The sequence below is a fragment of the Sideroxyarcus sp. TK5 genome, from assembly GCF_054601595.1.
This window is the reverse complement of record NZ_BAAHSJ010000002.1, coordinates 109,742-222,152: the sequence shown is the minus strand read 5'-3', so window position 1 is coordinate 222,152 and position 112,411 is coordinate 109,742. Positions and strand designations below refer to the sequence as shown.

General features: G+C 60.2%; 122 protein-coding genes and 1 tRNA gene (1 of these 123 only partly in view). 41 read left to right on the top strand and 82 right to left on the bottom strand.

The window, feature by feature from the left end:
• Positions 1-15: 15 nt before the first annotated feature.
• From ACYPYQ_RS04190 to ACYPYQ_RS04165, 6 genes are all read right to left on the bottom strand, one after another.
• Positions 16-2,697: a bacteriohemerythrin gene (locus ACYPYQ_RS04190; protein ID WP_459720162.1), complete on the bottom strand. Its 2,682-nt coding sequence runs from the start codon at positions 2,695-2,697 to the stop codon at positions 16-18.
• 122 nt (positions 2,698-2,819) lie between these two features.
• On the bottom strand, positions 2,820-3,077 hold the full coding sequence (locus ACYPYQ_RS04185; protein ID WP_459720159.1) for a YfhL family 4Fe-4S dicluster ferredoxin: 258 nt from the start codon (positions 3,075-3,077) through the stop codon (positions 2,820-2,822).
• Positions 3,078-3,079: 2 nt separating this feature from the next.
• Positions 3,080-3,565 carry a pantetheine-phosphate adenylyltransferase gene (gene coaD / locus ACYPYQ_RS04180; RefSeq protein ID WP_459720156.1) on the bottom strand — a complete coding sequence of 162 codons (486 nt, stop codon included), beginning with the start codon at positions 3,563-3,565 and terminating at the stop codon, positions 3,080-3,082.
• Positions 3,562-4,056 carry a 16S rRNA (guanine(966)-N(2))-methyltransferase RsmD gene (gene rsmD, locus ACYPYQ_RS04175; RefSeq protein ID WP_459721200.1) on the bottom strand — a complete coding sequence of 165 codons (495 nt, stop codon included), beginning with the start codon at positions 4,054-4,056 and terminating at the stop codon, positions 3,562-3,564. The genes coaD and rsmD overlap by 4 nt, the downstream gene beginning before the upstream one ends.
• Positions 4,057-4,097: 41 nt before the next feature.
• Positions 4,098-5,411 (bottom strand): M16 family metallopeptidase, encoded by a 1,314-nt coding sequence (locus ACYPYQ_RS04170; protein ID WP_459720154.1) that lies wholly within the window; start codon positions 5,409-5,411, stop codon positions 4,098-4,100.
• Positions 5,401-6,753: a M16 family metallopeptidase gene (locus tag ACYPYQ_RS04165; protein ID WP_459720151.1), complete on the bottom strand. Its 1,353-nt coding sequence runs from the start codon at positions 6,751-6,753 to the stop codon at positions 5,401-5,403. Before ACYPYQ_RS04165 ends, ACYPYQ_RS04170 begins: the two co-directional genes overlap by 11 nt.
• 67 nt (positions 6,754-6,820) lie before the next feature.
• On the opposite strand from ACYPYQ_RS04165, the gene ftsY reads away from it, so the two are divergent.
• From ftsY to rpoH, 4 genes are all read left to right on the top strand, one after another.
• Positions 6,821-7,774 carry a signal recognition particle-docking protein FtsY gene (gene ftsY / locus ACYPYQ_RS04160; protein WP_459720148.1) on the top strand — a complete coding sequence of 318 codons (954 nt, stop codon included), beginning with the start codon at positions 6,821-6,823 and terminating at the stop codon, positions 7,772-7,774.
• Positions 7,771-8,436, top strand: a complete 666-nt coding sequence (gene ftsE / locus ACYPYQ_RS04155) for a cell division ATP-binding protein FtsE (RefSeq protein ID WP_459720145.1) — start codon at positions 7,771-7,773, stop codon at positions 8,434-8,436. The genes ftsY and ftsE overlap by 4 nt, the downstream gene beginning before the upstream one ends.
• Complete coding sequence (ftsX, locus tag ACYPYQ_RS04150) at positions 8,433-9,338, top strand: permease-like cell division protein FtsX (protein WP_459720142.1); 906 nt, start codon at positions 8,433-8,435, stop codon at positions 9,336-9,338. The genes ftsE and ftsX overlap by 4 nt, the downstream gene beginning before the upstream one ends.
• A gap of 64 nt (positions 9,339-9,402) precedes the next feature.
• Positions 9,403-10,260 (top strand): RNA polymerase sigma factor RpoH, encoded by an 858-nt coding sequence (gene rpoH, locus ACYPYQ_RS04145; protein WP_459720138.1) that lies wholly within the window; start codon positions 9,403-9,405, stop codon positions 10,258-10,260.
• 51 nt (positions 10,261-10,311) lie between these two features.
• On the opposite strand, the gene ACYPYQ_RS04140 is transcribed toward rpoH, so the two are convergent.
• From ACYPYQ_RS04140 to ACYPYQ_RS04110, 7 genes are all read right to left on the bottom strand, one after another.
• Positions 10,312-10,716 carry a ClpXP protease specificity-enhancing factor gene (locus tag ACYPYQ_RS04140; RefSeq protein ID WP_459720135.1) on the bottom strand — a complete coding sequence of 135 codons (405 nt, stop codon included), beginning with the start codon at positions 10,714-10,716 and terminating at the stop codon, positions 10,312-10,314.
• Between the two features lie 5 nt (positions 10,717-10,721).
• Positions 10,722-11,321, bottom strand: coding sequence for a glutathione S-transferase N-terminal domain-containing protein (locus ACYPYQ_RS04135; RefSeq protein WP_459720132.1), 600 nt, complete (start codon positions 11,319-11,321; stop codon positions 10,722-10,724).
• A gap of 126 nt (positions 11,322-11,447) precedes the next feature.
• Positions 11,448-12,155 carry a cytochrome c1 gene (locus ACYPYQ_RS04130; protein WP_459720128.1) on the bottom strand — a complete coding sequence of 236 codons (708 nt, stop codon included), beginning with the start codon at positions 12,153-12,155 and terminating at the stop codon, positions 11,448-11,450.
• 19 nt (positions 12,156-12,174) lie between these two features.
• The gene (locus ACYPYQ_RS04125) at positions 12,175-13,410 is read right to left on the bottom strand and encodes a cytochrome b (protein WP_459721198.1); all 1,236 of its coding nucleotides are present in this window, start codon (positions 13,408-13,410) and stop codon (positions 12,175-12,177) included.
• Complete coding sequence (gene petA / locus ACYPYQ_RS04120; protein WP_459720124.1) at positions 13,410-14,039, bottom strand: ubiquinol-cytochrome c reductase iron-sulfur subunit; 630 nt, start codon at positions 14,037-14,039, stop codon at positions 13,410-13,412. Before petA ends, ACYPYQ_RS04125 begins: the two co-directional genes overlap by 1 nt.
• 204 nt (positions 14,040-14,243) lie before the next feature.
• Positions 14,244-14,675 carry a c-type cytochrome domain-containing protein gene (locus ACYPYQ_RS04115; protein ID WP_459720121.1) on the bottom strand — a complete coding sequence of 144 codons (432 nt, stop codon included), beginning with the start codon at positions 14,673-14,675 and terminating at the stop codon, positions 14,244-14,246.
• Positions 14,676-14,894: 219 nt separating this feature from the next.
• The gene (locus ACYPYQ_RS04110; protein WP_459720118.1) at positions 14,895-15,641 is read right to left on the bottom strand and encodes a Nif3-like dinuclear metal center hexameric protein; all 747 of its coding nucleotides are present in this window, start codon (positions 15,639-15,641) and stop codon (positions 14,895-14,897) included.
• Positions 15,642-15,679: 38 nt separating this feature from the next.
• Here ACYPYQ_RS04110 and ACYPYQ_RS04105 point away from each other — a divergent pair, with 38 nt between their 5' ends.
• Positions 15,680-16,840 (top strand): Do family serine endopeptidase, encoded by a 1,161-nt coding sequence (locus tag ACYPYQ_RS04105; protein ID WP_459720116.1) that lies wholly within the window; start codon positions 15,680-15,682, stop codon positions 16,838-16,840.
• Between the two features lie 29 nt (positions 16,841-16,869).
• Here ACYPYQ_RS04105 and ACYPYQ_RS04100 read toward each other — a convergent pair whose 3' ends face one another.
• The 12 genes from ACYPYQ_RS04100 to hisC are packed head-to-tail and all read right to left on the bottom strand — an operon-like array spanning position 16,870 to position 25,659.
• A complete protein-coding gene (locus ACYPYQ_RS04100; protein WP_459720113.1) occupies positions 16,870-19,446 on the bottom strand; it encodes a tetratricopeptide repeat protein in 2,577 nt (858 codons plus the stop codon).
• Positions 19,436-20,185 (bottom strand): twin-arginine translocase subunit TatC, encoded by a 750-nt coding sequence (tatC, locus tag ACYPYQ_RS04095; RefSeq protein ID WP_459720110.1) that lies wholly within the window; start codon positions 20,183-20,185, stop codon positions 19,436-19,438. Before tatC ends, ACYPYQ_RS04100 begins: the two co-directional genes overlap by 11 nt.
• Entirely contained in the window at positions 20,182-20,523 is a 342-nt protein-coding gene (tatB, locus tag ACYPYQ_RS04090) for a Sec-independent protein translocase protein TatB (RefSeq protein WP_459720108.1), read from the bottom strand. Before tatB ends, tatC begins: the two co-directional genes overlap by 4 nt.
• A gap of 4 nt (positions 20,524-20,527) precedes the next feature.
• A complete protein-coding gene (gene tatA / locus ACYPYQ_RS04085; RefSeq protein ID WP_459720106.1) occupies positions 20,528-20,725 on the bottom strand; it encodes a Sec-independent protein translocase subunit TatA in 198 nt (65 codons plus the stop codon).
• 17 nt (positions 20,726-20,742) lie between these two features.
• Positions 20,743-21,093: a histidine triad nucleotide-binding protein gene (locus tag ACYPYQ_RS04080; RefSeq protein WP_459720102.1), complete on the bottom strand. Its 351-nt coding sequence runs from the start codon at positions 21,091-21,093 to the stop codon at positions 20,743-20,745.
• The gene (locus tag ACYPYQ_RS04075) at positions 21,090-21,404 is read right to left on the bottom strand and encodes a phosphoribosyl-ATP diphosphatase (protein ID WP_459720099.1); all 315 of its coding nucleotides are present in this window, start codon (positions 21,402-21,404) and stop codon (positions 21,090-21,092) included. Before ACYPYQ_RS04075 ends, ACYPYQ_RS04080 begins: the two co-directional genes overlap by 4 nt.
• Positions 21,401-21,790 (bottom strand): phosphoribosyl-AMP cyclohydrolase, encoded by a 390-nt coding sequence (gene hisI, locus ACYPYQ_RS04070; protein WP_459720096.1) that lies wholly within the window; start codon positions 21,788-21,790, stop codon positions 21,401-21,403. Before hisI ends, ACYPYQ_RS04075 begins: the two co-directional genes overlap by 4 nt.
• Positions 21,787-22,545, bottom strand: a complete 759-nt coding sequence (hisF, locus tag ACYPYQ_RS04065) for an imidazole glycerol phosphate synthase subunit HisF (protein ID WP_459720092.1) — start codon at positions 22,543-22,545, stop codon at positions 21,787-21,789. The genes hisI and hisF overlap by 4 nt, the downstream gene beginning before the upstream one ends.
• 4 nt (positions 22,546-22,549) lie before the next feature.
• Positions 22,550-23,311, bottom strand: a complete 762-nt coding sequence (gene hisA, locus ACYPYQ_RS04060; RefSeq protein ID WP_459720089.1) for a 1-(5-phosphoribosyl)-5-[(5-phosphoribosylamino)methylideneamino]imidazole-4-carboxamide isomerase — start codon at positions 23,309-23,311, stop codon at positions 22,550-22,552.
• Between the two features lie 16 nt (positions 23,312-23,327).
• Entirely contained in the window at positions 23,328-23,963 is a 636-nt protein-coding gene (gene hisH, locus ACYPYQ_RS04055; protein WP_459720086.1) for an imidazole glycerol phosphate synthase subunit HisH, read from the bottom strand.
• A 5-nt stretch (positions 23,964-23,968) separates the two neighbouring features.
• Complete coding sequence (hisB, locus tag ACYPYQ_RS04050) at positions 23,969-24,556, bottom strand: imidazoleglycerol-phosphate dehydratase HisB (protein ID WP_459720083.1); 588 nt, start codon at positions 24,554-24,556, stop codon at positions 23,969-23,971.
• A gap of 8 nt (positions 24,557-24,564) precedes the next feature.
• Positions 24,565-25,659, bottom strand: coding sequence for a histidinol-phosphate transaminase (gene hisC, locus ACYPYQ_RS04045; RefSeq protein WP_459720080.1), 1,095 nt, complete (start codon positions 25,657-25,659; stop codon positions 24,565-24,567).
• Between the two features lie 231 nt (positions 25,660-25,890).
• Between hisC and ACYPYQ_RS04040 the strand changes: the two genes are divergently transcribed.
• The 12 genes from ACYPYQ_RS04040 to ACYPYQ_RS03985 all read left to right on the top strand — a co-directional run bounded on the left by ACYPYQ_RS04040 (position 25,891) and on the right by ACYPYQ_RS03985 (position 35,885).
• Positions 25,891-27,036 carry a sensor histidine kinase gene (locus ACYPYQ_RS04040; protein ID WP_459720077.1) on the top strand — a complete coding sequence of 382 codons (1,146 nt, stop codon included), beginning with the start codon at positions 25,891-25,893 and terminating at the stop codon, positions 27,034-27,036.
• Positions 27,037-27,065: 29 nt separating this feature from the next.
• Positions 27,066-27,698, top strand: a complete 633-nt coding sequence (locus ACYPYQ_RS04035; RefSeq protein WP_459720074.1) for a response regulator — start codon at positions 27,066-27,068, stop codon at positions 27,696-27,698.
• A 103-nt stretch (positions 27,699-27,801) separates the two neighbouring features.
• Positions 27,802-29,436 carry a GGDEF domain-containing protein gene (locus ACYPYQ_RS04030; protein ID WP_459720070.1) on the top strand — a complete coding sequence of 545 codons (1,635 nt, stop codon included), beginning with the start codon at positions 27,802-27,804 and terminating at the stop codon, positions 29,434-29,436.
• A 124-nt stretch (positions 29,437-29,560) separates the two neighbouring features.
• Positions 29,561-30,277, top strand: a complete 717-nt coding sequence (locus tag ACYPYQ_RS04025; protein WP_459720066.1) for a flagellin — start codon at positions 29,561-29,563, stop codon at positions 30,275-30,277.
• Between the two features lie 101 nt (positions 30,278-30,378).
• The gene (locus ACYPYQ_RS04020; RefSeq protein WP_459720063.1) at positions 30,379-30,693 is read left to right on the top strand and encodes a flagellar protein FlaG; all 315 of its coding nucleotides are present in this window, start codon (positions 30,379-30,381) and stop codon (positions 30,691-30,693) included.
• A gap of 16 nt (positions 30,694-30,709) precedes the next feature.
• On the top strand, positions 30,710-32,128 hold the full coding sequence (gene fliD, locus ACYPYQ_RS04015) for a flagellar filament capping protein FliD (RefSeq protein WP_459720059.1): 1,419 nt from the start codon (positions 30,710-30,712) through the stop codon (positions 32,126-32,128).
• A gap of 6 nt (positions 32,129-32,134) precedes the next feature.
• On the top strand, positions 32,135-32,605 hold the full coding sequence (fliS, locus tag ACYPYQ_RS04010) for a flagellar export chaperone FliS (RefSeq protein ID WP_459720055.1): 471 nt from the start codon (positions 32,135-32,137) through the stop codon (positions 32,603-32,605).
• Between the two features lie 3 nt (positions 32,606-32,608).
• A complete protein-coding gene (locus ACYPYQ_RS04005; protein WP_459720051.1) occupies positions 32,609-32,920 on the top strand; it encodes a flagellar protein FliT in 312 nt (103 codons plus the stop codon).
• 20 nt (positions 32,921-32,940) lie between these two features.
• Positions 32,941-34,011 (top strand): flagellar hook-length control protein FliK, encoded by a 1,071-nt coding sequence (fliK, locus tag ACYPYQ_RS04000; protein WP_459720048.1) that lies wholly within the window; start codon positions 32,941-32,943, stop codon positions 34,009-34,011.
• Positions 34,008-34,304: an EscU/YscU/HrcU family type III secretion system export apparatus switch protein gene (locus ACYPYQ_RS03995; protein ID WP_459720043.1), complete on the top strand. Its 297-nt coding sequence runs from the start codon at positions 34,008-34,010 to the stop codon at positions 34,302-34,304. The genes fliK and ACYPYQ_RS03995 overlap by 4 nt, the downstream gene beginning before the upstream one ends.
• 42 nt (positions 34,305-34,346) lie before the next feature.
• Positions 34,347-35,117: a flagellar brake protein gene (locus ACYPYQ_RS03990; protein ID WP_459720040.1), complete on the top strand. Its 771-nt coding sequence runs from the start codon at positions 34,347-34,349 to the stop codon at positions 35,115-35,117.
• Positions 35,118-35,204: 87 nt separating this feature from the next.
• Complete coding sequence (locus tag ACYPYQ_RS03985) at positions 35,205-35,885, top strand: glycosyltransferase (RefSeq protein WP_459720038.1); 681 nt, start codon at positions 35,205-35,207, stop codon at positions 35,883-35,885.
• 35 nt (positions 35,886-35,920) lie between these two features.
• Here the strand turns inward: ACYPYQ_RS03985 and ACYPYQ_RS03980 are convergent, their stop codons facing one another.
• The 7 genes from ACYPYQ_RS03980 to fliE form a co-directional block, all read right to left on the bottom strand.
• The gene (locus ACYPYQ_RS03980) at positions 35,921-38,323 is read right to left on the bottom strand and encodes a glycosyltransferase (RefSeq protein ID WP_459720035.1); all 2,403 of its coding nucleotides are present in this window, start codon (positions 38,321-38,323) and stop codon (positions 35,921-35,923) included.
• Positions 38,316-39,131 (bottom strand): sulfotransferase domain-containing protein, encoded by an 816-nt coding sequence (locus ACYPYQ_RS03975; protein WP_459720032.1) that lies wholly within the window; start codon positions 39,129-39,131, stop codon positions 38,316-38,318. The genes ACYPYQ_RS03980 and ACYPYQ_RS03975 overlap by 8 nt, the downstream gene beginning before the upstream one ends.
• Positions 39,128-39,820, bottom strand: coding sequence for a class I SAM-dependent methyltransferase (locus ACYPYQ_RS03970; protein ID WP_459720029.1), 693 nt, complete (start codon positions 39,818-39,820; stop codon positions 39,128-39,130). Before ACYPYQ_RS03970 ends, ACYPYQ_RS03975 begins: the two co-directional genes overlap by 4 nt.
• Positions 39,817-40,536 carry a WbqC family protein gene (locus ACYPYQ_RS03965; RefSeq protein WP_459720026.1) on the bottom strand — a complete coding sequence of 240 codons (720 nt, stop codon included), beginning with the start codon at positions 40,534-40,536 and terminating at the stop codon, positions 39,817-39,819. The genes ACYPYQ_RS03970 and ACYPYQ_RS03965 overlap by 4 nt, the downstream gene beginning before the upstream one ends.
• A gap of 2 nt (positions 40,537-40,538) precedes the next feature.
• Positions 40,539-41,708, bottom strand: a complete 1,170-nt coding sequence (locus tag ACYPYQ_RS03960) for a DegT/DnrJ/EryC1/StrS family aminotransferase (RefSeq protein WP_459720024.1) — start codon at positions 41,706-41,708, stop codon at positions 40,539-40,541.
• Positions 41,709-41,765: 57 nt separating this feature from the next.
• Positions 41,766-42,860, bottom strand: a complete 1,095-nt coding sequence (locus ACYPYQ_RS03955) for a methyltransferase domain-containing protein (RefSeq protein WP_459720021.1) — start codon at positions 42,858-42,860, stop codon at positions 41,766-41,768.
• Between the two features lie 99 nt (positions 42,861-42,959).
• Positions 42,960-43,295, bottom strand: a complete 336-nt coding sequence (fliE, locus tag ACYPYQ_RS03950) for a flagellar hook-basal body complex protein FliE (protein WP_459720019.1) — start codon at positions 43,293-43,295, stop codon at positions 42,960-42,962.
• A gap of 232 nt (positions 43,296-43,527) precedes the next feature.
• On the opposite strand from fliE, the gene fliF reads away from it, so the two are divergent.
• The 13 genes from fliF (at position 43,528) to fliR (ending at position 54,279) form a co-directional block, all read left to right on the top strand.
• Positions 43,528-45,153, top strand: a complete 1,626-nt coding sequence (fliF, locus tag ACYPYQ_RS03945; RefSeq protein ID WP_459720017.1) for a flagellar basal-body MS-ring/collar protein FliF — start codon at positions 43,528-43,530, stop codon at positions 45,151-45,153.
• The gene (fliG, locus tag ACYPYQ_RS03940; protein ID WP_459720014.1) at positions 45,150-46,142 is read left to right on the top strand and encodes a flagellar motor switch protein FliG; all 993 of its coding nucleotides are present in this window, start codon (positions 45,150-45,152) and stop codon (positions 46,140-46,142) included. Before fliF ends, fliG begins: the two co-directional genes overlap by 4 nt.
• Positions 46,135-46,776, top strand: coding sequence for a flagellar assembly protein FliH (locus ACYPYQ_RS03935; RefSeq protein WP_459720011.1), 642 nt, complete (start codon positions 46,135-46,137; stop codon positions 46,774-46,776). The genes fliG and ACYPYQ_RS03935 overlap by 8 nt, the downstream gene beginning before the upstream one ends.
• Positions 46,777-46,778: 2 nt before the next feature.
• A complete protein-coding gene (gene fliI, locus ACYPYQ_RS03930; protein ID WP_459720008.1) occupies positions 46,779-48,182 on the top strand; it encodes a flagellar protein export ATPase FliI in 1,404 nt (467 codons plus the stop codon).
• Between the two features lie 8 nt (positions 48,183-48,190).
• Positions 48,191-48,646: a flagellar export protein FliJ gene (gene fliJ, locus ACYPYQ_RS03925; RefSeq protein ID WP_459720005.1), complete on the top strand. Its 456-nt coding sequence runs from the start codon at positions 48,191-48,193 to the stop codon at positions 48,644-48,646.
• A 14-nt stretch (positions 48,647-48,660) separates the two neighbouring features.
• Positions 48,661-49,818, top strand: coding sequence for a flagellar hook-length control protein FliK (locus tag ACYPYQ_RS03920; RefSeq protein ID WP_459720002.1), 1,158 nt, complete (start codon positions 48,661-48,663; stop codon positions 49,816-49,818).
• Between the two features lie 92 nt (positions 49,819-49,910).
• Positions 49,911-50,552: a flagellar basal body-associated FliL family protein gene (locus ACYPYQ_RS03915; protein WP_459719999.1), complete on the top strand. Its 642-nt coding sequence runs from the start codon at positions 49,911-49,913 to the stop codon at positions 50,550-50,552.
• A gap of 14 nt (positions 50,553-50,566) precedes the next feature.
• On the top strand, positions 50,567-51,565 hold the full coding sequence (gene fliM, locus ACYPYQ_RS03910; RefSeq protein ID WP_459719996.1) for a flagellar motor switch protein FliM: 999 nt from the start codon (positions 50,567-50,569) through the stop codon (positions 51,563-51,565).
• On the top strand, positions 51,558-51,959 hold the full coding sequence (fliN, locus tag ACYPYQ_RS03905; protein ID WP_459719993.1) for a flagellar motor switch protein FliN: 402 nt from the start codon (positions 51,558-51,560) through the stop codon (positions 51,957-51,959). The genes fliM and fliN overlap by 8 nt, the downstream gene beginning before the upstream one ends.
• A 14-nt stretch (positions 51,960-51,973) precedes the next feature.
• Positions 51,974-52,423 carry a flagellar biosynthetic protein FliO gene (fliO, locus tag ACYPYQ_RS03900; protein WP_459719990.1) on the top strand — a complete coding sequence of 150 codons (450 nt, stop codon included), beginning with the start codon at positions 51,974-51,976 and terminating at the stop codon, positions 52,421-52,423.
• Entirely contained in the window at positions 52,416-53,177 is a 762-nt protein-coding gene (gene fliP / locus ACYPYQ_RS03895) for a flagellar type III secretion system pore protein FliP (protein WP_459719987.1), read from the top strand. The genes fliO and fliP overlap by 8 nt, the downstream gene beginning before the upstream one ends.
• 21 nt (positions 53,178-53,198) lie before the next feature.
• Positions 53,199-53,468, top strand: a complete 270-nt coding sequence (fliQ, locus tag ACYPYQ_RS03890; protein ID WP_459719984.1) for a flagellar biosynthesis protein FliQ — start codon at positions 53,199-53,201, stop codon at positions 53,466-53,468.
• A gap of 4 nt (positions 53,469-53,472) precedes the next feature.
• A complete protein-coding gene (gene fliR / locus ACYPYQ_RS03885) occupies positions 53,473-54,279 on the top strand; it encodes a flagellar biosynthetic protein FliR (RefSeq protein ID WP_459719980.1) in 807 nt (268 codons plus the stop codon).
• 61 nt (positions 54,280-54,340) lie between these two features.
• Here fliR and flgL read toward each other — a convergent pair whose 3' ends face one another.
• The 11 genes from flgL to flgB form a co-directional block, all read right to left on the bottom strand.
• Positions 54,341-55,546, bottom strand: coding sequence for a flagellar hook-associated protein FlgL (gene flgL, locus ACYPYQ_RS03880; protein ID WP_459719977.1), 1,206 nt, complete (start codon positions 55,544-55,546; stop codon positions 54,341-54,343).
• A 5-nt stretch (positions 55,547-55,551) separates the two neighbouring features.
• Entirely contained in the window at positions 55,552-57,483 is a 1,932-nt protein-coding gene (gene flgK / locus ACYPYQ_RS03875) for a flagellar hook-associated protein FlgK (RefSeq protein ID WP_459719974.1), read from the bottom strand.
• Between the two features lie 53 nt (positions 57,484-57,536).
• On the bottom strand, positions 57,537-58,349 hold the full coding sequence (gene flgJ / locus ACYPYQ_RS03870) for a flagellar assembly peptidoglycan hydrolase FlgJ (protein ID WP_459719971.1): 813 nt from the start codon (positions 58,347-58,349) through the stop codon (positions 57,537-57,539).
• A 9-nt stretch (positions 58,350-58,358) separates the two neighbouring features.
• Positions 58,359-59,465, bottom strand: coding sequence for a flagellar basal body P-ring protein FlgI (locus tag ACYPYQ_RS03865; protein ID WP_459719968.1), 1,107 nt, complete (start codon positions 59,463-59,465; stop codon positions 58,359-58,361).
• 9 nt (positions 59,466-59,474) lie between these two features.
• Positions 59,475-60,119 carry a flagellar basal body L-ring protein FlgH gene (locus ACYPYQ_RS03860; protein WP_459719965.1) on the bottom strand — a complete coding sequence of 215 codons (645 nt, stop codon included), beginning with the start codon at positions 60,117-60,119 and terminating at the stop codon, positions 59,475-59,477.
• Between the two features lie 11 nt (positions 60,120-60,130).
• On the bottom strand, positions 60,131-60,913 hold the full coding sequence (gene flgG, locus ACYPYQ_RS03855; RefSeq protein WP_459719962.1) for a flagellar basal-body rod protein FlgG: 783 nt from the start codon (positions 60,911-60,913) through the stop codon (positions 60,131-60,133).
• Between the two features lie 154 nt (positions 60,914-61,067).
• Positions 61,068-61,811, bottom strand: coding sequence for a flagellar basal-body rod protein FlgF (gene flgF, locus ACYPYQ_RS03850; protein ID WP_459719959.1), 744 nt, complete (start codon positions 61,809-61,811; stop codon positions 61,068-61,070).
• Between the two features lie 24 nt (positions 61,812-61,835).
• Positions 61,836-63,275 carry a flagellar hook protein FlgE gene (gene flgE, locus ACYPYQ_RS03845; RefSeq protein ID WP_459719956.1) on the bottom strand — a complete coding sequence of 480 codons (1,440 nt, stop codon included), beginning with the start codon at positions 63,273-63,275 and terminating at the stop codon, positions 61,836-61,838.
• A gap of 12 nt (positions 63,276-63,287) precedes the next feature.
• Entirely contained in the window at positions 63,288-63,950 is a 663-nt protein-coding gene (locus tag ACYPYQ_RS03840) for a flagellar hook assembly protein FlgD (protein ID WP_459719953.1), read from the bottom strand.
• Positions 63,951-63,961: 11 nt separating this feature from the next.
• The gene (gene flgC / locus ACYPYQ_RS03835) at positions 63,962-64,366 is read right to left on the bottom strand and encodes a flagellar basal body rod protein FlgC (RefSeq protein WP_459719950.1); all 405 of its coding nucleotides are present in this window, start codon (positions 64,364-64,366) and stop codon (positions 63,962-63,964) included.
• Positions 64,367-64,377: 11 nt separating this feature from the next.
• Positions 64,378-64,785, bottom strand: coding sequence for a flagellar basal body rod protein FlgB (gene flgB, locus ACYPYQ_RS03830; RefSeq protein ID WP_459719947.1), 408 nt, complete (start codon positions 64,783-64,785; stop codon positions 64,378-64,380).
• Between the two features lie 142 nt (positions 64,786-64,927).
• On the opposite strand from flgB, the gene flgA reads away from it, so the two are divergent.
• The 3 genes from flgA (at position 64,928) to ACYPYQ_RS03815 (ending at position 66,469) form a co-directional block, all read left to right on the top strand.
• The gene (gene flgA, locus ACYPYQ_RS03825; RefSeq protein ID WP_459719944.1) at positions 64,928-65,617 is read left to right on the top strand and encodes a flagellar basal body P-ring formation chaperone FlgA; all 690 of its coding nucleotides are present in this window, start codon (positions 64,928-64,930) and stop codon (positions 65,615-65,617) included.
• A 94-nt stretch (positions 65,618-65,711) separates the two neighbouring features.
• Entirely contained in the window at positions 65,712-66,020 is a 309-nt protein-coding gene (gene flgM / locus ACYPYQ_RS03820) for a flagellar biosynthesis anti-sigma factor FlgM (RefSeq protein WP_459719941.1), read from the top strand.
• The gene (locus ACYPYQ_RS03815; RefSeq protein ID WP_459719938.1) at positions 66,017-66,469 is read left to right on the top strand and encodes a flagella synthesis protein FlgN; all 453 of its coding nucleotides are present in this window, start codon (positions 66,017-66,019) and stop codon (positions 66,467-66,469) included. Before flgM ends, ACYPYQ_RS03815 begins: the two co-directional genes overlap by 4 nt.
• Before the next feature lie 4 nt (positions 66,470-66,473).
• On the opposite strand, the gene ACYPYQ_RS03810 is transcribed toward ACYPYQ_RS03815, so the two are convergent.
• The 24 genes from ACYPYQ_RS03810 to ACYPYQ_RS03695 form a co-directional block, all read right to left on the bottom strand.
• Entirely contained in the window at positions 66,474-66,815 is a 342-nt protein-coding gene (locus ACYPYQ_RS03810; protein ID WP_459719935.1) for a nucleotide pyrophosphohydrolase, read from the bottom strand.
• A 29-nt stretch (positions 66,816-66,844) separates the two neighbouring features.
• A complete protein-coding gene (locus ACYPYQ_RS03805) occupies positions 66,845-67,630 on the bottom strand; it encodes a M90 family metallopeptidase (RefSeq protein ID WP_459719931.1) in 786 nt (261 codons plus the stop codon).
• Between the two features lie 27 nt (positions 67,631-67,657).
• A complete protein-coding gene (locus tag ACYPYQ_RS03800) occupies positions 67,658-69,256 on the bottom strand; it encodes an adenylate/guanylate cyclase domain-containing protein (protein WP_459719928.1) in 1,599 nt (532 codons plus the stop codon).
• Between the two features lies 1 nt (position 69,257).
• Complete coding sequence (locus tag ACYPYQ_RS03795) at positions 69,258-70,109, bottom strand: HDOD domain-containing protein (RefSeq protein ID WP_459719925.1); 852 nt, start codon at positions 70,107-70,109, stop codon at positions 69,258-69,260.
• Between the two features lie 135 nt (positions 70,110-70,244).
• Positions 70,245-71,447, bottom strand: a complete 1,203-nt coding sequence (locus ACYPYQ_RS03790) for an ammonium transporter (RefSeq protein WP_459719921.1) — start codon at positions 71,445-71,447, stop codon at positions 70,245-70,247.
• Between the two features lie 152 nt (positions 71,448-71,599).
• Positions 71,600-72,154: an NUDIX domain-containing protein gene (locus ACYPYQ_RS03785; RefSeq protein WP_459719918.1), complete on the bottom strand. Its 555-nt coding sequence runs from the start codon at positions 72,152-72,154 to the stop codon at positions 71,600-71,602.
• 79 nt (positions 72,155-72,233) lie between these two features.
• The gene (nuoN, locus tag ACYPYQ_RS03780) at positions 72,234-73,685 is read right to left on the bottom strand and encodes an NADH-quinone oxidoreductase subunit NuoN (RefSeq protein ID WP_459719915.1); all 1,452 of its coding nucleotides are present in this window, start codon (positions 73,683-73,685) and stop codon (positions 72,234-72,236) included.
• Between the two features lie 9 nt (positions 73,686-73,694).
• Complete coding sequence (locus ACYPYQ_RS03775) at positions 73,695-75,176, bottom strand: NADH-quinone oxidoreductase subunit M (RefSeq protein ID WP_459719912.1); 1,482 nt, start codon at positions 75,174-75,176, stop codon at positions 73,695-73,697.
• Between the two features lie 35 nt (positions 75,177-75,211).
• On the bottom strand, positions 75,212-77,227 hold the full coding sequence (nuoL, locus tag ACYPYQ_RS03770) for an NADH-quinone oxidoreductase subunit L (protein WP_459719908.1): 2,016 nt from the start codon (positions 77,225-77,227) through the stop codon (positions 75,212-75,214).
• A gap of 5 nt (positions 77,228-77,232) precedes the next feature.
• Positions 77,233-77,544 carry an NADH-quinone oxidoreductase subunit NuoK gene (nuoK, locus tag ACYPYQ_RS03765; protein WP_459719905.1) on the bottom strand — a complete coding sequence of 104 codons (312 nt, stop codon included), beginning with the start codon at positions 77,542-77,544 and terminating at the stop codon, positions 77,233-77,235.
• 15 nt (positions 77,545-77,559) lie between these two features.
• The gene (locus tag ACYPYQ_RS03760; protein WP_459719902.1) at positions 77,560-78,195 is read right to left on the bottom strand and encodes an NADH-quinone oxidoreductase subunit J; all 636 of its coding nucleotides are present in this window, start codon (positions 78,193-78,195) and stop codon (positions 77,560-77,562) included.
• 12 nt (positions 78,196-78,207) lie between these two features.
• Positions 78,208-78,696 (bottom strand): NADH-quinone oxidoreductase subunit NuoI, encoded by a 489-nt coding sequence (nuoI, locus tag ACYPYQ_RS03755; protein ID WP_459719899.1) that lies wholly within the window; start codon positions 78,694-78,696, stop codon positions 78,208-78,210.
• Positions 78,697-78,713: 17 nt separating this feature from the next.
• Positions 78,714-79,781 carry an NADH-quinone oxidoreductase subunit NuoH gene (gene nuoH / locus ACYPYQ_RS03750; protein ID WP_459719896.1) on the bottom strand — a complete coding sequence of 356 codons (1,068 nt, stop codon included), beginning with the start codon at positions 79,779-79,781 and terminating at the stop codon, positions 78,714-78,716.
• Entirely contained in the window at positions 79,778-82,057 is a 2,280-nt protein-coding gene (gene nuoG, locus ACYPYQ_RS03745; protein WP_459719893.1) for an NADH-quinone oxidoreductase subunit NuoG, read from the bottom strand. The genes nuoH and nuoG overlap by 4 nt, the downstream gene beginning before the upstream one ends.
• Positions 82,058-82,079: 22 nt before the next feature.
• Entirely contained in the window at positions 82,080-83,342 is a 1,263-nt protein-coding gene (nuoF, locus tag ACYPYQ_RS03740) for an NADH-quinone oxidoreductase subunit NuoF (RefSeq protein ID WP_459719890.1), read from the bottom strand.
• Entirely contained in the window at positions 83,339-83,824 is a 486-nt protein-coding gene (gene nuoE / locus ACYPYQ_RS03735) for an NADH-quinone oxidoreductase subunit NuoE (RefSeq protein WP_459719887.1), read from the bottom strand. Before nuoE ends, nuoF begins: the two co-directional genes overlap by 4 nt.
• Complete coding sequence (locus ACYPYQ_RS03730) at positions 83,824-85,077, bottom strand: NADH-quinone oxidoreductase subunit D (RefSeq protein ID WP_459719884.1); 1,254 nt, start codon at positions 85,075-85,077, stop codon at positions 83,824-83,826. The genes nuoE and ACYPYQ_RS03730 overlap by 1 nt, the downstream gene beginning before the upstream one ends.
• Before the next feature lie 16 nt (positions 85,078-85,093).
• The gene (locus tag ACYPYQ_RS03725) at positions 85,094-85,723 is read right to left on the bottom strand and encodes an NADH-quinone oxidoreductase subunit C (protein WP_459719880.1); all 630 of its coding nucleotides are present in this window, start codon (positions 85,721-85,723) and stop codon (positions 85,094-85,096) included.
• A gap of 2 nt (positions 85,724-85,725) precedes the next feature.
• Positions 85,726-86,208, bottom strand: coding sequence for a NuoB/complex I 20 kDa subunit family protein (locus ACYPYQ_RS03720; RefSeq protein WP_459719877.1), 483 nt, complete (start codon positions 86,206-86,208; stop codon positions 85,726-85,728).
• 140 nt (positions 86,209-86,348) lie between these two features.
• Positions 86,349-86,705 carry an NADH-quinone oxidoreductase subunit A gene (locus tag ACYPYQ_RS03715; protein WP_459719873.1) on the bottom strand — a complete coding sequence of 119 codons (357 nt, stop codon included), beginning with the start codon at positions 86,703-86,705 and terminating at the stop codon, positions 86,349-86,351.
• A 110-nt stretch (positions 86,706-86,815) separates the two neighbouring features.
• Positions 86,816-86,902: transfer RNA gene (locus tag ACYPYQ_RS03710), tRNA-Leu, on the bottom strand.
• A 16-nt stretch (positions 86,903-86,918) separates the two neighbouring features.
• Positions 86,919-87,257 (bottom strand): preprotein translocase subunit SecG, encoded by a 339-nt coding sequence (gene secG / locus ACYPYQ_RS03705; protein WP_459719871.1) that lies wholly within the window; start codon positions 87,255-87,257, stop codon positions 86,919-86,921.
• A 22-nt stretch (positions 87,258-87,279) separates the two neighbouring features.
• Positions 87,280-88,035, bottom strand: coding sequence for a triose-phosphate isomerase (gene tpiA / locus ACYPYQ_RS03700; RefSeq protein WP_459719868.1), 756 nt, complete (start codon positions 88,033-88,035; stop codon positions 87,280-87,282).
• A gap of 4 nt (positions 88,036-88,039) precedes the next feature.
• Positions 88,040-88,180 (bottom strand): hypothetical protein, encoded by a 141-nt coding sequence (locus tag ACYPYQ_RS03695; RefSeq protein ID WP_459719864.1) that lies wholly within the window; start codon positions 88,178-88,180, stop codon positions 88,040-88,042.
• Positions 88,181-88,239: 59 nt separating this feature from the next.
• On the opposite strand from ACYPYQ_RS03695, the gene pstS reads away from it, so the two are divergent.
• The 4 genes from pstS (at position 88,240) to pstB (ending at position 91,985) form a co-directional block, all read left to right on the top strand.
• Entirely contained in the window at positions 88,240-89,286 is a 1,047-nt protein-coding gene (gene pstS, locus ACYPYQ_RS03690; protein ID WP_459719861.1) for a phosphate ABC transporter substrate-binding protein PstS, read from the top strand.
• Between the two features lie 91 nt (positions 89,287-89,377).
• The gene (gene pstC, locus ACYPYQ_RS03685) at positions 89,378-90,343 is read left to right on the top strand and encodes a phosphate ABC transporter permease subunit PstC (RefSeq protein WP_459719857.1); all 966 of its coding nucleotides are present in this window, start codon (positions 89,378-89,380) and stop codon (positions 90,341-90,343) included.
• 4 nt (positions 90,344-90,347) lie between these two features.
• Positions 90,348-91,193: a phosphate ABC transporter permease PstA gene (gene pstA / locus ACYPYQ_RS03680; RefSeq protein ID WP_459719854.1), complete on the top strand. Its 846-nt coding sequence runs from the start codon at positions 90,348-90,350 to the stop codon at positions 91,191-91,193.
• Between the two features lie 18 nt (positions 91,194-91,211).
• The gene (pstB, locus tag ACYPYQ_RS03675) at positions 91,212-91,985 is read left to right on the top strand and encodes a phosphate ABC transporter ATP-binding protein PstB (protein WP_459719851.1); all 774 of its coding nucleotides are present in this window, start codon (positions 91,212-91,214) and stop codon (positions 91,983-91,985) included.
• Between the two features lie 144 nt (positions 91,986-92,129).
• Here the strand turns inward: pstB and glmM are convergent, their stop codons facing one another.
• Genes glmM through ACYPYQ_RS03655 form a run of 4 tightly spaced genes read right to left on the bottom strand, consistent with a single transcriptional unit; the run spans position 92,130 to position 96,944 of the window.
• A complete protein-coding gene (gene glmM / locus ACYPYQ_RS03670; protein WP_459719847.1) occupies positions 92,130-93,482 on the bottom strand; it encodes a phosphoglucosamine mutase in 1,353 nt (450 codons plus the stop codon).
• 1 nt (position 93,483) lies between these two features.
• Positions 93,484-94,308, bottom strand: coding sequence for a dihydropteroate synthase (gene folP / locus ACYPYQ_RS03665; RefSeq protein ID WP_459719845.1), 825 nt, complete (start codon positions 94,306-94,308; stop codon positions 93,484-93,486).
• A 59-nt stretch (positions 94,309-94,367) separates the two neighbouring features.
• Positions 94,368-96,266, bottom strand: a complete 1,899-nt coding sequence (gene ftsH / locus ACYPYQ_RS03660) for an ATP-dependent zinc metalloprotease FtsH (protein ID WP_459719842.1) — start codon at positions 96,264-96,266, stop codon at positions 94,368-94,370.
• A 57-nt stretch (positions 96,267-96,323) separates the two neighbouring features.
• Entirely contained in the window at positions 96,324-96,944 is a 621-nt protein-coding gene (locus ACYPYQ_RS03655; protein ID WP_459719839.1) for an RlmE family RNA methyltransferase, read from the bottom strand.
• 125 nt (positions 96,945-97,069) lie between these two features.
• Here ACYPYQ_RS03655 and ACYPYQ_RS03650 point away from each other — a divergent pair, with 125 nt between their 5' ends.
• Complete coding sequence (locus ACYPYQ_RS03650; RefSeq protein ID WP_459719836.1) at positions 97,070-97,417, top strand: YhbY family RNA-binding protein; 348 nt, start codon at positions 97,070-97,072, stop codon at positions 97,415-97,417.
• Here the strand turns inward: ACYPYQ_RS03650 and greA are convergent.
• The 3 genes from greA to carA are packed head-to-tail and all read right to left on the bottom strand — an operon-like array spanning position 97,414 to position 102,246.
• Positions 97,414-97,890: a transcription elongation factor GreA gene (gene greA, locus ACYPYQ_RS03645; RefSeq protein ID WP_459719833.1), complete on the bottom strand. Its 477-nt coding sequence runs from the start codon at positions 97,888-97,890 to the stop codon at positions 97,414-97,416. The two genes, ACYPYQ_RS03650 and greA, sit on opposite strands and share 4 nt — an antisense overlap.
• 12 nt (positions 97,891-97,902) lie before the next feature.
• Positions 97,903-101,121, bottom strand: coding sequence for a carbamoyl-phosphate synthase large subunit (gene carB / locus ACYPYQ_RS03640; RefSeq protein WP_459719829.1), 3,219 nt, complete (start codon positions 101,119-101,121; stop codon positions 97,903-97,905).
• Positions 101,122-102,246 carry a glutamine-hydrolyzing carbamoyl-phosphate synthase small subunit gene (carA, locus tag ACYPYQ_RS03635; RefSeq protein WP_459719825.1) on the bottom strand — a complete coding sequence of 375 codons (1,125 nt, stop codon included), beginning with the start codon at positions 102,244-102,246 and terminating at the stop codon, positions 101,122-101,124.
• 199 nt (positions 102,247-102,445) lie between these two features.
• Between carA and ACYPYQ_RS03630 the strand changes: the two genes are divergently transcribed.
• A complete protein-coding gene (locus ACYPYQ_RS03630) occupies positions 102,446-102,979 on the top strand; it encodes a manganese efflux pump MntP (RefSeq protein ID WP_459719822.1) in 534 nt (177 codons plus the stop codon).
• Positions 102,980-103,715: 736 nt separating this feature from the next.
• Here ACYPYQ_RS03630 and ACYPYQ_RS03625 read toward each other — a convergent pair.
• From ACYPYQ_RS03625 to ACYPYQ_RS03605, 5 genes are all read right to left on the bottom strand, one after another.
• Positions 103,716-103,964: a hypothetical protein gene (locus ACYPYQ_RS03625; protein ID WP_459719819.1), complete on the bottom strand. Its 249-nt coding sequence runs from the start codon at positions 103,962-103,964 to the stop codon at positions 103,716-103,718.
• Positions 103,965-104,020: 56 nt separating this feature from the next.
• Positions 104,021-104,806 carry a 4-hydroxy-tetrahydrodipicolinate reductase gene (gene dapB / locus ACYPYQ_RS03620; protein WP_459719816.1) on the bottom strand — a complete coding sequence of 262 codons (786 nt, stop codon included), beginning with the start codon at positions 104,804-104,806 and terminating at the stop codon, positions 104,021-104,023.
• Positions 104,796-105,167: an outer membrane protein assembly factor BamE gene (locus tag ACYPYQ_RS03615; RefSeq protein WP_459719812.1), complete on the bottom strand. Its 372-nt coding sequence runs from the start codon at positions 105,165-105,167 to the stop codon at positions 104,796-104,798. Before ACYPYQ_RS03615 ends, dapB begins: the two co-directional genes overlap by 11 nt.
• A 122-nt stretch (positions 105,168-105,289) precedes the next feature.
• Positions 105,290-106,951, bottom strand: coding sequence for a DNA repair protein RecN (recN, locus tag ACYPYQ_RS03610; protein WP_459719809.1), 1,662 nt, complete (start codon positions 106,949-106,951; stop codon positions 105,290-105,292).
• 7 nt (positions 106,952-106,958) lie between these two features.
• Entirely contained in the window at positions 106,959-107,831 is an 873-nt protein-coding gene (locus ACYPYQ_RS03605) for an NAD kinase (protein WP_459719806.1), read from the bottom strand.
• A gap of 77 nt (positions 107,832-107,908) precedes the next feature.
• Here ACYPYQ_RS03605 and hrcA point away from each other — a divergent pair, with 77 nt between their 5' ends.
• Positions 107,909-108,928 carry a heat-inducible transcriptional repressor HrcA gene (gene hrcA, locus ACYPYQ_RS03600; protein ID WP_459719803.1) on the top strand — a complete coding sequence of 340 codons (1,020 nt, stop codon included), beginning with the start codon at positions 107,909-107,911 and terminating at the stop codon, positions 108,926-108,928.
• A 7-nt stretch (positions 108,929-108,935) separates the two neighbouring features.
• Positions 108,936-110,024: a ferrochelatase gene (gene hemH, locus ACYPYQ_RS03595; RefSeq protein WP_459719799.1), complete on the top strand. Its 1,089-nt coding sequence runs from the start codon at positions 108,936-108,938 to the stop codon at positions 110,022-110,024.
• Positions 110,025-110,029: 5 nt separating this feature from the next.
• Here the strand turns inward: hemH and ACYPYQ_RS03590 are convergent, their stop codons facing one another.
• The 3 genes in view from ACYPYQ_RS03590 to ACYPYQ_RS03580 are tightly spaced (at most 41 nt apart) and all read right to left on the bottom strand, a layout consistent with a single transcriptional unit that may run on beyond the window.
• Positions 110,030-110,755, bottom strand: coding sequence for a flagellar brake protein (locus ACYPYQ_RS03590; protein ID WP_459719796.1), 726 nt, complete (start codon positions 110,753-110,755; stop codon positions 110,030-110,032).
• Between the two features lie 41 nt (positions 110,756-110,796).
• On the bottom strand, positions 110,797-111,870 hold the full coding sequence (locus ACYPYQ_RS03585) for a glycosyltransferase family protein (protein ID WP_459719793.1): 1,074 nt from the start codon (positions 111,868-111,870) through the stop codon (positions 110,797-110,799).
• Positions 111,867-112,411: the final stretch of a diguanylate cyclase domain-containing protein gene (locus tag ACYPYQ_RS03580; protein WP_459719790.1), read on the bottom strand. The gene runs 1,162 nt beyond the window's last position; the window shows 545 of its 1,707 coding nt (coding positions 1,163-1,707); its start codon lies beyond the right edge, outside the window; the stop codon is at positions 111,867-111,869. The genes ACYPYQ_RS03585 and ACYPYQ_RS03580 overlap by 4 nt, the downstream gene beginning before the upstream one ends.

The following is a 112,411-nucleotide window of genomic DNA, read 5'->3' as shown; positions in this document are numbered from 1 at the left end:
TGCATCCGTGCCCGCTCAGCGCACTCCGCGGGCTGTCAGGTAGCGCGCGAGCCTAGTATCCGCGTGCAGGATGTGGTTGATCAGCCAATCCTTGATCGTTTGCAGGGCGAGCAGCTCGCCGCCCTCACTCAAACCCTTGCGCAAACGCATCGCCTCGTCCACCAACAGGGCATGCTCTTTTTCGTGCATCCGCTGTTCCGGGTAGGCGTACTGGGCCATATACCGCCCTTCGGTCTCGAAATGCTCGGCGGTCGCGGTCACCAGCTCATCGAACAAGGCGAGCAAGCCGGTATGCGACGTGCCTTTGCGCCATTCGCTGTTCAGCTTGTTCACCATACGCACGAGGTTGCGGTGCTGCTCGTCGATCTCCGCGATACCGATCAGATGCGACTGGTCGAACCTGATCCACTGCTCATCCAGCTCGGAAGCGCGCTCGCCGAAGAAGGTATAGGTGTTCTTGCCGGCATGTTTGCTGTCATACATGGCCCGGTCGGCGGCGGTGAGCAGACCGTCCATGGTCGAACCGTTGTCCGGGAAGAGGCTGATGCCGATGCTCACACCGATCTGGCAGCCAGCACCTTGCGCGAGCGTCATCTCGGCCTCAAAAGCATGCACTATCTTCTCCGCCACTTGCGCCACCTGCGCCCTGTCTTCCACATCGCTCAATATCACGGCGAACTCGTCGCCACCGAATCGCACCGCCGTATCGACCGCGCGCAGGCAAGCCAGCAATCGCTGCGCCGCCATGCGCAGCACCTCATCACCCGCCTCATGGCCGTGCGTGTCGTTCACCTGCTTGAATCCGTCCAGGTCGGCGAACAGCAGCGCCACGCGACACTGGTCGCGTTTCGCCCGGGAGATCGCTTGCGAGAAGCGGTCGAAGAACAGGGCGCGATTGGGCAGACCGGTCAGCTTGTCGTGGTATGCCAGATGGCTGATCTGCAACTCTGCCTGTTTGCGGTCATGGATGTCGATGTTGATGCCGACCAGCCGCGCCGGCTCGCCCTGCGCGTCCACCGCCACGCACTTGCCGCGCCCCTGGATCCATCGGTAGCGTCCATCCTTGGTCTGCATCCGGTATTCGGCCACGTAGATGTCTTGGTGCTGCTTCAATTCTTCCCGTATGGTCCGCCACACCTTGTCCCGGTCGTCGGGGTGGATGCGCTCCAACCAAGACCGATGATCGGCCGGGAACTCGTTGGGCAGGTAACCCAGCATGGTGTAATACTCTGGGCTGAATCTAGCCTTGCCGCTCTGCAGATCCCATTCCCACACCGCCTCTTGCGCCGCATCCAGCGCCATCTGCAGCAGCAGCAGGTTGGCGTTGCGCTCCTCTTCCAGTCGCTTGCGTTCGCTGATGTCCTGCACGGTACTGATGAAATAATCCGGCGCACCGCTCTCGTCGTGCACCAGCGAGACCCGCACCTCGCCCCAGAACACCTGGCCGTTCTTGCGCAGGTAGCGCTTCTCCATCTGAATGTCCGACGTTTCGCCCGACAGCAGTCGCTGCACCTGGCCTGCACTCTCCGCCAGATCGTCAGGCAAGGTGAGCTGCTGCCAGTTCAGCCTGCGAGCCGCCAGCTCGTCCCGTGCATAGCCAAAGGTCGTGCACCATCTGTCGTTGACTTCCATGATGTCGCCGTTCAGGGCGTGGCGCGCCATGGCCAGCGCCGCATGGTCGAACACGGTATGGAAACGTTCCTCGCCAGCCAGCCGGATCTGCATCTCCCTCGCCTGATGCAGGCTGCGCTGCCGGCGCTGCCATTGCGCGAACCAAGCGACGGTCAACAGGAGGATGAACGTCATCAGCGCAAGCGCGACGATCTCCAGTCTCCGCAGCAGCGCATAGGCCGTCGCCTCGTCGGCACTGGTGACCAGCATCCACCCGGTATGCCGGATCGGCAGCGCATAGGCGAGCACCTGCCTGCCCAGATGGTCTTGCCCCAGTTGCAGCGCACGCCGGTTTTGCATCAGGGCCTGAGCGGTGACGGACGGTCCTCTGAGCGGCAAACGATAGGAAAGTGCGGCATCGGGCACACCGGACAACGGGCTCAGATACATCACCTGGTCGCCCTCGCGGCGGACCAGGTGCGTTTCGACCAGTTCGCTCCGGTCTGCATCATCATCCAGCAAAGGGAACAGATGCCTGCCGGCATCTTCCATCAGATACAAGGCACCGACCACCCTCCCCTCGATTCGCAGCGGCGAGATGAAATCCAGCTCCGGCGCTGCATCGCCATGCCGGTGCATGTCGACGAACACGGTCTCGTTGCTCGCCATCGCCTGTGCGATCTGCACCTGAGCATGACGAGTATCGTGCGGGCCTGCTCCCACCTGCAACACCGGTCGCCCCTTACCATCCAGCAGCACGGCCGCATCGAAACGGTGCAGCGAGATGAATCCGTCCAGACGTTTGACGATCATCTCCCGCTGTCGGTCATCCTGCGATCCCCCCGCATACCATCGCTGGACCGCGCGCGAGAAGAAGGAATCGACCGCCAGCGACCCGGCGTCGGCATCACGGTCCTCGAACCACGACTCTACCTGTCGCGATTTCAGGGTGGCGACGGCCGCGAGGTCGGCGTTCACCATCTCGCTTATCGTGCCGCGCAGACTGTTGAAAAGCAGGAAACCGCCCAGCATCAAGGATGCGACCGTCACCAGCAGGACGGTCAGCGGTTGATATCGGTTCTTCATCTCCCCTCCCCGCACCTTGTCGTTCCGATGCGTGCGGACAGGCTACACCCGCCGGCGGGAAAGTTGAAGCAAAAAACAAAGCCGCCCCTGCGGGCGGCTGTGTCAGAGCGAGGCGAAGCGAATCACTTGCCCTTGGCTGCCATCAGGCGCTCGTACTTGGCCTGCAACTGCTCCGGCGATTCCACATGGTTCGGGTCTTTGGGGATGCAGTCGACCGGGCACACCTCCACGCACTGCGGCGTATCGTAGTGTCCGACGCACTCGGTACACTTGGCCGGATCGATGACATAGATGGTGTCGCCCTGCGAGATCGCGTCATTCGGGCACTCCGGCTCGCACACGTCGCAGTTGATGCATTCGTCGGTGATGATAAGTGACATTTCTACTCTCCTTTGATTGATCTTTTATCCTGCAGTCTTGCCGCCACGGCGGGCGAGACGAATTTGCCCACCTCGCCGCCGAAGCGCGATATCTCGCGCACCATGCTGGCGGAGATAAAGTTGTACTGCTCGGCCGGGGTGAGGAACACCGTTTCCACCTCCGGATCCAGCGTGCGGTTCATGCCCGCCATCTGGAACTCATACTCGAAATCGGACACCGCCCGCAATCCGCGCAACACGACGCGCGCTTCCAGCCTGCGCACATAGTTCATCAGCAGATCGTCGAACCCCTCGACCCGGACATTGACCGAATCGGCGAACACCTCGCGCGCCATCGCCACCCGCTCGTCCAGCGAGAACAGGGTGGCACTGCGGCTCGCCGCGACTGCCACCACGACTTCGCCGAACAGGCCCGCCGCACGTCGCACCACATCCTCGTGGCCGCGCGTGATGGGATCGAATGTACCCGGATATACGACTCTGATCATGCCTGGGCGCGTTCCAATAGTTGGTAATGTACCGCTCCGGCGCGCCGTTGCTTCAGCACCCGCCAGTCTTCCCCCGCTTCGAACGCGGCCCCGCTTTCCACATAGACCACACCGTCTTTGCTCAGTAGCTGCGCCAAACGCGGCATGAGTCGAGTCAAAAGATCGCTCTGAAACGGGGGGTCGAGAAAGACGACGTCGAACGTCATATTCGTCTGCATGGCGAATTTTATCCCATCATCGCAGTGCAACGCTACATTCGGGAAGTCCAGCTTGCGGAGCGAGTCCTGCAAGACCTTATATACAGCGCGGTCTTGCTCCACCATCACCACCCGCTCCGCCTCACGCGAGGCCGCTTCGAACCCCAGCGCGCCGCTGCCTGCGAACAGGTCCAGGCAACGCTTGCCATACAGCGTCTGGCCCAGCCAGTTGAACAACGTCTCACGCACGCGATCGGGCGTCGGGCGCAAACCGGCACTATCGGGAAAGGTGATGATGCGGCTGCGATGCGTGCCGCCGATGATCCTGACCTTGTTTATTTCGTCTCTCCTGCCACCTGCCCACCGACGATCACGGTCGCCATGGCATCGGGATCGATACGGCGACGGAAAGCATCATTGATCGCCCGCACATCCACCTGCTCGACACGCGCCTGGAATTCATCCAGATAGGTGAGCGGCAGCTCGTAGAAGCCGATCACGCTCAGGTAATCGAGGATCTTGCGGTTGCTGTCGATGCGCAACGGGAAGCCGCCTATGATGTTCTGCTTGGCCGCGCGCAGCTCGTCTTCCGTCACGCCCTTATCCACGAAATCGCGCAGGGTCTTGCGCACCACCTGCAGCGCCTCGTCCACCTGCTCCTTCTTGGTCTGCAGACCGATCTGGAACGCGCCCGGTTGCTGCATGGGCACGAAATAGCTGTACACGCTGTAAGCCATGCCGCGCTTTTCACGGACTTCGTTCATCAGGCGCGATACGAAACCGCCGCCGCCCAGGATGTAGTTGCCGACATACAAGGGAAAATAGTCCGGGTCGTTGCGCGCGATCCCAGGCGCACCGAGCAGGATGTGGCTTTGGCTGGCGGGGTGCGTGATGCGCTGCTCGCTGGATGCATGCAGCCTGTCAACGGCAGGCAAGGCGGCGACGCCCCCGCTCGGAGGCAGTTGCGCGGTCAATCGCTGCGCGATGGCTTCCGCCTGTTGCCGTGTGATATCCCCCATCAGTGCCACGACGGCATCCCCGGCACCATAGTGGGCACGATAGAACGCCAGCAGATCGTCACGTTGAATCTTTTCGATATCCGCAACCTCGGCTTGCCAGCCGTAGGGGTGGGTGCCGAACACAGCCTTGCCGAACGCTTTCTCGGAAAGGAATTCCGGTTTGGTCTCCGCCTCACGCAGGGAGGCGATCAGGCGAGTCTTCTCACGCGTCAGGACCGCTTGCGGGAACTGCGGCTGCTGCAGCACGCGCGCCAGGATATCCAGCGCCACATCGCGCTCCGCCGCACTGCTCAAGGTGCGCAAGGTGATGGCGGAACGATCCGCATCGAAACTGCTGGCGACCCTGGCCCCGACATCTGCCAATTTGCGTGCGATGTCGTCTTCGTTCATGCCTTGCACGCCCAGATCGAGCAAACCATGGGTCAGTCCCGCCACACCTTTCGTGTCCGCACTATCATAGGCACTTCCGGCCGGAAAACTGACCGCCACATCCAGCATGGGCAGGTTGTGGTCTTCCACGAAATACACGCGCGCGCCGCTGGCCGCTTGCCAGTGTTGTATCTGGGGTGTGGCGAACGCGCCGACTGCGGATCCGCACAGCAGGACAAAAGTCAGGAGTTTAGTGCGCATGGGCATACCCTCCCTGTTGTGGCTTGTCCGCTGCCAGCGGTTGCGGGTCGAGCACGGCGACGGTCAGCTGGTCGTCGCGCAGGATGTCGCGCGCCACAGCCTGCACTTGCTCCGCAGTCACAGCTTGCAGTTTCTGCAGCATCAACGGCAAGTCACGGTGGGACAATCCGATGCTTTCCATCTGCCCGATCTGCATCGCCTGATAGAACAGGGAATCGAGCTTGTACACCTCGGCGGCGGTGACCTGGGCGCGCACGCGGCGCAACTCTTCCTCACTCACGCCGTCACGCACGATCATTTGCAATTGTTCGCGTATCGCTGCTTCCAGCGCCTCCACCGATGTGCCTGCTGCGGGTGTGGCTTCCAGCGAGAACATGGTCGGACCGCGCGAGGTATTGGCATAGCCGGCTCCGATGCTGGTCGCCACTTGCCGCTCGCGCACCAATGACTTGTTCAGACGTGCCGAATCGTTGCCGTCGAGTACACCGGCCAGGACCGATAGCGCATAGGGCTGCCAGTCCTTATCCACATCGCGCAGGGTCGGGGCGTGATAGGCCATGACCAGATGCGGCAACTCGGCGGGTGCCTTCACCACGATGCGTTTGATCCCAAGCTGCGCCGGTTCCTCATAGTGTTTGCGTGCAGGCAACTTGCCTGCACTGATGCGTCCATAGTGTTTGCGGGCCAGGGCGAACACCTGCTTCGCATCGACATCTCCTGCGATGACCAGCGTCGCGTTGTTGGGGGCATACCAAGTCTGGTACCAGAGCCTCGCATCCTCCGCCGTCATGTTGTTTAGATCGTTCATCCAGCCGACGATGGGGTTGCGGTAGGGGTGCTCCTGATAAGCGGTGGCCATCATGCGTTCGTCCAGCAAGGCATGCGCATCGTCGTCGGTGCGCCAGCGCCGCTCTTCCATCACCACACGGATCTCTTTGGCGAATTCCTCATCGCTCAGGTTCAGGTTATGCAAGCGGTCGGCTTCCAGTTTCATCGCCAGTTCCAGTTGCGATTTGTGCATTTGCTGGAAATAAGCGGTGTAGTCATAGCTGGTGAAAGCGTTCTCGCGCCCGCCGGCGGCGGCGATACGGCGCGAGAACTCCCCGGCCGGAACTGCCCGGGTGCCTTTGAACATCATGTGTTCCAGCACATGTGCGACGCCGGTGACCCCTGTCTTCTCATCCATGCTGCCGGCGCGATACCAGATCTGCTGCACGACCACCGGTGCACGGCGGTCCTCTTTCACGATGACTTTCAATCCGTTGGCAAGCGTCTGTTCGAAAACGTCGGCCTGCGCACAGAAAGCTGCTAACAGCCCCAAACAGAATGCATAAAATCTCATGTGGATCGTCCTGAAACGTTAAAATGCGGGCGCATTATGCGACATTCCTCCAAACCTTTCCCGGCCCATGTTCAGTTTCCTGAAAAAACAAAGCCCTGACAGCAAATCCAGCGATAGCGGCTGGGCCAAGCGCTTGCGCGATGGCTTGGCGCGGACCGGTGGACAACTGACTGCTCTGCTGGTTCCCGGCGCGCGCATCGACGACGAACTCTACGAAGAACTGGAAACCCTGCTCATCACGGCCGATGTGGGCATGGACGCCACACAGACACTGCTCGCCGATGTGCGTCGCCAGGTCAAGGAACAGCGCCTGACCGAGGCAAGCCAGTTGAAAGAGGCGCTGGCGCACGCGCTACTGAAGTTGTTGCAGCCGCTGGCCAAACCGCTGGACATCGCGGCGAACCGGCCCTTCGTCATCATGCTGTGCGGCGTCAATGGTGCCGGCAAGACCACCTCCATCGGCAAACTGGCCAAGCACTTCCAGAACCAGGGCAAGTCGGTGCTGCTCGCGGCCGGCGATACCTTCCGCGCCGCCGCGCGCGAGCAACTGATGGAATGGGGCAAGCGCAACGATGTGACTGTCATCGCGCAACAGAGCGGCGACGCCGCCGCCGTCATCTACGATGCGGTGCAGGCAGCTCAGGCACGCTGCATCGATGTGGTACTGGCAGACACCGCCGGCCGCCTCGCGACGCAAGCGCACCTGATGGAAGAGATCAAGAAGGTGAAGCGCGTGATCGACAAGGCCCTACCCGGTGCCCCGCACGAGGTACTGCTAGTACTGGATGCGAACACCGGCCAGAACGCTTTGTCGCAGGTAAAGGCGTTCGGCGATGCGCTGGATGTCAGCGGCCTGGTGCTGACCAAGCTGGATGGCACGGCCAAGGGCGGCGTCATCGCCGCCATCGCCCGCGCCCATCCCATCCCCGTGCGTTTCATCGGCGTGGGCGAAGGACTGGACGACCTCAAGCCGTTCAACGCCGAGGATTTCATCGCAGCCCTGCTGGATATCGAGCGATGATCCACTTCGGCCAGGTCTACAAACGCTACCCGGGCGGCCATGAAGCCTTGCAGGATGTGAGTTTCAACATCGCCCAAGGCGAGATGGTGTATCTCACCGGCCACTCCGGCGCTGGCAAAAGCACACTGCTGAAACTCATCGCCGCCATCGAACGCCCCACCAGCGGCAGCGTGCTGATCAACGGCCACAACATCCGCGCCATCAAGCGCGAAGCGATCCCTGCATTGCGCCGCAACATCGGCCTGATCTTCCAGGACCACAAGCTGCTGTTCGACCGCAGCGCCTTCGACAATGTGCTTCTCCCCCTGCAGATCAGTGGCTTCGACCATCGCGAGGCCGCCAAGCGCGTGCGCGCCGCGCTGGACAAAGTCGGCCTGCTCGCACGCGAAAAAGCCAACCCGGTCGCCCTGTCGGGCGGCGAGCAGCAGCGCCTGTGCATCGCGCGGGCCATCGTCAGCCGGCCCGATATCCTGCTGGCGGACGAACCCACCGGCAATCTCGACGCGGAATACTCCGCCGAGATATTGAATATCTTCAGGTCTTTCCATCAGGTCGGTGTGACACTGCTGATATCCACCCACGACCAGAGCGTCCTGCAGCGTTTCCCCGCGCGCGCGCTGCATCTGGATCACGGTATGCTGCAACAAGGGAGCGCGACATGAAGAGGCTGCGCGAACACCTGCATGTGCTGCAAACCACACTGAGCCGCCTGTGGCTCACGCCCGGCGCTTCGCTGCTCAACATGACCATCATCGGCATCGCGCTCAGCCTACCGGTCGGCACCTATGTGCTGTTGAAGAGTGTGCAGCATCTCGCCTCATCGGTGGCTGAAACACCGCAGATCAGCGTGTTCCTGGATGCGGGAAGACGCGACCCAGAACTGCGCGCGCTCAAGGAGAGACTGGAAGCGAATGACCGCGTCTCCAGAGTGGAATTCGTCTCACGCGATACGGCCTTGCAGCAATTGCAGCAAAGCACCGGCGCATCGGACATGGTAGGCGACCTGCCGCACAACCCGTTGCCGGACACCTTCATCATCTATCCCAAGTCGACCGATGCCGACGCGATGGAAGCACTCCATCAGGAGCTGCGATCATGGCAGCAGTTCGATCATGTGCAACTCGACTCGGCTTGGGTGAAGAAACTGGATGCGTTGCTGGGCTTGGGAAGATTGGCTACGGCCATCCTCGCGACCACTCTCAGCCTTGCGCTGATCGCCATCACGTTCAACACCATACGCCTGCAGATCCTGACCCGGCGCGACGAGATAGAGGTGTCCAAACTGATCGGTGCCAGCGACGGCTTCATCCGCCGCCCCTTCCTGTATTTCGGACTGCTGCAAGGGTTGACCGGAGGCATCGTGGCATGGCTGCTGGTCTCCGCCAGCCTGTGGTTGCTGAACGGCAGTCTGGCTGACCTCACCCTGCTGTATTCCAGCGATTTCCAGTTACACACGCTTTCCTGGCCGGACAGCCTCGCCCTGTTCGCCTTTTCCGGCTATCTGGGGTGGCTGGGAGCCTGGTTCTCGGTTTCGCAGCACCTTTGGCAGATCGAGCCCCGTTGAACCAAATCCCCCTTTGGCACTCTCAGCACAGGAGTGCTAGAATCACCGCAAAGGAGGAAAGACCATGAATGCAAGCATGAATCTGCCAATGCCATCCGCCGCAGGCGGGTTGGAGGGGTATGTGCAGGCCGTCAACCGCTTTCCGGTCCTGACCCATGAGCAGGAATTGGAGTTGGCGACACGCTTCCGCCAGCAGAACGATCTTGAGGCTGCCCGCCAACTGGTGCTGTCGCACCTGCGTGTCGTGGTCAGCGTGGCACGCGGCTACATCGGCTATGGATTGCCGCAAGCCGACCTGATCCAGGAAGGGAATATCGGCCTGATGAAGGCGGTGAAACGTTATGATCCGGAGCGTGGTGTGCGTCTGGTTTCGTTCGCCCTGCACTGGATCCGCGCCGAGATCCATGAGTTCGTGATCCGCAACTGGCGCATGGTGAAGATCGCCACGACCAAATCACAACGCAAATTGTTCTTCAACCTGCGCAGCCTTAAGAAAGGACTGGAGCCGCTGCGTCCGCAGCAGGTGAGCGAGATCGCCCAGCAGTTGAACGTCAGCGAACACGACGTGGTGGAGATGGAAGCGCGTTTCGCTGGCCATGAACTGTCACTCGACCCATTGGCCGGCAATGATGAGGATGAGAGCTACTCACCCGTGCGATATCTGGCTGATGATGAGACACATGAGCCCTCCGTCATTCTGGAGACATCGGAGCAGGAACGTTTGCAATCGACAGGATTGGCGAACGCCTTGTCTGCACTGGATGAACGCAGCCGCCGCATCGTGGAGGCACGCTGGCTGAAAGAGGATGGAAGCGCCACGCTGCACGAGTTGGCCGATGAATTCGGCGTATCGGCGGAACGGATCCGCCAGATTGAGCAGAAAGCCTTCAGCAAGATGGGCGGCCTGCTGGCACAAGCCTAGTAATCGCTGGACTAAGCGCAAATAAAAAAGCCGCAGAGTGCTGCGGCTTTTTTATTTGACGACCTTGAGCTGCGGCCTGCCTGAGGATGCCGGAGGGGAGGGCGGCTCATCTGGCGGCTCAGTCGATGACAAAGGAGCCGATTCGCCTGCCTGGAATACCAGCCCCTGCCCTGTCTCTTTGGCAAAGATACCGATGACTGCTGCAACCGGGATCATCAGCTGGTGGGCGACTCCGCCGAAGCGGCCGTTGCAACTGATGTCCTCATTGCCAAGCTGCAGATTCTTCACCGCATCCCCACCGATATTCAGGACAATCTGACCGTCCTTCACATAGCCCATCGGCACTTGCGTGTATTCATCCACCTGCACCGCCAGATACGGGGTGTATCCGGCATCTGCGCACCATTCATAGATGGCTCGAATCAGATAAGGTTTGGTGGACGGCTCGTCTATCACAGCGATTACTTGCGCATGGCCTTTTCGGCAGGCGTCAGGGCCTCGATGAAACCTTGGCGCGAGAACAGACGCTCGGCATACTTCATCATCGGCGTAGCGTCCTTGTCGAGCTGAATACCATAGTGCTCAAGACGCCACAACAGCGGCGCGATCGCCACGTCCAGCATGGAGAATTCATCGCCCAGCATGAACTTCTGCTTGGCGAAGATCGGGGCAATCTGGGTCAGATTGCTCTGCACGGCCGCACGCGCTTTCTCCTGAGCTTTGGCGTTGTTGCTTTCCAAGCCTTCGATGTGACAGAACAATTCCTGCTCAAAGCGATGCAGGAACAGGCGCGCGCGGGCGCGCATCACCGGATCGGGCGGCATCAGCTGGGGATGCGGGAAGCGCTCGTCGATATATTCGTTGATGATATTGGCTTCGTACAGGATCAGGTCGCGTTCGACCAGTACCGGCACTTTGTTGTAGGGATTCATCACGGCCAGATCCTCCGGCATGTTGAATACATCCACATCGATCACCTCGAAGTCCATGCCTTTTTCAAACAGCACGAAACGGCAACGATGGCTATAGGGGTCGGTTGTGCCCGAGTAGAGTGTCATCATAAAAAACCACCTGAATACAATTATGTAGCGTTAAAAACCAGATGGCGGAGCATTTGCCCCGCCATCTCGGCGCAGACTGCAACGGGAGCGGAAACTAACACGAACCGCATCCCGAATTCAATCTCCTCAGTGAATATCCTTCCATATCTCCTTCTTCAGTGCATACATCAGAACAAGAAGAATGGACAGGAAGATCAATACGATCCAGCCGATCTGGTGGCGGACCAGGATGGCCGGCTCGCTCATGAACACCAGATAGTTGGTCAGATCGGCAATGGCAGCGTCGTACTCGGCGACGGACATGGAACCCGGCGTTTTCAACACCAGGTGCCCGTCTTCCATGGCTTGCTCACCCTGCATGTCCGCCAGCACGAACGGCATGGCGACACTGGGGAAGACCGCATTGTTCCAGCCGCTGGTCTTGCTCTGATCGGCATAGAACGTACGCATGTAGCTATACAGCCAATCCGCACTGCGTGAACGTGCGATCACGCTCAAGTCGGGCGGCGCGACGCCGTAGGCCATCTTGGCGGAGTTGGAGTCCATTGCGGACTGCATGGTCGACCCGACCTTGACGTCTTCCGGCAACTCCAACTCTGCCTTGATCTGGTCGTCGGACATGCCGATGTCGTTCAGGCGGTTGTAGCGCATGGCAGAGGCCGAGTGGCAGGCCAGACAACGCGAAGTGAACAGTTTGGCTCCGCGCTGCAGGGAGGCCTGATCCTGCAGGTTGAGCGGTGCCTTATCCAGATGCACGCCGCCCTCGCTTGCGGCAGCAAGTACCGGCATGCAGGCCAGCATCGCCCCTACGATTACTTTCTTGATAGCTTTCATTTCAACGAACCCCTCTCAATTATTTGGACGTCACGCGATCAGGCTCGGGCTTGCATGCGTCGATCTTCGTGTACCAGGGCATCAGGAAGAAGAACGCGAAGTACACCACCGCCAGGATGCGCGAGATCAGAGTGTAGGTTTCCGTTGCCGGCATCAGACCCAGATAGCCCAAGCCGACGAAGCTCACCACGAAAGCGGCCAGGAAGGTCTTGTAGATCGGGCCGCGATAGCGGATTGACTTGACCGGGCCGCGATCCAGCCAAGGCAACGCGAAGAAGATCACGGTCGCCACGCCCATCGCCACCACACCCGGGAACTGGGAGCCGAACATCGGCGGCACCGCACGCAGGATGGCGTAGTAAGGCGTGAAGTACCACACCGGCGCGATGTGCTCGGGTGTCTTCATCGGGTTGGCCGGCACGAAGTTGTTGTACTCCAGGAAATAGCCGCCCATGTCCGGCGCGAAGAACACCACCGCGCTGAACACCATCAGGAAGGCCACTGCCGCCACGCCATCCTTGACCACCATGTATGGGAAGAACGGCACGCCGTCCAACGGCACGCCATTGGCATCCTTGTGTTTCTTGATCTCAACGCCATCCGGATTGTTGGAACCGACCTCATGCAGCGCCACCAAGTGCGCCACGATGATCAGTACCAGTACCAGCGGGATCGCCACCACGTGCAGGGCGAAGAATCGGTTCAGCGTGATATCGGATACCACGAAGTCGCCACGGATCATGATCGCCAGATCCGGACCGATGAACGGCACGGAAGAGAACAGGTTCACGATCACCTGAGCACCCCAGAAGGACATCTGTCCCCACGGCAACAGATAGCCCATGAATGCCTCGCCCATCAACGCCAGATAGATGATCATGCCGATGATCCACAGCAACTCGCGCGGCTTGCGATACGAGCCGTACATCAAGCCGCGGAACATGTGCAGATAGACCACCACGAAGAACATCGATGCGCCGGTGGAGTGGATATAGCGCAACAGCCAGCCCCACTGCACATCACGCATGATGTATTCGACCGAGGCGAACGCGAACAGAGCGTCCGGCTTGTAGTTCATGGTCAGGAAGATACCGCTGAGGATCTGGATCACCAGCACCAGCAGCGCCAAGCCACCGAAGAAATACCAGAAGTTGAAGTTTTTCGGCGCGTAGTACTCGGACAGGTGCGCTTTCCAGGTGGATACCAGCGGGAAGCGCTCATCGATCCAACCAATCAGATTTTTCAGAAGGTTCATCATGCTGCGGCCCCCTTATCGGCGGGCTGGCCGCCTTTTAGCTTGCTTTTATCATCATCCCCGACCAGCAGGCGAGTCTCGCTCAGGTACATGTGCGGGGGGATGATCAGGTTGGTCGGTGCGGGCACGCCCTTGAACACGCGGGCAGCCAGGTCGAAACGCGAACCGTGGCAAGGGCAGAACCAGCCCCCTGCCCATTGCGCCCCCAGATCGGCCGGCGCGACTTCTGGACGGAAGGTCGGCGAGCATCCCAGATGCGTACAGACACCGAGCACGACCAGTATCTCCGGCTTGATGGAGCGGGTTGCATTGTTACAGTACTCGGGTTGCTGCGGAATGGATGAAGACGGGTCAGCGAGGTTTTTGTCATTCTTGGGCAGCAGATCCAGCATCTCCTGGGTACGGCGCACGATCCATACCGGCTTGCCTTGCCATTCGATACTGATCATCGTACCCGGCTCGATGCTGCTGATATCCACCTCGACCGGCGCACCGGCTGCCTTGGCGCGTTCGCTAGGCTGCAAACTCAATACGAACGGTGCACCTGCACCGGCGGCGGCGACCCCCCCCACTGCAGCGGTAGCAGCGATCAGCATTCGTCGCTTGCCGTGATCCACATTGTCTGTCATGACCCTCATCCCTTCCGTAATACGTTGTCAAATATCTACTGGGGCAGCTCCCTGCTGCCCTAGCGTCTCGTCGGTACTGGAGGATGGCATGGCGTTGTCCGTCACGTTTTTATCAGACAAGCCCAGAATCGTCTCCCCAACTCGATCCCTTGCCGGCGGCGAATACTACTTGGACAGCCTATTCGCCGCAATTACTGCTTGATGCTAGTTGTTCTTGGCACCCTGCTTGACCCACTTGCGCAGCGTCAGGATATATTGGCGATCCAGAGTACCGCTGGCATTCAAGCCCATCGGCATCTTCAGTCCTTTGTTGGTGCCGGTCAGCAGCTTGGTGAAAGTGCTGGTTTGGCTGTCACCAGGGATGACCACCTTGCCGAACTTGGTGCCTTTCATGAGGCCTTCATAGGAAGTCAGGTCCAAGCCGCTCTTGGCATAGCCCTTGGATGTCGGTGACGGATGATGGCAACTCACACAATAGTCCTGCAGGATAGGCATCACATCCTTGCTGAAGCTCACTTCTCCGGACTGCAGCACATTGAGCGCGTTATGCGCCGGCATGAGTGCTTTGTCCTCAGCCAACGCGTTCAAGGAAAGTGCGGCCAGCAGCGCGCCGCCTATCATTATTCTGATTCTCATACTTTCTCCCCGTAACCCCATGTGCGTCATCGATACGGCGCAACAGCAAGGCTTACCTCGCAGCGGAATGGCGCTGCCCCAAACGACCTGTGCAACCGGAAGTCACTTCTTCCTGCGCCGGCCGTGAACACCGACACAAATAACCCTACATGGTTATACGCCGAATACTACGCAACGCCTTTTCAGAATGCAACGCACACTCGGTTATATACCCATCACCTAAACAGGGATTTCTTCATCAAAGAACTGGTGTTCGAGGCCGAACCTTTCCGCCAAATGTGCCCCCAGGGCCTGAATACCATAGCGTTCCGTCGCATGATGCCCTGCGGCAATGTAGGCCACACCACTTTCTCGCGCCATATGCACATTGCTCTCCGAAATCTCGCCAGTCAGGAAGGCATCCACCCCCAGTGAGATGGCTTGCTCGAAATATCCCTGGGCAGCACCGCTACACCAGGCGATACGGTTGACCCGCCCTGATGCCCCGCCCACTACCGTTGGCTCGAACCTCAATGTTTCAGCCACTGCCTTGGCGAAATCTGCCAGCGCCACAGGCTGAGCCAGCAGGCCATGACATGCGACATCCTGCTCCCCGAAACGGCCACTCTCCAGCAACCCCAGACGTTTGGCGAGTTGTGCGTTGTTTCCCCAAAGCGAATGTGCATCCAGAGGCAAATGATAAGCCAGCAGACTGATGTCCTCCGCCAACAAACAGGCGATACGCTGCTTCTTTACACCGGTGATGACCGCATCCTCGTTACGCCAGAAATACCCATGATGCACCAGGATGGCATCGGCACCCCACGCCGCTGCCGTATCAAGCACGGCCCGCGAAGCCGTGACCCCGGTCGCGATACGCCGCACCTCTGCCCGCCCCTCGACCTGCACACCATTCGGACAATAATCGCGAAAACGGCCGACCCCCAGCTCGCTTCCGATATAATCGGCCAATTCTTTTAATTGCATCACATCTGTCCCTATCAACGGCCTGACTGGATCATAACATGCGTAAATTCTGGCTCCTGTTCGCGCAAGCCACCACCATCGGGCTGGCAGTTCTGTTCGTCATACACACCCTCAAACCAGGCCTGCTCCCCACCGCCGCTCGCGGCGGCGTCGTGACACTGTACCAAAGCGAACCGGAAGAAAACGCCCCCAGCCTGACCGGCCCCGGTTTCAGTAGCGCCGCGCAAAAAGTGATGCCGTCCGTGGTGAACATCTTCACCACCAGTGAAGTGAAGCAATCGACACATCCCTTCATGGACGATCCAAGATTCCGCTTCTTCTTCGGCGATGAATTCGAAGACAACCAGCCGCAACAGAACTCCAGCCTCGGATCTGGCGTCATCGTCAGCCAAGACGGATATATCCTCACCAACCACCACGTGGTTGAGTCAGCCGACCAAATCGAAGTGGCCTTCGCCGACGGCCGCAATGCCAAAGGTCATATCGTCGGCACCGACCCCGAGACCGACCTTGCCGTGCTCAAGGTCGACGTCAACTATGCCCTGCCCGCGATAACCTTTGCCAATGGCGACGCCACCCACGTCGGTGATATCGTTCTGGCGGTGGGCAATCCCTTCGGTGTGGGACAAACCGTGACCATGGGCATCGTCAGTGCGCTCAAACGCAACCACCTGGGGCTGAGCACCTTCGAGAACTTCATCCAGACCGATGCCGCCATCAACCCTGGCAACTCCGGCGGCGCGCTGGTCGACGCCAGCGGCAATCTGCTGGGCATCAACAGCGCCATCTACTCACCCAACGGCGGCTCTCTGGGCATAGGTTTTGCCATCCCGGTCAGCACCGCCAAGAAAGTCATGGAACAGATCATCCAGACCGGCTCTGTCACACGCGGCTGGATCGGTGTGGCGGTGCAGGACATGACCCCCGAACTGGCCGAATCTTTCAAACTCAAGGCCGCTCACGGCGTGCTCATCTCGGAAGTCATGCGCAACGGCCCCGCAGACAAGGCCGGAATCAAACCGGGCGACATACTGGTGAGTATCGCTGACAATGCACTGGTTGATTCGACAGTGATGCTGGAAACCATCTCCGCACTCACGCCCGGCCAGAATGTCGGCCTGAAGTTGTTGCGCAACGAGAATGAAGTCGTCGTGCAAGTCCGAGTGGGCAAGCGACCAAAACCCAAAGTCATGGAGTGACCCTGCAGGTTGTTCGGAGAAATGAATTCCTAGCGTTGTTTCACTTTTGGACACGCTTCCCAGAACAACCGGAGCACATCACCGAAGTCTGCTGCAAAGCGCTTGCCATCCATTAATGGAGATGCTTCGACACGCATTCTAAGCTCGCTCCTAAGCTCTTCCAGCGTAGGCAAATCACCCGAGAAACCGACTGCTCGTCGCACATAATCTTCACGCGAAGTGGCAATCCAGTCCTGCAAACCCAGATTGGTCAGCAGACCAGCTCCCTGACGCAATAGGAATGAATCGCCGGTCAGATTCAGGACAGGCACCCCCATCCACAGGCTCTCCATAGTTGTTGTCCCCCCCGGATAAGGAAATGGATCCAGTGAGATATCTACACGATGGTACGCCTCAAAATATTTTGCACGGGACTCTGCCCCCTCCAAGATCAGCCGCTCTGCTTCTATGCCGCAGGCAGCGAAACGCGCAACAGTCTGTTGTCGAACGCTGGCATCTCCAAGCTGCTTCGCCTTAAGGAAAAGCCGGCTCCCTGACACCGAAAGCAGCACTCGCGCCCACAGGCCGATGACACTATCGTTCACCTTGGCCAGATTGTTAAAACAACCAAAAGTGACAAATCCGCTCACCTTGGCAGGCAAAGGAGACACATCAACTTCGATATCCGGGCGACTGAAACATAACCGCGTCTGAGGCAATCTCCATATCTTCTCCGTGAAATATCGCTCTTGTGACTTTAGCAAGACTGAAGGATCCGCGATGAGATAGTCCATCTCGGCCATCCCGGTTGTTGCAAAGTATCCCAGCCAGGCAACCTGTACCGGGGCAGGTCTCAGTGCAAAAACCGGCAACCGGTTGAAGCGCGAATGACCAGACAAGTCCAGCAGGACATGCACACCATCATCACGGATGCTTTTTGCCGCAAGTTCGTCATTCATCCCATATATGGGGTGCCAAACCGAGAAATATGACTTGAGGCGCACAGTCAGTTCGTCCTCCCGTGGATCCGTAGGATAGGCATAGATCTCGAATGTTTGCCGATCCAGGTAACGAAGCAGATTCTCCAGGAAATAGCCGACCGGGTGATTCCGGAAGTCTCCCGAAACGAAACCTATGCGCAAAGGCCCGTGTTCTGCACACGACCACTTGGCATAGCGATGCCCGACTCTGGACGATACTGACGCCCCGAATCGGCAAGCCTCGTCAAATGCTGCCTGTTGCGATACATCAAGACTGTAGTTAAGCAGGAACAACAAGTTGCTATGTGCCAGAAAATAGTTCGGACGGAGTGACAAGGCCTTTCGGTAGGCAGCCTCTGCCTCACCCAACCGCCCCAGATCCTGCAGCAGCACACCGTAATTGTTTTGAACATCCGGCAAATCAGGCGCCAGATGCAAAGCTCGGAGATAACACGCCTCAGACTCAGCGAGTTCGCCCATCTCGTGCAACAAAACCCCGAGATTGCCATGCACTTCAGCTGCACCAGGATTAAGCTGCAGCGCCAGCCTGTAAGCCTCTTCCGCTTCCTCCTGTCGCCCAAGGCGCTTCAGGGTACTGCCCAGATTGGCGCAAGCTTCGACATAATCAGGCTTGATTACCAGTGCGCGGCGCAACATCTGTTCTGCCTGGTCGAAACGACCCAAATCCTGCAGCACAATACCCAGATTGCAACAGGCTTGAGCGTAATCCGGCCTGCATTCGAGCGCACGCAGGTAGCATTGCACCGCCTCATCGCTACGCCCCATTGCCCGCAGCGTGTTGCCCAAGTTGTAGTGTGCGTCAGCAAGGCGAGGCGACAACCTCAAGGCTCGGCGATGGGCAGCCGCCGCTTCATCCAACTTACCCATGTCCTGCAGCAAGGTGCCCAGATTGCAATGAGCATCAGCATAGTCCGGCTTGAGTTTGAGCGCCCGCCGGTAGCTGGCCTCCGCCTCTTTCAATCGCCCCGCATCCTGCAGCGCGACACCGAGATTGCTGTGCACATCCGCCTCCTTGGGCGACAGGGCTGCAGCTTTCTGCATCGCGGGTATCGCTGCTTCGTTATCGCCCAGCTGCTTCAAGGCCAGCCCCAATACCTTCCATCCGAATCCGTGTTTGGGAAACTGTTCTGTCAATGCTCGCGCACGGGATGCCGTATCTGCCACCCGCCCCTGGTTGAACAGCATGACCAACTCGTCGAGTTGCGCTTGTCTCGGCGCTTTCTGCCCTGATTGCAATGATCGGGGCGACTGACTGGAAGATGACAAACGTGCGGCCAATGCGTCTGCTTCCTCTCCTTGCAAACCTTGCTGCCGTGCCATCTGCAGGACCTCGCGCGCGGCATCGTGCTGTCCGGCCTGGGCCAGTGCATCGATATAACTCAGCCAGAATCGCGGGCGCTCAGGATCCGCTTCGAGTGCGACAAGGAAATGTGGGATGGCGGCTACGGCCTGACCGGTCTGTAGCAGGGTGACAGCCAGCTCGTGGTTGGCATCAGGATGTTTGGGCAGGATACTTAGAACGACCCGATATAGTTCGGCTGCAGCGGCCGCCAGTCCGGATTGATGCAGCGCGGCGGCCTGCTGCAGGGTTTCAGCGACCTGCGCGTACGCGGGATCAGTGGTCATCCGTCACGCTGTCGTTGGGGATGCGATCGCGCGTGCCGGTCCAACCCGCCACCACCACCCCCGCCTCGTACAGCAACCACAGCGGGACCGCCAGCATGAATTGCGAGACCACATCCGGCGGCGTGACGATGGCTGCGATGATGAAGGCCCCGACGATGACGTAGGACCTCACCTCGCGCAGCTTTTCCACCGTCACCAAACCCATGCGTACCAGAATAACCACCACAACAGGCACTTCGAAGGTGATGCCGAAGGCGAGGAACATACCCATCACGAAGCTCAGATATTTATCGATGTCGGTCATCACCGCCACACCCGCCGGAGCAGCCGCCGTGATGAAACCGAACACCACCGGGAATACCGCAAAATAGGCGAACGCCATGCCGCACAGGAACAGCAGTGTACTGGCCATGATCAGCGGCAACACCAGCTTCTTCTCATGAGCATACAGACCCGGCGCAACGAATCGCCAGACCTGATACAGGACAAAGGGGAGCGCGACGACGAAGGACACCATCATCGCGACTTTGAGCGGCACGAAGAACGGTGTGGTGACATCGGTGGCGATCATCTGGCCGCCCTGCGGCAACTTGTCCAGCATGGGCTGCGCCAGCAAGGCATACAGTTCGGCCGCCCACGGGAACAGGCAGATGAACACCAGCAACCATGCCAGGAAACTGTTCAGCAGGCGCGAGCGCAGCTCGACCAGATGCGCGATCAATGTCTCGCTCTTGCTCATTTTGGCGTTTCACCCGGTGCGGCGGGAGGTGTCGCCGGTGCTGCACCATCCGGCTTCTTGTACTGCGCTTGCAGGATGCTCTGTTCCAGAGTCAGACCGTTCGCTTGCATGGCCTGTTCAGCTTCGGCGATATGTTTCTCGATATCGTGCTGCAGCCTGGTCGCCTCCTCCACCGCCATGTCATGCGCGATGTCCTGCTTGACCTTGTTCACATAGCGCTGCGTCCGCCCCCACCACTCGCCGGCCTTGCGCGCCAGGCCGGGCAAGCGTTCGGGGCCGATGACGATCAGCGCCACCAGCGCGACCACCACCAGTTCGGAGAACGCGATGTCGAACATCGCGTTATTTCTCCTTCGCCTCGCCTTCGATGGTGCGGCTATCCTGCGGCTTGGCCTTGTCTTCGCCTTCCTTCATGCCTTCCTTGAAGCCTTTCACGGCACCGCCGAGATCACTGCCGATATTGCGCAGTTTCTTGGTGCCGAAGATCAGCACCACGACCAGCAACACGATCAACCAATGCCAGATACTGAATGAACCCATGATGCGCTCCTGATAGATTAGCTACGTTTGACCATAGGCGGAATGTTGCCGCCACCGATGACATGCACATGCAAGTGAAACACTTCCTGACCGCCGCCTTTACCGCTGTTGATCACGGTGCGGAAGCCGTTGTCCAATCCCTGCTCTTTCGCCAGCTTCGGTGCCAGCAACAGCAACTTGCTCAACAACGCTGCATGCGACGCATCCGCCTCCAGCAACGAAGCCACATGTTGCTTGGGCACCAGCATGAAATGCACGGGCGCCACCGGATGGATGTCGTGGAACGCCAGCACATCGTCGTCCTCGTACACCTTGCGGCAGGGTATCTCGCCGCGGACGATCTTGCAGAACAGGCAGTCGTCGCTCATTTGCGGCCCGCTTTCTCTGCAATACCGGACACGCCTTCGCGACGCGCCAGTTCCTGCAGCACCTGTTCAACGTTCATGCCTTTGTGCGCCAGCAGCACCATGCTGTGGAACCACAGATCGGCCACCTCATAGAGCAGATGCTGCTTGTCGCCATCCTTGGCTGCCAACAACACTTCCCCCGCTTCTTCGATCACCTTTTTCAGGATGGCATCGTCGCCCTTGCTGTACAGCTTTGCGACATACGACGTGTCGGCCGCCGCGCCCTTGCGCGCTTCCAGTGTCTCGGTCAGTCGTTGCAGAATGTCGTTCATTGCTTGTATATCTCGTCCGGGTTCTTCAACACCGCATCGATGGTCTTCCACTCGCCATTCTCCAGCCTGCTGTAGAAGCAACTCTCGCGGCCGGTATGGCAGGCGATGCCGCCTGCCTGCTCGATCTGCATCAGGATCACATCGCCGTCGCAATCGAGCCGTATCTCTTTCACCTTCTGCACATGGCCCGATTCCTCGCCCTTGTGCCACAGTTTCTTGCGCGAGCGGGACCAGTAGATGGCCTCGCCGGTTTCCACTGTGCGCCTGAGCGCCTCGCGATCCATCCAGGCCACCATCAGCACACGACCGCTGGCGGCATCTTGTGCGATGGCAGGCACCAGTCCGTCATCCGACCAGTTCACCTTGTTCAACCAGGATTCGCTCATAACCGCACCTCTATGCCTTGTTGAGCCATGTACTGCTTGGCCTGCTGCACCGTGTATTCGCCAAAGTGGAAGATGCTGGCCGCCAGCACTGCATCGGCACCGCCCTTGGTCACGCCGTCGGCCAGATGCTGCAGATTGCCCACACCGCCACTGGCGATCACAGGTATCTCCAGCGCATCGGTCACCGCGCGCGTCAGCGCCAGATCGAAACCCTTCTTCTGCCCGTCCTGATCCATGCTGGTCAACAGGATCTCGCCCGCGCCCAGTGTCTGCATCTTCTTCGCCCACTCCACAGCATCCAGCCCGGTCGCCTTGCGTCCACCGTGCGTGAACACCTCCCATTTGCCCGGTGCGACCTGTTTTGCATCGATGGCGACGACGATGCACTGCGAACCATAACGCCCGGCAGCATCCGCCACCAGTTGCGGATTGACCACCGCAGAGGTGTTGATGCTGACCTTGTCCGCCCCGGCGTTGAGCAGGTTGCGCACGTCCTGCACCTCGCGCACGCCGCCACCCACGGTCAACGGGATGAACACCTGCTCAGCCACCTTCTCGATGATATGGAAGATGATGCTGCGGTCATCGGAACTGGCGGTGATGTCGAGGAAAGTGAGTTCGTCCGCGCCCTGCTCGTCGTAACGGCGCGCGATCTCGACCGGATCACCGGCATCGCGCAGCTCGACGAAACTGACGCCTTTAACCACCCGTCCGGCGGTCACATCCATGCAAGGGATGATGCGTTTGGCAAGCATCGCGTCAGACTTGGATCGTCGTCAACTCATCCGCCAGCGCTTGCGCGGCCTTGAAATCCAGCGTGCCCTCGTAGATGGCACGGCCGGTGATGGCACCGGTGATACCTTCGCCGCGCACGGCACACAGCTTGCGCACATCGTCCAGATTGGTGATGCCGCCGCTGGCGATCACCGGCACGTGCAAGGGCTGCGCCAGTTCCACGGTGGCTTCGATGTTGACACCGTTCATCATGCCGTCACGGCCGATGTCGGTATAGATGATGGCTTCCACGCCATAGTCCTCGAAACGCTTGGCCAGATCGGCCACATCGTGACCGGTCAGCTTGGACCAGCCGTCCACCGCGACCTTGCCGCCCTTGGCATCCAGGCCGACCATGATGTGGCCGGGGAAGGCGTCGCAAGCCTCGTGCAGGAAGCCGGGCACCTTGACCGCTGCCGTACCGATGATGACGTAACTCAGCCCCAAGTCGAGATAACGCTCGATAGTCTCCAGATCGCGGATACCTCCGCCCAGTTGCACCGGTATCTCACTGCCCACCGCCTCGACGATGCTGCGCACGGCCGCCTCGTTCTTGGGTTTTCCGGCAAAAGCACCGTTCAGGTCTACAAGGTGCAGGCGGCGTGCCCCCTGTTCCAGCCAGTGTCGGGCCATCGCAGTCGGGTCGTCGGAGAACACGGTCGCGCCTTCCATCTCGCCTTGGCGCAAGCGTACACATTGGCCGTCCTTCAGGTCGATCGCGGGAATGATCAGTGTTGAAATATCCATGGCATTAATATCGTGGTTAAACGGGATTCCAGTTGACGAAATTTTCCAGCAGTTTCAATCCGGCAGCCGCACTCTTCTCGGGATGGAACTGCACGGCGAACAAGTTACCACGCGACACCGCACAGACAAAGGGTTGCGGGTAGTCGCTGGTGCCCTGCACGATGTCCTTGTCACGCGGCTGCACGTAGTAGCTGTGTACGTAATAGAAGCGCGCATCCTGCGCGATGCCTGCCCACAGCGGGTGGGCGGCGTGATGCACGCCGTTCCAGCCCATGTGCGGCACCTTGAGCTTGTTGTCCTGCGCATCCTTCAGTTCATGCGCGAAGCGCACCACCTCGCCCTGCAACACGCCCAGTCCCGGGATGTCGCCTTCGGCGCTGTGCTCGAACAGCATCTGCAGGCCGATGCAGATACCCAGGAACGGCTTGTTGCGCGCGGCATCCAGCACCACCTGGCGCAGGCCGCGCCCGTCCAGCTCGCGCATACAGTCAGGCATCGCGCCCTGACCGGGGAATACCACTCGCCCGGCGGCTGCGATCACGCTCGCGTCGTCGGTGACTTGCACCGACGCGGCCGGCGCGACCTTGCGCACGGCCTGATAGACCGAGCGCAGATTGCCCATGCCGTAATCAACGATGGCGATATCGACCATGATACTTATAGCGTTCCCTTGGTGGAAGGCATCACGCCGGCCATACGAGGGTCCTGCTCCAGCGCCACGCGCAATGCACGGCCGAAGGCCTTGAAGATGGTCTCGGCCTGATGGTGCGCGCTCTCACCCGCCAGATTGTCGATGTGCAGGGTCACCAGCGCGTGATTGACGAATCCCTGGAAGAATTCACGGATCAGGTCGACCTCGAACTCGCCAACATTGGCGCGCACGAACTCGGCATTGAACACCAGCCCGGGACGGCCGGAGATGTCCAGCACCACGCGCGACAAAGCCTCATCCAGCGGCACGTAGGCATGGCCGTAGCGGCGCAAGCCTTTCTTGTCGCCGATGGCCTGCGTGAAGGCTTGCCCCAGGGTGATGCCGATGTCTTCCACGGTGTGATGCGCATCGATATGCAGGTCACCCTTGGCTTTTATGTCCAGATCGAGCAGGCCGTGACGCGCGATCTGGTCCAGCATGTGTTCAAGGAACGGCAGGCCGGTGTCCAGCTTTACCTTCCCTGTGCCGTCTAGGTTCACCTCGACCGTGATCTGGGTCTCGAGGGTGTTGCGGGTGACTTGTGCGCTACGCATGGTCCGCCTTATGCGAGTTGGTTGATGGAATCCTGTAGTGCGGCATAAAACATTTCGTTCTCTTCGGGCGTACCCACTGTGACGCGCAGACAATCGACCAGCGCCGGATGTCCGCCGTCCAGATTCTTGATCAGCACCCCGCGCCGCTTCAACCCTTCGAACACCTGCGTGGCTTTTGCCACGCGGAACAGGATGAAGTTCGCTTCGCTGGGATATGCCTGCACACCTGCCATCGCATCCAAGGCCGCCATCATCTTCGTGCGCTCCGACCTGATGCTCGCCGCCTGCGCCAGCAACACATCATGGTGCGCCAGCAAGGTGCTCGCCACCAGCTGCGGCAGGACGCCGACATTATACGGCAAGCGCAGCTTGTCCAATTGTTCCAGCCAAGCTTTATCGCCCGCGATGAAACCCAGACGCAACCCGGCCATGCCGAGTTTGGAGTAGGTGCGCATCACCAGCAGATTGTCATACTTCCCCAACTGCGGGATGAAGCTATCGCTGGCGAAGGCATAATAGGCCTCGTCTACCACCACCAGTCCGGGAGCGGCCTCGATGATGCGACGCACCGCCCCCGCATCGAACAGATTGCCGGTGGGATTGTTGGGATAGGCGAGAAACACCAGCGCAGGACGTTCGCGCTCGATGGCTGCCAGTGTCGCATCCAGATCGAGTGAGAAATCCCCGGCCAGCGGCACGCCCACATAACGCATGCCGACGAAGGTGGCGATCATCTTGTACATGACGAACGAAGGCTCGACGCTCAGCAACACAGCGCCCGGTTGCGCCACCGCCATCGCCAGCAACTGGATGATCTCGTCGGAACCGTTGCCCAGCAGCACATCCATGCCTTCCGGCAACTGCGTTACCTTACGAATATCTTCCTTGAGTTGGCGTGCGCCCGCATCCGGGTAGCGATTGATCACCGCATCCGCCACACGGCGCGCGATCTCGTCACGCAGGCCCTGAGGCAACGGATGGGGGTTCTCCATCGCGTCCAGCTTTACCATGTCGGCGGACGGCGGGACATGGTAGGCATGCAGGGCCTGTATCTCTTTTCGGATCAGTTGTTGCGGGGACACAGCAGTGCGGGCGGCAGACATGGAAAAGCAGCGTTGTATATCGAGCGGCGATTCTACCGCAATCACGCGCCCTGAAAAACACGATATTGCCCAACAGCCATGCTGCCATCGACCACACCTAAGAATGCAAAGCGATTGCCCAAACCCGCTGGCGTGTAGTACCCTCGATTCGCTGGTTTTTGGGCAGTCGCGGCGTACAGACATGCGCAGCGAGTACCGACCTCCAGTCCCGCAGCGACGACCCAAACCGACTTGAAGAGAGCCACACAGACTGTGCCAGACATCTCAAACAAGCCTTTGCGCCTCGACAACTTCATCGCCAACCTGCCCTGCATGGCATTCCAGCTTGTGCGGAACAAACAGGGCGTGCTCGCGTTTTCCTACATCGGCGAAGGCAGCCAAGCCTTGCTGGGGCTGACCCCGCAACAGCTGCAGGCCGATATCGGCAACTTCTTGAATCTGATCCATAGCGAGGACCGCAGCGTGTTCCGGGACAGCATGGAGCGTTCCGCCGCCAGCCTGGGATTCTGGAGCTGGGAGGGGCGCGTCACCCTGGCGGACGGCGAACTGAAATGGCTGGCACTGGGCTCCACCCCGCAAACCAATACAGACGGTGATGTCGAATGGGAAGGCCTGATTGTCAACATCACAAAAACCAAGCTGGATGAACTCGAGCTGCTGCGCTCACAGGAACAACTGCGAGAGTTCTCTTCCCATATCCAGGATGCCAAGGAACAGGAGCGCCTGCGCATCGCGCGCGAGGTGCACGATGAGATCGGCGGACTGCTCACCGCCATCAAGATGGATCTCGCATGGATCAAGGATCGCCTCCCCAAGAGCAAGCGGATACTGACGGACAAAACGACCACCATCGAGAACATGGTGGACAAGGCGATGACTGCCGCGCGCAATCTGGCCCACAGCCTGCGGCCCGGCTATCTGGACAGCTTCGGCATCGTGGCCGCCATCGAGATGGAAGCCGACGAATTCGCGCAGCGCACCAGCATCAAGGTCCTGCTGGACCACAATGAGGACGAAATGGAGATGGAGCTGCATCCCGATGTCTCCATCGCCCTGTTCCGCATCTTCCAGGAGTCGCTCACCAATATCATGAAGCATTCGCAAGCCAGCGAAGTCAGGGTCACGATACGCAACACCCCCGAGCGCATAGACCTGGCTATCAGCGACAATGGTCGCGGATTCAGTCAGGAGGCGCGTGCAAAACCCAGATCGTTCGGCTTGCGCGGCATCCAGGAACGGGTGGTCCACTTCGGCGGCGAAGTCCAAATCTCCAGCGCACCCGGACAAGGCGTGACCGTATCGGTCAGCATCCCGCACACCCGAGACGGTATGGCTGAAGGTGTGACACTTGGACAGTCACAGAAATCCTTGTTCTAGATGACAGATACCAGCAGCCTAACGACATCATGCTCAAGATACTGATCGCAGACGACCACGCACTGATCCGCAAAGGACTCAAGCAGATCCTCGACGACTCGCCCGACATGCGCGTCACCGGAGAGGCCGAGACCGGCATGCAGGCCATCCAGATGGCGCAGGAGAACGCTTACGACATGGTCTTGCTCGACATCAGCCTGCCCGACAAGAACGTGATCGATGTCCTCAAACAGATCAAGGCCAATTGCCCGAACACCCCGGTATTGATGCTCAGCATGCATGCCGAGGACCAATATGCGGTGCGCTCTATGAAAGCCGGCGCCTCCGGCTACCTGAACAAACAGAGCGCGCCCGCGCAGCTCCTCACCGCCATTCGCAAAGTCGGGGACGGCAAGAAATACATCAGCAACGAGATGGCCGAGCAACTGGCGGAAGGTCTGTCACAGGGCTATCAGGAGCTGTCGCACCAGACCCTGTCGAACCGCGAATACCAGACGCTGTGCCTGATGGCACAGGGCAAGAAACTGAGCGAAATGGCCGAGATCATGTCGCTCAGCCCCAAGACCATCAGTGTCTACCGCATGCGACTGCTGGAGAAGATGAAACTCAAGACCAACGCCGAGGCCATCCATTACGCGATCAGCAATCACCTGATCGAATGAACCCGGCCGATAAGCAGGCAATATCCGGTGCTATTCAGCGTATCGCCGTTGCGCAGAGAACCGATAATGCCCACCATAGTGCAGCACCCCACACGACATATTGATGAGCAAGCATAAAGAACCTGCAGAACTGGCCCGCGAGACCCTGAAGTTACTGGATGAACGCGGCCTTGCCCCGACTCCGGAGCATTACGCAAGCGTCTTTCAGGAACTTGGCGGCGGACAAGCAGCCTCGGGTAGCACTGCGACCCCGAACTGGTCGGCGCTGATCCGCGATCTGCTGCGCCAGCTAGAGATGACCCATAAAGGTGTCACGCTCACGCGCAAGAAAGAAGGACTGGAAGTCGTACTCAATCGCTTCGCCGGAAAGCCGGACGTGATGTCCGAGAAGCTGAATGGCTTGATACGTTCTTGGGGGAGCGGCTCTGCCGCCCCCGATCTGGCACCGGCCACACTGCCTGAAGCGACTCCGGCCGCCCCCGTCCCTGCGCCGGCTGCAGAAACCGCAAAGTCCGCAGGCATGGCCGACGGACAGGATCTGCTCAAGCAGTTGCGCGATCTGCTGGCGCAGTCGCTGGAGAACACCTTGCCCTCCCACCCCGAGCTGGAAGATGAGATCAAGCGCTTGGTCGTGGTGGTGCGCAACACCGACGACCCCACCAAGATCAACGATCTGGCCAAACAGCTGCGCCAGTTCTGGCTCAAGCTGGAACTGCGCGGCGGCGACAAGGTGAAGATACAGGAAGGTTTGCTGCGCCTGCTGCGCCTGCTGGTCGAGAACGTCAGCGAACTGGTGGCGGATGATGAATGGATGCAGGGCCAGGTCTCCGCGTTGCAGACCATCATCTCGCAACCGATGGACAAGCATGCCATCGCTGATGCCGAGCGCAATCTGCGCGACGCCATCATCAAACAGAGCAGCCTGAAACAAAGCCTGACCGACGCCAAGGCCACGCTCAAGAGCCTGATGACAACCTTCATCGACCGGCTGGGCAACCTCACCGCAAGCACCGGCGAATACCACCAGAAGATCGAGGGATACAGCCAGCAGATCAGCAAGGCGGACAACCTGACCCTGCTGGGGCATATCCTGGAAGATGTGATGCACGACACCCGCGTCATACAGGCCAGCGCCCTGCGTTCACATGAAGAATTGCTGGACACCAAGAAAAAGGCCGACGAAGCCGAAGCGCGCATCAAGGCACTGGAACAGGAACTGATGCAGGTCAGCGAGCTGGTGCGCGAAGACCAGCTCACCGGCGCGCTCAACCGGCGCGGACTTGACGAGACCATGGAGCGAGAACTGAAGCGGGCCGACCGCAACCGAACCCCCCTCTGCGTCGCCCTGCTCGACATCGACAACTTCAAGAGATTGAACGATACCCTTGGCCATCATGCAGGCGACCAGGCTTTGGTACACCTGACCAAGGTCATTAAAGAGACACTGCGCCCTGCCGATACAGTGGGACGCTATGGCGGTGAGGAATTCGTCATCATCCTGCCGGATACCGACCTTGCTGCCGGGATCGAGGCCCTGCAACGCCTGCAACGCGACCTGACCAAGAGGTTCTTCCTGCACAACAACGAGCGCATCCTGGTCACTTTCAGCGCGGGGGTCGCCCTGCGCGGCACGGACGAAGACCAGGAGGACCTGCTGGGGCGTGCCGACAAGGCCATGTATCAGGCCAAACAGACCGGCAAGAACCGCGTCGTTGCCGCGCCGGGGCAGGAAAAATGAAATTCTCCCTAAAGTTTCCCGCCAACCCTCCGATAACTGGTTCAACGGCGGTTGCCAAGCTACACAAAGCAGCCAAAGTAAGCGGCAACATGGCCGCAAGTGAACCAAGTTAAGGAGAACTAAAATGGCACAAGTCATCAACACCAACGTCTCGGCTCTTTTCGGCGGCGCAGCACTGAACAAATCTGCCACAGCCTTGCAGACTGCTATGGAGCGCCTGTCTTCCGGCAAACGCATCAACACTGCCAAGGACGATGCCACCGGCATGGTGACGGCCAGCGGCTACGAAAAGACCATGCGCGGTGCCAACATCGCCGCACGCAACGCAGCCGACGGCATTTCCGAAGCACAGATCAACGACGGCTACCACGCTCAGGTGTATGAGAACTTGCAGCGCATCCGCGAGATCGCGGTGCAACTGGGTGGCACCGCCTCCGGAGCTGAATTCACCGCGCTGGCTGCTGAAAACACCCGTCTGCTCGGCTTGGCCAGCAACAGCACCGCCAAGGTTATCGGTGCAGATGGCGCACTGGCTACCGTCGCCGGCACCAAGGCGGCAATTACCGGCACCGGTGCCATCGCCACCATCGATGCGGACATCACCTTGGTGACCACCGCTCGCTCCACCTACGGTGCGGATATGGCCAAGTACCAGTCTGCGGTCACCAACCTGCAGACCCTGTCGGTGAATACCGCAGCCGCTTACAGCCGGGTGATGGATACCGACTACGCGGCCGAGACCACCGCCATGACCCGCAACATGATTCTGCAACAAGCGGGTACCGCGATGCTGGCGCAGGCCAACCAGATCCCGAACAACGTTCTGAGTCTGTTGCGTTAAACGTAGTACAGAAACCCCGGCCGGGTGACCGGCCGGGGATTTGAACAAGGAGAGGCAAAATGCTCATCCAATCGACAAATAGTGGAGTATCTGCTCCAGCGATGCCTGCCAGCAATGGCGGGCAAGTGGTCGTTGCATCGCAGCCTGCGGGTCAGCCCGTCCAGGCCGAGGCGACGCCCCCGACGCCGGCGCAACTGTCGAGCGAGGTCGGCCGTATCAACGCCGCCCTGCAACAGGCCAACAGGAACGTGGAACTCAGCATCAGCGTGGACGACAGCACCAAGAAACAGGTCGTCACCTTGAAGGACAAGACGACAGGGGATACACTGCTTCAGTATCCATCTGAAGCAGTGCTGGCGATCTCACGCAGCATAGACGAGTTCCAGCAGGGACAACTGCTGAATCGCCAGGCCTGACAAAGGAGCGAACGGAATGGCAACTACATCATCAATTTCAGGTGGCGGCATCGATGTCGATGCAGTCGTCGGCGGATTGATGACTATCGCGCGTCTTCCGCTCGACCAGCTCACCAAGAAACAATCCAGTTACCAGTCGAAGATCACTGCGCTGGGTACGTTGCAAAGCAAGGTGGATGCCCTGCAGACGGCGGCAAGGAATCTGGGCAGTTCCAGTTCCAGCACCCTGACGTCTTTCAAGACCACATCCTCCGATAGCAGTATCTTTTCCGCCACCGCAGGCAGCACCGCCGTGGCGGGAACCTATTCCCTGGAAGTGACCAGCCTCGCGCAATCGCAGAAGCTGGTCGCCGCCGGACAGACCAGCAGCACCACCGCCATCGGCAGCGGTGCCGCCACCGTGGTCACGTTCGACTTCGGCACCATCAGCGGCGGCACGCTGACCAACGGTGTCTATACCGGTGCCAGCTTCACGCCCTCAGGCACCACGGCCAATGTCACCATCGATTCGAGCAACAATACCCTGCAGGGTATACGCGATGCGATCAACGGCGCCAACCTGGGCGTGACGGCCAGCATCGTCAACGACGGCAGCGGCACGCCGTACCGCCTGGCACTGTCCTCCAACGAGACCGGTATCGCCAGCAGTATCAGGATAACGACCGACGGCGCGGATGCCGGCATCACCAGTCTGCTGGCGCATGACCCGGCCGGCACGCAGAACCTGGCCGAGACGGCCACCGCCAGCAATGCCCAGTTCAGCGTGAACGGCATCGACATCACCAAAACCTCCAATGTCGTCACGGATGCCATAGAGGGTGTGACGCTGACACTGAAACAAATCACCACCACGCCCGCCTCGCTGACGGTAGAGCGTGACAATGCCGGCGTGACCACGGCGGCAACGGCACTGGTCACCGCCTACAACGACCTGTATTCGGCGATGAAGAACACCACCGCGTACAAATCGGGATCTGCGCTGGCAGGCGACAGGACGCTGCAATCGCTCCAGGTGCAAATGCGCGAGATCGCTGCAACAGCTGTTGGAAGCGGCAACCTGACCAACCTGTTCGAAGTGGGCATATCTTTCAAATCAGACGGCACCATGCAGCTGGACAGCAGCAAGCTATCGACCGCAATGAATAACAGCTTTGCCGATGTGGCAGCCCTGTTCAACAGCAGCACCGGCTTCGCCACGCGCTTTGAAGACTGGGCCAAAGGCGTTGTCGGCGGCGGCGGCACTTTCGAATCGCAGACCACCAGCTGGAACAACACCATCAAGCAACTCGCCGTCCAGATCGACGCGATGGAAGTGCGTATGACCAGTCTGGAAAGCATGTACAGACAACAGTACAGTTCGCTGAACAGCCTGCTGGCCAGCATGCAATCGACCAGCGCCTATCTGTCGCAGCAATTAACCAGCAACGGGGGGTAATACATCATGAACGCTCGCACCGCACTTAATTCCTATGCCAAGGTCGGCATGGAGTCCAGCGTCATCGGTTCTGACCCGCACAAGCTGGTCTCCATGTTATTCCAGGGCGCCCTGTTGGCTATTGCCAATGCCAAGAACAGCATCCTGCGCAAGGATGTCGCCGCCAAGGGCGAAGCCATCTCGAAAGCCATGCTGATCATCAGCGAGGGGCTGCAAGCCAGTCTGGACAAGAATGTCGGAGGCGAACTGGCTCTGAACCTGGATGCACTCTACAGCTACATGTGCGTGCGGCTGGTCCATGCCAATCTGCACTATGACATGGAAGCGCTGGATGAGGTCGCGCGCCTGCTGAACGAGTTGAAGGGCGCGTGGGACAGCATCCGCCAGGTAACCGCCAACGCACAACAGCCGGCGCGGACAGAACAGGCCCCCCCCCATATCAACAAGCAAGCCGCACTCGTATACGGAAGAATGTAAGTCATGAACATGATCGTCGAAGATTACCAGCGCCTGTCGGATATCACGGGCAAGATGCGTGAAGCCGCTGCAGCGGGTGAGTGGGATGAACTGATCGCGCTGGAGCGCCGCTGCAGCAAGCAGGTCGCCGAGCTCAAGCCGCGCGACGGGGTGCCTGCTGACGAGGCTTCTCGCCTGCAAAAAGTCGCACTGATAAAAAAGATGCTGGCGGACGACAAGGCGATCCGCGAAAAGACAGTGACCTGGATGCACCAGCTGGAAAAGATCATGCAGAGCGCCCGCAGCGAGCAGCGCCTGCAACAGGCTTATCGCTGAAACGTGTGCGGCAATGAGCCATGCTACCCGCAGACCTGCTCGCCGCCACCCTTTCCCGGATCGCGACCACTGACAAGCCGCTGATCACGGCGACACCTGACAAACAGGCGCAACAGAACGCACTCAAACTGGAAGTCGGCCAGCAGGTCCAGGCGACCGTACAAGCCAAGGTAGCAGCCGATATGTTCCAGGTCAAAGTCGCCAGTCAAACGGTGCAGATGCAGTTACCGGCCTTCGTCAAACCCGGAGACATGATCGGTCTGCAAGTCGTCTCGCTACAGCCCCGCCTCACCTTTTCGTTCGCTGCCTCGACCAACCCGCTTTCGACTTCCGAACAACTCGGCTCCACTGCACGACTGCTGTCGTCCTTGTCGCAGCAGCCGATACGGCAGGATTACGTTCCCCCGACACGTCGCGAACCGCTCTGGATAGGTGAACGCGCCGCACCGGACACCTCACAACTCGCCGGTCGATTGCACCAGAGCCTGAGCCATAGCGGCCTGTTCTATGAGTCGCATCAGGCGCAATGGATCGCAGGCACGCGCAGCACGCCGCAACTGATGCTGGAACCGCATAATCAATTGCGCCCTGATACCGCCCAGATTGCTGCGAAGCAACCGGCGCTACTCCCCCCAGAGTCCCGATCAATCATGGTGCCGGCCACCCCGACAGCCCTCCAGGCAGGCGCAGAGCCGAACCCGCGCATGCCTGCCATCCCCGAGCATCTGCAGCCCCTCGTTCAGCAGCAGCTACAGGCCCTGGAGAACAAGCAGGTTGTGTGGATCGGACAAGCCTGGCAGGGGCAGGATATGCGCTGGGAAGTGCGGGAAGAGGATGCTCGATCCGGAAATAATGGCGAGGATGGCAAACAGTGGGTGACCGAGTTGCATCTTGACCTGCCCAGATTGGGCGGCGTGACCGCTCGTTTGAGCATGAACGGAAACGCGGTCAGCCTGAAGTTCGAAGTGACCGATGACCGGACCGCCCGCACAATGGAGGCTGCCACGGAACAATTGGTCACATCACTGGCCGCTCACGGGGTACCCGTGTTGCAGAGCCGCATCGAGCGTACGCCAGAGGGGGCGAAATGAACCGGCCCAACCGTCAGATGGCGGTCGCCCTCGCCTATCGCAGCGGCGACACTGCGCCGAAAGTCGTGGCCAGCGGGCGCGGCCTGATCGCACAGGCCATCATCGAACGCGCCAAGGAACACGGTGTGTTCGTACATGAATCGGCAGAACTGGTAGCGATGCTGATGCAGGTCGAACTGGACCAGCACATCCCGCCAGCGCTGTATCTGGCCGTGGCCGAGCTGCTGGCATGGCTATACCGTCTTGAGCGGGGAGAAATCCCCGCTATTCCCCCCACCGCAAAACCATCCTAACCGTTAGAATCGCGCGGGTATCCACTCAATACGGGTCGCACCATGCGCAGCAAAGAGATTCCGCTCAAGATCGAAGTATTCGCCCAGGATGACGAGAACGATTTCATCCTGCGAAATCCGCGCGAGATCCTTTCCGTCCTGCGCGACATCGTGCAGCAGCACAATCGAGTGGCGCTCTATTACAACGAGGACAGCAGCGTGGTACTCACCCTGCTGCTGGCGGCTGACGAAACCGGCATATGGGTCGACGCCTCGCCCAACCCCATCGACAACCGCAATATCGAGCGCAGCAACCGCATCGTGTTCGTCAGCACCCACAACATGGCAAAAGTGCAATGGGTATCCACGGAGACCACGCAGGGACTGTTCCAGAACGCGGCAGCGTTCTTCCTGCCACTACCCAGGAAGCTTTTGCGTCTGCAACGCCGCGACTACTACCGTCTGCTCAATGTCGAGCCGAATGCGCTCAAATGTCTCATCCGTCCATACGCGGCAAAGAAACATGTCCACCACGAAGTGACAGTGATGGACATCAGCATCGGCGGCGTGGCTCTGGTCTGCGCCGAAGACAGCGTGGAATTGACACCCGGATCGACCTACCAGGATTGCGAGATCGAACTGCCGGATGTCGGTACCATCCGGACCGGCATCGAGGTTAAGAACGTGTTCGAAGTCACGGCACGCAACGGAGAAGTGAATCGCCGCGCCGGCTGCGTGTTCGTGAATCCCGATGCCGAGGCCCGCATGATGTTGCAGCGCTATGTCACGCTGGCTCAACGTGAGCTTGCGCGAAAAAAAAGTGCAGGGGAGTGACTGCCGGATAATGCCTGTCCACACCCGGGGCGGAGAATATCACTGCGACAGGGGCACCCCGCTCTCAATCGTGCCGGAGACTTACAGATGAAGATCAGATTCGTGGTCGCCACGCGCGAACGCAAAGAAGATTTCCCGACCGGCACAGCAACCGGCAGATCGCTGGCCCTGTACGATTACCCGTCCGTCGAAGTCTTACTGTTTGCCCAGAACACTCTCGGACTGCCACTCCTCTACAACAAAGCCATCGAGGCTGCGAAACATGACCCGGCGATCCTTGTGTTCATTCATGATGATGTCCATATCTGCGGCTTTGACTGGCCGCTGGAGATCAAAACTGCCCTCGACAGGTTCCAGTTGATTGGCGTTGCCGGCAATAAGCGGCGCGCGCCATTCCAACCCTCGTGGGCTTTTGTCGACACCAATCTCAGGTGGGACGCAAAAGAAAATCTCAGCGGCATCGTCGGGCACGGCAAAGGCTTCCCCCCCGCCAACCTCAGCAAGTTCGGACCATCCCGCCAGGAGGTGAAACTGCTCGACGGCCTGCTGCTCGCCTGCCATAGCCAGACCATGATCGACTGCGGTCTGCGATTCGATGAAAGATTCGATTTCCACTTCTACGACCTCGATCTCTGCAGGCAGGCCGAGGCACTCAATCTTCGCATGGGGACTTGGCCGCTCTCGGTGATACATCAAAGCGCCGGAAATTTCGGATCGGATGACTGGATAGCTTCCTGCCTCAAATACTTTGAAAAGTGGGGCGACTAGCGTGCTCCCACCCAGACTGCGCCACACCGCCTGACTCAACCGGATCGATCCGGATCATGGCCCGGGACCTCCCCGATACTCGGCTTCAGAACCTCACGCACCAGCCTGCCGACATAGAGTCCAAAAATCTCCAGATATCCCACTTGGCCCGTGACCCGGAAACGCCCCTTCAGCCAGTCTGTCACCAGCAGTTCGTCCACTACTCTTTCCGTCCCGGGGAACGACAGCGGTGCTCGTCGAATATCCAGGGCCAGTTCGCATTGCAGATGGAATTTTTCCAAGAGCACCGTAACCAGCCGCTCAAGAATGAAAATCTTCATCTGATAGTTAGTACCCGCACGATATTGCGTGTGACTGATCAGTTTGGCCTTCAGGGCGGAATCCGGGCCTTCACAGATCGCATAAATACGCTCAAAGCAGTCGAACCAACGCTTCCAGAAAGAGTAGCGGGCAACGAAATAATTGCTGAAGATGGTCGTCGTCCGGTCGGATACTGTGGTCTGCAAGTCCATTTCTATGCCCAGCGACTGCAGCACATTCTGGGCGATAGCGATCATTCCCGGGTGATTCACTTCGCCCTGGACGAATGGGTTGATATGGATCGCGCCCTGATCGAAGAACGGAGAGAAGCTCACAACCTCATCCCCCGACTGCCGAACCGCCGCCAGCACCTCCTCACCCCGCATCCCCGTCTTTTCGAAGAACCGGGGCGAAAAAAAGCCTAGATAAGTGTCGTCGTCAAAAGTCTGCTCCAGCAACACTTTGCGGATCGGCCAATATTCGCACCAGTCCGGTCGCGGATTCTCCAAGTTATCCAGCGGGATGAAAGCCGGATCGAGCTGCGCACGCGTCTTTTCGTCGTAGTAGATCTGGAATATCCGGACATCATTTGTACTCCTCGCTTCCGCGTCCCGACCTGCAGACCGTCTCTCATGACAGGAATTCCCCTCATCGGCGACGACTGCCAGGCGCCGCCACAAGTTTGCCGAGTCAGACGGCAGATTGGACAAGATTTGGCGCAACGTCTCGATCACATCAGCATCATCAGGGTGTTCCTGCAAGATACGACCAAGCATCTCCAGCGCCGCACCCGTATCCCCTGTGGCCATAAGCATCGAAGTGTAGTTCCTCGCAACGATCCCGGCGGTGCCCTCAAGGATCATGCCTTCCCTGAACAGTTCACCTGCACGATCATGCTCCCCCGCATTGAAACACTGGACGGCAAGGTCGTTGTACACCTCCCACAGCGGGCTACCCTGCGCCGCCAACTTCTCCAGTTGAGCAATACCCTCCTCCACTCTTCCCACTTCGAACAAATGCTCGGCTTGCTCGTATCCCGCCCGGTCTGCATCCGGTTCACCAGCCCGTGTCTTCTCATTGAGTGCAAGCAATTGCCCAAGCGACTCACCGCACTTGAACAGCTCCTCATTCAATCTGGCAACTGTTTCCAGAGAGAAGATGTCTTGCTGGCCAGTGATGTTGACCAGATCCTTGTAGTCGAACTGGTAGACATGAAGCAGCTGCTGACGCGAGCTCTCATCAGTCATCAGTTCCAGCAGGGTCTCGATCGCCAGTGCCCTGGCCCACGGGAATGCGTTCGCCCCAAGCGAGACCATGGACATGACGAAACCAGGGATGCAGCCTTGCTCGCGACGATAAACTTCCGCCTCGGGGAATATGGCCACCAGCTCTTCAAAAGACACGACCCTGAAATACTGCCTGAGGATGTGGTGGAACTCGGACCTGTCGCGGATGCGTACTTCAGGGCGGTTCCCGCTGGAATTCGCCTCGTTATCCCTGACCCTGAACCGGATCAAACTTTCCGGAAGCACGTGGATGTCGTAACGCATGCAAAGACGGACCCACATGTCGAGATCCGGAAGTTGCGCAAGCCCGAACCGGTAGACTCCGCACTCGTCATAACATGCTTTGCGCATGAGAACGCTGGGATGACACAGCGCATTGCCCGAGAAGAAGAAATGTCGCAGCCACTGGTGGCGGGAACGGTTCGGCTGTCTGAATACATCCGAATAGAAATGCTGCTTGTCAGTCAGCGGCTTACTATCCTCACCGATGGCCAGTGCATTACTGAATACCGCCCCCGTCTCCGGGTGCGCCTCCAGATATGCAAGTTGCCTCTCCAGCTTTTCCGGCTCCCACACATCATCGGAATGATGGATGGCAATGTACTGACCCGAAGCCAGCTCGCAAATCGTCTTGTTGATCCCGTAGATGCCTCTTCTGGAAACATCATTGCGGAAGGCCTTGATACGGTCGTCGGTATAACTGCGGATGATCTCCCACGAACCATCCCGGGAAGCATCATCCCAGATGAACAGTTCGAAATCCCCGAATGTCTGCTGCAGGATGCTATCGATCGCTTCACGGATGTATTTTTCGTGATTGAACGAAGTCAGTATCACCGTGATCTTAGGCATGCTTTCCATTACCGATAAATTCATACAGCGCAGTGTTTCTCAATTCATCCCTGATTGTCCCGACGATGTCGCTGGGCAACACGTCCTGCCACCTTTCATCGTTCGCCTGCGCCCGGAAAACCGAATACGGGTCCGGGTCGTGGCGTGATTTGCTGTCAGACAGGAACTTCTCAACCTGTGGATCCATATCCAGTTCGCAGAACCGAAATATCTTCCTCGTGGTTCCCTGCGGAGAGTGATTCAACTCCGCATAACGCAGCAGCATGAATTTTTGCGGATACATCTTCTCGAACATCAGAAAGTCCTCGGTCGATTCTTTCCACTTGTCAAACCCGAAGAATTCCTCCGGCCGGCCCTGATTCTTGCTTTGCGCAAGCCGCCACTCTTTAAGCATGTCCCATTCCGGCTTGAACTCCTTGGGTGCCTGCATCCACGAGGCCAGCACCGCCAGAGGGTTCCGGACGATACCGATGATCTTCAAACCTTCCCCTCGCGCCAGCATATTGCCGACGACATTCAGGTAGCGCGTCTCCTTGAAGACCACATGGCTGGGATGGGGGGACTTCTGGAACGAAGGATAATCCCTCTGCGATTCCGCCGTCATCGTGGCGAAGGCATCGCGGGAATTGAGAATATCCCGAAAGAAATCATCGATCTCTTCCCGGGAAGAATGTTCCGACAAGCTCCCCTTGTGTCCGTACGAGAACAAGGGCTGGAATCTGAGCGCCACATCCGGGTGACTATTGAAGATATGCCCGATCCATGAGGTTCCGGATCGCGGCGTTCCGAAGATTCCGATGTTCTTCATGCCGCCCTCTCCAGCAGGACATCGAAACGGTAATAGGCCGTGTAGAGTGCCTGCGGCTGCGGTATGCGCTGCACCTTGAAACCGTATGGCTCGGCTGATCGCGCTATCTCATCGAAATGCCACCAACGGCCCATGTGCGGCCTGCCTTCACGCTCGCGCTGCAAATAGAATTCGTATTTTTCCTCGGTATCGTAATAGTCGCGCAAACGCTCCGCATCGGGGATGCTTCCCAACAGCACCTTGGCACCCGGAGCCAGCGCCACAAGCTGGCCGAGCAAGTGACCGAATTGCGCTTCCGAGAAATGCTGCAGCGCTTCATACATCAGGACCTTGCCGAACCTGCCAAAGAAGCCGCCAGGCAGATCGGTCACATCCGCATGGCGGTACTCGATATTGGCCAGCGGGCACGTCCGTTTGGCTGTTTCGATCAAGCCAAGAGAAAAATCGATCCCGACGACCTCCCGCACAAATGGTGCCAGCCTCCTGGTGATCAGTCCGTTCCCGCAGCACAGGTCTGCCAGCACGTCAGCTTTATCCAGCACCAGCAGGGATATGATGTTGCCAACGATGAGAGCCAGCTGCCCCTCCGGGACCTCGACCCCATTTACAGTCTTCCCCACTTGTTTCAATAACGCCCCGTCGAAATCCAGCGTGGCAGCGTCATAGTGTCCTTGCCAGTAGTCGCTCATGATTCAGCCGGTTCGATAGCGTAGTGATCGAGAAGCAGTCGCGTCCCTTCCGTTCCGTTGAACATCAGGACATCGATGATCGACAGCGCGGGTTCAAAAGCACCAGGTTGACGGTAGGTGGTCTCCTGAGACTGCAGAAAAGACAATTGGATGCCGCTATCCAGGAATTTCCGGCCATCGAACAGCGATGCGCCGCTGATCGGATTGATGTATTCGGTAGCCCCCATCTGCTCTGAAATCCTGAGTGCCCACTCTCCGGAATCTTTCACGTCCGCATAATCGAAACCTCGTTCTGACGAGATGATGATTTCGCGGTCCAGCCCCAAGGCTGGACATAACGTACCGACGATGTTGGCATTGATTCCGCTGATGTCCTGCCGTTCATGACCGAAGAGCGCCTCTCTCACCAATGCCATCGTCTCTTCATAACAGGGGGCTTTTTTCCGGTAGTGCGCCAACTGTGCCACGACACGCTCCCGCCAGCTCAGGTCTGGATGCGCCTGCACCTCCCTTATGGCAGCCGTCATCCCGTGCTTCTGCAACGGCACCATGATGTACTGCCAGCCACCACCCGGCTTCAGGATCCGATTCCGGTTGACCCATCCGTGCCGCATGTACTGTGCATCGTCGAACAGCACAAAACGGTCGGCTGCATGAATCAACTGCCAATAGCCGATATATGGAAAGAAGTACGGCTGCATGATGGCGAGCCTCATACTCAGCTCTCCACCAGCACTCTGATCACATCGGCAATGGTGCCGATCGCGACCTCATCGAGTGTCGGCCCCGTCGGCAGAACCACGATGCCATTGGCCACCCGTTCAGTGTTAGTCAGCATCAGACCCGCATGCGGGAACAGATCACGGTAGGGTTTCATGCGATGGCAACCGGGCCAGAAGTATTTCCGAGCACGGACATTCTCTGCATGCAGCGCCTCAATGATCGCATCGCGAGTCTGCGGGCACGCTTCCGCCACTTCCAGCACCACATACTGGTAGTTGTTCCGTTCCCGGTCGTCATAGGGCAGCACGCGGATACCGGGCAGCCCGGCGAGCATCCTCAGGTATGTTTCGTAATTCCTCCTGTTCGCCTCGACCACGCTATCGAGCGCTTCCAGATTGACCAGACCCATCGCGGCCGATATCTCGGTCATCTTGCCGTTGGTACCCGGATGGATGACGTTATCCAGCCCGATGAACCCGAAATTTCGCATCAGGCGCATCTTCTCGGCCAGCTCGTCATCGTTGGTAACGACCGCACCGCCCTCGAAGGTATTGAAGAACTTGGTGGCATGGAAGCTCAAGACCTCGCAAGCACCGAAGCCGCCTATCATCTGGCCATTGTGTGAACAACCAAAGGCGTGCGCCGCATCGAACATCAGCTTCAGCCCATGCTCCTCGGCGACCTCCTGCAATCCCGCCACGGGCGCGCCTCGTCCCCACAAGTGGACACCTATGATCCCGCTGGTGCGCGGTGTGATCATGCGCCTCACCGCTGCCGGGTCGAGATGGTGGGTTACCGGATCGATGTCTGCGAACACAGGGGTGATGGCCTGCCAATGCAGGGCGTGTGCAGTAGCGATGAATGTGAACGAGGGAACGATCACCTCGCCGGCCATTCCCAGCGCACGAATGGCGATCTCCAGCGCCACGGTGCCGTTGCTCATGGCGACGCAATGTCGCACACCGATATGGCTGGCGATACGGCTTTCCAGCTCCTGTACCAGCGGACCATTATTCGAAAGCCAGCGCCGATCGAATATGTCATTCACATAGTGGATAAAAGCTTCGCGGCTTCCCATGTTCGGGCGACCGACGTGCAGCTGCTGTTCGAACGCCGGTTCCGCACCATTGATTGCAAGATCACGAGAAGTTGTTATTTTTTTCATTTTCCGCACCGAAGCATGCAGTCGCCCAAGGGTGAAAGTTCCGAACCAGATGCCCGTTTATTTGCTCACGATATAGAGAATACTTGTACGCTTGAGTCCCAATGATCGGAACAACTCTTCCCCGAAGTACTCTTCGCCAAGCTCAGTCACTTGAAAGCCGTGCCTGCGTATCTTGTTTACATAATCATCATGTGCATAAAGCCTGACATGATCGTTTTGACCGAATAGTCGCCAACGACCGGCCTCGTCGGTCACGCCGGGATCTTCCAGCGTTCTTTCCAGCCCCAGGCTGATCGGTGCGACAAGGATGCCACATCCCCCGGGCTTGGTGATCCTGTAAAGTTCACCGATCGCCAGATCATCACTTTCCACATGCTCCAGAACATGGCTGCAAATGAAAAAATCGTAACTTCCGTTGGCAAATGGCAGGTTCTGGATGTCGACCTTGTAGTCGACCGTCTCCATTCCGAAATCTGCAGTCTCATAATCGATAAACAACTGCCTGAGCTTTTTCGATAGTGCCGGCTCAGGAGCGAAATGCATCACCTTGCCCGAGCGGTTTAATAGATTCTTTTCCAGTTGCTGATCCACCCACAGTGCATAAAGGCGTTCGCGATCAGAGGCACCGCAACGATTACATGAATATTTTTCCAGCGAGATCATCTCGCCCTGACCAAAACGCTCGAAACCGTGAAGGCGAGCATTTTCGCGGTAAAAATCGGGAAGTGGCAGAAAAGAGGCCTGATCACTGCCACAAACAGGACAGAATACTGATGGCAAGGCTTTCGAGTCAGTCTGCCCAACGTGCAAACTCACCTCCAGGGCATCGACATCATCTCCGCTCAAACCATGCTGGCGTGCTATGGCAAGGACCTCTTGCGCAACATCGGACTGACCTGATTGTTGCAACGCGTGGATATAACTTAGCCAGTATTGGCCGTGTACGGGGTCGGCATTGAGTGCGGCCAGGAAGAATGGCAACCCATCGGCCGGCTGCATCAGCTCCACATATATTGCGCCCAGATTGTGATTTGCTTTCGGATGTTCCGGCTCAGCCTGCAGAACGGCCTGATAGCCCTGCGCTGCTTCTTGCAGGTCGCCTGCCTGATGGTGAGCGACCGCTTTTTGCAATATCTGCTCTATCGTCTGCATCCCGGCTTCCTGTATGGATATCTCAATAGATATATTGGCCAACCATTTATGAGTGGCAACCGAAACTCGTCCCCCCCCTGAAAGAGCAGGTTTCAGCGCTCACACCTGCATGTTCATGATGTCGTTATAGGCCGCCACGAACTTGTTTCGCACCTGCACGGCAGTCTGGAACGAGATGTTCGCTTTCTGCATGGCGATCATGGTATCACTCAAGCTGACCTTGTCATCTCCCAGTATGAAGGCCTTCTGCATCGCATCGGACTCGCGCTGCATCTGGTTCACGCCATCCAGCGATGACTTCAGCACATTGGCGAAGTCGACAGCTCCGGCAGCGCCGGTGGCCTTCGGGGCGGATAAGGCGTTACCCTGGGCGGCCGCGACGGCCGCCTGCATCTGGGACAGCAGATTGTCTACATTGCTCACGTTCATGCTCATGGGGCACCTCCTTTTACCTGGCGCGGCTTGCGCGCATTGACCGATGGCGGCACAGTAACAGGGCCAGGATGGCGGTTTAAAGCCGAATAACGCCGGAATTCCCCCGCTTTTCCACAGACCGGACTTGCTCGACAGGCAGATAATCCGCATCGTAAAACGAGTGTAGGTACGGGCAGGACCACCGGTTCCGGCCACAACCTTCTAGAAGCGGTGCATGAACAAGGTGAACAGTATGGCTACTACGAACATCAACAATCCATCGATGGCGCAACTGCTGCTGGGCATCCCCAGCCAGCAGAAACTGGGACTGATGGTCGCTGTCGCGGCAACGGTCGCGCTGCTGGCGGGACTATGGATGTGGGGGCAGACCCCGGATTACCGCGTTCTGTATGCCAACATGTCCGAGCGTGACGGCGGCGCGGTCATCGAGTCCCTGCAGCAACAGAACATCCCCTACAAGTTCGCCGAGGGCGGCGGCGCGCTGATGGTGCCGTCAGACCGTGTGCACGAAGTGCGCCTGAAGATGGCCGCGCAGGGGCTGCCCAAGGGCGGCACGACCGGCTTCGAACTGATGGAGAACCAGAAGTTCGGCACCAGCCAGTTCCTGGAACAGGTCAACTTCCAGCGTGCCCTGGAAGGCGAACTGGCACGCTCGGTGCAATCCATGGCCTCCGTCGCCAATGCCCGCATCCACCTGGCCATCCCCAAACCCAGCGTATTCGTGAAGGACAAGCAAAAACCCACCGCTTCGGTGGTGCTGTCGCTGTATGCCGGCCGCTCGCTGGACGAAGGCCAGGTCAATGCCATCGTGCATCTGGTCTCCAGCAGCGTCCCCAACATGCCGGCGCAGAACGTGACCGTGGTGGACCAGAGCGGCACCCTGCTCTCCGCCGCGCGCGATGGCAACCACCAGATACTGGATGCTTCGCAACTGAAATATGTGCGCCAGATCGAGCTGGATTACGTGAAGCGCATCGAGGACATCCTGAGCCCGATCACCGGCATCCAGAACGTGCGCGCGCAGGTCACCGCCAGCCTGGACTTCACCACCACCGAACAGACCTCGGAACTCTACAAGCCGAACCAGCCGCCCAACCAGGCCGCCGTGCGCAGCATGCAAAGCACGGAAGCGCTGGATGGCGTGAGAACGGCCGGCGGCGTTCCGGGTGCGCTGACCAACCAGCCGCCGGTACCGGCCACCGCGCCAATCGTGTCGCCCGCCACTGCCCTCCCGGCCACCGGGGCCAATGCGCCCGCAGCCGACAAGACGCACAAGGCCCAGACCACCAACTATGAGGTGGACCGCACCATCCAGCACACCAAGCTTCCCACCGGCAACATCAAGCGCCTGTCGGTCGCCGTGGTACTGAACAACCGCAACGTGGCGGACAAGGACGGCAAGATCGTGTCCACACCGTACACCGAACAGGAGAAGGCGCAGATCGCCTCGCTCATCAAGGAAGCGGTCGGTTTCGAAGATCAGCGCGGCGACACGCTCAACCTGCTCAACAGTGCCTTCAACGACACGACCGAAGCACTGCCCGAGATCCCCATCTGGAAGCAGACGGAGATCATCGAACTGGCCAAGGATATCGTCAAATATCTGCTGATCATCGGCGGCGTTTTCTTCCTGCTGTTCGGCATCATCCGACCGGCCTTCAAGTCGGCGGCAGAATTCAGCCCCACCCCCGAACATGCCGGCGGTGGTGAGAGCGAGGAAGGTGGCAACATGGGTTACGGCCAGCCGATGTCGGCGGCCCATGCCTACGAGAACAATTTGCAGATCGCCAAGCAACTGGCCAAGGACGACCCCAAGATCGTCGCCACGGTGGTCAAGGAATGGGTGAATAAAGAATGAGCGACGAAGGCGTAAACAAGAGCGCGATCCTGCTCATGACGCTCGGTGCCGACGAGGCCGCCGAGGTGATGCGCTATCTGGAGCCCAAGGAAGTGCAAAAGATCAGCTCCGCCATGGTCTCACTGAAGAACCTGTCGCGCGAACAGATCGCCAACGTGTTCGACGAGTTCCACACCAGCGCCTCGGAAAAGACCACCATCGGCATGGATTCCAGCGGCTACATCCGCGACATGCTGAACAAGGCGCTGGGCGACGACAAGGCCGCCGGACTGCTCGACCGCATCCTGCACAACAGCGACACCAGCGGCATCGAGAGCCTGAAGTGGATGGACCCGGATTCGGTGGCCGACCTGGTCGCCAATGAACACCCGCAGATCATCGCCACCATCATGGTGCATCTGGAACCCGACCAGGCCTCTGCCGTGCTGACCAAACTGACCGAGCGCACGCGCAACGACGTGCTGCTGCGCATCGCCACACTGGATAGCGTGCAACCGACCGCGCTGCACGAGTTGAACGACGTGCTGACCAAGCTGCTGTCCGGCAACGCGCTGGCGAAGAAGAGCATACGCGGCGGCATCAAGACCGCCGCCGAGATCCTCAACTACATCGGCAGCACACAGGAAGAGATCATCGAATCGGTGCGCAGCCACGATGCCGAGCTGGCACAGAAGATCATGGACGAGATGTTCGTGTTCGAGGACATCCTGGAAGTGGACGACCGCGGTATCCAGCTGGTGCTGCGCGAAGTGCAGTCCGAATCGCTGATCGTCGCCCTCAAGGGGGCCAGCGAAGAGATGCGCGAGAAGATATTCAAGAACATGTCGCAACGCGCGGCCGAGATGCTGCGCGAGGACCTAGAAGCCAAGGGCCCGGTGAAGCTCAGCGAAGTGGAATCCGAGCAGAAGGAGATCCTCAAGGTCGTGCGCCGTCTGGCCGACGAAGGCCAGATAGTGCTGGGCGGCAAGGGAGAAGACGCGTATGTCTGATTTCGCCACCCGTGCCGAAGATTCACTCACCGCCTGGCAACGCTGGGAGCTGCCTGCGTTCGAAACCGGGCACCACAGCGTGCGAGCCAGCCTGCCGACCGCCGTCGAGCTGGAGCAGATGCAGCAGCAGGCGCGCGAGGAAGCCGCACAAGCGGGCTATGCGGAAGGCCGCCAGCGCGGCTACGCCGACGGCCTGCAGCAGGCCGCGCAGGAGAACCAGCACCTGGTCGAACTCGCCAATGTACTGAGCCAGCAGATCGACGATCTGGTGGTGCAGGAACTCACCGGCTTGGCGCTGGATGTCGCACGCCAGGTGATCCAGCAGACCATCAAGGTACAGCCGGAGCTGTTGCAGGCAGCGGTGCGCGAAGCCATCGGCAGCCTGCCGGTGTTCAATCAGGCGGCGCATGTGATTCTGAATCCCGAGGATGCCGCCATGCTGCGCACACGCATGGGAGAACAGCTCGCGCATACCGGCTGGAAGATACTGGAAGACGTGCGCATGGCGCGCGGCGACGCGCGCCTTGAAACGGCCAACAGCCAGGTCGATGTCACGCTGGCTGCGCGCTGGTCGCGCGTGATCGCGGCCATGGGGCAGGACGCTCCCTGGCTGGTGAAAGCCGAGGAGGATTGAGCATGCAGACCGCCCACCAACAGCGCTGGCAAGACGCACTGCAGATCCATCGCCAGATGGCAGTGCAGAGCGCGCCTTTGCTGGTCAGCGGCCGCCTGACCAAAGTCACCGGACTGGTGATGGAAGCGGTCGGCCTGCGCATGGCGGTGGGCAGCACCTGCTGGATAGAACTTCCCAACAACCGCATCGAAGCCGAAGTGGTCGGTTTCGCCGGCGACAAGCTGTTCCTGATGCCGGAGAACGATGTGCACGGCCTGGTGCCGGGCGCTCGCGTGGTGCCGGTGGAACATGTGCGCCCACCCTACCGGATCGGCGAACAGGCACCATTGCGTCGCCGCACCGCCGACCTGGCACGCCATCTGCCGGTGGGTGATCACCTGCTCGGTCGCGTGCTGGACGGCGCAGGCCGCCCGCTCGACCAATACGGCCCGCTGCAGGAAAGCGGCAGCGCCGCCCTGCAGAGCCGCCCCATCAACCCGCTGGAACGCGCAGCCATCAACGAAGCACTCGATGTCGGCGTGCGCGCCATCAACAGCCTGCTCACCGTGGGGCGCGGTCAGCGCATGGGCCTGTTCGCCGGCTCCGGCGTGGGCAAGAGCGTGCTGCTCGGCATGATGGCGCGCTATACCAGCGCCGACGTGATCGTGGTCGGGCTGATCGGCGAACGCGGCCGCGAAGTGAAGGAATTCATTACCGACATCCTCGGCAAGGAAGGCCTGAAGCGCTCCGTGGTGGTCGCTGCCCCGGCCGACGTCAGCCCGCTGCTGCGCATGCAAGGTGCGGCCTATGCCACCACCATCGCCGAATATTTCCGCGACCAGGGCAAGAACGTGCTGCTGATCATGGATTCGCTCACCCGCTACGCCATGGCGCAACGCGAGATCGCGCTGGCCATCGGCGAACCGCCCGCCACCAAGGGCTATCCGCCCTCTGTGTTCGCCAAGCTGCCGCAACTGGTGGAACGCGCCGGCAACGGCGCCGAAGGCGGCGGTTCCATCACTGCCTTCTATACCGTGCTGACCGAGGGCGACGACCAGCAGGACCCGATCGCCGACTCCGCGCGCGCCATCCTCGATGGCCACATCGTGTTGTCGCGACGCCTGGCCGAGGCGGGACACTATCCGGCCATCGATATCGAAGCCTCGATCAGCCGCGCCATGAGTCATCTGGTGAGCGAGGAGCAATTCTCGCAGGTGCAGCATTTCAAACGCTTGTATGCGCATTACCAGCGCAACCACGACCTGGTCAGCGTGGGGGCTTATGTCGCCGGCAGCGACCCCTTGCTGGATGAGGCGATCGCACGCTATCCGGAAATGGAAAGCTTCCTCAAACAAGGCATGTACCAGGCAGAAGCGTATAGTTCATGTCAGGCGCAGTTCTCGACCTTGTTCGCCGCCAATAGATGAAGATCGCCATGACCAAACCCTTCACATTGTCGCCCCTGGTAGACCTGGCTCATCAGAAGAACGATGCGGCCACACGCAAACTGGGCAAACTCAACCAGCAACAGCAACATGCGCAGGCCAAAATGGCCGCGCTGCAACAATACCGTCGCGACTACGCCGCCCAGTTCGAGGAAGCCGCCAGACAGGGCATGTCGCCGATGGACATGCAGAACTTCCAGCGCTTCATCGAACGTCTCGATCAGGCGATCCAGCAACAGCAGGCCGAGATCGCAAGAGCCGGCTCTTCGGTGCAGACCGGCCGCCGGGAGTTGATGGACACCACGCGCAAGATGAAATCGTTCGACGCGCTGGCACAACGCCATGCCGACAACGAGAAGAAACTGGAAGCCAAAGCCGACCAGCGCCAACAGGATGAACAGAGCGGACGCTTCTCCGCCCTGCATCGCACCGACCGCAAGAATTGACAGGGAGAACGACCATGAGCAGCCTGCCCATCCTCAGCAGCCAGACACCGAACAGCGGCAAGATCGATGCCGCAAGACCCGGCAACAATGCACCCGTTGCCGAAGACCTCTCCACCGGCTCTGCACCATTCGGCGAGTTGCTGGCCAAACAGTTGAGCCCGCAAGGCCGCGACCTCAAGAGCGCGCTCCTGAAGACGCTCGCACCTGAGGAGGGCGACGCATCGCTTGCCGATCCGAACGCATCGCTGCCAGCGCTTGCTACCGAGTTGCGTCCAGACGGCATTGCGGTCCCGGCCGATCTGCTGGCCAGCCTGCTGCAACAGGATCGCCGTTTGGCCGGGATGACACAGAAAGATGCGGTTGCGGCTGCAGCCGCAACTAATGCCGTGGCACCCGCCATCACCGCGTTGCGGGGAGACGTGGAGCCAAGCGATCCAGCCACACGCCGCGCCCTGCCCGACGTGGCAGGCGAGGTCAAACCGGATACCGCGCCCGCCAACAACAAGGTTGGCAAGCAAGTCGAGACCCATGAAGTGCGCGAGATGCGTGCCGCCAAACCAGACCCGGTAGCCGACTCGGCATTCGTTGCCGCGCTGCAAGCCGGGAAGAAGGCTGGCATCCCCGCCGCAACCACCAAGCCGGACACCATCATCCAGGCCTCGACCACTACGACCGCCACGACCGGCATCCCCAACGCGCTGGCCGCCACGCCCCCAGTAGCGGCACCCGCTGTGACACAGGCCGCTATCGCCACACCTTTGAACCAGCCGCAATGGGCGGACGATTTCAGCCAGAAGGTGACATGGATCGCGACCCAGCGTTCGCAAAGCGCCGAACTGCACCTGAATCCGGCACAGCTGGGGCCGCTGGAAATCTCGCTCAAACTCAACGGCGACCAGGCTACCCTGCAGTTCACTTCGGCCCACGCTGCAGTGCGGGATGCCATCGAGCAATCCATCCCGCGTCTGCGTGACATGCTGGCCGACAGCGGCATCTCGCTGGGCAACACCACAGTCAGTGATCAGGCACCGCGCGAACAGCAGCAACGCGGCCAGGCTGGCGCTGCCCGGGGCGACGACAGCGCCGTTGGGGCACATGGGGCCGACGAGACACCATTACCGGTGACCACACGGTTGAGCCGCCACGACGGCATGGTGGACACTTTCGCCTGAACCCTGAAATACGCCCGGATTTCTGTCTTATTCGATTGATGGTGTAAGCTTTGCCTTCCGCATAATCATCATCAACAGGAAAGGAAACAGAGATGGCGTCAAAACCCGCAAAGCCCGCAGCACCAGCCGCTCCCGCAGAGGACGCACCAGCGCCCGCGAAGAGCAGCAAACTGCTGATCATCATGATCGGCCTGCTGGTGCTCATCATCGCCGGCGGTGCAGGCTGGTATTTCACCAAGGGAAGTGCGCCAGCCGCCGAGCATGCCGCTGAAGAGCACAAGCCGGCTCCTGTGCTGGAACCCAAGTTCATCCCGCTGGGCGAGAAGTTCACGGTCAATCTGCAACGAGAGGAAGGCGACCAATACTTGCAGGCTGGCATCACACTTAAGATCATGGAACCCGAGCTGGAACTCAAGATCAAGAATGCGATGCCCGAGATCCGCAGCAAACTGCTGTTCCTGCTATCCAGCAAGAAACCTTCCGAGCTGGTGAGCTCCGAAGGCAAGGCCATGCTGGTCGAACAGGTGATCGCGGAAGTGGACGGCATCCTCGGCTATAAGATCGAGGCTCCCGTTGCAGCGCACGCTACCGCCGCGCACGGCGAGACTGCACACAGCGAGGCAGCGCATGGGGAATCTGCGCCGGCCGCGACAGCACCTGCTCCGGCTGCCCCCAAAGAACCCAAGACCACCGGTGTGGTGGATGTGTTGTTCAGCGATTTCATCATCCAGTAGAGGATCGTGAGGCCATGAGCGAATTCTTATCCCAGGACGAAGTCGACTCGCTGCTGCGGGGCGTCACGGGTGAGACCGAGGAAGTCAAGGACGACTCGGAAGCCGGAGGTGTCCGCTCCTACAACATGGCCACGCAGGAGCGCATCGTACGTGGGCGCATGCCCACCATGGAGATCATCAACGAGCGCTTCGCACGACTGTTCCGCATCGCGCTGTACAACTTCATCCATCGTTCTTCGGAAGTGTCGGTCGGCCCGGTCAAGGTGATGAAGTTCTCCGAATTCATCCGCAACCTGCCGGTGCCGGCCAACCTCAACCTGGTGCAGGTCAAACCGTTGCGCGGCAACGCGCTGTTCATCTTCGACCCCAATCTGGTATTCATGGTGGTGGATAGCCTGTTCGGCGGCGATGGCCGCTTCCACACCCGCGTCGAAGGGCGAGAATTCACGCAGACCGAGCATCGCATCATCCAGAAACTGCTCGATGTGCTGTTCGAAGCCTATGCGAAATCCTGGGAGCCGGTCTACAAGCTGGACTTCGAGTTCCTGCGCTCCGAAGTCAATCCGCAGTTCGCCAACATCGCCACCCCCAACGAGGTAGTGGTGGTGACCACCTTCGAGGTCGAGTTCACCGGCGTCGGCGGCTCCATCCATGTGTGCATGCCGTACGCGATGATCGAACCGATACGCGAACTGCTCTACAGCACCATGCAGGGCGACCACGTCATCGCCGACAAGCGCTGGCTGCACATGCTGTCCAAGCAGATCCAGTCCGCGGAGATCGAGCTCAATGCCATCCTCGGCCATGCTTCGACCACGCTGGATCATGTGCTGCGCATGAAAGTCAACGATGTCATCCCGCTGGACGTGCCCGAGAATGTCAGCGTGATGGTGGATAACGTGCCGGTGATGGAATGCAAATACGGCATATCCAACTCGCACTATGCATTGAAGGTCGAGCGTATGGTGAAGACGGATACGGGCGAATCTCAAACTGGAGGAAAAAATGGCTGAAGACACAACAGAAGACGCGATCAGCGCCGATGATTGGGGTGCCGCGATGGCCGAACAAGCCGCTGTCGAGACACCGGCGGCTCAACCGCATGTATTTGAACAATTCGGCGCGGAAGGCGGCGCGACCGCGCACAACGATCTGGACATGATCCTGGACATCCCGGTGCAGCTGACCGTGGAGCTGGGACGTACCAAGATGCCGATCAAGAACCTGCTGCAACTGGCACAGGGTTCGGTAGTGGAACTGGCGGGTATGGCCGGCGAACCGCTGGACGTATTGATCAACGGCTTCCTCATCGCACAGGGCGAAGTGGTGGTGGTGAACGACAAGTTGGGTATCCGCCTGACCGATATCATCACGCCGTCGGAACGACTGCGCCGCATCAACAAATAAACCAGGACACAACCATGCTCACCCGTCTGCTTGCTGCCCTGTTCGCAGCATCCTGTTCTGCGCTCGCCCATGCGGCGGATGCCGCGCGCAATGCCTACGTCCCGCCCCCGCCGCCCGCCGGTGTGTCGTCCGGCAGCGTGCTGCAGGTGATCGTCAGCCTGTTGCTGGTACTGGCGGCCGTGATGGCGGTGGCATGGTTCCTGAAACGCATCAACCACCCTGCTCACGGCGGCCTCAGTGCACTCAAGGTGGTGAGCGGCATCGCGGTCGGCCAGCGCGAACGCATCGTGCTGGTCGAAGTGAACGACACCTGGCTGGTGGTCGGTGTGGCACCGGGACAGGTGAGTGCCCTGCATACCATGCCCAAAGGCAGCATCCCGGAAAGCGCTCCAACGGGCGCCGGTGTCCCTGAAAGATCGTTCCAGAGCTGGCTCAGACAGCACATGGAGAAGCGCAATGGCTAGCCGCTCGTCCCTGCGGGGCGTCCTGTTCCTGCTCTTCGCATTGTGCCTGGGCATGCCGGTCGCGCATGCGGCCGAAGCGGGCATGCTGGCGATCACCAGCACACCGGCTGCCGGCGGCGGACAGACCTACACACTGAGCCTGCAGACGCTGATCCTGATCACGTCGCTCACCTTCCTGCCCGCCATCCTGCTGATGATGACCGCCTTCACGCGTATCGTCATCGTGCTGGCCATGTTGCGCTCCGCCATCGGCACACCTTCATCTCCGCCGACACAGGTCCTGATCGGCCTGTCGCTGTTCCTCACCTTCTTCGTGATGTCGCCGGTGCTGGAAAAGATCTATAACGAGGCCTACCTGCCCTACAGCCAGAACAAGATGAACCTGGAGACGGCCTACGAAAAAGGCAGCGCACCGCTCAAGGAATTCATGCTGCGCCAGACACGCGAAGCCGATCTGGCCCTGTTCGTGCGCATCTCCAACAGCGAGGAACTGGAGAGCCCGGAGAACATCCCGCTGAAGATCCTGGTGCCCGCCTATGTCACCAGCGAATTGAAGACCGCTTTCCAGATCGGCTTCATGATCTTCATCCCTTTCCTGATCATCGACATGGTGGTGGCGAGCGTGCTGATGTCGATGGGTATGATGATGCTGTCCCCAGCCACCATCTCGCTGCCGTTCAAGATCATGCTGTTCGTGCTGGCCGACGGCTGGAACCTGCTGATCGGCTCGCTGGTGCAAAGTTTCTATACCTGACAATTCTGAAAGAGGTGTCCCATGACCCCCGAAAGCGTGATGACCATAGGCCAACAGGCCATCGAACTTACCCTGATATTGTCGGCACCCATGTTGCTGACAGCCCTTGCCATCGGTCTCGCCGTCAGCATCTTCCAGGCTGCGACACAGATCAACGAGATGACACTATCGTTCATCCCCAAGGTGTTCGGCATCTTCGCCGCCCTGCTGTTCGCCGGCCACTGGATGGTCAACCTGATGCTGGAATACATCACCCGACTGTACGGCAGCATCCCCTACATCATAGGTTGAGCGTGTGATCAGTTTCACCAGCGCCCAGCTCACCGCCTGGATCGCCATGCTGATCTACCCCATGGCGCGGGTGCTGGCGCTGATCGCCAGCGCGCCGGTGATCGGCAACCGCCAAGTACCGATACGCATCAAGGTCGGGCTGGCGGCCATCTTCACCGTCGTCATCGCCCCCACACTGGACTTGCATGACCTGCCCGACCCGGCTTCGGCCGAAGGCATCCTGATCCTGCTGCAGCAGATGGTGGCCGGCCTGATGATGGGATTCTCGATCCGCCTGATCTTTGCCGCCATCGAGATGGCCGGTGATATCGCGGGCATGCAGATGGGCCTCGGATTCGCCAACTTCTTCGATCCGCAGAACTCCACCATCCGTCCGGTGCTGGCGCAGTTCCTCGGCATCATCGTGGCTCTGACTTTCATCTCCATGGACCTGCATCTGTACATGCTGGCCGCATTGGCCGACAGCTTCCAGTCTTTCCCTATCGCCGGCACGCTACCGTCGGCAGGCGCGTTCCGCACGGCGGCGGAATGGGGCGGCAGCATCTTCGCTTACGCGCTGCAATTCTCGCTGCCGCTCATCGCCGCCCTGCTGATCACCAATCTGGCGCTCGGTGTGCTCACCCGCAGCGCGCCGCAACTGAACATCTTCGCCGTCGGCTTCCCCATCACCATCGGGGTCGGCTTCATCGTGCTGGCACTGGTGCTTCCGTTCCTCGCCCCGCTGCTGGAATACATGTTCCACCAGGCGCTGGATACCGTCGGCCGCATCATGCTGCAACTCGGCGGCCGCCCCGTCCCCGCCCCGCTCTGAAAGCACAAAGTAAAACGGCACACGGATCGCTCCGTGTGCCGTAATGCCGAGAAGGTGATCCCTAACGCAGGTAATCGAACAGCGACAGCTGCGAAACGCGGGCGAAGGACTGTTGCGACGCCTGCAACGCAAGTTGCTGTTTGTTCAGGTCGGTCACTGCCTGGATATAGTCCGTGTCCTGTATCTTCGACAGCGTGTTCTTGTATTGCAACCCCAGTGATTCGCCGGTGGCCTGCAGGGAATCTATCTCGCGCAGACGGCCGCCTATGGTGGCACGCGAAGACAACACGCTGTTCATGGCCTGGTCCAGCGATGCCAGGACCTGTTGCAGCCCCTGGTTGAATTTTGCGGCAGCCTGGGCATCGCCCGGTGCAGGCGGCGCATCCGCCAGCGCGATGAAGTCATTCAGCGTGTCGAACACGTTCTTGTTGGCACTGGGCTTCACATCGAAGGTATCCCCCGATGCGGGTGCGCCGCTGATCTCGAACTGGATGCCGTCGAAAGTGACCGCCTGGCCGCTGACATAGGTGTTGCCGGTAGAAACCGTAGTCGCGGAGGTCAGGTTCTGCACATCGAAGGTCGTCGCGCTGGTGAAGGTCACCCGGTAACTGTTGCCGTTGAACGGCGCGGTCAGCACCTGCCCCTGGTCGATGATGCCGGTGCCGGTGTTACCCGTGCCCGCAGAAGTCTGGAACGAGCCGTTGCCGTTGCGGACCCGCATGAAGATATCGTAACCGGCTTCGGTCGCGGCCATCTGGCGCGAGGCGCTCACCTGTACCTGACGCTGCACATCGTCGCCCTGATAGGTCGTACCCGTCGCCGTCGTGACAAAGGGTTTGACCTTGCCCTGACCGCCCGAGAACAGATAGTTGCCGACACCGTCGGTACTGTTCGCCAGCCCCAGCAGTTCCTGCATGCGGCCGCGCAAGGTGGTGGCGATACCTTTCATGCTGGTGGCATTGGTCATCACACCGCCCGCTTCCACGCCGATGCTCTTCAGGTCCTGCAGTGCCGATGTGACACCGGACAGGACCCCTTCCGCCAGTGCGAGCGTGTTCGCCGCTGCCGTACGGTTCGCCGCGAGCTGGGTGTTGGAGGCATCCGACTGGTTGAGCTCGATGGCGCGCGCCGCCGCCGCCGGATCATCCGCAGGCGACAGCATGCGCTGACCGGTGGCGATCTGCAGATTGGTGCGGGCCAGATTGTTCTGCATCTGCTGCATGGCCGTCACGCCTTCACTGAACAGTGTGCTGGTACTGATGCGCATGATGATTAACCTCCCAGTTGCAGCAATGAATCGAACATGGATTGCGAGATCGCCATGGCCTTCGCCGCAGCCTGATATGCCTGCTGGTATTTAAGCAGATTGGCGGCTTCCTCGTCCAGATTGACGCCGGATACGGACTGCTGCGATTTGGTCACCTGCGCCAGCATGGTGGCCTGCGCCTTGCTGGTCACTTCCAGTTCGCGCGTCTGCGTGCCGACCTGCGACACCAGCTGACCATAGGCCCCCTGGTAGCTGGTCGTGCCGTTGACCAGCGTATTGGCCGTCTGCAGCTGCGCCAGCTTCAGCATGTTGCTGCCGTCAGTGGACGCGTTGGTATTGGTCGTGACGCTGAACGTGTCACCCGCGGCGGGGGTGCCTGTGATTTTCGTGGTCCAGCCGTTGATGGTGATGTCCGCCCCGCTGGTGTAGGTCTGCGCTCCCGCCGGCGCACCGGTCCCGCTCACCGTGTAGCTGGTGGCACTGGTGAAAGTGATGGTGATCGCTTGTTGCAGGTTGGCATTCAGCGGCAGCGTCCCCGCCAGTGTGGGCTGTGCGATGGTCGCGTTGCCCAGATTGGTGATGGGTGCATTGCTACGGACAGGGTTGGCGGCTGCGATCTTGGCCGGGTCGGTGACCAGCAGGCCGAAATCGCGCGCACCCGCCACCGTGGGACGGATCACATAGGAATCACCGGAAACATCGGCAACCGACCCCGCTGTCAGCTGCAGGGTGATGCCGGTACCGGCCACGGTCTGCGGCGTAGCCAAAGCAGCCGGGGTGAACGACTGGACTGCCGTATTGGTGGTGCGGTTGAACAGGGTGTAAGCCGTGCCGTCGAACTGCAGCAGGTAATCGTCCGTGGTCAGTTTACCCGGATCGGCGATGGTCGCAGCCACGGTGGAGTTGCCCACATTGGTGGTCGCTGCCGCGACTTGAGGCGTAGCGATGCTGAAGAATTTCCCGCCCAGGGCACCGGCCAGGTCTTGCCCCTGCTGATGCTGGGTGTTGAACGTGTCGGCGATACCGATGGCGATGCGGCCCAAAGCGTTGCGGGCCGGATCCATGATGGTGTCACGGAAGGTCAGATAACCGCCGAGGTTGCCGCCCTGCAATGCATCCTGCGGGATGCGGCTGATCGCCCCCTTGCTGCTGACATAGGCCAATTCCAGCGTGCTGGGATCGGTTGCCGAGGTCGTGACCTGTACCGAGGACACTTGGGTGCCGATCACCAGCGACTGGCCGTTGCCGATGAAAACGTCCATCGAACCATCCACCTGCTTCACGCTGGTGACCCCGATCTCCTGGCTCAGCTGCGACACCAGATAGTCGCGCTGGTCCAGCAGGTCGTTCGGCAACTGAGCCGGCCCGCCCTGCGCCTGCGCCTTGACGATGTTGTCGTTCAAGGCGGCGATCTGTTTGGCATAGCTGTTGATAAGGTTGGCACTGTTGCTGATCTGCCCGTTCAGGCTGTCGCGGATCTCGACCAGACGGCTGTTCAGCGTGTGCATGCGGTTGTTCAGGGACTGCGCGCTGCCCATCAGGGTCTGCCGCACGGCCAGTGATTCGGGCGAGTTGGCGACCGTGTTGGCCGATGCGAAGAAGTCCTGCAGGGCGGTGTTCAAACCGCCGTCGGCGTCACCCAGCAGGTTGCTGACCTGCACCGACAGGTCGTACTGGGTCGACAGGTTGCTGGAACGGGTCTGTGCCGCAGTGAGCTGCGCACCGAGAAAGTCGCTGTACTGGCGCGTGATGCCGATCACATCCGCACCCGAGCCGAAATACCCCTGGCCCAGGTTCTGCGATATCTGTGTGCCCTGGATGATCTCCTGCCGCGAATAACCCGGCGTGTTCGCATTGGCGATGTTGTGCGTGGTAACGCTGATGCCCGCCTGGGCCACCTTTAGCGCGCTGACACCGATGTTATAGACTGAAGCCATGTGACTCTCCTGACGATCCTTCGCCTAGTTTATCGGCAGGTCGCCAAAATACTTTAGGCCTTTGTGCTGATACTGCCGATCACCCCCGCCAGCTTGTCGGCATAGCGCGGATCGGTGGCATAGCCGGCTTTCTGCAGCGACTGGGCGAAGTCTACCGCATTCGACTGACCCAAGGCACCCGCATAGCGCGGATTCTCGCTCAGCAGGCGGGCATAGTCCTGGAAGGAATCGGCATAGGAATCATAGGCCCGGAAACGGGCAACCTGCTTGCTGGCGACGCCGTCGGCATATTCGGTGGTTGTCACTTCCGCGACTTTGCCCTTCCAGTCGCTGCCGGCCTTGATGCCGAACAGGTTATGGCTGCTGCTGCCGTCGGCATTCCTGATCTCGCGCTTGCCCCATCCGCTCTCCAGCGCCGCCTGCCCCATGATGAAATCGGCCGGCACACCCGTCTTTCGGCTGGCACGCTCGGCATGCGGCTGCATGCGCTCGATGAAACCTTGCTGCGTCATAGGCTGATAAGCGGAAGATACAGCGGCCGGAGCCGGTGCGACGACGACGGGTTGCTGGCCGCTCAACTGGCGCACCATCACATCCGCCAAGCCCACGCCGCGCTTGGACATCTCCTGCGCCAACTGCTGGTCCAGCATGCCGGTGAACAGCTTGGTCTGCTCGCTGTCCATCATACCGTCCTGCGGCGTCGCCTCACGCATGCTCTTCATCATCATGTTGAGGAACACCATCTCGAACTGCTGCGCGACTTTTTTCAGCGCCTGATCCGGTGCCTGTTTCGCCTGATAGCGCAGACGGTCCAGCGCCTGGCTGTCCGCCGCGAGTCCGTTCAAACTGTCCGGTGAGAGTGCCATCGCCCGCCCTTAGATGATCTCAAGTTCCGCGCGCAAGGCACCGGCTGCCTTCATCGCCTGCAGGATGGCCAGCATGTCTTGCGGCGTGGCACCGATGGAATTCAAGGCCTTGACCACATCGCCGAGCGCGACACCGCGCTTCAGATGCAGCAGATTGCCGCCGGACGCCTCGATCTTGATGTCGGCATTGCTGACCGCTGCGGTGTCTCCCCCCGCCAGCGCATTGGGTTGGCTCACTGCATTGTCGGCACTGATGACCACGGTCAGGTTGCCGTGCGCCACTGCGCATTCGGTCAGGGAGACCTGCTGGTTCATCACCACCGAGCCGGTGCGGGCGTTGACGATCACCTTGGCGCTGCCGGCCGCCGCATCGACGGAAAGGTTCTCCAGCCGCGACAGGAACTGCACCCGCTCAAAACCCGGCGGGGCGGAGACCTGCACCGTGCGCGCATCCAGCGCATTGGCGATCATGAAATCGGGAGACACATCGCGATTGATGGTGTCGGCCATGCGTGCGGCCGTGGTGAAATCCGCCGTGTTCAGTTGCAGATAGATATAGTCGCCCTGCCCCAGCGCAGTCGGCACCTCGCGCTCCACTGTGGCACCGGCCGGGATACGTCCCACGCTCAAGTGATTGATCACGGTCTTGCTGCCGCCCGCTGCCGCGCCCGCGCCGCTCACCACCAGACTGCCTTGCGCCATCGCATACACCTGGCCGTTGGCACCTTTCAAAGGCGTCATCAACAGCGTGCCGCCGCGCAGGCTCTTGGCGTTACCGATGGACGAGACCGTGACATCGATGGTCTGGCCTGGGCGCGAGAACGCGGGCAGCGAAGCCGTCACCGTCACCGCTGCCACGTTCTTCAATTGCAGGCTGGTGCCGGGCGGCAGGGTCACGCCCATCTGCGCCAGCATGGTGATTGTGCTCTGCACGGTGAAAGGTGTCTGGGTGGTCTGGTCGCCGCTGCCGTCGAGGCCGACCACCAGGCCGTAGCCGAGCAGCTGGTTCTCGCGCACGCCCTGCACGCTGGCCAGATCCTTGATACGTTCCGCCGCCGCCGGCATCGCGGCCAATCCCAGCAGTGCCGCGCAGATGAGGGTGAGTATGCTTTTCATGACAGTCTCCTAGAACGGCAGGACAGTGGTGAAGATGCGCGCGAACATGCTGGTCACCGCCGCGCCATCCAGATTGGTCGCGCCCTTGTATTCCAGATGCACGTCGGCCACCTTGGTCGACAGCACGCTGTTGCTTCCGCTGATATCGTCCGGATTGACCACGCCGTAGAAGCGCACGTACTCATCCGAATAGCGGATGCTGACCTGCTTCTCGCCCGCCACACGCAGATTGCCGTTGGGCAGCACTTCGGTGACGGTCGCGGTCAAGGTGCCGGTGAAAGTATTGGAACCCGAAGCATCGTTCTTGATGCCGGTCTTGACGCTGCTGTTGCCGGAGAGGCCGCCGGTGATCGCCGGCGAGGTCACTGCCAGACTGCCGGTATTCTCCTGCGTGACGCCCGACTTGCCGGTGGCAGAAGTGGTCTCGACGATGCTGATGGTGACGACATCACCGACCCGGCGCGCACGGCGGTCCTCGAACAGTGGACGGTCGTTCACACCCGCCTGGAAGATAGAGCCGTTGGCCGGTGGCGGCACAGCGCGGTCGTAAGACGGTGCCGCAGTCAGGGGCTCGCGGATATTGGTACTGGGCACACAGCCGACCAGCAGCCAGCCGGCTGCCAGAACGCTGATCACTCCACTCAAATTACGCATGATGCACCTCGTTAGATCTGGCCAAGCCGCTGCAGCATCTGGTCGGATGTGGTGATGGCCTTGGAGTTGATCTCATAGGCGCGCTGGGTCTGGATCATGTTCACCAGTTCTTCAACCACATTGACGTTGGAGGTCTCGACATAGCCCTGGCTCAGGGTGCCGGTACCGTTGGTGCCCGGCACGTTGGTGCTGGGGGTGCCGCTGGAAGCGGTCTCCAGGTACAGGTTCTGCCCCATGCTCTCCAGTCCGGCCGGATTGACGAAAGTCGCCAGCTGGATACTGCCGATCTGCACCGGCGCACTCGACCCGGCCTGCGTGACGCTGACCACGCCGTCCTGGCCGATGGTGATCGAGGTCGCATTGGCAGGGATGGTCAAAGCGGGTTGCACCACAAAACCGTTGGCGGTGACCAGCTGCCCCTGTCCATCTGACTGGAGCGAACCGTCGCGGGTATAGCCGGTCGTGCCGTCCGGCATCAGCACCTGCAGGAAGCCCGCCCCCTGGATCGCCACATCCAGCTGGTTGCCGGTCTGCTGCAGGTTGCCCTGGGTGTGGATGCGCTCGGCCGCCACCGGACGCACACCGGTACCGATCTGCAAGCCCGATGGGATCTGTGTCTGTTGCGAAGACTGCGCACCGGGCTGGCGCAGGTTCTGGTACAGCAGGTCTTCGAACACGGCGCGCGAGCGCTTGAAACCGGACGTATTGATATTGGCCAGGTTGTTGGAGATGACGTCCATCTGGGTCTGCTGTGCTTCCAGACCGGTCTTCGAAATCCACAATGAGCGAATCATGATGCGTGTCCTTTCGGTGTACTGTGCTTGCTTGCCACATTACCCCGCTGCCGGCGAATGCATCCGGCGAACACAAGGAGAAAAACGCGCTTATTCCCGATTTGGCGGATCGCAGCCGGGCTAGCGCCCGGTATCGGGAGACTCAGGGAAGGGATCAGCCGTTGATATTGAGCAGCGAGCTGGCTTTCTTGGCGTTGTCGTTCGCATTTTGCAACAGTTTCATATGCGTATCGAACTGGCGCGCCAGCGTGATCATGTTGACCATGGCCTCCACCGTGTTGACGTTGCTGCCTTCCAGACTGCCGCTGACTACGGTGACATTGGCATCCGCTTCAGCCGGGTTGCCGTCGCGGGTGCGGAACAAACCGTCCTCGCCGCGCACCATCTGCTCTTCCGGCGGATTGGTGAGCTTGAGACGACCCACGGCGATCACGCCGTTCTTCTGGTTGGTGGTCGGCACGGTGGAGATGGTGCCGTCCTTGGCGATGGTGATCGAGGTGTCGGGCGGGATGGTGAGTGGCCCGGCATCCCCCAACACGGTCAGTCCCGTGCGGGTCTGCAGCACACCGTTGGGCGACATCTGCATGCTGCCGTTGCGCGTGTAAGCCTCGTTGCCGTTGGCATCCTGCACCGCGATCCAGCCCTTGCCGTCCAGCGCCACATCCAGCGCGCGACCGGTCTGCTGCATCACCCCCGGCGTGAAATCGGTGCCCGCAGTGGAGTTCACCACGAAGGTACGTGTCGCCAGCCCCTCGCCCTGCAAGGGCACGCTTCGGAACGCGTCGATACTGGCGCGGAACCCGGGCGTGTTGACATTGGCCAGATTGTTCGACACCGTCGCCTGCTGATGCAGGATATGGCTCGCCCCGGTCGCCGCGGTATAGATCAACCTGTCCATGTCAGTCTCCCCTCATCCTTTCACTTAGCGCAGATTCACCAGTGTCTGCAGCACCTGGTCCTGCGTCTTGATGGTCTGCGCATTGGCCTGATACACGCGCTGCGCGGTGATCATGTTCACCAGCTCGGCGGTCAGGTCCACGTTGGAATCCTCCACCGCCGACGACTGCAGCACGCCCAGACTGCTGGAACCCGGCGTGCCGACCAGCGGACCGCCGGAAGATGCAGTCTCCGCCCAGGCGTTGTTGCCCAACGGCTGCAGCCCCTGCGGGCTGGTGAAGTTGGCCAGCACCACCTGCGCCAGTGCTCGCGACTGGCCGTTGGTATAACGGCCGAGGATGGTGCCGTCCGCGCTGGTGGTGAAACCGCTCAGGCGACCGGAAGCAAAACCGTCCTGGGTCAGTGTGTTCACACCAAAGTTGCCGCCGAACTGCGATGTCCCGGTGAAATCGAACTTGATGGTCTGGCTCCCCGCACTGGCGGGGTTCACCACGCTCAGTGTAGTGGCAGTAAAGCCGGCCGGGCTGGGGTTGGATACCGTAAAGGTGTTGGGGCCGGTGATCGCCGTGATGGTAGTGCCGGCAGGCAAGTCACCACCGGTGACCGTCGCCCCCACCAGCAAGCCGGTGGTGGAAGGTCCGGTGATGGAGGTGCTCGCCGCCGCCACGGTGGCCCCCACCACCGAGATGGGCGCAGGCACCGGACTGAAGGCGGCAGAGGTCACCGGCAACGTCGGTGAAGTCAGCGCACCGCTGGTATTGAAGGTCATCGTGGTCAGCGCAGTACCGGCTGCGGGGACCTTGTTGCCATCCACGGTCAGATAGGCACTCCAATTGTTGGCGGCAGTCTTGGCGAAAAACATGGACGCCACATGACTTGAACCCTGACTGTCATACACCGTCAGCGAGGTAGAACTGTTATAGGTCTGCGGGTTGTTCGGATCGAACGGCGTGATGGTCGGCAAGGCCATGCGCGAATCCAGATTGAGACCGACAGCGATATTGGCAGTCGCATTCGGCGTCAGGTCGGCCGCGACGATCTGCAGCGGCACGGGCTGGGCTGCAGTGATCACGCCATTGGTTGCCATATAGCCTGACAACTGATGCCCCTGGCTATTCACGATGTAGCCGGTCTTGTCGAGCTGGAACTGGCCGTTGCGTGTATAGGAGATCGCACCGTTCTGGTCCACCATGCGGAAGAAACCCTGACCGCTGATCGCCGTATCCATGCTGTTGGAGGTGTTGGTGATGTTGCCCTGGGTGAACTGCTGCGCCACGTTGGCGATCTTCACCCCGGTTCCCACCTGCACCGCGCCCGAACCGGCGAGCGAGGTCGCGTACAGATCGGCGAACTGCGCTTGCGACTGCTTGAAACCGATGGTGTTGGAGTTGGCCACGTTGTTGCCGATCGTGTCCAGATGCTTGGCAGATGCGTTCAGGCCACTCAATCCTTGTTGAAAACTCATGACGTCCTCCCTTTACAAGATTTTTCTGATGGCGTTCAGGCCGACTTCGCCCTGATTGCCGATGTTGACCGTGACGCCGCCGCTCGACTGCGCCACGCTGTTGACCAGCCCGTAGGACAGCGTGGTGACGTCGGTCTTCTTGCCGCTCAGTTCCGAAACGGCGGTGAAGGTGTATTTCCCGTCCGCTGCCGTGTCACCGCTATCGGTCATGCCATCCCAATTGAAATCGACGATGCCGCTCTCCTGCGCGCCCAGATGCAGGGTACGCACCAATCCGCCGGATGCATCGGCGATCTGTACCGTGACCTTGTCTGCCGGATCCTTCAATTCGACGCCGCCGTAGGCATTGCCCTTGGTCAGCTCCATGCTGTCGCCGTCGGTGAGCGCCACATGGCCGATCATGGAGACGGCCTGCAGCGACTGGCTGGCCATCATGCTGCTGCTCAGGGCCTGCACGGTCGCGTTGAGTTTGTCGATACCGGTCACCGTGGACAATTGCGCCATCTGCGAAGTGACTTGGGCGTTGTCCAGCGGGTTGAGCGGATCCTGGTTCTTCATCTGCGTGACCAGCAGTTTGAGGAAGCGGTCTTGCGTCGCGCCGATGTCGGCCGAGGATGAGGTCAGCGACTTCGTGGCTGCCGCGCCTGCCGTGCTGCTGTTTACGGAATCAACCATGATCTATCTCCTTATTGGCCGATGGTGAGTGTCTTCATCAACATGGATTTTGAAGTGTTCATCACATCCACGTTGTTCTGGTAGGAACGCGAGGCAGAGATCATGTTCACCATCTCGTCCACCGGGTTCACATTGGGCAGCGTGACATAGCCCTGCTGGTCCGCCATCGGGTGTTTGGGATCGTACACCTTTCTCATCGGCGAGTTGTCCTCCACCACGGCGGAAACCTTCACGCCCGCCCCCACCTGCCCCGCCTGCTGCGCGGTCTCGAACACCACCTGCTTGGCCTTGTAAGGCTGGCCGTCCGGCCCGGTGGTGCTATCCGCGTTGGCCAGATTACTGGCCACCACGTTGAGCCGTTGCGCCTGCGCCGACATGGCGGAACCGGCGATGTTGAACACATTGAACAATGACATGATCAATCCTCCTAATTCTGCAGCGCGGCCAGCACGTCCTTGGCCTTGCCGCTGACGAAACGCACACTCGCCTCATAGCGCAGCGCGTTGTCAGCGAACTGCGCGCGCTCCACATCCATATCCACCGTGTTGCCGTCCGCGCTCGGCTGCACCGGCACGCGGTACTGCACCGGCGCGCCCATCACCGTCTCGCCCGCATCGCCACCGGACAGATGCTTGGCGGCGGTCGCCTCCAGTTGCAGCGTGGCACTCGCCCCCCCCAGCGCCCCTTTCAGCGCGCTGGAGAAATCGATGTCCTTCGCCTTGTAGTTCGGCGTGTCCGCATTGGCGATGTTGGACGCGATCAGCTCCTGCCTCGCGGCGCGCAGATTCAGCGCCACTTGATGGAACTGGAACATCTCGTCTATTCTGCCGCCCATGATGAGCACCCTGCCTTTCGTCGATACTTTTGTGATGGCTCGCATACTAGTCCCGGGGTTTTCCATCCAATCGGACGATTAACGGCAAAAACCCGCTTTATTTCCCCCCTTCGCCCCGCCACCAAAAGATGACAATGCTGCCATGAACATACAGCTGGCTTCTTCATTCCTGCTGATCGGCTGCCTGTGGGGCGGCACGGCGCTGGCTGCGCCGCAGCAGAGCCATGCCGCCATCCGTGCCGCCGCCCTCGCCTACGCGCAGGCGCAAAGCAAGGACCTGCCGGGTGAAGTCCGCATCGAAGTCACTCCAATCGACCGCCGTCTCAAACTCGAACCCTGCGCCACCCTGCAAGCCTTCCTGCCGGCCGGTGCCAAACTGATCGGCAAAACCAGCATCGGGGTACGCTGCACCGCCCAGCCCGGCTGGAGCGTGTTCCTGCAAGCCGACATAAAAGTCGCCGCCGATCTGCTGGTCGCCAGCCGCCCCCTGGCACAGGGCACGGTATTGAGCTCCGCCGACCTCAGTCCGCAACGCGGCGAACTGGGACGGCCCGGCCTCATCACCGACCCGGCACAAGCCATCGGCAAGACCCTCAAGTTCGCGATCGGCGCGGGTCAGGTGCTGCGCCAGGACATGCTGCGCGCCCCGCTACTCATCCGCCAGGGACAGACCGTCACCCTGCGCGCGCGCGGCAACGGTTTCGTCGTCAGTCAGCAAGGGATCGCCTTGAACGACACCGGGGCGGGTGAGATGGTGCGCATCCGCACCTCCAGTTCGCAGGTCATCACCGGCATCACGGTGGCCGAAGGCATGGCGGAGGCGCAGCCATGACGCGTTCCCAAGAAATATTTTCAAAAAACGCTAAAGTTTTTGCATTCGGCACCGATACAACAGACAATCGAACCAGAACAGTTGGAGTCCCATCATGAAGATCGACAACACCAAAGCGGTCACCGGCAGCGTGGGTGATACCACCACCCGCAATCCGGCAGCCCGCACCGGCAACCGCCCCGCCTCGACAGGGGCTGAAGGCACCAGTGTGCATCTGGGCACCTCCACCGCCCAGCTGCGCAGCCTGGAGAGCAGCGTCGCCAGCGCACCGGTGGTGGATGCGCAGAAGGTCGCCGAGATCAAACAAGCCATCAGCGAGGGGCGCTTCCAGGTCAACGCCGGGGCGGTCGCCGACGGCCTGCTCAAGACCGTGAACGACCTGATCAGCGCGAGCCAGCGTTGAACGCAGCCGAGATAAAGACCAGACTGACCGAAGAGCGCGCCGCGCTGCAGGCTTTTATCAGCCTGCTCGAACGCGAACAGCAGATCCTGCTCTCCCCCGACACCGAACCCCTGCTCGACCTCTCGAACGAAAAGACCCGCGCCGCCGAAGCCCTAACCGCACTCGTGAAGCAGCGTGCGCAATACATTGCCGCCGGACCGGGCAAGGTCGAGGCTTGGCTACGCAGCAACGCCGCCGTCGCCCTTGATGTCTGGAAGGACATCCAGAAGTTTGGCAAACAGGCGCAACAGATGAACAAGACCAACGGCGATCTGATACAGGTGCGCATGCGCTACAACCAGCAGGCCGTGCAGGCCCTGCTCGGTGCGTCGGAACAGACCGCCGGACTTTACGACCCCAAAGGCAAGACCAACATGCCCGGTTCAGGGCGCACGCTGGGCAGCGGCTGACAGGCTAAAGTTCGTTGTACTTCTTCGCGCTGCCTTTTGCCTTATGCGCGGGATATTTCTCCGCGTTCTTCGCGATCTTCTCCTGCAACACCTGCTTCACATCCAGCTTGTAATGCTCCGCCAGCAACAGGGCATAGGCAAGCACATCGGCCAGCTCCTCCTTCACGCGCCCAACATCCGCCTCGCCGTGCGCCTTCCACAGGAAGCATTCCAGCAGCTCGCCCGCCTCGATGGACAGCGCAGCCGCCAAATCTTTGGGGTTATGGAACTGCGCCCAGTCGCGCTCGTCGCGGAAACGGGTGAGCGCCGCGGTCAATTCGGCGATGTCGCTGTTATGTTCGTTCATATCCCATCCCTTGTTGTGGCTGCGCAGCATTATCCCCGATAACCCGCCAGCCCCTGCCGCGCCAGCGTGTCCTGCCGGTAGAACTGCGCAAGCTGCCGGTACACCGCCGGATACTCGGCATGCAGCACATGCGGTGCCTCGAAGAAATACTCCGACAGCACCGCAAAGAACTCGGCCGGACTCTCACTGGCATAGGGGTCGATCTGCGTATCCTCGCCGCCGTCCACGCGGCGGCAAAGATCATCGTAAGCCGCCTGCCACGCGAGCGCCCACGCAGCCGCATCCATGCCTGCATGCAACGGTGGTCGTCCGTTCGCACTGCCGTCGCGCATATCCAGCTTGTGCGCGAACTCGTGGATCACCACGTTAAAGCCCTCGCCACGCCCCGACCACTCGACATCCTGCCACGACAGCACCAGCGGCCCGCCCGCCATCGCCTCGCCGCTGCGCACATGGCGCACCTGATGTACCACGCCCGTCTCATCCATCTGCTCACCGTCGTACACGAACTCGCCCGGATACACCACCACCTCCACCCAGCCGCCGTACCGATCTTCCTCCAGATTCAACAGCGGCAGCGCTGCGAACGCCGCGATGGTCGTCGCCATCGCCGCATCCATCTCCAGCCCGCCCGCGCCCGAGAACGCCTTGTCCGCCAACAGTCCCTGCGCCAGACCGCGCAAGCGCGACAGCTCCTCCGCATCCAGCCCCGCGAACACCGGCAACGCCAGCGCCGCCCGCCATGCCGCCTCGTCCAGCGCATACGCACCGCGACCGCTATCGAACAGGCTGGCCAGCAGGTCGAGTGGATTCAACCTCGTTCCAGTGTCACGCATTGCAGCTCACCGTTCATTTGTCTTGATCTCGGTCGCCGCGACATGGCAGACCGACAAGCCCTGCCGTTTCCCTTTGACGTGGATGGTGAAGAGCTCACCGAAGGCGAGCTCGGGATGCTGCGCCACATCGACCGCATCCTTCAAGGTCTGGCTGACCAGTATGGCGCCGGGGTTGCAGTTCTTCTCGATGCGCGAGGCGGTGTTGACCACATCACCTATCGCCGTCCAGTCCAGACGTTCCGGCGTGCCCACGTTGCCGATGACGACCTCGCCCCAATGTATCCCGATGCGCAGACTGAGCGAATCCTGTCCGGCGCGCGAGCGCAGACCGTTGATGTCGGCAGCATGCTTCTGCATGTCGATGGCGGCGGCGATGGCGTCCGCCGGTTCCATGAAGATGGCCATCACGCTGTCGCCCATGAACTTGTCGATATAGCCGCGATGCCGCCGCACCGAACCTGATACGCGACGCAGGATGGTGTTGAGCGTGTTGATGATCGATTCGCTGCTGGCGTTGCTTTCCACGAAGGAGGTGAAACCGACGATGTCACAGAACAGCACGGCGATCTCGCATTCCTCGTTGATGAGTTTCGATTTTCCCAGCTTCACCGCCTCGCGCGCTTTTTCTTCCACCATCTGCGGCACATAGTTGCGCGTGATATTGTGGATGCGCGCTTCACTGAGGATGGAGCCTTCTCCGAGGTGGGTCGTGCCTTCGTCCAGCGAGACGATCTGCCACAGGGAGTGGATGGTCGCATCATGGTCGCGATAGCCGCTGACGTTGAACAGGGCTGTCACGCCCGCCTCGCCGTGCAGATAGACGCGCGTGCGATAGTTCTCGAACACGCCGCCCTTGCTGCTCAGCGCCAACCCCCAGATCACGTCGTTGTAGAAGTTGAACGGGATGGCCGTGCACAGATCACCGATGGCGGTCGCCTCGGCAGGCAGACGCAGGCTGTCCAGCATGGCGCGCGACACGGCGATGACCTCGCCCGCGCTGGAGAAGCGGATGAGTCCGTAGCCGAGCTTGTCGCATATGTGCTGCATGCTGTTGCGACTGTCCGCATCATCCAGCAACACGCCCTTACGCGCCGAGGACGGGTCAGGGACGGCCGGTTGGAGCGCGTAGGAGCACACGGTCGACCCCTGCTGCGGCGGCAACTGTCGCCAGCGCAGGCCCAGCGCATCCACCAGCCCCTGTGTCCCGCACTGCGAGACATCCCACGCCACGGGCACGGTGACCGACAGGATGTCGCCCCCCTGCTGCGGGAAGCCGACCACCACCTGCTGCGCGTTCTCCTTGCAGTATTGCGCGATGTTCTGCGAACCGTGTTCGCCCACCTCGGCGTTGAACAGGGCTTCCAGGTCTGCAGCGTTGTCGCCCGCGAGCATGCCGAACTCGTCCTCTGCCAAGCGCCGGAATGCATCGAAGTGCATCGCCCGCACCGCGAGGTCGACCGCATCGTGCAGCAGCAACATGACCGGTATCGCCAGTCGCGACAGTCCCAGGCGTTGCAGCGACGGTTCCAGCTCCGCCTTCAGGCCGGGCCAGATGCTGTGTTCCAGCGAAGTGACCGATGTGGTGTGGACTGCCGAGTCATTCATGTCAGCTGCTCATGCATAGCTTGTATATCTCGGACTCTCTGAGACTGTCGATGAATGCGTCCTGCAACAGACTGTCGCACAACGCATCGTCCAGCCCGCATGCTTGCAGGCCTGACCTTCTGGCTTCGGGCGTCTCGACCGCCCTGGCTCCTATGCCCGCCGACTTGAGCAGGACATTGGCCGCCATCAGGCTGGTCGAGATGGCGTTCGCCTCCACGGCGTGCGACAGCGCCGCGCCCATGTAGGCATTGAAACGATCCGGCAAGCGCCATTCCCTGACCGCCTCGGCCCCCACCTGATAGTGATCGAAGCCGAAGAACCTCTGCTCCGCCTCGGCACTGCTGCAGTCGCTGGCGAACATGTGGTCGAACACTTGCTGATACAACTTCGGATGTTGCGTGAACATCAGCACCTTGCCGATGTCGTGCATCAGCCCGGCGATGAAAGCCTCGTCGCCATTCCCGCTCTCACCCAGGCTCTGGCAGATTCGCTGGCTGGCGATCGCGGTCAGCAAGGAGTGCTGCCAGATGTGCAGGCGGAACGCCTCATGCCGGGTCTCGGAGAACAGGGAGCGACTGAAGGCCAGCAGTGCGAGCGAACGCAACACGCTGTAACCGAGAAGGCTGATGGCCAGCGGGATGGTGCCGACCTTGTTGCCGCGACTGTAGAGCGGTGAATTGACGACCCGTAGCACCAGCGACGCCACGCCCTGATCGGCACCGATCAGATCGTCCAGCCGCTGGAAGTAATCACTGGCTTCGATATCGAGATTGATGATGTCCGAGATGACACCCGCCTGCACCGGCACGCTCTTGAAGTCGATCTTGCCTCGGATCATGTTCGGGAATGTCATATTGGGTTGTTAGGACCCGGCCATTCTACCCAGTTGCGCGGGGAAGGTTGCCGGATGTGTAGCGCCGGCCACAAAGCAGGACGGCACCCCAAGCGGGGTGCCGTCCATGGATACAGACCACGATGTGCCGCGCGATCACCAGCCCGATTCGCGCTCCGGGGTTGCCGATATCTTGTGGATGGAGAGATCGGCGCCGTTGAACTCTTCTTCCTGGTCCAGGCGCAAACCGACGATCTTCTTGATGACGCCGTAGACGATGAATCCGCCGATCAGCGCGATGCCTACGCCCATCAGCGTGCCGACGAGTTGCGACATGAAGCTGACGCCGCCGCGACCGCCCAGTGCCTGCAGGCCGAAGATGCCGGCGGCGATGCCGCCCCAGGCGCCGCACAGGCCGTGCAACGGCCACACACCGAGCACATCATCGATCTTCCAGCGGTTCTGGGTGAGGGTGAACATGACGACGAACAGCGCACCGGCGACGCCGCCGACAACGAGTGCGCCGATGGGGTGCATGAGGTCGGAGCCGGCACACACAGCGACCAAGCCCGCCAGCGGTCCGTTATGCACGAAGCCGGGGTCGTTCTTGCCCATCCACAGCGCAGTGAGCGTGCCGCCGACCATGGCCATGAGAGAGTTGACGGCAACGAGGCCGCTGATGCCGGTGATGGTCTGCGCGCTCATGACGTTGAAACCGAACCAGCCGACGGTGAGGATCCACGCACCGAGCGCAAGGAAGGGGATGCTGGAAGGCGGGTGCGCGGAGATGCGACCTTCCTTGGTGTAACGGCCATGGCGCGCACCGAGCAGCAACACAGCGGCGAGGCCGATCCAGCCGCCCACGGCATGCACGACCACGGAACCGGCGAAGTCATGGAAGCCGGCACCGAAGCTGGCGGCCAGCCAGTCCTGCACGCCGTAAGCACCGTTCCAGGCGATGCCCTCGAAGAAGGGATAGACGAAACCGACCAGCAGGAACGTGGCGGCCAGTTGCGGATTGAATTTTGCGCGCTCGGCGATGCCGCCGGAGACGATGGCGGGGATGGCGGCGGCGAAGGTGAGCAGGAAGAAGAACTTGACCAGGTCGTAGCCGTTCTTCTGCGCCAGCGTCTCGGCACCGTCGAAGAAGTGCATGCCGTAGGCGATGCCGTAACCGATGAAGAAGTAGGCGATGGTGGAGACCGAGAAATCGCTGAGGATCTTCACCAGCGCGTTGACCTGGTTCTTCTTGCGCACGGTGCCGAGTTCCAGAAAGGCGAAACCTGCATGCATCGCGAGCACCATGATGGCACCGAGCAGGATGAATAGTGCATCACTACTGACCTTGAGTTCTTCCATGTCATTCTCCGAGATTGTGCAAAACGCAATCCTGCATGCAAGCACTGTGCCAGCACTATCACGTACTGATTTATAAGCGATTTATCGGATGGCAAGTCCCCTGAATGGCGCGCAGCACACCATTACAGTGCATGGCGCACCAAAGCAATGCCTTATTCTGGTGCAAGCCAGCCTTCCTTCTGCACCTTTTCCAGCCAGAACAGACCGACGATGGTCTTGCTGTCGGTGATCCTGCCCTGGCGTATCCATTCCATCGCTTCATCAAGCGACAATTCGAACACTTCGAGGAATTCTCCCTCGTCCAGCTTGCTGCCTTGATGGGTCAATCCGCGCGCGATGAAGTATTCCATGCGTTCATCCGAGTAGCCTATGCAGGGCGCTGCCGTCGTGAGATGCGTCCACTCGCGGGCGACGTAGCCGGTCTCCTCCAGCAGCTCGCGCTGCGCGGTGACGAGGATGTCCTCGCCCGCATCGATCTTTCCTGCAGGCAGTTCGATGAAATCGCAGTGCCATGGGTAACGGTGCTGGCGCTCCATCAACAGCTTGCCGTTGTCAAGGATGGCCAGCATGGCGACCGCGCCGGGATGGGTGAGGTATTCGCGCGTGCTGGTGCTGCCGTCCGGCAATCGCACCGTGTCTTTCAATACTTCAAGGAAGCCTCCCGCATATACCACACGGCTGTCCAGTTGCTTTTCGGTCAGGTCCATTTTTCGTCCACCTTCGTTCACGTCCCGCACAAATGAAAACTCCCGCCGCAGCGGGAGTGTCCGTCGATCGATTCCCCGATCAGGGCAGCAGCAAGGATTGCTGCACCGAGGCCGCACACACCGCCATCAGGGTATTGGGCATGATGCCGAGCAACAGCACGGCCAGGCCGTTGATGGAGACGAGCAGCGTGCTGTCCGGCTGCATGTAAACCTTCTCGTGGCTTTCCGGTGCATCGAAGTACATCAGCTTGACGATGCGCAAGTAGTAGAACGCGCCGATCAGCGAGAAGATCACGGCGGCAATCACCAAGGGCAGATGGCCGGCTTGCAGTGCGGCATTCAGCACGGTGAACTTGGCATAGAAACCCACCGTCGGCGGCACGCCCGCCATGGAGAACATCAGCAGCAACATCATGAATGCGAGCCACGGACTGCGCTGGTTCAGCCCCTTGAAGTCGTTCAGGTTGTCCGCCTCGAAACCCTCGCGCGACAGCAGCATGATCATGCCGAAACCGCCCAGTGTCATCAGCACGTAGACCACGGCATAGAACATGGCCGAGCCGTAGCCGTCCAGCGAGCCGCTCAACACGCCGAGCAACAGGAAACCCATGTGCGCGATGGTCGAGTAGGCGAACATGCGCTTGATGTTGGTCTGCGCGATGGCGGTGATATTGCCCACGCCCATCGACAGCACCGCCAGCACGGCCAGCATGCCCGCCCAGTGGATCATCATCGGTTGCAAGGCTTCGACCAGGATACGCATGACGAAGGCAAAGGCGGCCAGCTTGGGTGCGGAACCGATGAACAGGGTCATCGCGGTCGGCGCACCGTGGTACACATCGGGCACCCACATGTGGAACGGCACTGCGCCCAGCTTGAAAGCCAGGCCGGCGACCAGGAAGGCCAGGCCGAACACCAGCAGCATGTCGTTACCCTGACCTGCTTTGATGACGTTGGAAATGGTTTGAATATCCAGCGAACCGGTGCCGCCGTAGATCATGGACATGCCGTACAGCAGGAATCCGGAAGCCATCGCGCCGAGGATGAAATACTTCATCGCGGACTCGGTCGCCACGGAGGAATCGCGTTGCAGGGCAACCAGCGCATACAAGCTCAGCGCCAGCACTTCCAGACCGATGTACAACGTGACGAGGTTGCTGGCCGAGATCATCACCATCATGCCCAGCGTGGAGGTCAGGGTCAGCGACAGGAACTCGCCGGTGAACAGGCCGCGCACGATCAGATAGCTGCGCGAATAGACCAGCATCATGGACACGGCCAGATAGGTCAGCAGCTTGAGCACGTCCGACATCAGATCGTCGACGAACATATTGGTGAACAGGTGCACGACACCGTTCACGTGCGTGGCGACCGTGATCAGCGAACAGCCGAGCAGCGTCACTTGTGCCAGCAGGTAGGTGACGGTACGTGTCTGGCTCGGCAGCAGCAGGTCGGCGATCATGATGACGCCGATCATGCACAGCAGGAATATTTCGGCGTAGGCAGGAAACAATGTGGAAATGTAGCTCATAACTTCCTCTTAGATTTTGGAGCGTGCCATGTGCACCAGCAGGTCGTTCACCGAGGCGTGCATGATTTCTGACAAAGGCAGCGGGTACAGACCCATCACCAGCACGGTGATCGCCAGTACCACCATGATCAGTTTCTCGCGCGCGCCGATGTCGTGCAAATGTTTCACATGATCGTTGGCGACAGCGCCGAACACCACGCGCTTGTACATCCACAGCGTGTAGGCCGCGCCGAACACCAGCGTGGTGGCGGCCGCGAAGCCGTACCAGAAGTTCACTTTGACGGCGCCGAGGATGACCATGAACTCGCCGACGAAACCAGAGGTGCCGGGCAGGCCGCTGTTGGCCATGGCGAACAGCATGAAGAAGGCGGCGAACACCGGCATGGTGTTGGCCACGCCGCCGTAATCCACGATCTGGCGCGAGTGCACACGGTCATACATCACACCGATACACAGGAACAGCGCACCCGACACGAAGCCGTGCGAGATCATCTGCAGCAGCGCGCCTTCCATGCCGTAGGCATTGAAGATGAACATGCCGAGCGTGACAAAGCCCATGTGCGAGATGGAGGAATATGCCACCAGCTTTTTCATGTCGGACTGGGTCAGCGCAACCAAACCGATGTACACCACCGCGATCAGCGACAGCGTGATCATCAGCCAGGCCAGCTCGTGGCTGGCATCGGGCGCGATCGGCATGGAGAAACGCAGAAAACCGTAGGCACCCACCTTCAGCATGATCGCGGCCAGCACCACGGAACCGCCCGTGGGCGCTTCCACGTGCGCGTCCGGCAACCAGGTGTGCACCGGGAACATCGGCACCTTCACGGCGAAGGCCATGAAGAAGGCGATGAAGATCAGGATCTGCGCGGTCATGCCGAGCGGCAGCTGGTGGTAATCGAGGATCTCGAAGCTGCCGGACTGGAAGTACAGATACAGCAGCGCCACCAGCATCAACAGCGAGCCGAGCAGGGTATAGAGGAAGAACTTGACCGCCGCATACACGCGGTTGGGACCGCCCCACACGCCGATGATGAGGAACATCGGGATCAGCATCGCTTCCCAGAACACGTAGAACAGCACGGCGTCCAGCGCGGCGAACACGCCGTTGATCAGGCCGGACATGATGAGGAAGCAGGCCATGTATTGCGCCACGCGTTTCTCGATCACCTTCCAGCCGGCGATCACCACGATCACGGTGAAGAAGGCATTGAGCAGGATCAGCAGCATGGAGATGCCGTCCACGCCGAGGTGGTAGTGGATGTTGAACTGGGTGATCCAGTTCTTCATCTCGACGAACTGCATGGCGCTGGTCATGCGGTCGAAACCGGTATACAGCGGCAGGGTCACCAGCAATCCGAGCACGGCACCGACCAGCGCGATGATGCGCGCCAGCGGCGCGTTGCGGTCGTTGCCTGTGGCCAGCACCAGCACGCCGAAGATGATGGGCAACCAGATGACGACGCTTAACAGTGGGTATCCGAAAATCATGCTTGTTCCTTCTGTTCTTCTCTAGTGTTGCCTTATTAGAACCAGGTGCGCACGGTCAGCAACAGCGACACACCGAGGATCATCCAAAACGCGTAGTGGTAAACGTAGCCGGTCTGAAAGCCGCGCAGTACGCCGGAGAACATGCCCACCATCTTCGCGGAACCGTTGACGAAGAAACCGTCGATCAGTTTCACATCGCCGAACTTCCACAGCGCACGGCTCGCACCGCGCGCACCGCCGGCGAAGAACCAGTCGTTGAAACGGTCGAAGTAATACTTCTGGTCCAGGATCGTGTAGAGGAAGCTGAACTGTTTCTTGATCGCTGCCGGGATGGCCGGGTTCTTCATGTAGAAGTACCAGGCACTCGCGACACCGGCCACGGCCAACCAGAGCGGCAGGCTGGTCAGCGCGTGCAATGTCATGGCAAACGCACCGTGGAATTCCTCGTGCAGCTCATGCATGGCCGGGTGATGTTCGGCGATGAACACCGCGTCGCCGAAGTAGCCGCCGAACAGCATCGGCTCGATGGCGATGTATCCGATCAGCACCGACGGGATGGCCAGCAGGATCAGCGGCAATGTCACCACCCAGGAAGTCTCGTGCGGCTTCTGTCCCGGTGCCAGACCATGGTGGTGGTCAACGGACACTTCCTCCTCGGCATGGTCGCCCTGATGGTCGTGATGCCCCTTGCCGAAGCGTTCCTCGCCGTGGAACACGAGGAAGTACATGCGGAAGGAATAGAAGGCGGTAACGAACACGCCGGCGACCACGCAGAAGTAAGCGAATCCTGAACCGGCCAGTTCGGACAGACCGACCGCCTCGATGATGCTGTCCTTGGAATAGAAGCCGGAGAAGAACGGCGTGCCGATCAGCGCCAGCGAACCGATCAGCGAGGTGATCCAGGTGATGGGCATGTACTTGCGCAGGCCGCCCATGTTGCGGATGTCCTGGTCGTGGTGCATGGCGATGATGACGGAACCCGCGGCAAGGAACAGCAGCGCTTTGAAGAAGGCGTGCGTCATCAGGTGGAACACCGCCACCGAGTAGGCGGAGGCGCCCAGCGCCACCGTCATGTAGCCGAGCTGAGACAGCGTGGAATACGCCACCACGCGCTTGATGTCGTTCTGGATGATGCCGAGGAAACCCATGAACAGCGCGGTGATCGCGCCGATCACCATCACGAACGACAGCGCGGTATCGGACAGTTCGAACAGCGGCGACATGCGCGCCACCATGAAGATACCGGCGGTCACCATGGTTGCGGCGTGGATCAGCGCGGAGATCGGCGTCGGGCCTTCCATCGAGTCCGGCAGCCACACGTGCAGCGGGAACTGCGCGGACTTACCCATGGCGCCGATGAACAGCAGGATGCAGATAGCCGTCAGCAGGTTCCATGTCACGCCGGGAATGGGCGCGATGTCGTTGGCATAGTGCTGCGCGTTGGCGAACACCGACGCGTAGTCCAGTGTGCCGAACACCATCAGCACCAGCGCGATGCCGAGCAGGAAGCCGAAGTCGCCCACGCGGTTGACCAGGAAGGCTTTCAGGTTGGCGTAGATGGCGGTCGGGCGCGTGTACCAGAAGCCGATCAGCAGATAGGACACCAGACCCACGGCTTCCCAGCCGAAGAACAGTTGCATGAAGTTGTTGGCCATCACCAGCATCAGCATGGAGAAGGTGAACAGCGAGATGTAGCTGAAGAAACGCTGATAGCCGGGATCTTCTGCCATGTAACCGATGGTGTAGATGTGCACCATCAGCGACACAAAGGTCACCACCAGCATCATCATCACGGTCAGTCTGTCGATCAGGAAACCGACCTGGAAGCTGGTGTCGCCCGAGGTCAGCCAGGTGTAGACCGGGCCGTTGAAGGTGTGACCCGCCATGACGTCCTGGTAGATGGCGACCGAGGCCGCGAAGGAGACACCGACCAGCGCGATGGTGATGCGATGCGACCAGGTGCGACCCAGCAATTTGCCGAACAGGCCCGCCGCGATGGCGCCGACCAGCGGCGCCAGGGGAACGAGCAGATATAGAGTATGCATGTCCATGTGCATCAGCCTTTCAGTGTGCCGAGATCATCCACGTCGATGGTGCGCAGATTGCGGAACAGCACCACCAGAATCGCCAGACCGATGGCCGCTTCGGCAGCCGCCACGGTGAGGATGAAGAATACGAAGATCTGTCCGTGCACATCGTTCAGATAATGCGAGAACGCCACGAAGTTGGTGTTCACCGCCAGCAGCATCAGTTCGATGGCCATCAGCAGCACGATCAGGTTCTTGCGGTTGAGGAAGATGCCCACGATGCTGATTGCGAACAGCACAGCACCCAGCACCAGAAAATGTGAAAGACCCAGACTCGTCATGACTACTCCCTCTGCTTAATCGGCCGCGTGGGCTTCATTCGCCCCGCTGACTTCGTTCTTTTTGGTGGCGGGCATGGAAATGATGCGCACGCGATCATTGCGTTTGACATTGACCTGCCAGCTCACATCCTGACGCTTGGAATCGCGGCGGCGGCGGAAAGTCAGCGCGATGGCCGCGACCATGGCCACCAGCAACAGCACGGCGGCCAGCTCGAACGGGTACACATAATCGGTGTAGATCAGGCGTCCCAGTTCTTTGGTATTGCTGTAGTCGGCGGCATGCTTGACGGCGGTCATGCCGGTGGAAGCCCCCTCGTCACCCAGCACAAACACCATCTGCACCACGATCAGCGTGGCCAGCAGCGCACCGGCCGGCAGCCATTGCAGGAAGTCCTTGCGCAGTTTTTCGATGTTGATGTCCAGCATCATCACCACGAACAGGAACAGCACCATCACCGCGCCGACATAGACCAGCACCAGTGCGATGGCAAGGAACTCCGCTTCCAGCAACAGCCAGATACCGGCGCTGCTGACGAAAGCCAGCACCAGGAACATGACCGAGTGCAGCGGGTTGCGCGCGGTGATCACACGCAACGCCGAGAACACGGTCGAAGCGGCGAAGAAATAGAACAGTATGGTTTCGAAATTCATGTTTTCCTTCCCTTACCGGTATTTCGCGTCGGCGGCGCGATCCCGGGCGATCTGCGCTTCGTTCGCGTCACCCACGGCCAGCAGGCGATCCTTGGTGTAGTACAGGTCGCCGCGGTTCTCGCCGTGGTATTCAAAGATGCGTGTCTCGACGATGGCGTCGACCGGGCAGGACTCTTCGCAGAAACCGCAGAAGATACACTTGGTCAGATCGATGTCGTATTGCGTGGTGCGGCGCGAACCGTCCTCGCGTTCCGCCACTTCGATCTTGATCGCCAGTGCCGGACAGACCGCTTCGCACAGTTTGCAGGCAATGCAGCGCTCTTCGCCGTTCGGATAACGGCGCTGCGCATGCAGTCCACGGAAACGCGAACCCTGCGGGGTTTTTTCGTCCGGATATTCGACGGTGATGTGGCGGGCGAAGAAATACTTGCCGGTCACCGACAACCCCTGGAACAGCTCCAGCATCAGGAAACGCTTGAAGAAATTGATGAGGTTTTTCATGTGTTATCCCTTGTCTCTCACCATACCCACAACGACGTCTGCATCCAGGAGGCGACCACCACCACCCAGATCAGTGTCAGCGGAATGAATACTTTCCAGCCGAGGCGCATCAACTGGTCATAGCGGTAACGCGGGAAGGTCGCGCGCAACCACAGGAACAGGAACAGGAAGATGGACATCTTGGCCAGCATCCAGAACAGTCCCGGCACCTGGTCGGTGAATTCTCCCAGCGCGCCCCAACCGTGGAAGGGATTCAGATAGCCGCCGAGGAAGAACACCACGGTCAGCGCCGCGATCAGGATCATGTTGGCGTATTCGGCCAGGAAGAACAGCGCGAAGCCCATGCCGGAGTATTCGGTGTGGAAACCGGCCACGATGGCGGATTCGTCTTCGGCCAGATCGAACGGCGCGCGGTTGGTCTCCGCCACGCCGGCGAGGAAATACACCACGAACATCGGGAACAGCGGCACCCAGTACCAGCCGAACAGACCGTATTCACTCTGCTGTCCTTGCACGATCTCGCCCATGTTCAGACTCTGCGCCGCCAGCAGCACGCACACCAGCGCGAAGCCCATCGCCAGTTCGTAAGACACGATCTGCGCGGCGGAACGCAATGCACCGAGAAAGGCGTATTTGGAATTCGACGCCCAGCCCGCGATGATGATGCCGTACACGCCGAGCGAGGTCATCGCCAGCAGGTAGAGCAGACCGGCGTTCACATTGGCCAATGTCCCGCCATCGAAGAACGGCACCACCGCCCAGGCAGCCAGCGCCGGTGTCAACGCCATCACCGGTGCCGCGAGGAACAGGAACTTGTTCGCGCCGGACGGGATGATGAACTCCTTGAGCAGCAGCTTGATGCCGTCGGCAACCGGTTGCAGCAGCCCCCAGTAACCCACGCGGTTCGGGCCGGGACGCACTTGCATGAAGCCCAGCACTTTGCGTTCGGCCAGCGTGTAGTAAGCCACGCCACCCATGATGGGCAGCACGATGGCCAGGATCTTCACGGCCGTCCACACCGGCAGCCAGGCCGCGCCGAGCAGGCCTTCGCCCATCTGATGTACGGTTTGCAGCAGTTCTATCATGCTCGCTCCACTGTGATCGTTCCAAACATCGCACCCAGCATCGCGGTCATCGGATGACCAGCTGCCACACGCACCACGCCCTCGGGCAATCCATCATCGACCGCGGCTTCGAGCAGCGCGCTGCCCTGCCCTTGCGCGACCTTCACTTGCGCGCCGGCGGCGATGCCCAGCTTGCTCAACTCGCTGCCGCGCAGCCATGCCTTGGGGGGGGCGGCATCTGCCGTCGCCTGCAAGGACACGGCACGACGCACGATGGCGTCGGTGGCGTAGATCGGAACATCCGCCACGCGCTGCAAGCCATTCGCGGCGGCCGCCTTGGACTCGATGCCGCTTACCGCATTGCTCAGTCTGGCCGCGACATCCACGCCCTGCAACGCTTCGTCGCGCACCGCTTGCGAAGTCTCGTATTCAAAGCCTTCCACCTTGAGCAGATTGCCGAGCACGCGCAACACTTTCCAGGCCGGGCGCGCTTCGCCCAGCGGCTTCACGCTGCCGTTGAATGTTTGCACGCGACCTTCGCCGCTGACGAAGGTGCCGGATGTCTCGGTGAACGGCGCGATTGGCAACAGCACATCGGCATATTCCGTGGCGCCGTGCTTGTAGGCCGACATGGCGATCACCAGATCGGCAGCCTGCATCGCGGCGATGGCTTGTCGCGCATCGGCACAGTCCAGTTCCGGTTCGACATTGAGCAATATATAAGCCTTGCGCGGCGTCGCCAGCATGGCAGCGGCGTTCAGCCCCTTGCCTGCCGGCGTGGCGTGCACCAGATAGCCGCCGACGCTGTTGGCGGATTCGCCGATGAAGCCGAACTTGCCGCCGGTGACGTTCGCGATCTGTTGCGCCAAGGCCTGCAGTTGCGCAGCCTGCGGATGTTGTTGCGCAAAGTTGCCGAGCAACACCGCCACGCGCTCACCGCTCGCCAGACTGCCGGCGATACCGCCGGCCTGTTTGGCAGCGACATCTTTGGCGACCTGGGTCAGGGTATCGACCATTGCACCCGGCGCGACGATGGCTTTGTGTGCCACCTTCATCAGCAGATCGTCGTCGGTGGAATGGATCACGCTGACTTTTGCACCGCGCACCGCTGCCTTGCGGATACGTGCCGCGAGCAGCGGGTGATCCTTGCGCAGGAAGCTGCCGACGATGAGGATGCGGTCCGCCTTGCCGATGTCGGCGATGGACATGCCCAGCCAGGGCGCGCCCTGCTGTTTGCCGTCGGCGGAGAAATCGCTCTGGCGCAGACGGAAGTCGACGTTGTCGCTGCCGATGCCGCGCATCAGTTTCTGCAGCAGGTACATCTCTTCCAGCGTCGAATTGCCGGTCGCCAGCGCGCCGATCTGCTCGGCACCCGCGCCGTTCGCGATCTGGCGCAGACCGTTGGCGCAGAACTCCAGCGCGGCCTGCCAGTCCACTTCCTGCCACTGACCGCCCTGCTTGATCATCGGCTTGTCCAGACGCTGTTCGCTGTTCAGCCCTTCATAGGCGAAACGGTCGCGGTCGGACAGCCAGCATTCGTTGATTTCTTCATTCTCGATGGGCAACACGCGCAGCACGCGGTTGTTCTTGGTGTGCACGGCAAGGCCGGAACCCAGACTGTCGTGCGCGCTCACCGAGCGGCGGCGCGACAATTCCCAGCTGCGTGCTTTGTAGCGGAACGGTTTGCTGGTCAGCGCGCCCACCGGGCACAGGTCGATCATGTTGCCGGACAGTTCGGAATCGACAGTGCCGGAGACGAAAGACATGATCTCGGCATGTTCGCCGCGGAAAGCCTGGCCCAGTTCCATCTGGCCGGCGATCTCCTGGCCGAAACGCACACAGCGCGTGCAGTTGATGCAGCGGCTCATCTCTTCCGCCGATACCAGCGGGCCGATGTCCTTGCTCAGCACCATGCGCTTCTCTTCGTGGTAGCGCGAATGACCGCTGCCATAGCCGACCGACATGTCCTGCAGCATGCACTCGCCGCCCTGGTCGCAGATCGGGCAATCCAGCGGGTGATTGATGAGCAGGAACTCCATCACGCCTTTTTGCGCTTTGACAGCCTGCTCGGAATGCGTGAACACCTTCATGCCTTCGCTCACCGGCGTGGCGCAGGCGGGCAAGGGTTTCGGTGCCTTTTCCACCTGCACCAGACACATGCGGCAGTTCGCGGCGATGGAAAGTTTCTTGTGGTAGCAGAAGTGCGGAATGGCGATGCCGGCTTGATGCGCGGCTTCGATCACGGTGGAACCGTTTTCCGTCTGGATCTGCTTACCGTCGATTTCGATATTGATCATTGCTCACCTATTCCATTCAGATTCACACGAGGCAACGCTTGTGCTCGATGTGATATTCGAATTCCTTGCGGTAGTGCTTGAGCATGCCCTGCACCGGCCAAGCTGCTGCATCACCCAGCGCGCAGATGGTGCGGCCGGCGATGTTGTCGCAGAGTTCAAGCAGCAGATCCAGGTCTTCCGGCTTGCCCTCGCCCTTTTCGATGCGATGCACGATGCGGTACAGCCAGCCCGTGCCTTCGCGGCAAGGCGTGCACTGGCCGCAAGACTCTTCAAAATAGAAGTAGGACAGACGCTCCAGCGCACGCACCATGCAGGTCGTATCGTCCATCACGATCACCGCACCCGAGCCCAGATAGGAACCCGCCTTCTGCAACGAGTCGTAATCCATGTTGACGTCCATCATGATGTCGCCCGGCAGCACCGGCATGGAAGAACCGCCGGGGATGACCGCTTTGAGCTTGTGGCCGTGACGCACGCCGCCGGCCATCGCCAGCAGGTCGCGGAACGGCGTACCCATCGGCACCTCGAAGTTGCCCGGATTGTTCACATGACCGGACACCGAGAACAGCTTGATGCCGCCGCTGTTCGGCACGCCGAGGTCGGCGAACTTCTTGCCGCCGTTGGCGATGATGTAAGGGATGCTGGCGAAGGTCTCGGTGTTGTTGATGGTGGTCGGCTTGCCGTACAGGCCGAAGCTGGCCGGGAACGGCGGCTTGAAGCGCGGCTGGCCCTTCTTGCCTTCGATGGATTCCAGCAACGCGGTCTCTTCGCCGCACACGTAGGCGCCGTAGCCCATGTGGTTGAAGAGATCGAATTCGAAATCGGTGCCGAGGATGCCCTTGCCCAGATAGCCCGCTTTGCGCGCATCCGCGCAAGCTTGCTCCATGATCTCGTAGGCTTCGAAGATCTCGCCGTGCACATAGTTGTAGCCGGCTTTCACGCCCATCGCATACGCGGCGATGGCCATGCCTTCGATCAGCATGTGCGGGTTGTAGCGCAGGATGTCCCAGTCCTTGCAGGTGCCGGGTTCGCCTTCGTCCGAGTTGCAGACGATGTATTTGTCGCCCTCGTAGTTGCGCGGCATGAAGCTCCACTTCAGGCCGGTGGGGAAACCCGCACCGCCGCGGCCGCGCAGATTGGAAGCCTTGACTTCGGAGATGATCAGATCGGGCGACATCTTCTCGGTCAGGACTTTGCGCAGCGCCTGATAGCCGCCCGCCTTCACATAGTTGTCGAGATTCGCCAGACCGTCGGCGGCGGTGGCGAGAATGATGGACTTGCTCATGCCTTGCCTCCTTCCAGATCGGCCAGAATGCGGTCGATCTTTGCCGGCGTCAGCTTGCCGCACATCTTCTTGTTGTTCACGTTCAGCAAGGGCGCATCGATACAGGCCCCCATGCATTCGCCTTCGCGCAGACCGAACTTGCCGTCGGGCGTGACCTCGTTCATCCTGATGCCGAGCTTCTGCTCCAGATAGCTCACCGTGTCGCCCGCGCCGCACAGCGTGCACGACAGGTTGGTGCACACGGTCAGCGTGTGCTTGCCCATCGGCTTGAGGTTGTACATGTGGTAGAAGGTCGCCACTTCGTAGACCGCCATCTGCGGCATGCCCAGATAGACGGCCACATCGGCCATGTCTTCCGGCGCGATCCAGCCCTTCTCGTCCTGCACGAAACGCAAGGCGGCCATCACGGCGGACTGGCGCTGGTCGGCGGGATATTTGTTCAGCTCTTTGTCGATGAGCGTCGTGATCTGTTGCGACAACATCAGCGGTCTACCTCCCCGAAAACGATATCCTGCGTACCGATGATGGCGACCACGTCGGCGATCATATGGCCGCGTGTCATCTCATCCAGACTGGACAGGTGTGTGAAACCCGGTGCGCGGATCTTCATGCGATACGGCTTGTTGGCGCCATCCGATGCCAGATAGATGCCGAACTCACCCTTGGGATGCTCGACGGCGGAATACACCTCGCCGGCCGGCACGTGCATGCCTTCGGTGAAGAACTTGAAGTGGTGGATCAGTTCTTCCATGTTCTGCTTCATCGCTTCGCGCTTGGGCGGTGCGTATTTCAGATCGTCGGCCATGACCGGGCCGGGGTTCTTGCGCAGCCAGTCGATACACTGGCGGATGATGCGCAAGGACTGGCGCATCTCTTCCACGCGCACCAGATAGCGGTCGTAGCAGTCGCCCTCGACACCCACCGGGATGTCGAAGTCCAGCTTGTCGTACACCTCGTACGGCTGCTTCTTGCGCAGGTCCCAGGCGATGCCCGAGCCGCGCAGCATGGGGCCGGTGAAACCCAGCGCCATGGCGCGCTCCGGCGTGACCACGCCGATACCGACGGTGCGCTGTTTCCAGATACGGTTGTCGGTGAGCAGCGTTTCGAATTCGTCGATATGCTTGGGGAAACGCACGGTGAAGTCTTCGATGAAGTCGAGCAGCGAACCCTGACGGTTCTCGTTCATGCGCTTCACATCCGCCGCGTTGTGGATCTTGCTCTCTTTGTAGTGCGGCATGACTTCGGGCAGATCGCGGTACACGCCGCCCGGGCGATAGTAGGCGGCATGCAGGCGCGCACCGGCGACCGCCTCGTAGGCGTCCACCAAGTCTTCGCGGTCGCGGAAGGCGTAGAAGAACATGGTCATCGCGCCGAGGTCGATGCCCACCGCGCCCAGCCACAGCAGGTGGTTCAGGATGCGGGTGATCTCGTCGTACATGACGCGGATGTATTGCGCGCGGATCGGCACTTCGATACCGGCCAGCTTCTCCACCGCCATCACATAAGCATGCTCGTTGCACATCGGCGACACGTAATCCAGCCGGTCCATGTAGGGCATGGCCTGCAGGAAGGTCTTGTGCTCGGCCAGCTTCTCGGTGCCGCGATGCAGCAGACCGATGTGCGGGTCGGCGCGCTCGACCACTTCGCCGTCCAGCTCCAGCACCAGGCGCAAGACGCCGTGAGCTGCGGGATGCTGGGGTCCAAAATTCAGGGTGTAATTCTTTATCTCAGCCATTACCGTCTCTCTGCCTTTAGTTTCGACCGTACTGCTCTTCGCGCATGGTGCGCGGCGTGATCTCGCGCGGCTCTACCGACACCGGCTCATAAATCACGCGGCGCTGATCCGCGTCGTAACGCATCTCGACGGTACCCGACAGCGGGAAATCCTTGCGGAACGGATTGCCGACGAAACCGTAGTCGGTCAGCAGGCGGCGCAGGTCCGGATGCCCCTTGAAGATCGTGCCATACAGGTCGAACGCCTCGCGCTCGTACCAGTTCGCCACCGGCCACACGCCGATTACGGAATCCATCATCGGCATCGCGTCGTCCTCGGCGAACACGCGCACGCGCAATCTGATGTTGTGGGTGATGGAAAGCAGATGGTAGATGGTGGCGAAGCGTGGCCCCCGGTGCGGCTGGTCGGCCAGATATCGGCCGTCCTCGCAAGTTTCGCTGCCGTAGGTTGAGTAGTCGATACCGCACAGATCGATCAATTCTTCAAAGCGCAGGTCGGCATCATCACGCAGGCGGGTGAAGACGCTGAGCATGTCGGCAGCCTTGATCACCATCGTCAATTCGCCCAAGCGTTCTTGCAGACTCACCACTTTCGAACCGAATGCTTCGGCCAGATTGGATTTCAGAATTTTGAGGTCGGTAGTCATGATCAGCCCCGGGCGATGGTGTTGGTGCGCTTGATCTTGTTTTGCAACTGGATCACGCCGTACAGCAAGGCTTCCGCCGTCGGCGGGCAGCCGGGAACATAGATATCGACGGGGACGATGCGATCACAACCGCGCACCACGGAATAGGAATAGTGATAGTAGCCGCCACCGTTGGCGCAGGAGCCCATGGAGATCACCCAGCGCGGCTCGGCCATCTGGTCGTAGACCTTGCGCAAGGCTGGCGCCATCTTGTTGCACAAGGTACCCGCCACGATCATCACATCGGACTGGCGCGGGCTGGGACGGAAAGCACCGGCACCGAAACGGTCCAGGTCGTAACGCGGCAAAGCGGCATGCATCATCTCGACGGCACAGCATGCCAGACCGAAGGTCATCGGCCACAGGGAACCGGTACGCGCGTAATTGATAATGGTGTCGGCAGTGGTGGTGATCACGCCTTTTTCCAGAATTCCTTCAATGCCCATATGCTCCCCTCTTCATCGTGCACAACAACACCTTACGGCGGTCGCGCATTCATGTTTTAGATACTCTCGCTGGCGTTCCGCGGCCCTGCAAATTCAATTGAATGCAACAAGCGCGGACGATTGCATCCGCGCTTGTGCTTTTACTCCCATTCCAGTGCGCCCTTCATCCATTCATAGACAAATCCGACCACGAGAATGGCCAGAAAAACCATCATGGAAACGAAACCGAAGGTGCCGATCTCTTTCAGAACGATCGCCCAGGGAAAGAGGAAGGCGATCTCAAGATCGAACAGGATGAACAGGATGGCAACGAGATAGAAACGCACATCGAACTTCATGCGCGCATCTTCAAAAGCCTCAAAACCGCATTCGTACGGAGATAATTTTTTTTCGTCAGGACGGTTCGGCCCGGTGATGATGCCGAGAACCAAGGGTGCAACACCCATTACCAAAGCGATGCCGATAAACAACAGTACCGGAAAATAATTTTCCAACATGCTTGAGTCCCCTCCCTCTGTGAACCCGCAATATAGCGGAGTGCAAAGCAATGCTCTAGTTTTATATTTCGACCTGTTACCGAATCAGCCAGGTTCTTCTTTGTATTGTCTGGTGCGGGGCATGGGACTCGAACCCACACGTCCTTTCGGACACAGCCACCTCAAGGCTGCGCGTCTACCAATTCCGCCAACTCCGCATGCTACTCGTAAAAATTATCGCGGGATTTCCTTTGCCTTGGAATCAGGCGCGCCTGCCGCTGCCGGTGCATCCACCTGCAATGCATTCACATCCACACGATCCATCACCCCTGCCTGTTTGGCCGGCTGCGCATACATGGAAGTCAGCGTCAGGCTGGTGATGAAGAAGATGGTAGCCGCCACCGCCGTGCTGCGACTCAGAAAATTGGCGGAACCGCTGGAACCGAACAGGCTACCCGCAGAACCGGTACCGAACGCGGCGCCCATATCAGCCCCCTTGCCATGCTGGATCAGCACCAAAACAATCAGCACCACCGCAGTAATTACATGCACCACCCAAACCAATGTTTCCACGCTCGACTCCAGCTTCTAAAATTTATTTTTGCGCGGCACTACAAATCGCCACGAATTCTTCCGCCACCAATGACGCACCGCCGATCAGACCACCGTCGATATCCGCCATTCCCATCAATTCCGCCGCATTGCCCGGCTTCATGCTGCCGCCGTAAAGGATCCGCAGCCCTTGCGCCACGGCGCCATCCTTCTTCGCCACGCGCTGACGGATGAAGGCATGCACTGCCTGCGCCTGCTCCGGCGTTGCGGTCTTGCCGGTACCGATCGCCCATACCGGCTCATAGGCAATGACCGACTTGGCCAGATCCTGGGCGCCAACATGATTAAGTACCGCATCCAACTGGCGCGCCACCACTTGCTCGGTCACGCCGCTTTCGCGCTCATCCAATGTTTCGCCGACACAGAAGATCGGCGTCAGGCCGAATTTAATGGCCGCGTCAAACTTGGCAGCCACAACCTCATCGCTCTCGGCGAACAGGGCACGGCGCTCACTGTGCCCGACAATAACGTATTGACATCCAAAATCGACCAACATACCCGGCGCCACCTCTCCGGTGAACGCGCCTTTCTCATGCTGGCTCAAACTTTGCGCCCCCCAACCCACATTGCTTCCTTGCAACATGGATTGCAACTGGGACAGATAAGGATAAGGCGCACATACGCCGAAATCCGCCCCCCGCACAACCTTCACCCCTGCCAGCACCCCCTCCAGCAACGCCTTGTTGCCTGCGAGACTGCCGTGCATCTTCCAGTTCCCAACCACTAGTTTGCGTCGCATCAGACTATTCTTCCGACGTTTTGAGGTCGGCGATAGTAACGGCGAAACCAACTTCGGTCAATCCGCGAAAAAATCCATCCAGCGCAGCCTGTATCAGCGTCACGCCAGAATGGCTTGTGTAATAATCATGTAACAATTGGCGCATACGATGCATCCCGCTGACATAAGTCGAGCAAAACGATCAATCCTTCGGAGAATCTATTAATGAACAAACTGAATCGAATCTTGAGCGGGCTCGGCCTGTCCTTGACACTGCTGGGCGCAACCGTGGCGCACGCTACCGACATCACCGGCGCTGGCGCGACTTTCCCCTACCCCGTCTACGCCAAGTGGGCGGAAGCTTATAAGGCACAAACTGGCGTGGGCATGAACTATCAGTCCATCGGCTCCGGCGGCGGCATCAAGCAGATCAAAGCCAAGACCGTCGACTTCGGCGCATCCGACGCCCCCCTGAAGCCGGAAGAGCTGGCATTTGACGGCCTGACCCAGTTCCCGACCGTGATTGGCGGCGTGGTACCCGTGGTCAACGTGGAAGGCGTGGCACCTGGCGAACTGAAACTGACCGGCGACACCTTGTCCGCCATCTATCTGGGCAAGATCACCAAGTGGAACGATCCGCGCATCGTTGCCGACAACAAAGGCGTCGCTCTGCCTGACCAAGCCATCACCGTCGTACACCGTTCCGACGGCTCCGGCACTACTTTCATCTTCGCAACCTACCTGTCCCAAGTCAGCACCGAGTGGATGCGCAGCGTGGGCGCGGGCTCTGCCGTGAAATGGCCGGTCGGTACCGGCGGCAAAGGTAACGAAGGCGTCGCATCCTACGTGCAACGCATCAAGGGCGCCGTCGGCTATGTCGAGTATGCCTACGCGCTGCAAAACAAGATGTCCTACGTTCTGCTGAAGAACCGCGAAGGCCATTTCGTCAAGCCGGAAGCCGCCAATTTCATGGCTGCCGCCGCCAACGCCAAGTGGGATGCCGACAAGGGCTTCTATGAAATCCTGACCAACGAGCCGGGCAAGGACAGCTGGCCTATCGTCGGCGCCACCTTTATTCTGGTTTACAAGAATCAGGACAACGCGGCATCCGCCACACAAGTGCTGAAGTTCTTCGACTGGGCATATGCGAACGGCGACAAAATGGCATCTGAACTGGACTACATCCCGATGCCGGATAACGTGGTCAAAATGATCAATGCCGCATGGGCAAAGCAGATCAAGGATAGCAAAGGCAACGCAATCTGGAAGTAAGCAGGCAGGTTTGGGCGCGCTTTTCGGCGCGCTCAAGTTATAATTCGGGGGGCGCCATGCCCCCCAATTTCACTCTAGACTTTTTACAACAATGAAATCGACGCTCCTGCACCAAGCCCGGCTCAAGCAACAGATATGGCTGGACATGTTGTTCCGTGCCCTGACCCGTCTGTCGGCCTTTGGTGTACTGGCACTATTACTGGCGATCATCTATTCACTGGTGATAGGCAGCATGCCTGCGATCAATGCGTTCGGTTTTAACTTTCTCGTTAACCATGAATGGAATCCGGTCACCGATGAATACGGCGCACTGGTACCCATCGTTGGCACATTGGCTACATCCGGTATCGCTCTGCTGATCGCCATTCCGGTCAGCTTCGGTATCGCCATATTCCTGACCGAGTTGTCACCGCGCGTATTGCGCCGACCGCTCGGCATCGCCGTTGAATTGCTGGCGGGCATTCCCAGCATCATTTACGGCATGTGGGGCTTGTTCGTATTCGCCCCTTTCTTTGCCGACCATATTGAACCGTGGATCAATGACCATATCGGCACCATCCCCATGCTCGGCCCCTTCTTCTCGGGCCCGCCCATGGGTATCGGCATTTTGACCGCCGGCATTATCCTCGCCATCATGGTGATTCCCTTCATCGCCTCCGTCATGCGCGACGTGTTCGAAGTGGTCCCGCCGATGCTGAAAGAATCCGCATACGGCGTCGGCGCCACAACGTGGGAAGTGGTGATGAAAGTCGTGCTGCCCTACACCCGCATCGGCGTGGTCGGCGGCATCATGCTGGGACTCGGACGCGCGCTGGGGGAGACCATGGCCGTCACCTTCGTCATCGGCAATGCGCATGAACTGAGCAAATCGTTACTGATGCCCGGCAACAGCATCTCCTCCGCATTGGCCAATGAATTCACCGAAGCCGTCGGAGGCCTGTACAACTCATCGCTGATCGAACTCGGCTTGATCCTTTTCTTCATCACCTTCGTCGTGCTGTCATTCGCCCGCCTGCTGCTGCACAAACTGGGCAAGCGCGAAGGCCAGGCGACATAACATCATGCTGACACTCTATACCCGCCGCCGCATCATCAATGCAGTCGGACTGCTGATTTCCATTCTCGCCATGGCCTTTGGCCTGTTCTGGCTATGCTGGATTTTGCTGACCCTGCTCAGCCACGGCCTGCCCGCACTGGTGCCGGCCGTATTCACACAGATGACACCGCCGCCCGGCAGCGACGGCGGCCTGCTGAACGCGATCGCCGGTACGTTGATCATGAGTCTGCTCGGCACATTGATCGGCACACCCATCGGCATCCTCGCCGGCACCTATCTGGCCGAGTTCGGTCAGCGCGGCTGGCTGGCACCGGTGACCCGCTTCATCAACGACATCCTGCTGTCCGCCCCGTCCATCGTGATCGGCCTGTTCGTGTATGAAGTCTATGTCGTGCATGTGCGCCACTTCTCCGGCTGGGCGGGTGCCATTGCCTTGGCGATCATCGTCATTCCCATCGTGATCCGCACCACCGAAAACATGCTGCGCCTGGTACCGAATACCCTGCGTGAAGCCGCCGCCGCACTCGGCGCGCCGCAATGGAAGATCGTCAACTTCGTCACACTACGCGCCGCGCGTGCCGGCATTATCACCGGCGTGATGCTGGCCATCGCCCGTATCAGCGGCGAAACAGCACCGCTGTTGTTCACCGCGCTGAACAACCAGTTCTGGAGCGCCGACATGAACAACCCGCTGGCCAACCTGCCGGTGGTGATCTTCCAGTTTGCCATGAGCCCCTACGAGGACTGGCAGCATCTCGCATGGGCCGGCGCACTGCTGATCACGCTCAGCGTACTCACGCTCAACATCCTGGCGCGCATCCTGTTCCGCCAGAGTGCCACCACACATTGATATCGGGAATTTCTACTCATGAACGCTGAAACAGTCAATCCGCCCAAGGTCATCGTACGAGACCTCAACTTCTTCTACGGCAAGTATCGTGCGCTCAAGGACATCAATCTGGACATCGCCGAGAAGATGGTCACCGCCTTCATCGGCCCGTCCGGCTGCGGCAAATCGACCCTGCTGCGCACCTTCAACCGCATGTATCAGCTGTACCCGAAACAGAAGGCTACCGGCCAGATCATGCTGGACGGCAGCAACGTGCTCGATCCCAAGCAAGACCTGAACATGCTGCGCGCCAAGATCGGCATGGTGTTCCAGAAGCCGACGCCATTCCCGATGTCGATCTACGACAACATCGCTTTCGGCGTGAAACTGTACGAAAACCTGAGCCGCAACGAGATGGATGAACGCGTTGAATGGGCACTGAAGAAAGCGGCATTGTGGGGCGAGGTCAGCGACAAACTGAAGCAGAGCGGCACCAGCCTGTCCGGCGGTCAACAGCAACGCCTGTGTATCGCGCGCGCCATCGCGGTCAAGCCGCAAGTGCTGCTGCTGGACGAGCCGACTTCCGCGCTCGACCCCATCTCCACCGCGCACATCGAGAAGCTGATCGACGAACTGAAGAAGGACTTCACCATTGTCATCGTGACCCACAACATGCAGCAGGCGGCACGCATCTCCGACTTCACCGCCTATATGTACCTGGGCGACCTGATCGAGTTCGGCGACACCAGCACCGTGTTCACCAACCCCAAGCGCAAAGAGACTGAAGACTATATCACCGGGCGATTCGGTTAATCGTCCAGTGAAATTGCGGCAGACTTACCTTCGGGTTAGCCGTAGCCGCTTCATCGCTGCTCGCTTTGCCCTGACATACAGTACGCACCAACAAGAACGCCGAGCAAAGCTCGGCGTTCTTCATTTCAGCCAGACAGATTACAACTAAGCCGCAGCCGCTCTCACCGCTTCCGCGATCTTCTCCGCGCACAGATGCACCTTGGCGCCATCCTCGCCTTCGACCATCACACGCAACAAGGGCTCGGTACCGGACGGACGCAGCAGTACGCGCCCTTTGCCATCCAGCATGACCTCGGCGGTGTCCACCGCATGTTTCACCTTGGGATGATGCGAAAGGTCTTCTTTTTTGGCCATCTTCACATTGATCAGCACTTGCGGATACATCTGCAGGTCGCCAGCCGCTTCGGCCAGCGTCTGCTTCTTCATGCGCAAGGCATGAAGAACCTGCAACGCCGAGACGATGCCGTCGCCGGTGCTGTGCTTGTCCAGACAGATGATGTGTCCCGAATTCTCGCCGCCCAACTGCCAGCCCTGCTGCTGCAGCATCTCCATCACATAGCGGTCACCCACCTTGGCGCGCATGAACGGGATGCCCAGATGCTGCATGGCATGCTCGAACGCCAGATTGGTCATCAGCGTGCCGACCACGCCCCCCTTCATCGTGCCTTCTGCATGATGCTGCCTGGCGATGACATACAGCAGCTGGTCGCCGTCGTATAACTTGCCAGCCGCATCGACCATCACCAGGCGGTCGCCATCGCCGTCCAGCGCGATGCCGATGTCAGCTTTATGCTCGACCACAGCCTTCTGCAGGTTCTGCGGTTTGGTCGCGCCGTAACCGTCATTGATGTTCAAGCCGTTCGGCTCCGCGCCGATCGCGATGACTTCCGCCCCCAGTTCGTGGAACACGTGGCGCGCGATGTGATAGGTCGCGCCATGCGCGCAGTCCACCACGATCTTCATGCCGCGCAGATTCATCTCGTTTGGGAAAGTGCTCTTACAGAACTCGATATAGCGCCCGACCGCATCATCGATGCGCTTGGCCTTGCCCAGCGCATCGGAAGCATTGGTCTGCATCGGCTCATCCAGCGCCGCCTCGATGGCATGCTCGACCTCGTCCGGCAGCTTCGTGCCGCTACCGGAGAAGAACTTGATGCCGTTATCTTCAAAAGGATTGTGCGAAGCCGAGATGACCACTCCGGCCTGCAAGCGCAGTGCGCGCGTCAGATAGGCCACTGCGGGAGTCGGCACCGGACCGGCCAGATACACATCGATACCCGCCGCGATCAGACCGGCTTCCAGCGCTGATTCCAGCATGTACCCCGAGATGCGCGTGTCCTTGCCGATCAGCACCGCCGGACGCTCACCGCGCGAGTGTTCCGCCTTGGCCAGCACCTTGCCGGCGGCATAGCCCAGATGCATCACGAACTGCGGCGTGATGGGATGCTCGCCCACTTTGCCACGCACGCCGTCGGTGCCGAAATACTTTCTGCTCATCTCAATCCCCGTTCATTGCATTCAAGATCTTCAAGGCATCCGCCGTCTCGCGCACATCATGCACACGCACGATGGCCGCACCGCGTTGCACAGCCAACAGTGCAGCCGCCACGCTGGCGGCCAGCCGTTCATTCACATCGCGGCCGGTGATCGCCCCCAGCATCGATTTGCGCGACAGGCCAGCCAGCAGCGGCAGCCCAAGTTCTGAAAATGACCCCAGCTCGCGCAACAGGGCGAGATTATGCGCCTGCGACTTGCCGAAACCAAAGCCGGGATCGATGACGATACGGTCCCGTCCAATTCCGGCCGCCAGCACGGCGCTTATCCGTTGCCGCATGAAGTCTGCCACTTCCAGTACGACATCATCATAGTGCGGCCGAAGCTGCATCGACTGTGGCGTCCCCTGCTTGTGCATCAGGCACACCGCAGCATCGCTCGCCGCCACGACCTGCAGTGCACCGTCGGCCTGCAAGGCGTTCACATCGTTGATCATCGTCGCTCCCGCCTCGAGCGCCGCGCGCATCACCGCCGGTTTCCAGGTGTCGATGGAGATCGACACCGCAATACCGCGCAGTCCCTCGATGACCGGCAACACACGGTCCAGTTCTTCCTGCTCCCCCACCTCGGCAGCCCCAGGGCGCGTCGATTCGCCGCCGATATCGAGTATGGCGGCACCGTCCTCAACCAGCCGATAGGCATGATCGACAGCGCTGGAGAACGATACATAGCGGCCGCCATCCGAGAACGAATCGGGCGTGACATTGACGATGCCCATCACTTTCGGGCACGAAAGGTCGAGTGTGTAAGGACCGCAGTGGAGTTGCATCGGGATATTCTGGAGGAAAAGAAAGAGAGGCTAGTCGACTAGCCTCTCTCATCACCGCTTCAAGTCTCCTGCGCCGGTTCGCCGGTTGCAGGCGCAGTGGGCGCTTCATCCTTGGGTGGTTCCACCGGCGCGGTGACCGTAGCCGGTTTTGGCGGACGCGGTGGCTTGCCCGCCATGATGTCGTCGATCTGGTCAGCGTCGATGGTCTCCCATTCGAGCAAGGCCTTGGCCATCGCTTCCATCTTGTCGCGGTTCTCCTCGATCAGTTTGCGCGCCAGCGCGTATTGCTCGTCGAGGATACGACGGATCTCGGCATCGACCTTCTGCATGCTGGCCTCGGAGATGTTCTTGTGCGTGGTCACCGAACGGCCGAGGAACACCTCGCCCTCGTTCTCGCCATACACCATGGTACCCAATGCCTCGGACATGCCCCACTGCGTCACCATCTTGCGCGCCATGTCGGTGGCGCGCTCGAAATCGTTGGACGCCCCGGTGGTCATCTGCCCCATGAATATCTCTTCCGCGATGCGCCCGCCGAACAGCACGGCGATGGTGGACAGGATGCGCACCTTGTCCATGCTGTAGCGGTCCTCGGACGGCAACTGCATGGTCAGACCCAGCGCGCGGCCGCGCGGGATGATAGTGACCTTGTGCACCGGATCGGTCTTCGGCATCAGCTTGGCGACCAGCGCATGGCCCGCCTCGTGATAGGCGGTATTGCGACGCTCCTCTTCCGGCATCACCATGGACTTACGTTCAGCGCCCATGAATATCTTGTCCTTGGCCGACTCGAAATCGTCCATCTCGACGAAACGCTTGCCTCGGCGGGCGGCGAACAACGCCGCCTCGTTCACAAGGTTGGCCAGGTCGGCGCCGGACATGCCGGGCGTGCCGCGTGCCAGGATGTCCGCCTTCACGTCTTCCGCGCAGGGCACCTTGCGCATGTGCACTTTCAGGATCTGTTCGCGACCACGGATGTCCGGCAACGGCACCACCACTTGGCGGTCGAAACGCCCCGGACGCAACAACGCGGCATCCAGCACATCCGGACGGTTGGTGGCAGCGATCACGATCACACCGGACGAACCTTCGAAGCCATCCATCTCCACCAGCAGCGCATTCAATGTCTGCTCGCGCTCATCGTTGCCGCCGCCCAGACCCGCACCGCGCTGGCGACCCACAGCATCGATCTCATCGATGAAGATGATGCAGGGCGACTGTTTTTTCGCCTGCTCGAACATATCGCGCACACGCGCCGCACCGACACCGACGAACATCTCGACAAAATCGGAACCCGAGATGGAAAAGAACGGCACCTTGGCTTCGCCCGCGATGGCCTTGGCCAGCAGTGTCTTGCCGGTACCAGGGCTGCCCACCATCAGCACGCCGCGCGGGATGCGCCCGCCGAGGTTCTGGAATTTGGAGGGGTCGCGCAGGAAATCGACCAGCTCGGACACCTCTTCCTTGGCCTCGTCGCAGCCCGCCACATCGGCAAAGGTCACACGCTCCTTGGAATCGTCCAGCATGCGCGCCTTGCTCTTGCCGAACGAGAACGCGCCACCGCCTTTTCCGCCCTGCATCTGGCGCATGAAGAAGATCCACACACCGATCAGCAACAGCATGGGGAACCACGAGATGAACACTTGCGTGAAGAAGCCCTGCTCCTCGTCCGGCTTGGCCTCCACCTTCACCCCGTACTTGAGCAAGTCGGACACCAACCAGATATCGCTGGGGGCAAAGCTGGTGATGCGCTTGCCTTCAGGCGTGACCGCTTTCAGCGTGCGCCCTTCGATGGTCACTTTCTCGATCTGCCCGGCACGGACCGCTTCCAGGAACTGCGAATAATCCAGTTGCACGTGCGCAGACTGCATCTGGCGCGCGTTGAACTGATTGAAGACCGTCATCAGCACCATGGCGACGACCATCCAGATACCGATACTTTTGAACAGATTATTCACACTTGCTCCTCAGATATGAGCGGAAAACGAAAGCACATTAGACTACGGAAGCAGCGATTACTCAAGCTTTCCCAAGCCCACCAGATACTGCTCGCTACTGCGGTCGCGCGAGGCTTTCGGCTTGCGCGCAACCACTTTCGAAAAGTGGTTGCGCATCGATCTCATGTAATCCTCGAATCCCGCGCCCTGGAACACCTTGACCGCGAACGAACCTCCAGGTGCCAGGTGGTTGACGGCAAAATCCAGCGCCAGTTCCGCCAGATACATTGCGCGCGCCTGATCAGCCACTCCGACGCCGCTTATATTGGGGGCCATATCCGAGATTACAAGGCCGATAGGGCGTCCACCCAAGGTTTGTTCCAACTGTGCCAGCACGCTGTCCTCGCGAAAATCCCCCTGGATGAACTCGACGCGAGGCAAAGGTGCCAGCGGCAGCAGGTCAAGGGCGATGATGCGCCCGTGCTCACCCAGTTTCTTCGCCACCACCTGGCACCAGCTCCCCGGCGCAGCCCCGAGATCCACCACCACCATGCCGGGTTTGATCAGATGGTCGCGCTCGTCCAGTTCCAGCAACTTGTACGCCGCGCGCGCACGATAGCCGTCCTTCTGCGCCATCTGCACATAAGGGTCGTTCACATGCTCGCGCATCCATTGTTTGCTGGTTTTAGTGGCTTTCATCGTTCCGCGCCCGGCCGGCTGGTGTCCGCAGGATCGGCACCGCCCTCATTGTTTCCCGGGGCGATCCTTAATCCCTGCGGACCAGCCCCTGTTTTGTTAGAATGCGCGCCCAATCTGGAGCACACATGTTAACTCTCTCTGTATCCCAGCGCCTCGCCCTCAAAGGCCGCGCCCATGCCCTGAAACCCGTCGTGATGATCGGCAATGCCGGTTTGACGCCAGCCGTGCTGGACGAGATCGAGCGCAGCCTGAAAAGCCACGACCTGATGAAGATCAAGGTGATGAGCGACGACCGTGAAGCCCGCGAAGCGATGTTGCAGGAGATCTGCACCATCCTGAAAGCCGGGCCGGTGCAGCATATCGGCAAGACGCTGGTGGTCTATCGCCCGCTGGAGACCCCCATCGCCAAGGCACCCAAGCGCCGCAAAGGCAAACCGCTCAACAAGAAGCAGCTGGCTGCCCGCAGCAGCTAGATATACTGGACCTCGACGACCTCATACTCGCGCACGCCGCCGGGTGCCTGCACCTCAGCAATATCGCCCTCCACCTTGCCGATCAACGCGCGCGCGATGGGTGAGCTGATGGAAATCTTGCGGTGCTTGATGTCCGCCTCATCCTCGCCCACGATCTGGTAAGTCACCACGTCGCCGTTGCTGACGTCCTCCATCACCACGGTGGTGCCGAACACCACGCGACCATCCGCGCTCAAAGTCTTGGGGTCGATGATCTGCGCGCTGCCCAGCTTGAACTCCAGCTCGACGATGCGCCCCTCGACGAAGGACTGGCGCTCCTTGGCGGCCTCGTATTCGGCGTTCTCGGACAGGTCACCCTGCGCACGCGCTTCCGAGATCGCGTTGATCACGGAAGGACGCTCCACCGTCTTCAAGCGGTGCAACTCCTGGCGCAATAGCTCTGCGCCGACGACTGTCAATGGGACTTTGCTCATGGGAACTCTTCCTTAATTGAAGCGACGATGCAGCGACTGCACGTCGTACACCTGCAACTCGGCCAGATGCTGCATGCCGATACAGGCAGCACGGGCACCGGCCAGCGTGGTGTAGTAGGTGACGCGGCCCTGCAGGGCCGCATGGCGGATGGAATAGGAATCGCGCATCACCGATGGACGGCTGTCCACGGTATTGACGATAAGACTGATCTCGCCGTTCTTGATCATGTCAAGGATATGCGGGCGGCCCTCTGCGACCTTGTTCACCATGGTCACTGGCACACCCGCCGCCTCGATGGAGGCTGCCGTGCCGCGTGTCGCAACGACCGAGAATCCCAGCTCCACCAGCGACCGCGCCACTTCTACCGCACCCGCCTTGTCTTCCTCGCGCACGCTGACGAAAACCTTGCCGCTCTTGGGCAACTTCACACTAGCTGCCAGTTGCGATTTGACGAAGGCCTCCGCGAAGGAGTCGCCCACGCCCATCACTTCGCCGGTGGATTTCATCTCCGGCCCGAGGATCACGTCCACACCGGGGAACTTGATGAAGGGGAACACCGCCTCCTTCACCGAGTAATACGGAGGGATGACTTCTTTGGTGACGCCCTGCGAAGCCAGCGACTGGCCCGCCATGCAACGCGCGGCGACCTTGGCCAGCGGCACGCCGGTAGCTTTGGAAACGTACGGCACGGTGCGCGAGGCGCGCGGGTTCACTTCCAGCACATACACGGTCTCGCCCTGGATGGCGAACTGCACGTTCATCAGACCGACCACGTTCAATTCCTTCGCCATCGCCACGGTCTGGCGGCGCAATTCGTCCTGCATCGCAGCGGACAGCGAATACGGCGGCAGCGAACAAGCCGAGTCGCCGGAGTGCACGCCTGCCTGCTCGATGTGTTCCATGATGCCGCCGATGATGACTTCCTTACCGTCGGACACCGCATCCACATCCACTTCGATCGCGTCGTTCAGGAAGCGGTCGAGCAGGATAGGCAGGCGCTCCGGCCAGGTCTTGGCCAGCTCTTCCGCATCGCGCATGTAGCGCTCCAGATCAGCCTGCGCATGTATGATCTCCATGCCGCGGCCGCCCAGCACGTTCGAGGGACGCATCACCAGCGGATAGCCGATCTCGGCCGCACCCGCCACCGCCTCGGCCACATGGCTTGCGGTACGGTTAGGCGGCTGCTTCAGGTTTAGCTTCTTCAACATGGTCTGGAAGCGTGCGCGGTCTTCCGCGCAATCGATCATATCCACCGAGGTGCCGATGATGGGTACGCCGTTCTTTTCCAGACCGTGCGCCAGCTTGAGCGGGGTCTGGCCGCCGTATTGCACGATCACACCGACCGGCTTCTCGACCGCAACCACTTCCAGCACGTCTTCCAGCGTCAGCGGCTCGAAGTACAGGCGGTCAGATGTGTCGTAGTCGGTGGAGACTGTCTCCGGATTGCAGTTGACCATGATGGTCTCGTAGCCGTCCTCGCGCATCGCCAGCGCGGCATGCACGCAGCAATAGTCGAACTCGATACCCTGACCGATGCGGTTAGGACCGCCGCCCAGCACCATGATCTTCTTCTTGTCGGTCGGTTGCGATTCGCACTCTTCCTCATAGGTCGAGTACATGTAAGCAGTATTGGTCGAGAACTCGGCCGCGCAGGTATCAACGCGCTTGAACACTGGGCGCACGCCCAGCGCATGGCGATAGGCGCGCACGGCGGCGGCATCGGTCTCCAGCAGCACAGCCAAACGCGCATCGGCGAAACCGCTGCGCTTCAAAGCGCGCATGTGATCCGCATCCAAACTTTCCAGCGTACGCCCCTTCAGCTCGCCTTCCTGACGGATGATGTCGGCGATCTGCACCAGGAACCACGGATCGATCTTGCTGACGCTGAACACTTCTTCCACGCTCATGCCCAGACGGAAGGCATCGCCCACCGCCCAGATACGGTCCGGACCGGGATTGCCCAGTTCGGCACAGATCGCGTCGCGGTCGTCGTACTTGCCGTCCAGACCGTGCACGCCCACTTCCAGACCGCGCAAGGCTTTCTGGAAAGACTCCTGGAAAGTGCGGCCGATGGCCATCACCTCACCCACGGACTTCATCTGCGTGGTCAGTCTGTCATTGGCCTGCGGGAATTTTTCGAATGCGAAACGCGGGATCTTGGTGACGACGTAGTCGATGGTCGGCTCGAACGAAGCCGGGGTCGCGCCGCCGGTGATGTCGTTCTTCAGCTCGTCCAGCGTGTAGCCGACAGCCAGTTTGGCTGCGACCTTGGCGATGGGGAAGCCGGTGGCTTTGGAGGCCAGCGCCGAGGAACGCGACACGCGCGGATTCATCTCGATGACCACCATGCGCCCGTCGTTCGGATTGATGGAGAACTGCACGTTGGAACCGCCCGTCTCCACGCCGATCTCGCGCAGCACCGCCAGCGAGGCGTCGCGCATGATCTGGTATTCCTTGTCGGTCAGCGTCTGCGCCGGTGCGACGGTGATGGAGTCGCCGGTGTGCACGCCCATCGGGTCGAGGTTCTCGATGGAGCAGATGATGATGCAGTTGTCGTTGCGGTCGCGCACGACTTCCATCTCGTATTCTTTCCAGCCGAGCAGAGATTCCTCGATCAGCAACTCTTTGGTCGGCGAAGCTTCCAGACCGCGCTCGCAGATCTCCATGAACTCTTCACGGTTGTAGGCGATGCCGCCGCCGCTGCCGCCCATGGTGAAGGACGGACGGATTATGGTCGGAAAACCCATCGCCTGCTGCACCTGCAGCGCCTCTTCCATCGAGTGCGCGATGGCGGAACGCGCCGAGGCCAGCCCGATGCGCGTCATCGCTTGCTTGAACTTCTCGCGGTCTTCCGCCATATCGATGGCTTCGCGCGACGCGCCGATCATCTCGACGTCGTATTTCTCCAGCACGCCATGCTTGGCCAGGTCCAGCGCGCAGTTCAGCGCGGTCTGCCCACCCATGGTGGGCAGGATGGCATCCGGTTTTTCCTTGGCGATGATCTTCTCCACCATCTGCCAGGTGATCGGCTCGATGTAGGTCGCGTCCGCCATGTTGGGGTCGGTCATGATGGTGGCCGGATTCGAGTTCACCAGGATGACGCGGTAGCCCTCTTCCTTCAGCGCCTTGCACGCCTGCGCACCGGAATAGTCGAACTCGCACGCCTGGCCGATGACGATGGGGCCGGCGCCGATGATGAGGATGGATTTGATGTCTGTACGCTTCGGCATTTACTTCTTCTCCATCGCCGCGACGAAGCGGTCGAACAACGGGGCCACATCGTGCGGCCCCGGACTGGCTTCCGGGTGACCCTGGAAGCAGAACGCGGGCTTGTCGGTCAGCTCGAAACCTTGCAGCGTGCCGTCGAACAGCGAGACATGGGTCACGCGCGCATTCTTCGGCAGCGTCGCCGCATCCACCGCGAAACCGTGGTTCTGGCTGGTGATCATCACGCGCTTGCTCTGCGTGTCCTGCACCGGATGGTTCGCGCCACGATGGCCGAACTTCATCTTCACCGTCTTGGCACCGCAGGCCAGCCCCATGATCTGGTGACCCAGACAGATGCCGTACATCGGGATGCCGACCTCAAGGAATTTCTTCGCCGCCGTGATCGCGTAATCGCAGGGCTCCGGATCTCCGGGGCCGTTGGACAGGAACACACCGTCCGGCTTCATCTTCATCACTTCGTCGGCGCTGGTCTTGGCCGGAACGACCGTGATCTTGCAGCCGCGCTCGGCCAGCATGCGCAGGATGTTGCGCTTCACACCGAAATCGTATGCCACCACATGGAACTTGGCCTCGCTCGTGTCGCTGTAGCCCTCGCCCAGTTTCCATTCGCGCTGCATCCACTCGTAAGGTTTGTCGCAGGTCACGGTCTGCGCCAGGTCCATACCGGCCAGGCCAGCGAAACCCCTGGCTGCTTTCAGTGCGACTTCGACATCATCACCGGAAGCGATGCATCCGTTCTGAGCGCCCTTGCTCCGCAGGATGCGCGTCAGTTTGCGGGTATCGATGCCCGCGATGGCCACCACATTGTTTGCTTTGAGGTATTCCGGCAGCGATTGCGTCGCGCGGAAATTGCTCACTGTCATGGACAAGTCGCGGATGATGAGACCGCTGGCGAACACCCGGCTCGACTCCACGTCTTCTGGGTTGCAACCAACGTTACCGATATGCGGATAAGTCAGGGTGACGATCTGGCTGCAATAAGAAGGATCGGTGAGGATCTCCTGATAGCCGGTCATCGAAGTGTTGAACACCACCTCGCCGACGCTGCTGCCATCCGCCCCGATAGAAATGCCGCGAAATACCGTTCCATCGGCTAGGACTAGGATGGCTGGTTTCGTCTGCGACACGTGTAACTCCTTGATTGGCTGGCGTTCAGCACACCCGAGCTGGATTGCGGGCGCACCTATAAAGAAGCGGGACGAACCCTATGTTCATCCCGCTCATTTGCGGTGCGCATTATAGCCGAAGAGCGATGCCGTATCAAACTCAGCCTGTTCCCCCCATATAATCCGCACCCTTTATCACCAGACACCGGAGCAGCGCACCATGCTGGAAGTCATCATCCTCGCCATCGCCCTCAGCATGGACGCCTTCGCCGTCTCCATCGGACTCGGCTCCAAAGGCAACACCAAAGGACTGGGATTGAAAGCCGGCCTATATTTCGGCATCTTTCAGGCACTGATGCCCTTCATCGGCTACTTGGGCGGCAAAGGCGTGCTGGGTTTGGTGGAAGATTACGCACACTGGATCGCCTTCGGCCTGCTGGCGCTGATCGGCGGCAAGATGATCTACGAAAGCTTGCAAGAAGGCATAGAAGAAGACATCGCCGCCCTCACCCACCGCATGATGCTGTTACTCGCCATCGCCACCAGCATCGACGCCATGGCCGCCGGATTCAGCCTGACGCTGCTGGAGGTGAATGCCTACTTAGCCTGCGCCATCATCGGCGTGACCACCTTCGCCTTCAGTTGGATCGGTGTGCGCATCGGGGAGAAGAGCGGTACTTGGCTGGAGAGTAAGGCGGAGATGTTCGGCGGGGTGGTGTTGATTTTGATCGGGGTGAAGATGCTGGTGATGTGAATATCACGTGCCGTTCGTGCTGAGTAGGCCGTATCGAAGGTTGAATGGACCAAATCAAAACCAACACCGTCGGGGGTTGCCCGACAGCAAGTTACTTTTGGCTCCGACTAACCTAAAGGTAAGTCTTCGCCGCGACTTCGTTGTCTTGTCTTGCCAAGAAAAGTAACCAAAAGAAGTCGCCCCCGGTTTGCCGCCCACTTCGTGGGTACCCTGCGTTGCTCGAACGGCCGGGCCTCCTCATAAACTCGCACGATCCGCTGCGCGGCCACGTGCTCAAACATATTCGTCGGACTACCCCCGCCCATCCTGCGCTACTCGGCGGCGCACAGGGGAAAGAAATTCAGAAACCCAAAACCAGTGAGGCGGGCAAAGCCCGCCTCACCCCAAAAAGAACCGTGCGCAAAGCGCACACAAAACCGCAGTGGATTTTCATTCCCTTGAGCGCCGCCGAGTAGCACAGGTAAGTCAGGGGATGTCGGCGAGGACTGTCTGAGCGCGCAGCGCGAGTTCCGCAGCCGCCTGACTTACCGAGCAACGCAGGGTACCCACGTAGTGGGCGGCAAACCAGGGTCGCCTTTTCTTTGGTTACTTTCTTTTGGCGAAGCAAAAGAAAGTAACTTGCTGTCGGGCAACCCCCGACGGTTTTGACTTTGATTGATGGATATCTCTGTGCTCTCGTACCCAAAAAGGGCGACCAGTCCTACGACTGCTCATCTGACATAAAATCGTCAGGCAATTAGACGAGAACCATTTTCAGCAATACCCAAAAAAATAGTGCAATACCAACTAGGCTAGACAAGATAGATACCGCGGCCATCGGTTTGCCATCATTTTTTAGAAGTGGGTAACTCTCTTCCAACTTCCGCTTTCCCTCATCAGGCAAATCATGATGCAACTTCTGCAGGGCTTTCGTTTTTTTTCGTGCACTAATGCCCGCATAGAAAATACCAATTAGCATCAAAATAGCTAATAACTTTTCTTGCACTTTTAGCGCCTCCCTTTAAATCAGGTTGTCCACCTCAGACAGAATCAGGAAGTTCCCTACTTCAGCCCCAACACATCCTGCATGTCATACATCCCCGCCTGATTGGCCTTGAGGAACCTCGCCGCACGCAGTGCACCGATCGCGAACGTCGCACGGCTGCTGGCCTTGTGCGTGATCTCGATACGCTCACCGATACCTGCGTACAACACAGTATGGTCGCCGACGATATCGCCGCCGCGCACCGTGGCGAATCCAATGGTGGAAGGATCGCGTTCGCCGGTGACGCCTTCGCGACCATACACGGCACACTTCTCCAGATCGCGCCCCAATGTACGTGCGACGACTTCGCCCATGCCCAGTGCGGTGCCGGAGGGGGCATCGACCTTGTGGCGGTGATGCGCTTCGATGATCTCGATGTCGTAGCCTTCGCTGAGCACGCGCGAAGCAGTCTCCAGCAGCTTGAACACGAGGTTCACACCCACGCTCATGTTCGGTGCGAACACGATGCCGATGTCTTGCGCGGCGGCGCCGAGTGCGGCTTTCTGCTGCGCGTTGAGGCCGGTGGTGCCGATCACCATGCCGACACCGAGTTTGCGGCAGATCTCCAGATGCTGCATGGTGCCTTCGGGGCGCGTGAAGTCGATCAGCGCGTCCGCGCCTTGCAGTGCGGTCTCGATGTCGTCGGTGATCTTCACGCCTTCGGCAACGACATTGCCGATGAAGGCGCTGCCCTTGTGTTCCAGCGCGGCGTGCAGTTTCAGGTCGTCGGCTTGCGCCACACAGTCCAGCAACACTTTTCCCATGCGTCCGCCGCAACCGGCGATGGCAACCTTAATCTTCATTCTTCATCTCCTGAATGGGAACGGCAGAAGGCAACAACGGCGTGGCATCGTCGATGCGCGCCAGCACGCCATTGTCGAAATACAGCGTCAGGCGCTGATCCACTTCGGTCTTGCCCTGCTTGTCAAGACGGTACAGATAATCCCAGCGGCCGGCATGATAAGGGTCGGAGATCAGCGGTGCGCCGAGCACGGTTTTCACTTGCGCCTCGCTCATACCCAACTTGATGCGCGCGCGCATGTCCTGCGTGATGAGGTTGCCCTGACGGATCTCGATCTTGTGCGGGGTGAAGGTCGGCAGATAGTTGGAGAAGTTGCTGCACGAAGCGAGCAGCAATGAGATCGGGATGAGGACGATGCGCATGGATTGGGTTCAGGTCAGGTGCTAAAGAACAGGCGGCATGATACATCAAGAGAATCCGGCGGGATCAACCCGGATGCTTTGATACGGCGTCACAGCCGCCTACTCAGCACAAACGCAAACATTCAAACAGCAGCACCCAGCATCTCGGCGGCATGTTTGCGCGTGGTATCGGTGATGGTGGCACCGCCCAGCATGCGTGCGATCTCGTCGATGCGGCGCGCCTCGTCCAGCACCCGGATGCTGCTCAAGGTCTTGCCGCCGTGCGCTTCCTTGCTCACTTGCCACTGGTGGTCGGCCTGCGCCGCCACTTGCGGCAAATGGGTGACGCATAGCACCTGATGACGCTGGCCGAGTCTCTTGAGCAGGCTGCCGACGATCTCGGCCACGCGTCCGCCGATGCCGCTATCCACTTCGTCGAAGATCAGTGTGGGCACGCTGGCGGCACGGCTGGCCGCGACCTGGATGGCAAGGCTGATGCGCGACAACTCGCCGCCGGAGGCGACCTTGGCCAGACTGCGCAAGGGAGAGCCGGGGTTGGCCGACACTTGCAGCTCCACGCTTTCCAGTCCGTGCGCATTGCCTTCGGCCAACGGCAACAGGGCCACCGCGAACTGGCCGCCCTGCATGGCCAGCGTCTGCATGGCGGCGGTGATCTCGTCGGACAGGGCCTTGGCTGCCTTGGCGCGCGCGACGCTCAATTTCCTGGCTGCGGCAAGATAGCTTTGCTGCGCGGCTTCGTCCTGCTTGGCGAGTGCGTCCAGATCGGCGTTGCCGCCCAGTTCTTCCAGGCGCGCCGCGAACTCCTGCAGTTTGTGCGGAAGTTGCTCGGGCTTCACGCGATATTTGCGCGCGGCCTCCATCACATCGGCGATGCGCTGCTCCTGCTGGCGCATGCGTTCCGGGTCAGCATCCAGCTTTTCCTGATAATGGCGCAACGCATACACCGCTTCCTGCAATTCGTTCTGAGCGCTCTCCAGCATGGTGAGCGTGTCCTGCAGGCCGGCATCGAATTCAAGCCCGGCGCGCATGCGCGATGTCAGCGCGTTCAATTGCGCCAGACAGGCCATGTCGGATTCGCTCAGCACGTCGACCCCGAACTGGGCGGTCTCGATCAGGCTCGCGGCGTGAGACAGACGCGCATGGTCGGCCTGCAATTCACCCCACTCCGTCTCGCTGAAATTCAGCGTCTGTAGTTCGTTCTGCTGGAAGCTCAACAGTTCGCGTTCGGCGGCTATGGACTCGGCGTTCTGCTCCAACTCCACGCGACGGCGATGAATGGTCTGCCAGGCTTTCCATGCGGCTGCGACAGCGTCGGCTTGTTCGGTCAACCCGGCCTGACTGTCCAGCAACTCGCGTTGCGCATCGGCACGCAGCAAGGACTGGTGCGCATGCTGACCGTGGATGTCGAGCAGCATCGCACCGGCTTCGCGCATCTGCTGCTGGGTGGCGCTGCCGCCGTTGATGAAACCGCGCGAACGGCCGCCCGCATCCAGCGTGCGGCGCAACAGGCAGATCCCTTCATCGCCCTCCAGTTCTTGCTCGCGCAACCAAGCTTGCAATCGCGGCAGATCGGCGATGTCGAACTCGGCGCTGATGTCGGCCTTGTCGCAACCCGCCCGCACCATGCTGCTGTCGGCGCGCTCCCCCAGCGCCAGCGACAGCGCATCGATGAGGATGGATTTGCCCGCACCCGTCTCGCCGGTGAGCGCAGTGAAGCCGGATGAGAAATCGAGTTCGAGCGTGTCGACGATGACGAAGTCGCGGATGAGGAGGTGCTTCAGCATGTTCTTCTTAGAGTGTCTGCGTCCACAGCAGCTTTTCGCGCAGCGTATGGTAGTAGCTGTGGCCTTCCGGGTGCAGCAGCAGCACAGGCTGGTGATAGCGCGACACGATGACCTTGTCATGCAACTGCAGATCGACATGCGAATGGCTGTCGTAGCGCACATGGATGTCGCCGTTGCGGTGCATCAGCAGTTCCAGCACGGACGTTCCCTTCACCACCAGCGGGCGGTTGCTCAGCGAATGCGGGCACACCGGCACCAGCTCCAGCACATCCAGCGAGGGATGCAGGATGGGACCACCGGACGACAGCGCGTAGGCGGTGGAGCCGGTGGGCGTGGAGATGATGAGACCGTCTGCGCGCTGGTTGTACAGATACTCGCCGTCGATGCGCACTTCGAATTCGACCATGCTGCTGACATTGCTGCGATGCACCACCACTTCGTTGAACGCCAGCCCGTGGAACACTTCGCGCTTGTCGCGCACCACGGCCGCCTGCAACAGCAGCCGCTCCTCGGAGACGAATTTCCCCTTCAGCATGGCCGACAGGGTCTTCTTCATCGTCTCCAGCGACAAATCGGTGAGGAAGCCGATACGCCCCTGGTTGACCCCGATCAGCGGGATCTTATGCGGCGCCAAAGTGCGCGCGATGTTGAGCAGGGTACCGTCGCCGCCCAGCACCACGGCCAGATCGATCTCCAGCCCCATCTCCTCCAGCGGCAACGAGCGGTAGGGCGAGCCTTTGGCATGCTCCGCCGTCAGGCTGTCGAGCACGACCGTATAGCCCTGCGCAGACAGGAATTCCGCCAGCGACAGGACCGGCACGACGATCTCCGGCGTCTTGTATTTGCCGATGATCGCGATGGTTTTGAAGGGGGAGCTCATGGGGCGCGATTAAACCACATCGGTGATGACATGAACATGCGTGCCCCCGCCCGCATGCCCCTGCTAGAATGGCCGCCATGCTCAACGACCGCGCGCACATCCTGCTGAAAACACTGGTGGAACGCTATATCAGCGACGGACAGCCGGTCGGCTCGCGCGCCCTGCAGCAATTCTCCGGCCTGGAAGTCAGCCCGGCCACCATCCGCAATGTGATGGCGGACCTGGAATCCATCGGACTGGTAGCCAGTCCGCACACTTCGGCCGGGCGCATCCCCACCGCCCTCGGCTACCGCCTGTTCATCGACAAACTGATGGTGGTGCAGCCGCTTTCCGAGTCGCGCGTGCAGCAGCTGGAGAGCCAGCTGCAGCCGACCAATCCATCGCGTCTGGTGACCCAGGCTTCCAACCTGCTGTCCGAGCTGACCCGCTTCGCCGGTGTGGTCGCCACGCCCAAACGTGCCGCGCTGAAAGTGAGGCAGATAGAGTTCCTGCGCCTGTCAGAGAAGCGCGTGCTGCTCATCATCGTGATGCCGGACGGCGAGGTGGAGAACCGCGTGCTGGTTACACCCAAGGATTACAGCCAGGCGCAGTTGACCGAGGCCGGTAACTTCCTCAGCCAGCACTACGCCAACCTGGCCTACGGCGACATCCATCGAAAGGTGCAGAACGAACTGCGCCAGTTGCAGCACGACATGACCGCGCTGATGAGCGCTGCGATGGCGGCCAGCGACGAGGCCATCTCGCGCAAGAACGAAGACTATGTCATCAGCGGCGAGCGCAACCTGCTGCATGTGAACGACCTGTCGACCAACATGGAACAACTGCGCAAATTGTTCGGCGTATTCGAGCAGAAGACCGAGCTGCTGCAACTGCTGGATGCGGGCAGGCATGCACAGGGCGTGCATATCTTCGTCGGCAACGAATCGGGCCTGCCCGGCCTGAACGAATGCAGCATCGTGAGCGCCCCCTACACCGAGGACGGTCAGATCGTCGGCACGCTGGCCGTGGTCGGCCCCAAACGCATGGATTACGAACGCGTGGTGCCCATCGTGGACATCACCGCCAAACTACTGAGCAACGCGCTCTCACAACATTGAGATCGACATGAGTTACCAGACAGAACCCCGCTTTGAACATGGCACGCCCGAGAAGAGCGGCATCCTGCTGATCAATCTCGGCACACCCGATGCCCCTACCGCGCAAGCCGTGCGGCCCTACCTGCAAGAATTCCTCGGCGACCCGCGCGTGGTGGAGATCCCGCGTCTGGTGTGGTGGCTGATCCTGAACGGCATCATCCTAAACGTTCGCCCGAAGAAGTCCGCCGCCAAATACGCCTCCATCTGGCTCAAGGAAGGTTCGCCCTTGCGCGTGTACACGGAGAAGCAGGCAGTGATGCTGCAAGGCTATCTGAGTCAGCGCACGCAGGCACCGTTCGCGGTCGAATACGCCATGCGCTATGGGCAGCCGTCCATCCCGGCGGCACTGCGCAAGCTGAAAGAACAGAACTGCCAGCGCATCCTGGTCGTCCCCATGTATCCGCAATACGCGGCCAGCACCACCGCCACGGCGACCGACATCGTGTTCCGCGAACTGCAGCAGATGCGCAACACACCCGCCATCCGCACCATCAAGCATTTCCACGACGATGCGGGTTACATCAAGGCGCTCGCCGCCAACATCAACGAACACTGGATGAAGCACGGGCGGCCGGATAGATTGCTGATGAGTTTCCACGGCCTGCCGAAATACACACTGGAGAAAGGCGACCCGTACCACTGCGAATGCCTGAAGACCGGACGCCTGCTGGCCGAGGCACTCGGCCTCGCGAAAGAACAGTACGCGGTCACGTTCCAGTCGCGCTTCGGCAAGGCTGAATGGCTACAGCCCTACACCAGCGCCACGCTCGAACAATGGGGGACGGAGAAGCTCAAGCGCGTGGATGTGGTATGTCCCGGTTTCGTGGCGGATTGTCTGGAGACGCTGGAAGAGATCGCCATGGAAGGCAAGGAAGAGTTCCAGCATGCGGGCGGCGGCGAGTATCACTACATCCCCTGCCTCAATGCACGCGACGACTGGATGCATGCGCTGACCGACCTGGTGATGGAGAACCTGCAGGGCTGGCTGATCGAAACGGACTCGGCCGCACTGGCGCTGGGCAAGACCCTGGCAGCGCGCGCCGGTGCCGGGCGCTGAACCGGTCAGCTTGCCGTGATCCGCTCGGCCTCGAGCTGGATCATGTAGCGCTGGATCACATTGGTCACCCCGCGGCTCAGACCCACGAACTCCATGCCGATGCGGTGGATATGCTCGCCGCTCTTGGTCGAGGTCGACTGCCAGATACCGCACACGCGCAGACTCATGGGCACCCGGCCGATCTCGGGGAAGACGATGCTGCAACCTTCCAGTATCGCCCCCTGCACAAAGATGTCGTTGGCGGGACCGCGATAGGTGACACCGATGCCGCCCGCGCTCATATCGACCAACGTCACCTCCAGAGCCTCGTCCTCCCCGGTCGGTATCCGGCACACCAGCGCATTGCTGCCCTGAGGCGTGTACAGACGGAAGTATTCGCGGCGCTGGATCCGCTCGATCACGGACGGAACATGCATCGAGAACGCCAGCCCGTCGCGGGCGGTGACCAGTTGCAGATGTGTGGAATGCCAGCGCACCTTGATCTCGGACTGTGTCTCGAACGAGACCAGTTTGCTATCGACGATACGCTGGTTGACCGCATCGTCCGCGCTGACATCGATACACACGAAATGGCGGTCGCCGCTGACATAGAGCACGGTGGTCACCAGCGCCTCACCCTCGTGCGTCGTCAGATTGATCAATACCCGATGCTTGGCCAGTTCGTTGAGAACGTGCACGATCTCCACATGGTTGTGGATAGCGAACTGCGGGTTTATCTCGTGGTGCGTCATGGAACAGGTTCGATGTGTGGATTCAAGGTTCCGGGGCGGTCTCAGGGCAGCATTTTACACAGAGTCTGGACGACCTCCATCGCCCCGGTGTTTCGCGGCGACGGAGGTCGCGTCCCCGCCAAAAGCGCCTGCAGTGTGTCGCCCGGCAAGCCATCCTGCAAACGGCCTGCGTCCACTTCGAGCAAAACGCAGTGCCGTTGCAACCAGTCCACCAGATAAGGCGCTTCCGGCCAGTCTCCGCGCGGCACATACATGACCGGGACCCCGGCACAGGCCGCCTCGGCGAAAGTGCCGTAGCCCGGCTTGGTCAATATCGCATCACAGGACGCCAGCACATCGCGGAAATCCATGTTCAGCGACTCGATGGACGACACATCGTCACGTCGCACATCCCACGACTCGGGAACCAGCCAGCGCACGCCGGGGATCGACTGCCAGCCGGACATCGTCAGACGATGTTCGATACCGCCCATCGCCACCAGCACCAGCCGGTCATGAGCCGATGCGCCGCAGCGCTCGCGTACCAGTTGGCGATCTGGTTCGCCGACTTGGGCGACACAGGGCAGCTCCCGCGTATTGCGCAGATCACTCATCGGCATGGCCGGGCTGAGTCTCAGGAATACTTCTGCACTGTTGTAGGCATCCAGCATCTGCGCATGGATGATTGCCGCTTCCGCATCCTCTTGGGCATAGTGCCGGTAAATGTCGGCCCAGTTGAGACAGCACATCGCTACGGACGGGATGCCCGCCACCTTGGCCGCTGCCAGTGAGCGATACGGCACATTCGCCAGCAGCAGATCGGGCTGCAACGCACGCATCGCCTCCGCTGCCGTCTCCACCTTTTGCGCCCAATCGGCATGATAGTCGCGATAGGCCGCCAGACTGCGCGGCACGTCCACCCGGATGGCGTCGAGCATGGCCATGCCGAAATCCAGCGCGACCCGGTGGTGCTCGAACGGGATGTGGATGCGTTGTTTGAGGTACTCAGTAGAGGCGTGCGAACGCACCGTGATGCGCAGCCCTGACCGCTGCTGCGCCAGCAGATTCAGCACGGGTGCCGTCTGTGCGATGTGGCCGTAACCGTGGGCAGAGATGTCTACCAGTAGGTGATTCAAGACTCCTCGTGCTCATAGAGCTTGAAGTTGTTGCGCCCGCTCTCCTTGGCCAGATACATCGCGCGGTCGGCGCACTTGGTCAGCGACTGTTCGTCATCCGCATCGTCCGGATACATGGCCGCGCCGATGCTGAAACTGACCGTGCGCGACAGATTGCCGAGCAGATGCGGTCGCGACATCGTGTCCATGATCTTGTCCGCGATACGGGTCAGCTCGATGTTCGAATCGATCTCTTCGATCAGGATCAGGAACTCGTCTCCGCCCTGACGGCAGATGGTATCCGACGCGCGCACACATTCCCGCAGGCGCTCGGCGACCGACTGCAGCAACTGGTCGCCCGCCAGATGGCCGAGCGTGTCGTTGACCTCCTTGAACTTGTCCAGGTCAAGGAACATCAGACCGACCTTGTATTTGTTGCGGTCCGCCAGCAACAACGCGCGGCGCAGGCGGTCGCCGAAAAGCGCACGGTTGGGCAGCTTGGTCAGCGAATCGTAGTGCGCGAGGAACTCGATGCGCTGCTCGGCTTCCTTGCGTTTGGTGA

Bases quoted from the DNA above. Each gene is read 5' to 3' on its own strand.
- ACYPYQ_RS03840 (WP_459719953.1), bottom strand. From the start codon at position 63,950: ATGGTTGATTCCGTAAACAGCAGCACGGCAGGCGCGGCAGCCACGAAG.
- pstS (WP_459719861.1), top strand. From the start codon at position 88,240: ATGAACAAACTGAATCGAATCTTGAGCGGGCTCGGCCTGTCCTTGACA.
- petA (WP_459720124.1), bottom strand. From the start codon at position 14,039: ATGACAGACAATGTGGATCACGGCAAGCGACGAATGCTGATCGCTGCT.
- hrcA (WP_459719803.1), top strand. From the start codon at position 107,909: ATGCTCAACGACCGCGCGCACATCCTGCTGAAAACACTGGTGGAACGC.
- tatA (WP_459720106.1), bottom strand. From the start codon at position 20,725: ATGGGTTCATTCAGTATCTGGCATTGGTTGATCGTGTTGCTGGTCGTG.
- fliQ (WP_459719984.1), top strand. From the start codon at position 53,199: ATGACCCCCGAAAGCGTGATGACCATAGGCCAACAGGCCATCGAACTT.
- ACYPYQ_RS03605 (WP_459719806.1), bottom strand. From the start codon at position 107,831: ATGAGCTCCCCCTTCAAAACCATCGCGATCATCGGCAAATACAAGACG.
- rpoH (WP_459720138.1), top strand. From the start codon at position 9,403: ATGAATGCAAGCATGAATCTGCCAATGCCATCCGCCGCAGGCGGGTTG.
- nuoL (WP_459719908.1), bottom strand. From the start codon at position 77,227: ATGGACATGCATACTCTATATCTGCTCGTTCCCCTGGCGCCGCTGGTC.
- ACYPYQ_RS03650 (WP_459719836.1), top strand. From the start codon at position 97,070: ATGTTAACTCTCTCTGTATCCCAGCGCCTCGCCCTCAAAGGCCGCGCC.
- ACYPYQ_RS03920 (WP_459720002.1), top strand. From the start codon at position 48,661: ATGAGCAGCCTGCCCATCCTCAGCAGCCAGACACCGAACAGCGGCAAG.
- ACYPYQ_RS03965 (WP_459720026.1), bottom strand. From the start codon at position 40,536: ATGAGGCTCGCCATCATGCAGCCGTACTTCTTTCCATATATCGGCTAT.
- ACYPYQ_RS03590 (WP_459719796.1), bottom strand. From the start codon at position 110,755: ATGACGCACCACGAGATAAACCCGCAGTTCGCTATCCACAACCATGTG.
- ACYPYQ_RS03960 (WP_459720024.1), bottom strand. From the start codon at position 41,708: ATGAAAAAAATAACAACTTCTCGTGATCTTGCAATCAATGGTGCGGAA.
- ACYPYQ_RS03975 (WP_459720032.1), bottom strand. From the start codon at position 39,131: ATGAAGAACATCGGAATCTTCGGAACGCCGCGATCCGGAACCTCATGG.
- ACYPYQ_RS04080 (WP_459720102.1), bottom strand. From the start codon at position 21,093: ATGAGCGACGACTGCCTGTTCTGCAAGATCGTCCGCGGCGAGATACCC.
- fliK (WP_459720048.1), top strand. From the start codon at position 32,941: ATGCTACCCGCAGACCTGCTCGCCGCCACCCTTTCCCGGATCGCGACC.
- ACYPYQ_RS03655 (WP_459719839.1), bottom strand. From the start codon at position 96,944: ATGAAAGCCACTAAAACCAGCAAACAATGGATGCGCGAGCATGTGAAC.
- fliJ (WP_459720005.1), top strand. From the start codon at position 48,191: ATGACCAAACCCTTCACATTGTCGCCCCTGGTAGACCTGGCTCATCAG.
- tpiA (WP_459719868.1), bottom strand. From the start codon at position 88,035: ATGCGACGCAAACTAGTGGTTGGGAACTGGAAGATGCACGGCAGTCTC.
- ACYPYQ_RS03955 (WP_459720021.1), bottom strand. From the start codon at position 42,860: ATGCAGACGATAGAGCAGATATTGCAAAAAGCGGTCGCTCACCATCAG.
- hisC (WP_459720080.1), bottom strand. From the start codon at position 25,659: ATGTCTGCCGCCCGCACTGCTGTGTCCCCGCAACAACTGATCCGAAAA.
- ACYPYQ_RS03970 (WP_459720029.1), bottom strand. From the start codon at position 39,820: ATGAGCGACTACTGGCAAGGACACTATGACGCTGCCACGCTGGATTTC.
- ACYPYQ_RS04115 (WP_459720121.1), bottom strand. From the start codon at position 14,675: ATGAGAATCAGAATAATGATAGGCGGCGCGCTGCTGGCCGCACTTTCC.
- carB (WP_459719829.1), bottom strand. From the start codon at position 101,121: ATGCCGAAGCGTACAGACATCAAATCCATCCTCATCATCGGCGCCGGC.
- hisH (WP_459720086.1), bottom strand. From the start codon at position 23,963: ATGGTCGATATCGCCATCGTTGATTACGGCATGGGCAATCTGCGCTCG.
- ACYPYQ_RS04170 (WP_459720154.1), bottom strand. From the start codon at position 5,411: ATGCGCACTAAACTCCTGACTTTTGTCCTGCTGTGCGGATCCGCAGTC.
- flgK (WP_459719974.1), bottom strand. From the start codon at position 57,483: ATGGCTTCAGTCTATAACATCGGTGTCAGCGCGCTAAAGGTGGCCCAG.
- glmM (WP_459719847.1), bottom strand. From the start codon at position 93,482: ATGAGCAGAAAGTATTTCGGCACCGACGGCGTGCGTGGCAAAGTGGGC.
- coaD (WP_459720156.1), bottom strand. From the start codon at position 3,565: ATGATCAGAGTCGTATATCCGGGTACATTCGATCCCATCACGCGCGGC.
- hisI (WP_459720096.1), bottom strand. From the start codon at position 21,790: ATGAGCGAATCCTGGTTGAACAAGGTGAACTGGTCGGATGACGGACTG.
- ACYPYQ_RS04075 (WP_459720099.1), bottom strand. From the start codon at position 21,404: ATGAACGACATTCTGCAACGACTGACCGAGACACTGGAAGCGCGCAAG.
- ACYPYQ_RS03730 (WP_459719884.1), bottom strand. From the start codon at position 85,077: ATGGCTGAGATAAAGAATTACACCCTGAATTTTGGACCCCAGCATCCC.
- pstC (WP_459719857.1), top strand. From the start codon at position 89,378: ATGAAATCGACGCTCCTGCACCAAGCCCGGCTCAAGCAACAGATATGG.
- fliN (WP_459719993.1), top strand. From the start codon at position 51,558: ATGGCTGAAGACACAACAGAAGACGCGATCAGCGCCGATGATTGGGGT.
- tatB (WP_459720108.1), bottom strand. From the start codon at position 20,523: ATGTTCGACATCGCGTTCTCCGAACTGGTGGTGGTCGCGCTGGTGGCG.
- ACYPYQ_RS03760 (WP_459719902.1), bottom strand. From the start codon at position 78,195: ATGAATTTCGAAACCATACTGTTCTATTTCTTCGCCGCTTCGACCGTG.
- ACYPYQ_RS04130 (WP_459720128.1), bottom strand. From the start codon at position 12,155: ATGAAAGCTATCAAGAAAGTAATCGTAGGGGCGATGCTGGCCTGCATG.
- ACYPYQ_RS04165 (WP_459720151.1), bottom strand. From the start codon at position 6,753: ATGAGATTTTATGCATTCTGTTTGGGGCTGTTAGCAGCTTTCTGTGCG.
- fliF (WP_459720017.1), top strand. From the start codon at position 43,528: ATGGCTACTACGAACATCAACAATCCATCGATGGCGCAACTGCTGCTG.
- flgA (WP_459719944.1), top strand. From the start codon at position 64,928: ATGAACATACAGCTGGCTTCTTCATTCCTGCTGATCGGCTGCCTGTGG.
- fliG (WP_459720014.1), top strand. From the start codon at position 45,150: ATGAGCGACGAAGGCGTAAACAAGAGCGCGATCCTGCTCATGACGCTC.
- nuoI (WP_459719899.1), bottom strand. From the start codon at position 78,696: ATGAAAAACCTCATCAATTTCTTCAAGCGTTTCCTGATGCTGGAGCTG.
- fliM (WP_459719996.1), top strand. From the start codon at position 50,567: ATGAGCGAATTCTTATCCCAGGACGAAGTCGACTCGCTGCTGCGGGGC.
- ACYPYQ_RS03935 (WP_459720011.1), top strand. From the start codon at position 46,135: ATGTCTGATTTCGCCACCCGTGCCGAAGATTCACTCACCGCCTGGCAA.
- hisB (WP_459720083.1), bottom strand. From the start codon at position 24,556: ATGCGTAGCGCACAAGTCACCCGCAACACCCTCGAGACCCAGATCACG.
- pstB (WP_459719851.1), top strand. From the start codon at position 91,212: ATGAACGCTGAAACAGTCAATCCGCCCAAGGTCATCGTACGAGACCTC.
- hemH (WP_459719799.1), top strand. From the start codon at position 108,936: ATGAGTTACCAGACAGAACCCCGCTTTGAACATGGCACGCCCGAGAAG.
- ACYPYQ_RS04190 (WP_459720162.1), bottom strand. From the start codon at position 2,697: ATGAAGAACCGATATCAACCGCTGACCGTCCTGCTGGTGACGGTCGCA.
- ACYPYQ_RS03810 (WP_459719935.1), bottom strand. From the start codon at position 66,815: ATGAACGAACATAACAGCGACATCGCCGAATTGACCGCGGCGCTCACC.
- ACYPYQ_RS03785 (WP_459719918.1), bottom strand. From the start codon at position 72,154: ATGGACCTGACCGAAAAGCAACTGGACAGCCGTGTGGTATATGCGGGA.
- ACYPYQ_RS04110 (WP_459720118.1), bottom strand. From the start codon at position 15,641: ATGCAATTAAAAGAATTGGCCGATTATATCGGAAGCGAGCTGGGGGTC.
- ACYPYQ_RS04025 (WP_459720066.1), top strand. From the start codon at position 29,561: ATGGCACAAGTCATCAACACCAACGTCTCGGCTCTTTTCGGCGGCGCA.
- nuoK (WP_459719905.1), bottom strand. From the start codon at position 77,544: ATGACGAGTCTGGGTCTTTCACATTTTCTGGTGCTGGGTGCTGTGCTG.
- flgL (WP_459719977.1), bottom strand. From the start codon at position 55,546: ATGCGCATCAGTACCAGCACACTGTTCAGTGAAGGCGTGACGGCCATG.
- hisA (WP_459720089.1), bottom strand. From the start codon at position 23,311: ATGGATATTTCAACACTGATCATTCCCGCGATCGACCTGAAGGACGGC.
- ACYPYQ_RS03795 (WP_459719925.1), bottom strand. From the start codon at position 70,109: ATGACATTCCCGAACATGATCCGAGGCAAGATCGACTTCAAGAGCGTG.
- recN (WP_459719809.1), bottom strand. From the start codon at position 106,951: ATGCTGAAGCACCTCCTCATCCGCGACTTCGTCATCGTCGACACGCTC.
- ACYPYQ_RS03615 (WP_459719812.1), bottom strand. From the start codon at position 105,167: ATGCGCATCGTCCTCATCCCGATCTCATTGCTGCTCGCTTCGTGCAGC.
- tatC (WP_459720110.1), bottom strand. From the start codon at position 20,185: ATGAGCAAGAGCGAGACATTGATCGCGCATCTGGTCGAGCTGCGCTCG.
- fliO (WP_459719990.1), top strand. From the start codon at position 51,974: ATGCTCACCCGTCTGCTTGCTGCCCTGTTCGCAGCATCCTGTTCTGCG.
- flgF (WP_459719959.1), bottom strand. From the start codon at position 61,811: ATGGACAGGTTGATCTATACCGCGGCGACCGGGGCGAGCCATATCCTG.
- ACYPYQ_RS03860 (WP_459719965.1), bottom strand. From the start codon at position 60,119: ATGCGTAATTTGAGTGGAGTGATCAGCGTTCTGGCAGCCGGCTGGCTG.
- ACYPYQ_RS03630 (WP_459719822.1), top strand. From the start codon at position 102,446: ATGCTGGAAGTCATCATCCTCGCCATCGCCCTCAGCATGGACGCCTTC.
- flgJ (WP_459719971.1), bottom strand. From the start codon at position 58,349: ATGGCACTCTCACCGGACAGTTTGAACGGACTCGCGGCGGACAGCCAG.
- ACYPYQ_RS03985 (WP_459720038.1), top strand. From the start codon at position 35,205: ATGAAGATCAGATTCGTGGTCGCCACGCGCGAACGCAAAGAAGATTTC.
- ACYPYQ_RS03790 (WP_459719921.1), bottom strand. From the start codon at position 71,447: ATGGAAGAACTCAAGGTCAGTAGTGATGCACTATTCATCCTGCTCGGT.
- ACYPYQ_RS04185 (WP_459720159.1), bottom strand. From the start codon at position 3,077: ATGTCACTTATCATCACCGACGAATGCATCAACTGCGACGTGTGCGAG.
- fliE (WP_459720019.1), bottom strand. From the start codon at position 43,295: ATGAGCATGAACGTGAGCAATGTAGACAATCTGCTGTCCCAGATGCAG.
- dapB (WP_459719816.1), bottom strand. From the start codon at position 104,806: ATGAAGATTAAGGTTGCCATCGCCGGTTGCGGCGGACGCATGGGAAAA.
- ftsY (WP_459720148.1), top strand. From the start codon at position 6,821: ATGTTCAGTTTCCTGAAAAAACAAAGCCCTGACAGCAAATCCAGCGAT.
- nuoH (WP_459719896.1), bottom strand. From the start codon at position 79,781: ATGATAGAACTGCTGCAAACCGTACATCAGATGGGCGAAGGCCTGCTC.
- flgC (WP_459719950.1), bottom strand. From the start codon at position 64,366: ATGTCATTGTTCAATGTGTTCAACATCGCCGGTTCCGCCATGTCGGCG.
- ACYPYQ_RS04125 (WP_459721198.1), bottom strand. From the start codon at position 13,410: ATGAACCTTCTGAAAAATCTGATTGGTTGGATCGATGAGCGCTTCCCG.
- fliP (WP_459719987.1), top strand. From the start codon at position 52,416: ATGGCTAGCCGCTCGTCCCTGCGGGGCGTCCTGTTCCTGCTCTTCGCA.
- ACYPYQ_RS04135 (WP_459720132.1), bottom strand. From the start codon at position 11,321: ATGATGACACTCTACTCGGGCACAACCGACCCCTATAGCCATCGTTGC.
- ACYPYQ_RS03720 (WP_459719877.1), bottom strand. From the start codon at position 86,208: ATGGGCATTGAAGGAATTCTGGAAAAAGGCGTGATCACCACCACTGCC.
- ACYPYQ_RS04105 (WP_459720116.1), top strand. From the start codon at position 15,680: ATGCGTAAATTCTGGCTCCTGTTCGCGCAAGCCACCACCATCGGGCTG.
- flgM (WP_459719941.1), top strand. From the start codon at position 65,712: ATGAAGATCGACAACACCAAAGCGGTCACCGGCAGCGTGGGTGATACC.
- ACYPYQ_RS04100 (WP_459720113.1), bottom strand. From the start codon at position 19,446: ATGACCACTGATCCCGCGTACGCGCAGGTCGCTGAAACCCTGCAGCAG.
- flgG (WP_459719962.1), bottom strand. From the start codon at position 60,913: ATGATTCGCTCATTGTGGATTTCGAAGACCGGTCTGGAAGCACAGCAG.
- fliS (WP_459720055.1), top strand. From the start codon at position 32,135: ATGAACGCTCGCACCGCACTTAATTCCTATGCCAAGGTCGGCATGGAG.
- ACYPYQ_RS03725 (WP_459719880.1), bottom strand. From the start codon at position 85,723: ATGACTACCGACCTCAAAATTCTGAAATCCAATCTGGCCGAAGCATTC.
- nuoF (WP_459719890.1), bottom strand. From the start codon at position 83,342: ATGAGCAAGTCCATCATTCTCGCCACCGCCGCCGACGGTCTGGCGAAT.
- ftsE (WP_459720145.1), top strand. From the start codon at position 7,771: ATGATCCACTTCGGCCAGGTCTACAAACGCTACCCGGGCGGCCATGAA.
- flgB (WP_459719947.1), bottom strand. From the start codon at position 64,785: ATGGGCGGCAGAATAGACGAGATGTTCCAGTTCCATCAAGTGGCGCTG.
- pstA (WP_459719854.1), top strand. From the start codon at position 90,348: ATGCTGACACTCTATACCCGCCGCCGCATCATCAATGCAGTCGGACTG.
- ACYPYQ_RS03695 (WP_459719864.1), bottom strand. From the start codon at position 88,180: ATGCGCCAATTGTTACATGATTATTACACAAGCCATTCTGGCGTGACG.
- folP (WP_459719845.1), bottom strand. From the start codon at position 94,308: ATGCAACTCCACTGCGGTCCTTACACACTCGACCTTTCGTGCCCGAAA.
- flgE (WP_459719956.1), bottom strand. From the start codon at position 63,275: ATGAGTTTTCAACAAGGATTGAGTGGCCTGAACGCATCTGCCAAGCAT.
- ACYPYQ_RS03980 (WP_459720035.1), bottom strand. From the start codon at position 38,323: ATGCCTAAGATCACGGTGATACTGACTTCGTTCAATCACGAAAAATAC.
- fliI (WP_459720008.1), top strand. From the start codon at position 46,779: ATGCAGACCGCCCACCAACAGCGCTGGCAAGACGCACTGCAGATCCAT.
- ACYPYQ_RS03865 (WP_459719968.1), bottom strand. From the start codon at position 59,465: ATGAAAAGCATACTCACCCTCATCTGCGCGGCACTGCTGGGATTGGCC.
- ACYPYQ_RS03990 (WP_459720040.1), top strand. From the start codon at position 34,347: ATGCGCAGCAAAGAGATTCCGCTCAAGATCGAAGTATTCGCCCAGGAT.
- ACYPYQ_RS03715 (WP_459719873.1), bottom strand. From the start codon at position 86,705: ATGTTGGAAAATTATTTTCCGGTACTGTTGTTTATCGGCATCGCTTTG.
- ACYPYQ_RS03995 (WP_459720043.1), top strand. From the start codon at position 34,008: ATGAACCGGCCCAACCGTCAGATGGCGGTCGCCCTCGCCTATCGCAGC.
- ACYPYQ_RS04020 (WP_459720063.1), top strand. From the start codon at position 30,379: ATGCCTGCCAGCAATGGCGGGCAAGTGGTCGTTGCATCGCAGCCTGCG.
- greA (WP_459719833.1), bottom strand. From the start codon at position 97,890: ATGAGCAAAGTCCCATTGACAGTCGTCGGCGCAGAGCTATTGCGCCAG.
- nuoN (WP_459719915.1), bottom strand. From the start codon at position 73,685: ATGAGCTACATTTCCACATTGTTTCCTGCCTACGCCGAAATATTCCTG.
- fliD (WP_459720059.1), top strand. From the start codon at position 30,710: ATGGCAACTACATCATCAATTTCAGGTGGCGGCATCGATGTCGATGCA.
- nuoE (WP_459719887.1), bottom strand. From the start codon at position 83,824: ATGTTGTCGCAACAGATCACGACGCTCATCGACAAAGAGCTGAACAAA.
- ACYPYQ_RS04005 (WP_459720051.1), top strand. From the start codon at position 32,609: ATGAACATGATCGTCGAAGATTACCAGCGCCTGTCGGATATCACGGGC.
- hisF (WP_459720092.1), bottom strand. From the start codon at position 22,545: ATGCTTGCCAAACGCATCATCCCTTGCATGGATGTGACCGCCGGACGG.
- ftsX (WP_459720142.1), top strand. From the start codon at position 8,433: ATGAAGAGGCTGCGCGAACACCTGCATGTGCTGCAAACCACACTGAGC.
- ACYPYQ_RS03775 (WP_459719912.1), bottom strand. From the start codon at position 75,176: ATGATTTTCGGATACCCACTGTTAAGCGTCGTCATCTGGTTGCCCATC.
- nuoG (WP_459719893.1), bottom strand. From the start codon at position 82,057: ATGATCAATATCGAAATCGACGGTAAGCAGATCCAGACGGAAAACGGT.
- ACYPYQ_RS04035 (WP_459720074.1), top strand. From the start codon at position 27,066: ATGCTCAAGATACTGATCGCAGACGACCACGCACTGATCCGCAAAGGA.
- ACYPYQ_RS03915 (WP_459719999.1), top strand. From the start codon at position 49,911: ATGGCGTCAAAACCCGCAAAGCCCGCAGCACCAGCCGCTCCCGCAGAG.
- ACYPYQ_RS04030 (WP_459720070.1), top strand. From the start codon at position 27,802: ATGAGCAAGCATAAAGAACCTGCAGAACTGGCCCGCGAGACCCTGAAG.
- ACYPYQ_RS03800 (WP_459719928.1), bottom strand. From the start codon at position 69,256: ATGAATGACTCGGCAGTCCACACCACATCGGTCACTTCGCTGGAACAC.